Origin of the sequence: Nitrosomonas sp. (genome assembly GCA_031316255.1) — a bacterium.
Lineage (GTDB): Bacteria > Pseudomonadota > Gammaproteobacteria > Burkholderiales > Nitrosomonadaceae > Nitrosomonas.
In genome coordinates this window covers 2,883,355-2,998,697 of the sequence record JALDQW010000001.1, presented here as the reverse complement: position 1 = coordinate 2,998,697, position 115,343 = coordinate 2,883,355, and the positions used below count along the sequence as shown (strand labels likewise).

At 45.7% G+C, this 115,343-nt stretch carries 95 protein-coding genes, 1 tRNA gene and 1 pseudogene (1 of these 97 running past the window's edge); 36 read left to right on the top strand and 61 right to left on the bottom strand.

Going from position 1 to position 115,343, the window contains the following annotated elements:
- Positions 1–176: 176 nt before the first annotated feature.
- From MRK00_13315 to MRK00_13295, 5 genes are all read right to left on the bottom strand, one after another.
- Positions 177–1,682, bottom strand: coding sequence for a carboxypeptidase M32 (locus MRK00_13315; GenBank protein ID MDR4518351.1), 1,506 nt, complete (start codon positions 1,680–1,682; stop codon positions 177–179).
- Between the two features lie 176 nt (positions 1,683–1,858).
- Positions 1,859–4,678 (bottom strand): DUF4214 domain-containing protein, encoded by a 2,820-nt coding sequence (locus MRK00_13310; protein MDR4518350.1) that lies wholly within the window; start codon positions 4,676–4,678, stop codon positions 1,859–1,861.
- Positions 4,679–5,175: 497 nt separating this feature from the next.
- A complete protein-coding gene (locus MRK00_13305; GenBank protein ID MDR4518349.1) occupies positions 5,176–6,102 on the bottom strand; it encodes a lipase family protein in 927 nt (308 codons plus the stop codon).
- A gap of 613 nt (positions 6,103–6,715) precedes the next feature.
- Positions 6,716–6,952, bottom strand: coding sequence for a hypothetical protein (locus MRK00_13300; GenBank protein MDR4518348.1), 237 nt, complete (start codon positions 6,950–6,952; stop codon positions 6,716–6,718).
- A 156-nt stretch (positions 6,953–7,108) separates the two neighbouring features.
- Positions 7,109–7,384, bottom strand: coding sequence for a hypothetical protein (locus MRK00_13295; protein ID MDR4518347.1), 276 nt, complete (start codon positions 7,382–7,384; stop codon positions 7,109–7,111).
- Positions 7,385–7,724: 340 nt separating this feature from the next.
- Here MRK00_13295 and MRK00_13290 point away from each other — a divergent pair, with 340 nt between their 5' ends.
- A complete protein-coding gene (locus MRK00_13290; GenBank protein MDR4518346.1) occupies positions 7,725–8,954 on the top strand; it encodes an IS701 family transposase in 1,230 nt (409 codons plus the stop codon).
- Between the two features lie 306 nt (positions 8,955–9,260).
- Here MRK00_13290 and MRK00_13285 read toward each other — a convergent pair whose 3' ends face one another.
- Together MRK00_13285 and MRK00_13280 are read right to left on the bottom strand one after the other, a co-directional pair.
- Positions 9,261–10,175, bottom strand: a complete 915-nt coding sequence (locus MRK00_13285; GenBank protein ID MDR4518345.1) for a polysaccharide deacetylase family protein — start codon at positions 10,173–10,175, stop codon at positions 9,261–9,263.
- Between the two features lie 4 nt (positions 10,176–10,179).
- A complete protein-coding gene (locus MRK00_13280) occupies positions 10,180–11,052 on the bottom strand; it encodes a GNAT family N-acetyltransferase (GenBank protein ID MDR4518344.1) in 873 nt (290 codons plus the stop codon).
- Between the two features lie 479 nt (positions 11,053–11,531).
- Here MRK00_13280 and MRK00_13275 point away from each other — a divergent pair, with 479 nt between their 5' ends.
- Together MRK00_13275 and MRK00_13270 are read left to right on the top strand one after the other, a co-directional pair.
- Positions 11,532–12,266: a hypothetical protein gene (locus MRK00_13275; protein MDR4518343.1), complete on the top strand. Its 735-nt coding sequence runs from the start codon at positions 11,532–11,534 to the stop codon at positions 12,264–12,266.
- A gap of 35 nt (positions 12,267–12,301) precedes the next feature.
- Complete coding sequence (locus MRK00_13270; protein ID MDR4518342.1) at positions 12,302–13,606, top strand: hypothetical protein; 1,305 nt, start codon at positions 12,302–12,304, stop codon at positions 13,604–13,606.
- A 76-nt stretch (positions 13,607–13,682) separates the two neighbouring features.
- On the opposite strand, the gene MRK00_13265 is transcribed toward MRK00_13270, so the two are convergent.
- The 4 genes from MRK00_13265 to MRK00_13250 form a co-directional block, all read right to left on the bottom strand.
- Positions 13,683–14,330: a hypothetical protein gene (locus MRK00_13265; protein ID MDR4518341.1), complete on the bottom strand. Its 648-nt coding sequence runs from the start codon at positions 14,328–14,330 to the stop codon at positions 13,683–13,685.
- 45 nt (positions 14,331–14,375) lie between these two features.
- Positions 14,376–22,715 (bottom strand): PKD domain-containing protein, encoded by an 8,340-nt coding sequence (locus MRK00_13260; GenBank protein ID MDR4518340.1) that lies wholly within the window; start codon positions 22,713–22,715, stop codon positions 14,376–14,378.
- Between the two features lie 1,208 nt (positions 22,716–23,923).
- Entirely contained in the window at positions 23,924–25,870 is a 1,947-nt protein-coding gene (locus MRK00_13255; protein MDR4518339.1) for a glycosyltransferase, read from the bottom strand.
- Positions 25,871–25,980: 110 nt separating this feature from the next.
- Positions 25,981–27,474: a glycosyltransferase gene (locus MRK00_13250; protein ID MDR4518338.1), complete on the bottom strand. Its 1,494-nt coding sequence runs from the start codon at positions 27,472–27,474 to the stop codon at positions 25,981–25,983.
- A 208-nt stretch (positions 27,475–27,682) separates the two neighbouring features.
- Here MRK00_13250 and MRK00_13245 point away from each other — a divergent pair, with 208 nt between their 5' ends.
- A complete protein-coding gene (locus tag MRK00_13245; protein ID MDR4518337.1) occupies positions 27,683–28,831 on the top strand; it encodes a hypothetical protein in 1,149 nt (382 codons plus the stop codon).
- Positions 28,832–29,111: 280 nt separating this feature from the next.
- On the opposite strand, the gene MRK00_13240 is transcribed toward MRK00_13245, so the two are convergent.
- The 6 genes from MRK00_13240 to rimP all read right to left on the bottom strand — a co-directional run bounded on the left by MRK00_13240 (position 29,112) and on the right by rimP (position 36,377).
- Positions 29,112–29,900: a DUF4157 domain-containing protein gene (locus MRK00_13240; protein ID MDR4518336.1), complete on the bottom strand. Its 789-nt coding sequence runs from the start codon at positions 29,898–29,900 to the stop codon at positions 29,112–29,114.
- Positions 29,901–30,172: 272 nt separating this feature from the next.
- Positions 30,173–31,135 (bottom strand): tRNA pseudouridine(55) synthase TruB, encoded by a 963-nt coding sequence (gene truB / locus MRK00_13235; GenBank protein ID MDR4518335.1) that lies wholly within the window; start codon positions 31,133–31,135, stop codon positions 30,173–30,175.
- A 93-nt stretch (positions 31,136–31,228) separates the two neighbouring features.
- Positions 31,229–31,597: a 30S ribosome-binding factor RbfA gene (gene rbfA / locus MRK00_13230; GenBank protein MDR4518334.1), complete on the bottom strand. Its 369-nt coding sequence runs from the start codon at positions 31,595–31,597 to the stop codon at positions 31,229–31,231.
- 39 nt (positions 31,598–31,636) lie between these two features.
- On the bottom strand, positions 31,637–34,348 hold the full coding sequence (gene infB, locus MRK00_13225; protein MDR4518333.1) for a translation initiation factor IF-2: 2,712 nt from the start codon (positions 34,346–34,348) through the stop codon (positions 31,637–31,639).
- A 101-nt stretch (positions 34,349–34,449) separates the two neighbouring features.
- Entirely contained in the window at positions 34,450–35,922 is a 1,473-nt protein-coding gene (gene nusA / locus MRK00_13220; protein MDR4518332.1) for a transcription termination factor NusA, read from the bottom strand.
- A gap of 26 nt (positions 35,923–35,948) precedes the next feature.
- A complete protein-coding gene (gene rimP / locus MRK00_13215; GenBank protein ID MDR4518331.1) occupies positions 35,949–36,377 on the bottom strand; it encodes a ribosome maturation factor RimP in 429 nt (142 codons plus the stop codon).
- Between the two features lie 282 nt (positions 36,378–36,659).
- Between rimP and creA the strand changes: the two genes are divergently transcribed.
- Together creA and MRK00_13205 are read left to right on the top strand one after the other, a co-directional pair.
- A complete protein-coding gene (gene creA, locus MRK00_13210) occupies positions 36,660–37,169 on the top strand; it encodes a protein CreA (protein ID MDR4518330.1) in 510 nt (169 codons plus the stop codon).
- Between the two features lie 160 nt (positions 37,170–37,329).
- A tRNA-Met gene (locus tag MRK00_13205) sits at positions 37,330–37,406 on the top strand.
- Here MRK00_13205 and MRK00_13200 read toward each other — a convergent pair.
- From MRK00_13200 to MRK00_13185, 4 genes are all read right to left on the bottom strand, one after another.
- Entirely contained in the window at positions 37,363–38,223 is an 861-nt protein-coding gene (locus tag MRK00_13200; protein MDR4518329.1) for a zinc ribbon domain-containing protein, read from the bottom strand. The genes MRK00_13205 and MRK00_13200 overlap by 44 nt on opposite strands.
- A gap of 624 nt (positions 38,224–38,847) precedes the next feature.
- Positions 38,848–39,960 (bottom strand): Fic family protein, encoded by a 1,113-nt coding sequence (locus MRK00_13195; GenBank protein MDR4518328.1) that lies wholly within the window; start codon positions 39,958–39,960, stop codon positions 38,848–38,850.
- Positions 39,961–40,076: 116 nt separating this feature from the next.
- The gene (locus MRK00_13190) at positions 40,077–41,339 is read right to left on the bottom strand and encodes a type II toxin-antitoxin system HipA family toxin (GenBank protein MDR4518327.1); all 1,263 of its coding nucleotides are present in this window, start codon (positions 41,337–41,339) and stop codon (positions 40,077–40,079) included.
- The gene (locus tag MRK00_13185) at positions 41,329–41,667 is read right to left on the bottom strand and encodes a helix-turn-helix domain-containing protein (protein ID MDR4518326.1); all 339 of its coding nucleotides are present in this window, start codon (positions 41,665–41,667) and stop codon (positions 41,329–41,331) included. The genes MRK00_13190 and MRK00_13185 overlap by 11 nt, the downstream gene beginning before the upstream one ends.
- A gap of 351 nt (positions 41,668–42,018) precedes the next feature.
- Here MRK00_13185 and MRK00_13180 point away from each other — a divergent pair, with 351 nt between their 5' ends.
- Positions 42,019–42,708, top strand: coding sequence for a metallophosphoesterase (locus MRK00_13180; GenBank protein MDR4518325.1), 690 nt, complete (start codon positions 42,019–42,021; stop codon positions 42,706–42,708).
- A 24-nt stretch (positions 42,709–42,732) separates the two neighbouring features.
- Positions 42,733–43,107: an STAS/SEC14 domain-containing protein gene (locus MRK00_13175; protein MDR4518324.1), complete on the top strand. Its 375-nt coding sequence runs from the start codon at positions 42,733–42,735 to the stop codon at positions 43,105–43,107.
- 148 nt (positions 43,108–43,255) lie between these two features.
- Here the strand turns inward: MRK00_13175 and MRK00_13170 are convergent, their stop codons facing one another.
- The 10 genes and pseudogenes from MRK00_13170 to MRK00_13125 all read right to left on the bottom strand — a co-directional run bounded on the left by MRK00_13170 (position 43,256) and on the right by MRK00_13125 (position 52,681).
- Positions 43,256–43,498 (bottom strand): antirestriction protein ArdA, encoded by a 243-nt coding sequence (locus MRK00_13170; GenBank protein ID MDR4518323.1) that lies wholly within the window; start codon positions 43,496–43,498, stop codon positions 43,256–43,258.
- A gap of 46 nt (positions 43,499–43,544) precedes the next feature.
- Positions 43,545–44,135, bottom strand: a pseudogene (locus tag MRK00_13165) (IS66 family transposase).
- On the bottom strand, positions 44,122–44,292 hold the full coding sequence (locus MRK00_13160; GenBank protein ID MDR4518322.1) for a hypothetical protein: 171 nt from the start codon (positions 44,290–44,292) through the stop codon (positions 44,122–44,124). Before MRK00_13160 ends, MRK00_13165 begins: the two are co-directional and overlap by 14 nt.
- Before the next feature lie 469 nt (positions 44,293–44,761).
- Positions 44,762–45,025, bottom strand: coding sequence for a 30S ribosomal protein S20 (rpsT, locus tag MRK00_13155; GenBank protein ID MDR4518321.1), 264 nt, complete (start codon positions 45,023–45,025; stop codon positions 44,762–44,764).
- 258 nt (positions 45,026–45,283) lie between these two features.
- Entirely contained in the window at positions 45,284–46,672 is a 1,389-nt protein-coding gene (gene dnaB, locus MRK00_13150; protein ID MDR4518320.1) for a replicative DNA helicase, read from the bottom strand.
- Between the two features lie 379 nt (positions 46,673–47,051).
- On the bottom strand, positions 47,052–49,208 hold the full coding sequence (locus MRK00_13145; GenBank protein ID MDR4518319.1) for an FAD-dependent oxidoreductase: 2,157 nt from the start codon (positions 49,206–49,208) through the stop codon (positions 47,052–47,054).
- Positions 49,209–49,221: 13 nt separating this feature from the next.
- Entirely contained in the window at positions 49,222–50,184 is a 963-nt protein-coding gene (locus MRK00_13140; protein MDR4518318.1) for a radical SAM protein, read from the bottom strand.
- The gene (locus tag MRK00_13135; GenBank protein MDR4518317.1) at positions 50,181–51,227 is read right to left on the bottom strand and encodes a methyltransferase domain-containing protein; all 1,047 of its coding nucleotides are present in this window, start codon (positions 51,225–51,227) and stop codon (positions 50,181–50,183) included. The genes MRK00_13140 and MRK00_13135 overlap by 4 nt, the downstream gene beginning before the upstream one ends.
- Positions 51,228–51,279: 52 nt before the next feature.
- Entirely contained in the window at positions 51,280–51,975 is a 696-nt protein-coding gene (locus tag MRK00_13130; protein MDR4518316.1) for a TIGR04283 family arsenosugar biosynthesis glycosyltransferase, read from the bottom strand.
- Positions 51,968–52,681, bottom strand: coding sequence for a DUF2064 domain-containing protein (locus MRK00_13125; protein ID MDR4518315.1), 714 nt, complete (start codon positions 52,679–52,681; stop codon positions 51,968–51,970). The genes MRK00_13130 and MRK00_13125 overlap by 8 nt, the downstream gene beginning before the upstream one ends.
- Positions 52,682–53,118: 437 nt before the next feature.
- Between MRK00_13125 and MRK00_13120 the strand changes: the two genes are divergently transcribed.
- Both MRK00_13120 and MRK00_13115 read left to right on the top strand, forming a co-directional pair.
- The gene (locus MRK00_13120) at positions 53,119–53,505 is read left to right on the top strand and encodes a response regulator (GenBank protein ID MDR4518314.1); all 387 of its coding nucleotides are present in this window, start codon (positions 53,119–53,121) and stop codon (positions 53,503–53,505) included.
- Between the two features lie 27 nt (positions 53,506–53,532).
- Complete coding sequence (locus MRK00_13115) at positions 53,533–55,011, top strand: HAMP domain-containing histidine kinase (GenBank protein MDR4518313.1); 1,479 nt, start codon at positions 53,533–53,535, stop codon at positions 55,009–55,011.
- 37 nt (positions 55,012–55,048) lie between these two features.
- Here the strand turns inward: MRK00_13115 and MRK00_13110 are convergent, their stop codons facing one another.
- The 7 genes from MRK00_13110 to MRK00_13080 form a co-directional block, all read right to left on the bottom strand.
- On the bottom strand, positions 55,049–55,309 hold the full coding sequence (locus MRK00_13110) for a class I SAM-dependent methyltransferase (GenBank protein MDR4518312.1): 261 nt from the start codon (positions 55,307–55,309) through the stop codon (positions 55,049–55,051).
- A 137-nt stretch (positions 55,310–55,446) separates the two neighbouring features.
- Positions 55,447–56,274, bottom strand: a complete 828-nt coding sequence (istB, locus tag MRK00_13105; protein ID MDR4518311.1) for an IS21-like element helper ATPase IstB — start codon at positions 56,272–56,274, stop codon at positions 55,447–55,449.
- Positions 56,267–57,799, bottom strand: a complete 1,533-nt coding sequence (gene istA / locus MRK00_13100) for an IS21 family transposase (protein ID MDR4518310.1) — start codon at positions 57,797–57,799, stop codon at positions 56,267–56,269. The genes istB and istA overlap by 8 nt, the downstream gene beginning before the upstream one ends.
- Before the next feature lie 115 nt (positions 57,800–57,914).
- A complete protein-coding gene (locus MRK00_13095; GenBank protein MDR4518309.1) occupies positions 57,915–58,355 on the bottom strand; it encodes a class I SAM-dependent methyltransferase in 441 nt (146 codons plus the stop codon).
- 63 nt (positions 58,356–58,418) lie between these two features.
- On the bottom strand, positions 58,419–59,792 hold the full coding sequence (locus MRK00_13090; GenBank protein ID MDR4518308.1) for a sigma 54-interacting transcriptional regulator: 1,374 nt from the start codon (positions 59,790–59,792) through the stop codon (positions 58,419–58,421).
- Positions 59,793–59,800: 8 nt separating this feature from the next.
- Complete coding sequence (locus tag MRK00_13085) at positions 59,801–60,343, bottom strand: dihydrolipoamide acyltransferase (GenBank protein MDR4518307.1); 543 nt, start codon at positions 60,341–60,343, stop codon at positions 59,801–59,803.
- A gap of 4 nt (positions 60,344–60,347) precedes the next feature.
- Entirely contained in the window at positions 60,348–61,919 is a 1,572-nt protein-coding gene (locus MRK00_13080; protein MDR4518306.1) for a HAMP domain-containing histidine kinase, read from the bottom strand.
- 698 nt (positions 61,920–62,617) lie between these two features.
- Between MRK00_13080 and MRK00_13075 the strand changes: the two genes are divergently transcribed.
- The 3 genes from MRK00_13075 to MRK00_13065 all read left to right on the top strand — a co-directional run bounded on the left by MRK00_13075 (position 62,618) and on the right by MRK00_13065 (position 65,338).
- A complete protein-coding gene (locus MRK00_13075) occupies positions 62,618–64,006 on the top strand; it encodes a hypothetical protein (protein ID MDR4518305.1) in 1,389 nt (462 codons plus the stop codon).
- Positions 64,007–64,133: 127 nt separating this feature from the next.
- Positions 64,134–64,724, top strand: coding sequence for an SCO family protein (locus MRK00_13070; GenBank protein ID MDR4518304.1), 591 nt, complete (start codon positions 64,134–64,136; stop codon positions 64,722–64,724).
- A 2-nt stretch (positions 64,725–64,726) separates the two neighbouring features.
- A complete protein-coding gene (locus tag MRK00_13065) occupies positions 64,727–65,338 on the top strand; it encodes a DUF1292 domain-containing protein (protein ID MDR4518303.1) in 612 nt (203 codons plus the stop codon).
- An 818-nt stretch (positions 65,339–66,156) separates the two neighbouring features.
- On the opposite strand, the gene MRK00_13060 is transcribed toward MRK00_13065, so the two are convergent.
- Positions 66,157–67,353: a DEAD/DEAH box helicase gene (locus MRK00_13060; GenBank protein MDR4518302.1), complete on the bottom strand. Its 1,197-nt coding sequence runs from the start codon at positions 67,351–67,353 to the stop codon at positions 66,157–66,159.
- 1,676 nt (positions 67,354–69,029) lie between these two features.
- Here MRK00_13060 and MRK00_13055 point away from each other — a divergent pair.
- The 7 genes from MRK00_13055 (at position 69,030) to MRK00_13025 (ending at position 76,753) form a co-directional block, all read left to right on the top strand.
- Positions 69,030–70,445: a hypothetical protein gene (locus MRK00_13055; protein ID MDR4518301.1), complete on the top strand. Its 1,416-nt coding sequence runs from the start codon at positions 69,030–69,032 to the stop codon at positions 70,443–70,445.
- A gap of 576 nt (positions 70,446–71,021) precedes the next feature.
- On the top strand, positions 71,022–72,203 hold the full coding sequence (locus MRK00_13050) for a porin (protein MDR4518300.1): 1,182 nt from the start codon (positions 71,022–71,024) through the stop codon (positions 72,201–72,203).
- Positions 72,204–72,733: 530 nt separating this feature from the next.
- Positions 72,734–73,960 carry a glycosyltransferase, exosortase A system-associated gene (locus MRK00_13045; protein MDR4518299.1) on the top strand — a complete coding sequence of 409 codons (1,227 nt, stop codon included), beginning with the start codon at positions 72,734–72,736 and terminating at the stop codon, positions 73,958–73,960.
- A 244-nt stretch (positions 73,961–74,204) separates the two neighbouring features.
- Positions 74,205–74,966 (top strand): class I SAM-dependent methyltransferase, encoded by a 762-nt coding sequence (locus tag MRK00_13040; protein ID MDR4518298.1) that lies wholly within the window; start codon positions 74,205–74,207, stop codon positions 74,964–74,966.
- Positions 74,959–75,951, top strand: coding sequence for a polysaccharide deacetylase family protein (locus MRK00_13035; protein MDR4518297.1), 993 nt, complete (start codon positions 74,959–74,961; stop codon positions 75,949–75,951). Before MRK00_13040 ends, MRK00_13035 begins: the two co-directional genes overlap by 8 nt.
- 21 nt (positions 75,952–75,972) lie before the next feature.
- On the top strand, positions 75,973–76,254 hold the full coding sequence (locus MRK00_13030; GenBank protein MDR4518296.1) for a hypothetical protein: 282 nt from the start codon (positions 75,973–75,975) through the stop codon (positions 76,252–76,254).
- A gap of 157 nt (positions 76,255–76,411) precedes the next feature.
- Positions 76,412–76,753, top strand: coding sequence for an alkylphosphonate utilization protein (locus MRK00_13025; protein MDR4518295.1), 342 nt, complete (start codon positions 76,412–76,414; stop codon positions 76,751–76,753).
- A gap of 121 nt (positions 76,754–76,874) precedes the next feature.
- On the opposite strand, the gene MRK00_13020 is transcribed toward MRK00_13025, so the two are convergent.
- From MRK00_13020 to queG, 5 genes are all read right to left on the bottom strand, one after another.
- Positions 76,875–78,581, bottom strand: a complete 1,707-nt coding sequence (locus MRK00_13020; GenBank protein ID MDR4518294.1) for a hypothetical protein — start codon at positions 78,579–78,581, stop codon at positions 76,875–76,877.
- 339 nt (positions 78,582–78,920) lie between these two features.
- On the bottom strand, positions 78,921–79,121 hold the full coding sequence (locus tag MRK00_13015) for a hypothetical protein (GenBank protein ID MDR4518293.1): 201 nt from the start codon (positions 79,119–79,121) through the stop codon (positions 78,921–78,923).
- Positions 79,122–79,357: 236 nt separating this feature from the next.
- Positions 79,358–80,284 (bottom strand): D-hexose-6-phosphate mutarotase, encoded by a 927-nt coding sequence (locus MRK00_13010; GenBank protein ID MDR4518292.1) that lies wholly within the window; start codon positions 80,282–80,284, stop codon positions 79,358–79,360.
- A complete protein-coding gene (purT, locus tag MRK00_13005) occupies positions 80,285–81,499 on the bottom strand; it encodes a formate-dependent phosphoribosylglycinamide formyltransferase (protein MDR4518291.1) in 1,215 nt (404 codons plus the stop codon).
- 13 nt (positions 81,500–81,512) lie between these two features.
- The gene (gene queG, locus MRK00_13000) at positions 81,513–82,625 is read right to left on the bottom strand and encodes a tRNA epoxyqueuosine(34) reductase QueG (GenBank protein ID MDR4518290.1); all 1,113 of its coding nucleotides are present in this window, start codon (positions 82,623–82,625) and stop codon (positions 81,513–81,515) included.
- Between the two features lie 30 nt (positions 82,626–82,655).
- On the opposite strand from queG, the gene tsaE reads away from it, so the two are divergent.
- Positions 82,656–83,108, top strand: coding sequence for a tRNA (adenosine(37)-N6)-threonylcarbamoyltransferase complex ATPase subunit type 1 TsaE (tsaE, locus tag MRK00_12995; GenBank protein ID MDR4518289.1), 453 nt, complete (start codon positions 82,656–82,658; stop codon positions 83,106–83,108).
- Positions 83,084–84,532 carry an N-acetylmuramoyl-L-alanine amidase gene (locus MRK00_12990; protein ID MDR4518288.1) on the top strand — a complete coding sequence of 483 codons (1,449 nt, stop codon included), beginning with the start codon at positions 83,084–83,086 and terminating at the stop codon, positions 84,530–84,532. Before tsaE ends, MRK00_12990 begins: the two co-directional genes overlap by 25 nt.
- A 79-nt stretch (positions 84,533–84,611) precedes the next feature.
- On the opposite strand, the gene MRK00_12985 is transcribed toward MRK00_12990, so the two are convergent.
- Positions 84,612–86,288: a DNA mismatch repair protein MutS gene (locus MRK00_12985; protein ID MDR4518287.1), complete on the bottom strand. Its 1,677-nt coding sequence runs from the start codon at positions 86,286–86,288 to the stop codon at positions 84,612–84,614.
- A gap of 111 nt (positions 86,289–86,399) precedes the next feature.
- Between MRK00_12985 and MRK00_12980 the strand changes: the two genes are divergently transcribed.
- The 4 genes from MRK00_12980 to MRK00_12965 are packed head-to-tail and all read left to right on the top strand — an operon-like array spanning position 86,400 to position 90,628.
- The gene (locus tag MRK00_12980) at positions 86,400–87,563 is read left to right on the top strand and encodes an efflux RND transporter periplasmic adaptor subunit (GenBank protein ID MDR4518286.1); all 1,164 of its coding nucleotides are present in this window, start codon (positions 86,400–86,402) and stop codon (positions 87,561–87,563) included.
- Positions 87,560–88,243, top strand: coding sequence for an ABC transporter ATP-binding protein (locus MRK00_12975; GenBank protein MDR4518285.1), 684 nt, complete (start codon positions 87,560–87,562; stop codon positions 88,241–88,243). Before MRK00_12980 ends, MRK00_12975 begins: the two co-directional genes overlap by 4 nt.
- Positions 88,230–89,432, top strand: coding sequence for an ABC transporter permease (locus MRK00_12970; protein MDR4518284.1), 1,203 nt, complete (start codon positions 88,230–88,232; stop codon positions 89,430–89,432). The genes MRK00_12975 and MRK00_12970 overlap by 14 nt, the downstream gene beginning before the upstream one ends.
- The gene (locus MRK00_12965) at positions 89,429–90,628 is read left to right on the top strand and encodes an ABC transporter permease (GenBank protein MDR4518283.1); all 1,200 of its coding nucleotides are present in this window, start codon (positions 89,429–89,431) and stop codon (positions 90,626–90,628) included. Before MRK00_12970 ends, MRK00_12965 begins: the two co-directional genes overlap by 4 nt.
- A 136-nt stretch (positions 90,629–90,764) precedes the next feature.
- Here the strand turns inward: MRK00_12965 and MRK00_12960 are convergent, their stop codons facing one another.
- Positions 90,765–91,319 carry a hypothetical protein gene (locus tag MRK00_12960; GenBank protein ID MDR4518282.1) on the bottom strand — a complete coding sequence of 185 codons (555 nt, stop codon included), beginning with the start codon at positions 91,317–91,319 and terminating at the stop codon, positions 90,765–90,767.
- 379 nt (positions 91,320–91,698) lie between these two features.
- Between MRK00_12960 and MRK00_12955 the strand changes: the two genes are divergently transcribed.
- The 4 genes from MRK00_12955 (at position 91,699) to MRK00_12940 (ending at position 97,839) form a co-directional block, all read left to right on the top strand.
- Complete coding sequence (locus tag MRK00_12955) at positions 91,699–93,240, top strand: ABC transporter permease (GenBank protein MDR4518281.1); 1,542 nt, start codon at positions 91,699–91,701, stop codon at positions 93,238–93,240.
- The gene (locus MRK00_12950; protein MDR4518280.1) at positions 93,237–95,309 is read left to right on the top strand and encodes an ABC transporter ATP-binding protein; all 2,073 of its coding nucleotides are present in this window, start codon (positions 93,237–93,239) and stop codon (positions 95,307–95,309) included. Before MRK00_12955 ends, MRK00_12950 begins: the two co-directional genes overlap by 4 nt.
- Entirely contained in the window at positions 95,299–96,900 is a 1,602-nt protein-coding gene (locus MRK00_12945) for a peptide chain release factor 3 (protein MDR4518279.1), read from the top strand. The genes MRK00_12950 and MRK00_12945 overlap by 11 nt, the downstream gene beginning before the upstream one ends.
- 72 nt (positions 96,901–96,972) lie before the next feature.
- Positions 96,973–97,839, top strand: a complete 867-nt coding sequence (locus MRK00_12940; GenBank protein ID MDR4518278.1) for a YicC family protein — start codon at positions 96,973–96,975, stop codon at positions 97,837–97,839.
- Between the two features lie 224 nt (positions 97,840–98,063).
- Here MRK00_12940 and MRK00_12935 read toward each other — a convergent pair whose 3' ends face one another.
- The 6 genes from MRK00_12935 to MRK00_12910 all read right to left on the bottom strand — a co-directional run bounded on the left by MRK00_12935 (position 98,064) and on the right by MRK00_12910 (position 101,363).
- Positions 98,064–98,876 (bottom strand): formylglycine-generating enzyme family protein, encoded by an 813-nt coding sequence (locus MRK00_12935; protein ID MDR4518277.1) that lies wholly within the window; start codon positions 98,874–98,876, stop codon positions 98,064–98,066.
- Between the two features lie 36 nt (positions 98,877–98,912).
- Positions 98,913–99,188: a type II toxin-antitoxin system YafQ family toxin gene (locus MRK00_12930; protein ID MDR4518276.1), complete on the bottom strand. Its 276-nt coding sequence runs from the start codon at positions 99,186–99,188 to the stop codon at positions 98,913–98,915.
- Between the two features lie 3 nt (positions 99,189–99,191).
- Positions 99,192–99,455, bottom strand: coding sequence for a type II toxin-antitoxin system RelB/DinJ family antitoxin (locus MRK00_12925; GenBank protein MDR4518275.1), 264 nt, complete (start codon positions 99,453–99,455; stop codon positions 99,192–99,194).
- Positions 99,456–99,800: 345 nt separating this feature from the next.
- A complete protein-coding gene (locus tag MRK00_12920) occupies positions 99,801–100,613 on the bottom strand; it encodes a formylglycine-generating enzyme family protein (GenBank protein MDR4518274.1) in 813 nt (270 codons plus the stop codon).
- Between the two features lie 6 nt (positions 100,614–100,619).
- A complete protein-coding gene (locus MRK00_12915) occupies positions 100,620–100,943 on the bottom strand; it encodes a PIN domain-containing protein (GenBank protein MDR4518273.1) in 324 nt (107 codons plus the stop codon).
- Positions 100,944–101,036: 93 nt separating this feature from the next.
- Positions 101,037–101,363 carry a hypothetical protein gene (locus tag MRK00_12910; GenBank protein MDR4518272.1) on the bottom strand — a complete coding sequence of 109 codons (327 nt, stop codon included), beginning with the start codon at positions 101,361–101,363 and terminating at the stop codon, positions 101,037–101,039.
- Between MRK00_12910 and MRK00_12905 the strand changes: the two genes are divergently transcribed.
- Positions 101,347–102,360 carry an IS110 family transposase gene (locus tag MRK00_12905; protein MDR4518271.1) on the top strand — a complete coding sequence of 338 codons (1,014 nt, stop codon included), beginning with the start codon at positions 101,347–101,349 and terminating at the stop codon, positions 102,358–102,360. The genes MRK00_12910 and MRK00_12905 overlap by 17 nt on opposite strands.
- Before the next feature lie 653 nt (positions 102,361–103,013).
- Here MRK00_12905 and scpB read toward each other — a convergent pair.
- From scpB to MRK00_12875, 6 genes are all read right to left on the bottom strand, one after another.
- Complete coding sequence (scpB, locus tag MRK00_12900; protein ID MDR4518270.1) at positions 103,014–103,697, bottom strand: SMC-Scp complex subunit ScpB; 684 nt, start codon at positions 103,695–103,697, stop codon at positions 103,014–103,016.
- Complete coding sequence (locus tag MRK00_12895) at positions 103,672–104,481, bottom strand: segregation/condensation protein A (GenBank protein MDR4518269.1); 810 nt, start codon at positions 104,479–104,481, stop codon at positions 103,672–103,674. The genes scpB and MRK00_12895 overlap by 26 nt, the downstream gene beginning before the upstream one ends.
- Before the next feature lie 36 nt (positions 104,482–104,517).
- The gene (locus MRK00_12890; protein MDR4518268.1) at positions 104,518–105,720 is read right to left on the bottom strand and encodes a tryptophan--tRNA ligase; all 1,203 of its coding nucleotides are present in this window, start codon (positions 105,718–105,720) and stop codon (positions 104,518–104,520) included.
- 78 nt (positions 105,721–105,798) lie between these two features.
- A complete protein-coding gene (locus MRK00_12885; protein MDR4518267.1) occupies positions 105,799–106,464 on the bottom strand; it encodes a site-2 protease family protein in 666 nt (221 codons plus the stop codon).
- The gene (locus MRK00_12880) at positions 106,460–107,095 is read right to left on the bottom strand and encodes a threonylcarbamoyl-AMP synthase (GenBank protein ID MDR4518266.1); all 636 of its coding nucleotides are present in this window, start codon (positions 107,093–107,095) and stop codon (positions 106,460–106,462) included. Before MRK00_12880 ends, MRK00_12885 begins: the two co-directional genes overlap by 5 nt.
- A 71-nt stretch (positions 107,096–107,166) precedes the next feature.
- Positions 107,167–108,015, bottom strand: coding sequence for a PHP domain-containing protein (locus MRK00_12875; protein ID MDR4518265.1), 849 nt, complete (start codon positions 108,013–108,015; stop codon positions 107,167–107,169).
- Positions 108,016–108,158: 143 nt separating this feature from the next.
- Here MRK00_12875 and MRK00_12870 point away from each other — a divergent pair, with 143 nt between their 5' ends.
- From MRK00_12870 to MRK00_12850, 5 genes are all read left to right on the top strand, one after another.
- Positions 108,159–109,397, top strand: coding sequence for an NnrS family protein (locus MRK00_12870; GenBank protein ID MDR4518264.1), 1,239 nt, complete (start codon positions 108,159–108,161; stop codon positions 109,395–109,397).
- 262 nt (positions 109,398–109,659) lie between these two features.
- Positions 109,660–110,079 (top strand): rubrerythrin family protein, encoded by a 420-nt coding sequence (locus tag MRK00_12865; protein MDR4518263.1) that lies wholly within the window; start codon positions 109,660–109,662, stop codon positions 110,077–110,079.
- A gap of 150 nt (positions 110,080–110,229) precedes the next feature.
- Positions 110,230–111,621, top strand: a complete 1,392-nt coding sequence (locus MRK00_12860; GenBank protein ID MDR4518262.1) for a Fe-S oxidoreductase — start codon at positions 110,230–110,232, stop codon at positions 111,619–111,621.
- 5 nt (positions 111,622–111,626) lie between these two features.
- Positions 111,627–112,217: a DUF3501 family protein gene (locus MRK00_12855; protein MDR4518261.1), complete on the top strand. Its 591-nt coding sequence runs from the start codon at positions 111,627–111,629 to the stop codon at positions 112,215–112,217.
- On the top strand, positions 112,218–112,751 hold the full coding sequence (locus tag MRK00_12850) for a CNP1-like family protein (GenBank protein MDR4518260.1): 534 nt from the start codon (positions 112,218–112,220) through the stop codon (positions 112,749–112,751).
- Between the two features lie 42 nt (positions 112,752–112,793).
- Here the strand turns inward: MRK00_12850 and MRK00_12845 are convergent, their stop codons facing one another.
- The 3 genes from MRK00_12845 to atpD form a co-directional block, all read right to left on the bottom strand.
- A complete protein-coding gene (locus MRK00_12845) occupies positions 112,794–113,381 on the bottom strand; it encodes a TetR/AcrR family transcriptional regulator (GenBank protein ID MDR4518259.1) in 588 nt (195 codons plus the stop codon).
- A gap of 222 nt (positions 113,382–113,603) precedes the next feature.
- On the bottom strand, positions 113,604–113,996 hold the full coding sequence (locus MRK00_12840; protein MDR4518258.1) for a F0F1 ATP synthase subunit epsilon: 393 nt from the start codon (positions 113,994–113,996) through the stop codon (positions 113,604–113,606).
- Between the two features lie 206 nt (positions 113,997–114,202).
- Positions 114,203–115,343: the 3' portion of a F0F1 ATP synthase subunit beta gene (gene atpD, locus MRK00_12835; protein ID MDR4518257.1), read on the bottom strand. 260 nt of this gene lie beyond the right edge of the window; only the last 1,141 of its 1,401 coding nucleotides appear in the window; the start codon falls outside the window, past its right edge — the gene reads right to left on this strand; its stop codon occupies positions 114,203–114,205.

The window sequence follows — 115,343 nt, the reverse complement described above, 5'->3', positions numbered from 1 at the left end:
GAACCATTTGAAGTGCCACATCAAAAAAGGTTTCCACTTATATCAAATGCGAAGTGAACTCTGCTTCGCGAAAGTGGGCAAGCTTTCTGTCTCAGAACAATAAGATTTCTTTTTTCGTATTTCGTTGCAAGGTTTTTGAACGCATCTCAGACAGAAAAGGCTGTAAGCTTTACAAATTATCCATTTAACTTGTATATCACCTTGTATTTGGCTTTGAGATAATCAATTAAATGGTTAGGGTTTAACGGCTCACCTGTTATTCGCAATACTAGCTCCTGAGGGGTATAGCGCCTACCCTGGCTATGAATTTTTTCATTCAGCCAGTGTTTGATTGGTTTAAAATCACCCGTCTCAATATTATTTGCGGTATCGGGCACTTCACTCACCATAGTCTTATAAAACTGGCATGCGTATATCGCGCCTAACGTATAGGAAGGAAAATACCCAAAAGCGCCACTGCTCCAATGAGAATCCTGCAAAACACCGAGTGTATCCGTCGGTGGCCTGATCCCCAAATAGGTGTCCATTTTCTCATTCCAGACTTCGGGCAAGTCATTAACCGCAATGCTGCCTTCGAACAGACCTTTTTCAATTTCAAAACGCAGGATTACATGCAATGGATAGGTTAATTCATCCGCTTCAACGCGTATAAACCCAGGTCTGCACGCATTAATCGCCTGGTAAAACGAATCTACTGTTGCCCTTTTCAGATTTCCGGGAAAGGCCTCGCATATTGTTTCAAAATAATATGTGCAGAATTCTCTGCTTTGCGCAATCATTCGTTCCCAAAATAATGACTGCGATTCATGAATACCCATGGTCAGCGATTCTGAAACGGGCAAATCTGCGAATTCCAATTGACGCCCCTGTTCATAAAGTGCATGGCCGGTCTCATGGATCACCGCATAGAGTGACTCGACAAAATCATTGTCGTTATACCGCGTTGTAATGCGCACATCGGTTGGATGACTGCCGCCGCAAAACGGATGCACAGACACATCCATACGCCCCATATCATACTTAAATCCGATATCCTTACTGATTTTGCGTGCCAGGGCTTCTTGTTTCTCAACCGGGAAATGACCTTGCAGGAAGGATATATCGGGCTGATACGAATGGTGTCTGATTTTATGAATAAGCGGTATCAAAACCGCTTTCAATTGATCGAATATAGCGGTAATTTCCGCTGCCGTTGTTCCGCGCTCAAATAAATCAATATTGGCATCATAAGGCGGCATATCCGGAAATGCACACGCAGCCCATTCTTTCTTTAATTTCAAAAATTGTTCAATTACCGGTGCAAAATCAGAAAATTTATTCTCCCTGCGTGCCTGCACCCAAATTGTATGGCCCCGTGAACCCAGTTCAGCCAATGCCCGTACCAAATCATTGGGTATCCGGGTCATTAAATCGAAATTCCTGCGCGCCTCCTGAATATTACACAACGCCATTGCAGTGAAATCTTCCGTGCCGTCATTTAATGCATCCAAGCACTCGCCTAAAGCCGGGTTAGTCGTGCGTTCGTGTATTACACCGGCAAGCGCGGCAATCTGCTTGGCGCGTGCATCTGCGGCGCCTGCCGGCATCATAACTTCCTGATCCCATGCAATTGTGCTCAGCACACCATTCAAACGCGATATTTCTTCAAGCCGCCTGACCAAATTCTGATAATTTTTATTCATTCTTGTATTTGAACCAAAGTTTTGAATTCTTGAAATCTAAAATGTGTAAATTTACACAAAAAAACAAAACCCAACATCATAATTATTCACGATGGCGATATCTATCAACGGCATGTTGCGGGGTTGTAAAGCTAAAAATCAACCGGTCTCTTGGCAACATGCATCGCAACAATCAATTAAAACCCATATTCAAGACCCGTCAGCGCCAACTCCTCCACACCCATCGCAGTGATATTAATTTCAGTCTCGGCTGCCAACAGCGCAAGTGAAACCTGGGTCTGCTCACCTGAGTCGATCAAGCCCACGAAACGGGCCAGCGCATGATCGGAAGGTGCTCTACCCAACAAATTTTTATATAAAAGCGTCACTTCAGCTTCATTACTGTACCCCGTACCAAGTCTTATATTCAGCGCAAGTTCCATTAACTCGGAATAACTCATGCCGCTATCCAACAAATCCAAACCGATTCCAATGATATTTTTTCGCGCGATGCCCGCTTCACCCAATAGTACACCGATAGTTTTGACAATCTGGCCAGCGTTCCCATCCAGATCATAAGCAATTCCCTTGTCGATAAATTTGATTCGTTCTATACCGGTCAGGCTATCGATTTCTCCTGTTTCACCGTTTTCGATAAGCCAGGTTTGATCGGCAGTATCGATGAAAAAATTTTTCATTGAATCCAGATAAATCGAAGTGTCAAGCCCGTCACCGCCGATCAACTGATCATTACCACCTTTTCCGATCAAAAAATCATTGCCCTGACCACCGTCAAGAATATTATCGTAGTCATTACCCTGCAATGTGTTTGACAATGCATTTCCGGTTGCATTAGCCGGTCCATCACCAAACAGATTGATCCGCTCGACATGATCAATATTTTCCAGGGAATAAGAAGCCGGCGCCCAGATTAAATCGTTACCTTCATCCGGTAATTCAATGACTTGATCTTGTGGTGAATCTATCACGTAAATATCATCCCCCGGGCCGCCATACATGGTATCGTTTCCCGTCCGGTATAATGCGTTCCAGTCAAAACGATCGTCACCGTCGCCACCATATAGTTCGTCGTTACCTTCACCCCCGTTGAGCTCGTTGTCTACAGCATTTCCCATCAGGATATCGTTACCCTGCCCGCCATTGATATTTTCAATAACAGTATTGTATGCAATGGCAAGATTCTGGTTGGTAAAAACATGTCCATCCCAACGTTCCGGACCCAAAAAACTCCAATTGCCCGAATTAAGATCAATCAAGGCATCAGTAACCTGATTTGACCAGTCAATCGTGTCTATTCCTCCGCCATCCCAGATCGTTTCAAAAACGGGCAAATCGACTTCCCATTGATAAACGGTATCATCACTACGCGTATTCCAATTAGCACCATACACATATTGCAACGCAGCAATATCATTTATCATCGGCGTTGTCGGGTATAAAATGTCACGTTGGCTATTCAGGGAATCGCCGACAAAATCCCGCAAGCTCATCACTGAATAAGGCAACGCATCGATAGAAGCGTCGGCAATAATTCGCCCTTCATGTGGATGATCCAGTCCTAACGCATGACCGGTTTCACGTAAAAAAGTAGTATAGGTCCAGTTGCCTTTAACAGGTGACAACAATTGAATCGATATCGGCAACCAGACATCACCGCCACGGATTGATGAATCCGGTTGATAGGAAATGCTTTCATTAATTCCCGGCAAGGTTGAAAAACGTATGTCACCTGAAACCGTTTCATTGTCTGTGACTTCTGATAGACGAATATTGGCTACCTCAGACCAGGCCTGCAGAGTGTTACGGAATCCGTTTATTTGAAACGGTGTTAACGGTTTCCAGCCCGAATGCCAAGGTTCACCGGAACCATCAACAGGCCCGTATCCTTTGTCGACATCGGTTGAATAGCTGGATAAATCCGTACGAAAACTGTAACTGATATTCGCACCGCTACCGACACCGACATTCCATTTATACGTTCCGAGCAAACTATCAATTGCATTGTTACCGGATAACGCAATCGTGTTATCCGTAATTGAATATTCCAGTCCTGTTTTCTTAAGGCCGGAAATATCTATATTTTGTTGATTAAACGTTGACCTTGCCGCCAGCAAGATCAATGCGGTTTTTGTAAATGCGCCGGATTCAACTTTATTGAGCCAGAATGACAACTCATCGAATGTCGGTTCATTTCCGGTCAGATTCTGGTAAAGCAACCGGATCACATCCGCATCTGTGGCATCCTCTCCGCGCATGATTTCCAGTGCAAGATCCGCCAACGCCTCATCACTAAAACCACTATCGAGTAATGCAAGAAAATTACCTATGGTGACTTCGGACAACACAGCATTTTTACCGAAAACAGCGCCAACAATCTTTGCCACTGTACCGGCGTTTCCTGTCAGATCGAAAGCAATTTTTTTGTCTTCGAACTGGATACGTTCAACATTTTTTAGTGTGTCAATACCATCTGGACCTGCAACAATAAATGAGCCTGGCTTTAGGACCGTAGTGATCTTATAGTCCTCCAAGAACCCCGAGAACAAAACGGTATCAACACCTTCATTGCCATCGATTACGTCATCTCCACCAAAACCACGTAATATATTGTTATGGGTATTGCCCATAATCTTATCGTTTCCAGCAAAAATGACTTCCTGATCCAGATTGGCGCTTTCAATGGTTGAAGTAACTAAAATTTCGCCGGTGATGCGCTGCAAGAGCGTGTTAGTGGCCGTATGATAGATCGACTGTTCGGTTATTTGTCCACTGGTACCGCCAACATTTCTGACATGCTGTTTAACGGTAAATCCCTTGGAGTAATCGATTGTAAATTCACCGGATTGCCCAGGTAACAAACTTCCCGTCCAACTTGACCTGATATCAGATATATCACCAAGGAGAGTTTGATTGGTTTGTTCGGAAACTGCATCATTATTCGAATTATCTAAACCATATTCGTGAAACGCATCAAAAATCTCTAGATTTATGCCCATCTCGGTTTCCTTGGCAGCCAGATCTGCCCGTTTCTTACATTAAAACAAGCACTTTTCAGTGCAACTCAAGGACTGTCCGAAAATAGTCGCATTGAGGAAAAGTCATTTTTTAGACAGATTTTCGAATCTTTACAGTGAGTTGTTATTTTATTTAACGAAAATTATCATGAGATGTAGCAAAAATCGCTTCTCTGTAGTAAAGCAATCTATCCTCGAACAGTCACATCGCTATCTTAAAGCGTTAAATAACTGAAACAACTGGACTTAAGTACATCAAGATATTCACTGAGCGATGAACATAACTGGTGTATGCCCGGAGAAGAAAGCGCTATGACCTATTGACAAAGATTTGGGCAGATTGATCAACAATATAAGGAATCACCGACTGAGAGATAGCCATTTTCCAACCCGGATTTCCCCATTTGACAAACTTCTAATGGGGAAATCCGGGTGCATACACACATCACATTCCAGTTTTCTGTGAAGCCGGACAGCGTTCAATCGCCGTGTTGATTAAGATAAACTTCACGTTCAGCGAACGGCACCTGTAGTGCGGTCATGAGTTTACTGCCGATATTTTTCAGATAATTGGCAATAAAATGTTCCTGCACGCTCTCATGATCGATATTATCCCAAAAACCCTCCACCTTCTGTGAGTCAACCTGGTGTTGTTCAAGATACACATACGCAATCCCTTTTAACAGTATCGTTTCGTCGCCCATATGCGTGTATCTGCCATGCAACGCACTTAATAAAGTTACCGGCGGCAGTAAAGGCACGACATCATTTTCATTCACAATACGGGTTAATGGTAGGGTATGGTAACGTTGCACTCCTTTATTATTGGTAAACTTCGGCTGACCGAAATTAATCATTTTCTGCACCTCAAAACCATCTTCGTGCAAATAAATCATCAGTATGGCAGCAATCGCCGCACCAAGGGAATGGCCTGTCAGGCGAATGGAATAGTCTTTTCTTAGGTGCGGAAGAATATCGTTGTAAATCTTATAGGCATCTTCATCAAACCCCTTGTGCAGATAAATATCAAGTTTTTCGTTTTTTGATTGGGTATATTCAACATCTTCCTTGATATTTTTCAGATTGGCGGTTCCTCGAACACTGATGACCTGAAGTTTATTACCGTCGTCCTGTTCAAGAAAGTATTGCACCCGAGTATTTCCAACCTGGACAACACGCACGGTATCTGGAAACGCTGCCCGGATTTCGGCCTCGGTATTGTAAGCAGCACTGGCACGTTTTGCATACCACTGGACTTCATCAAAATCGATTGCCTTGGCTACTTCCTGCGCTTGAGACCCAGCCTCTCTCTGTGCCACGGTATCTTTCTGATTCGCACTGCAACCGGCAAATACCATTAACGACGCAATCATTGAAACAAACAGTCCTGATTGATTCTTTGGCATGAAAAACCCTCTTAATCTTGATAGAAAAGGAAACCTGTTCTTGCGCTGCAAAATCTTTCACATCCCTGCTTCTTTACAATTCGACTGACAGTAACATAATGCACACCAAATTTATCTGCAATGTCTCATTGTCTCATCATGTAATCCCATCGTTATACTTTACTGCGATCCGCAAGTGGCATACGCAAACATTAGGCTGTTCCAAGCTATTCAAATCGATACTTGCGACATAGCGACTGCCATAAATGTCTTGATCTCGATTACGGATCACTGGTAACCGTTTCTTTAACCGCCTAATGAGCAGAATGATTGATTGAATCATTGCTGTTTGTCGTTTTTCAACAGTCTATTCCGCTCATGTTCATATTCCTGATACGGCATCGGTTTTTTAGTCTGATTCGGATCGATGCCAGGATTAACATTCATTTCTCTTGTATTTAGCCCTTCATAAATGTTACCGTAAACTCGTTCCTGACTGGCACATCCAGTCAGAAAAAGGAATGGAATGCTTAAGACTATCACTGAAACGATGTGCACAATTTTCCCCTTTATGTCGCGAATGCACTGACTTGTAAATCACGGTATCAAAGAATCAGCGCCCAGCCGTAATTGATTATCCGTAACAGTATATTGAATGACGCCAAAGCGCAACATTGCAAAGGCGTTCGCTCCAGCACTCTTTCCAACTGATAATACGGACATTGCGTTCTTTGAGCGTGATGCAATAAGGCACAGGAAGGATTCTTGCCACTTCAAGTACTGCAACGCGAGTGCAAAATGCCAAGGCAATGCCCAGCGGGCGCGCCGGGTAACGCCCTTTTACCATCCGGTTGTGTAACCAAAATTGCATACCTTCTTAAAAAATTCGGTCAATAAATAAATCCGTATTGCCAGAGGCTGGAAATACGGTTTATTAAAATATGATCTCAATCGCAGACACGGAAAACCGTTTCAATCGCTTTACTGTGTTAGCACATCAAAATGCTTTTTCCGGCGCAATTATTGCTTAGTCACCACCACACCCACCACTGCATCCGCTGGAATCACCCAATACGTCGAAAATTTCACCGCTGCTGGAAGCGTCTTCCGAATCGCCGGAACAACCGGAAGCGCATCCAATGTGGGCGGCACAATTCCCGCTGCCATGGTTTGGCGATGACTTGTCCGCGCAATTGAGCGAGTATTTGAAACCATCATGAATATTCAGTTTGCTATCGATAGCAAAAAGCAAAGGCAGGTATGGCGGCGTTTCGGGATTGATTTTCTCTTTTGCGCAGGGCATCGAATACCAGATTGATGTCGGTACTGGTCAAATGCGGTTATCGTTTACTGACTTTCTGAGTCAGGCTTGAAGGGAATCTGTAGGCTGCGATAAAAGCGAGCCGCCTTAATTCTACTTTGTCAGATTCAAATGACCCCAAAAGTGTATCAAACTGATGTATAATAACACTTTGTTTAATAATTATTAATCACGATCATGTCGTGAAAATACTAAACGGTCACTCCAATTTGCCCTTCAGGGGCTTCCAGAAGCGCTTAGCGCACATTTATCGTTATTTTCATCATTTTTTGTATCGGCGACGCGCGATGCGTCAGCGACATTCTATGGCTACCTGCGTGGACTGTTTCAATCTGAACGAGCAAATATGTTACGCATGGGCGAAGTCAATGAAGTTGACCACCAGGCGATGCAACACATGCTGACATCAGACGCGATTGACTGGAATGGATTTGGCGAGCAGATTGCGATTGAGACGGATGCGTTGTTGGGTGGTTCTGCTGCTGTTTTGATTATCGATGAAAGCGCTTTTGCGAAGAAAGGCGAATCATCAGCAGGTGTTTCCCGACAATGGAATGGCCGTCTTGGTAAGGTAGACAATTGTCAGGTTGGTGTATTTGCCAGTTTGTGCCAAAACAGCATGGCCAGTTTGATTGATGCGCGCCTGTATTTGCCACAACATTGGATGAGCGATTCGGATCGTTGCAAGAAAGCAGCAATACCTGAGGCATGCCAGTATTATCAAAGCAAATGCGAGATTGCATTATCAATGATCGAAACAGCCAAACAACGCGGTGTGCGTTTTGGTTATGTCGGCATTGATGGCGGCTATGGCAAGGATCCTGCTTTCTTGCGTGGTGTTGATAAACTTGGCTGCACATTTGTCGCTGATGTTCACTGTCGGCAGATGGTTTATCTTGAAGACCCAAAACCGGGCATTCCTGCCTGGAATAGCCGTGGCAGGCAACCGAAACGCCTGAAAGCACAATCTGAGGCGATACGTGTTGATCAATGGGTATCAGAGCAGCCGGATGCAGTATGGCGGCGCATTAAACTGCGCGAAGGCGAGAAAGGTATGCTGGAAGCGGAATATCTTCATGCATTTGTATGGGTATGGGATGGCAGCGAGAAACAAGCGCATCGCTGGCACTTGCTGGCAAAGCGGGAGGTTGGCGCTAGCGAAATATCGCATTATAGCTTATCCAACGCGTCACTTGAAACACCGTTACAGCAACTGGCGCAAGTACAGGCGCAGCGTTTCTTCATTGAGCACAGCTTTCATGAAGCAAAAAGCGAATGTGGCATGGCTGATTATCAAGTGCGCCGGTGGGATGCATGGCATCATCACATGGCGCTAGTCATGCTGGCAACGCTATTCTTGGTCAAGCAAAAGATGCTTGGGCGCAAGCAATGGCCGATGTTATCCTTCAATGACCTGGTGACCGCATTAGCGCACATGCTGCCAAAAAGACAACTTACCACCGAGGATCTGGCAGATGTTATTCATAAGCGGCACCGGCGACGGCTCAGCGCTAAAAAGTCTTTTGCTAGGCGAAAAGTGGCTTTTGGGTAATCTGACAAAGTAGAATTAATTTTTTCCCTTTAACAAAGAAATAGAGTACTGCTGATACGAGCACACACAAAGTGATCACTTCAACGGTCACGAATTTTCCTTTTTTCCGAATCAGAATGAATAATCCGACAGAGTTTTGTCACGCAACGTTACGCATTGTGCCAGACAAGCAATTCCGGCAAACATCTGATAAAACGGGAAATTCGCGGTTATATAGTCAACCCGGTAAATTTTATCCCTGCTGCCGCAGCATCAGGCACAAAACGCGCTTATGCTTTTCACACTTGCCCGGCCAAACATCCATGTTCAATCTTCCTGCGCGCTTGCTTCGAATGGATGTTTAGCCATCCAGTGCCTAGCGATCTCCTCTCGCCGGCAAATCCATACCAGATCGCGATTTTGTATATAATCGAGAAAGCGCGCCAGTGCCATTGCGCGCGCCGGATGTCCGCTGATTCTGCCATGCAGTCCGATGCTCATCATCTTCGGGCAGTGCGCGCCTTCCTGCCACAACAGGTCGAAAGCGTCCTTGAGCGACCGGAAGAAATCGTCTCCACATGCAAAACCGTTCGGTAACAGATAACGGGCGTCATTATTGACCAGCGTATACGGAATCACCAGATGTGGCGGCAATCCGCCAAGCCAGTATGGCAGATCATCGTTATAGGCATCCGAGCTGTAAAGCAGTCCGCTCTCCTCACGCAACAGGCGGCGGGTATTCTGGCTCACACGGCCTGTGTACCAGCCAACAGGCTGTTTGCCGCAGATTCGCTCAATAGTCTCAAGGGTAAGGCGAATATGGTGCCGCTCATTATCTTCGGGGATACCGCGGTAATCAATCCAACGGTAGCCATGTCCGGCAACTTCGTGTCCGGCGGCGGCAAGCGCACAGCCGATCTTCGGGTTAAGTTCCAACGCCCGGCCTACGGCAAAGGCAGTCAGAGTCAAACCGCGGTCTTTGAACAACTCCAGAACGCGCCAGACGCCGGCACGCGATCCGTATTCATACATTCCTTCGACACTCAGATCACGTTCACCTTCCCGTGACGGACGGCCCGGCAGCTCGTGCAAATACGCCTCCGAGCAGACATCACCATTGAGAATGCACGATTCCGCGCCTTCCTCGATATTGAGCACGAACTGAACCGCAACCCGTGCATTACCCGGCCATCGCGGATGCGGAAGTCGGCCGCCATAACCGGTCAAGTCTCGCGCACTCATCCTGTCAACCCAACTCAAAGGTCGTAACACCGAAGATACGCGCATGCGCGAGAGCGGGCGACGACCCCAGGTACATCCGCGCACACCCGAAAACCTCATTCATCCCGAACTGGCGTACAAGCTCGATTGCAGCGGTGTTGTTTTCGGGAACATCGAGATACAACGAACCGTTCGCAGCAAATGCTGCCAGACGTGAGTAAAGCGCCTTTGCTGACTGTGTATCGTCCGCGAACAGGGGGCCTATTTTGCAGCCTTCCCTGCAACGCCTCACCACGCCGTATCCTGCAAGCTTTCCTTCGCGTCGGCAGCCCAGTGCAAGGGCATCTGGCTGATTGATCCAGGCTTTCAGAAAAGCCGGACGCAACGCGGGGAAGCAGATACGGTCATATGCCTGAACCTGATCGAATGGGACGGATAACAACGGTATGATTTCTTCGTCATCATCAACAGTAGCCTGGTAATGCATCGGGATATCGGCACGAAACCGCATGTCGCGGTGCGAAAAAACGAAACCGCCTTTTGCATAATAACGCTGCATTTCGAATACGCCATCGAGCCCAATGCTCGCGCCCGGTTGCAGACGGGACAGAAGACGATCGCGGCGGGCATGCCAGAGTGTATTGCCAAGCCCCCGCCCCCGGAACTCGGGGCGGACAATAAAAAAACCCATGAAGCCGAACGCGCCATTATAGGATGTGATAGCGCCGCCGCCAATCAGCGCGTCGCCCAGTTCGGCAGCGATGAAGGCCTCGGGATCCGTAGCCCAGAATGCATCGGCATCATGAAGTCCCGGATTCCAGCCTTCTCGTGCAACCCATTCGACAAGCTCATCCACTTCGGGCCGTGTCATGTTTCGTATTACTAATTCATCCGGCATGGCGGTATTCCCATTACTGGCCGTTGAAAAACAATCCGTGTTGCCTCTACGGCAATAAAAATAGAATCGGAACACACATTTATTATGCATAAAAGCCGCTATTGCGTCTATTATTGCTGTGTAATTAATTCACTAATAACAACCGATTCTGTCATCTGTAGTGAGTCACTCATTACTGTGTTTTTTCTCACTGAATATTCAGTTCAATCATTTTATCTTTAGGGTACCTCTAAAAATTCAGAGTTTAAAACAAGACGAAGCGAGAACAAAAAATATTGACGCAGCATATGAGTGATATGTAAGGACACATTTTTTGTAAACAACGAAGTATTGTAACGAAACAGGGTAAGCAGGCAATCCGCTTTGCGGATGCTCGCAAATATGGATTTTTAGAGATGCCCATTAAATGGTATCAACAGTTCAAACAAGTATTGATTCGCCTTGTAAGGCTGACAATACTGTGTATGGAGGATAAGACCATGTTTATGAGAATTACTACGATTCTGATCGGAATTTGTGCGTTAGTCATTTCACAATCAGGCCTTGCAAATGATGTGAAACTTCGCGGCAAACCGTCCAATACCGAGTTTTCTGGCAAAGACGCATCACAGAAAGCGACGGTAGAAAAATCATTTTCCGACAACGATGCAATTTACGGCATTGTCGCGGGGGAAGATACCAATGACCCATGTTATTTGAAAGTCAATTTCCGCGACGTGACTACTGGCGCAACATCATCCAAGAGCTATAATGAATGCGATGGCCATAAAGAGGGCGATCTTGAAACGCTGACACTGCCAGATGGTGCCTTTGCGACGGGTGTTCGCGTATGTCTTAACAATGACGAAGACAAAATTAAGGGAATTCAGCTCATTGGTAATTATGGAGGCTGCCTGTTAGGCGCAGAGTCAGTCAGTGTTGTGCCACCGGATTGTTCTCCCCCGATCAAAATATCCGGTCACGATTACCAGTTGTGCAATACTGATCAACCCGCATACATCACGCGATCCTGTAACACTGAAATCGGGCCATCTTTCGAAAGAGCGAATTGTGTCGGTACAAATACCGGCAAGCCCGATAGTGATTGGAAGAAAACTGTGAAGTGCCCGCCCGGACAGGTCGCCACAGGCATGAAACTCAACACCCGTGCAGGAAGTGGCAATCGCCGGATGTACAACGGTATCTCACTGGTCTGCTATGAGATTTCCGAATGATAAATTTACAGAATCATAGTTATTGGAGAATAGCCATGTTACTTCAGAGATCAATTATTTGCCTATTTGCATGCTGGCTTTTCTTTGCTGCCAATCATGGCTATTCCCGTCAGTATCATTATGATTCTGGCTGTGACTGCTATGTACCCGATCAGTCCGTTCCCGATACGGGAACCGATACAACACCGAAAAATCCCAAGCCCAATCCTTTCATTCTGAAAGGAACCGGTGCCGATTCTGCGACAACCAAGCGCGATATATCTGAACCGGTTGAAGTCGTCCACAGACAACCGGACGGCCAATACGAAACACGTCGCTTCCGCTATTCGACGCCGAAAAACTTCAAGAACCGTACCCATCAAAGCATCAATCTCTGGTTTGTCTTCCACGGTGGCGGAGGGAACGCACTGACCATGCATAAGTTCTTCGATGAAGTCCCTCATGCCGCCCCAACCTTGATCGTGTATCCAGAAGCGCTGCAGGTTAATGAAGACAACATCCTCGATTTGAGCGAGAATTCGGATACCAAATGGCGTATGGCAAGATTGCCTGGTTCTGCTTCGGACCCAAACGCCTATCGTGATATTGCGTTTATTGAATGGATGCGATCAAAACTCCTGAAACATAATCCCCAACTAAGTGCCGCGCATGTTTATGCAACGGGATTTTCCAGCGGCGCCGGAATGACGTGGATGCTGTTGTGTTATCGTTCCGCATTGTTTCAGGGATTCGCGATGTATTCCCAGCAGCTTGGCGTGGAACGCAGGGACGGCGGTTGTGGCGATGGAAAATTACCCCATGCAAATGACAGCCGTACCGGTTATGAAAAATTAACCGGTACCCTGCCCGATCAGTACGGACACAGGGTTTCCACAGAACCAGGCACACCAGCGCAGAATGCGGCGACAAAAACGGTTTTTTATGCGCACGGAACAGCCGACAAAAATCTTATACGTACTGGAAACAGCGGATGCTGGCAACGTGGAGAATGTGACATATCCGAAGATCCATTGTTTTCCATGGACCCTGGTGGCTCACTTGAAACACGTGACGATATATCGACTGTTAACTGGCTGATCGCGCGGCATCAGCTTTCCTCAAAACCGAATTCGAGTGTATTTCTACCCGACAGCAATTTGAATGACGGGAAAAAAGTCATACAAAGAAGCTATTACGCCGAGCAGGAAGGTCGAATTACCCGGCATCAAGGTGCGCCAATCTCATGGCTGGAAAGGATTGGCGCCGAACACAACGTGCCTTCAGTCGAGCGCGGCGACGATTATGATCAATCCGTTTATACCCAGCGGTTTTTTGAAATTCACGCGGACATGCTTCAGTGAATTTCAACTGTTGCCTGGTGCAAATTTAACCCAACGCCTTGTGGCTTCCATTATATATGCTTCATATGCATGTAAATCAGCGCACTTCCTTCCTGGCCAAACGCCCCAGCCAAAGCATGGGCAAAATCATCAAAAGAAGAGTTATAGGCGCTGACACAACCGCATCAGCCGTTAATTGAAAAGACATATTGAGCGTTACAGCATCAAATTTCCAGGCATCACCATCAGTTTGGCGGCTCCAGCCGGTATTATTACCGGTTGCGCTTTCAAGCCAGTACCAATCCTGAGTACTATCGTTACTGAATACAGACAGATAGTAATTAACACCGCCTTGCAAGAGTTGGTTAACGCCCAGGTCGTATTGAAAAACGGTACTGCCAATTGAATCGACAAGCCCCCCGCTGCTATCGCCATTCCCTGTAAATATGGTTTCGAAAAAAGCATTGGTTTCGGGATTGCCGAAACCATCATCGGCAAAAAGCCGCACTGTGAAGGACTCAGTTGCAGGAACATCAGGATCATAGCTGCCCCACCAGCTGATAGTGGTGAGTTGAACGGTATTCGAAAACTGTAAATCGTCCGTTGCAATTTGCACGCCAGAAGGCCCGACACTTAAGCTTCCGTCTCCGCCATCAAATGGGGCTTGTTCCAGAACAACTGCTTGCGCTGTGATTGAAAACAAAAAAAGTAATATCAAAATTACTGCTAATCGAAATTTTTTCATTTCATTTCCTTACCTTTCCATTCATTAATAAACTTTATGATTTAATTATAGTGGAGTACCCACCAGTGTTATTTCACCAAACTCGAATTCTATGGCGTCAACCAGATAATCACTGGCATTAAAGGTACCGCCACCGAGGTTTTGCGGATCACTGAAATACTGTCCATCGCTATCGGACAAGCCGCCAAAGATAAAATCAGCATCATTGTAGACACCTGCGGTTAGAACAACCGATGAAAAACCTTGATCGTGGCTGAGGATGATTACTTGATCGCTGGAAAGTGCACCCGCACTGAATGTCAATTCATTGACGACCAATCCGGAATCATCCAGCAACTGTACGCGACCCGCATCAAAATGTCCTGCCGTGGCATCGCCTTCCAGACGGGAGAGGTCTACGGTGACTCGGGTTGCAGCCTGACCTAAATCGAAACGCAATGCTTCCGTGCCATCGATTTCCTGGCGGATGGTGCTAGAAATCAAGGATTGCCCACTTACACCCAGGTCACCGCCAAAAATATCGCCACCGCTCAGTACGCCCGAATTACGTCCATTCAATATTGCACTGCTCCACGGTTCAACTGTGTTGAGATAATCGGCTTTATGACTGATACTGACCGTTTCATCTGTCCAGGCGTTTTCCCAGATATTGGGGTTTGAGCGAGAAACGCGCAGTGGCGCATCGCCGATACGAACGATTTCAACCGGCGCTTCATTCACATTAACATCGAGATTCCCCGCGTTGTCATGCGTACCGTCTTCATCAACAAGATCAACACTAATAGTATTGCTACCCGCAGCCGCATAGACATGAGTTACAGCACCGGCCGAGCTGAAGGTATCTGTCGTACCATCACCCCAATTGACAATATAGCTCGCAACAGTATCGTCGCCCGGATCTGTGATTGCGCCCAAATTCAAGGTATAAGTGTCACCTGTATTGGTTTCCGAAGCACCGGCCAAGGCTATCGTCGGTGCGACATTGTTGACAGTCACATTTAACGTACCTGCCGCTGTATGTGTACCGTCTTCATCCACCAGATCGACACTGATTACCGGAATACTTGCACCGTCGGCAAACACATGATCGACATTTCCACCAGCTGCCAGTACTTCCGCGGCCGTCAGCGTAGTATTTGTCGTACCATCGCTCCAGTTGATGATGTAGTCCGTTACGGTATCCAGTCCCGGATCGGTGACCGCACCCAGTGCCAGGGTGTAGACCGAACCTTCGTCTACCGATGGATTGCCGCTTAGGGCTATCGTTGGAGCAATGTTGTTCACATCCATAATGAATTGTTGTGTATCCGAATCTCCAGCTTCATCGGTCACTGTAACGCTGACGTTATGGCCGGCAGCGCCATCGCCAAAGATGTGGTTGATGTCAAAGCTGTTCAGACCAGATGCAATCAATCCATTCTCAACCGCAGAACCATCACCCCAGTCTACGCTGTATGTCCAGCCGTCGGCATTGGCGTCCTCACCATCGGTGAAAGTAACGGTGCGATTGAAAGCGCCACCTTCATCGATGGCTGCATTATTACCCGCATTGACTGATACTCCTTCCGGTGGAATTGTTACCAGGAAGCCAAAAGTCCCGGCGTTGTGAGTACCATCCTCATCAACAAGATCAACACGGATTTGTGGGTTATTATCACTACCATCATATACGTGATCAATATTACCACCAGCAGCCAATACTTCTGCGGTAGTCAGTGAGGTAGTTGACCCATCTCCCCAGTTGATGATGTAGTTTGTTACCGTATCCAAACCTGGATCTGTAATTGCACCCAGTAATAACGTAAAGGTTTCTCCTGCACTTACCGATGCATTTCCGTTAAGTACAATTGATGGCGCAACATTATTCACGTCAACAATAAATTGTTGCGTATCAAAATCTCCTGCATCATCAGTCACTGTGACACTAACGTTATGGCTGGCAGCGCCGTCGGCAAAGATATGGTTGATGCCAAAACTGTTCAATCCGGCTGCAATTGCGCCATTCTCAGCAGTCGATCCATCACCCCAATCAACCGTGTAAGACCAACCGTCTGCATTGGCGTCTTCTCCATCACTGAAATTAATTGTTCGACCAAACAGACTGCCTTCGTCAATTAATGTATTACCTCCGGCATTGACTGACACTCCAGCAGTTGGCTCGTTGACCTGAACAGTCAAGCTTCCTGCATTGATAAACGTGCCATCTTCATCTATCAAATCAACTGTTACCGTGTTGATTCCCGATGCCGTATAGACATGCGTAACATCGCCAGCAGCACTAAATGCTTCCGCAGTTCCATCACCCCAATTGACAATGTAACTTGTAACTGTATCATCACCCGGATCGGTGATTGTTCCCAGATTCAGCGCGTAACTAACACCGGCATTCACCTCAGAAGCACCGGCCAAAGCTATCGTCGGTGCAACGTTGTTGACGATTACACTCAGCGTTCCCGCTGCAAAATGCGTACCGTCTTCATCCTCCAGATCGACACTGATTACGGGATTACTTGCGCCATCGGCAAACACATGATCGACATTTCCACCGGCTGCCAGTACTTCCGCAGCAGTCAGTGTGGTGCTTGTGCTGTCTCCCCAGTTGACAACGTAACTCGCAACAGTGTCGTTACCAGGATCGGTTATCACACCCAGTGCCAGGGTGTATACCGAACCTTCATCTACCGACGGATTGCCATTTAGGGCAATGGTTGGCGCTACGTTGCTGACGTTCACTGTGAATTGTCCGATATCCGAATCGCCTGCTACATCCGTGACCGTCACATTCACATTATGGTTTACATCACCGTCGGCATAGATATGATTGATATCAAAACTGTTAATACCTGCGGCAATTGCACCTGTTTCAACTGCAGAACCATCACCGTAGTCAACGCTGTAAGTCCAGCCATCCGCATTACTGTCCTCACCGTCGGTGAAAGTAACTGTACGATTCAAAGTGCCGCCTTCATCGATGATAGCATTATTTCCCGCATTGACAGACACACCATCCGGCACCGCATTAACCAAAACATCAACTGCTCCGGCATTGATATGTGTACCGTCTTCATCCACCAGATCTACGCTGATCGTTTGAGTACCGGTCGCCGTATAGACATGCGTTACATCGCCTGCTGTATTAAAGGTATCGCTGGAGCCATCACCCCAATTGACAATATAGCTGGTAACCGTGTCAACTCCCGGATCGGTTATCGCACCCAGGTTTAATGTGTAACTTGCACCGATATTCACCTCGGGAGCACCGGCCAGGGCTATCGTCGGCGACACATTGTCAACATTAAGCTGGAATTGTTGCGTATCAGAATCGCCAGCAACATCGGTTACCGTTACGCTGACTGTATGTGATGCATCGCCGTCGGCAAACAGGCGGTTGATATCAAAACTGCTTGCGCCGGCTGCGACAACGCCATTCTCAGCAGCAGAACCATCACCCCAGTCCACACTGTATGACCAGCCATCTGCATTAGCATCGAGATCATCTATAAAGCTGATTGTACGGTTAAAAATACTGCCTTCACTGATCGTTGCATTATTTCCAGCATTAACTGTTATTCCCTCGGGCGGCGGCAAAACATCGCCATCAAGTATGGTTACAGTTCCCGTGGCACCAGCCGAACCATTGGCAATTTCAGACGTTGGTGTTACGGTCAACGCAAACGTTTCGCTTGGCTCATCAATATCATCACCAATAACCGGAATATGCACCGCAGTAATTATCTCGCCTGGCAAAAACGTTACAGTTCCGCTTTGTGCAGCATAGTCCGATCCTGCAACAGCCGTATCATCCGCAGTCTGGTATTGGAATGTCAGGATTTGGTCAGATGGACGGGATAAATATACCGGCACAGCCACTTCACGGGTTACACCATCTGCACCTTCGACAATTTCCACATTACCGACAAATAAGCCGCGATTGTTTGCAACACCGTCATCATCCATAATCAGACCGACAGCCTGTATTGTATTCACACCATCGGGGAAAACAGCATTCTCAGGGCTGAACAATTCAACGACAACACTTTCATCCGTCTCATCACTGGTATCGCCAAACACCGTGATATTTAACGTCGCACTGCTTTGTCCGGCAAATATGCGGACAAAACTGAATTCCTCTACGTAGTCTACCCCGCCTGTCGCCGTACCTTGGCTATCCAACGTTCGATACGGTATGTCCACCGTATTCGTCGCAGGTTCTGACAACGTCACTTCAAACTCAAGCTGGCGAGTGCTGCTAGGGCCTTCTATCGTTCTTCCACCTGAAATACTGATCTCAGGCAACGAGGCGCTGGTGTCATCATCCAGTATCACTGCCGTACCAACCGCGCCATCGACGCCGTTGGCTATGTCCGATGTCGGTGTGAATACCAGATTGAAGAATTCGTTGGCTTCAGCCACAGTGTCGCCGATTAACGGTACTGCTACACTTTTTAGTGTTTCACCCGGCGCAAAAGTCAGCGTGCTTGCCTGTGCCTGATAATCCTGTCCAGCCAGCGCTGAACCATCCGAAGTTGTGTAATTTAACGTGATAGCACTCGTTGACGGACGAGACAGTTGTACCTCGAATACCGCTTGTTGAGAACCGTCGTCGCCTTCGACTATCTGCACTTGGCTGACAAACAATGCCCGATCATTGGCTGTGCCGTCATCGTCCAGAATTATGCCGGTAGCCCGCAGTGTTTCCGCACCGTTGGCAAATACCGCGTTCTCCGGGTTATAGAGTTCAACAACAACACTTTCATCCGTCTCATCACTGGTATCGCCAAACACCGTGATATTTAACGTCGCACTGCTTTGCCCGGCAAATATGCGGACAAAACTGAATTCCCCAACATGATCAACACTACCTATAGCCGTACCCTGACTATCCAGGGTGCGATACAGAATATCCACCGTATTCGTCGCAGGCTCGGACAACGTCACTTCAAACTCAAGCTGGCGAGTGCTGCTAGGGCCTTCTATCGTTCTTCCACCTGAAATACTGATCTCAGGCAACGAGGCGCTGGTGTCATCATCCAGTATCACTGCCGTACCAACCGCGCCATCGACGCCGTTGGCTATGTCCGATGTCGGTGTGAATACCAGATTGAAGAATTCGTTGGCTTCAGCCACAGTGTCGCCGATTAACGGTACTGCTACACTTTTTAGTGTTTCACCCGGCGCAAAAGTCAGCGTGCTTGCCTGTGCCTGATAATCCTGTCCAGCCAGCGCTGAACCATCCGAAGTTGTGTAATTTAACGTGATAGCACTCGTTGACGGACGAGACAGTTGTACCTCGAATACCGCTTGTTGAGAACCGTCGTCGCCTTCGACTATCTGCACTTGGCTGACAAACAATGCCCGATCATTGGCTGTGCCGTCATCGTCCAGAATTATGCCGGTAGCCCGCAGTGTTTCCGCACCGTTGGCAAATACCGCGTTCTCCGGGTTATAGAGTTCAACAACAACACTTTCATCCGTCTCATCACTGGTATCGCCAAACACCGTGATATTTAACGTCGCACTGCTTTGCCCGGCAAATATGCGGACAAAACTGAATTCCCCAACATGATCAACACTACCTATAGCCGTACCCTGACTATCCAGGGTGCGATACAGAATATCCACCGTATTCGTCGCAGGCTCGGACAACGTCACTTCAAACTCAAGCTGGCGAGTGCTGCTAGGGCCTTCTATCGTTCTTCCACCTGAAATACTGATCTCAGGCAACGAGGCGCTGGTGTCATCATCCAGTATCACTGCCGTACCAACCGCGCCATCGACGCCGTTGGCTATGTCCGATGTCGGTGTGAATACCAGATTGAAGAATTCGTTGGCTTCAGCCACAGTGTCGCCGATTAACGGTACTGCTACACTTTTTAGTGTTTCACCCGGCGCAAAAGTCAGCGTGCTTGCCTGTGCCTGATAATCCTGTCCAGCCAGCGCTGAACCATCCGAAGTTGTGTAATTTAACGTGATAGCACTCGTTGACGGACGAGACAGTTGTACCTCGAATACCGCTTGTTGAGAACCGTCGTCGCCTTCGACTATCTGCACTTGGCTGACAAACAATGCCCGATCATTGGCTGTGCCGTCATCGTCCAGAATTATGCCGGTAGCCCGCAGTGTTTCCGCACCGTTGGCAAATACCGCGTTCTCCGGGTTATAGAGTTCAACAACAACACTTTCATCCGTCTCATCACTGGTATCGCCAAACACCGTGATATTTAACGTCGCACTGCTTTGTCCAGCCAAAATACGCACAAAACTGAATTCCTCTACGTAGTCTACCCCGCCTGTCGCCGTACCCTGGCTATCCAACGTTCGATACGGTATATCCACCGTATTCGTCGCAGGCTCGGACAACGTCACTTCAAACTCAAGCTGGCGAGTGCTGCTAGGGCCTTCTATCGTTCTTCCACCTGAAATACTGATCTCAGGCAACGAGGCGCTGGTGTCATCATCCAGTATCACTGCCGTACCAACCGCGCCATCGACGCCGTTGGCTATGTCCGATGTCGGTGTGAATACCAGATTGAAGAATTCGTTGGCTTCAGCCACAGTGTCGCCGATTAACGGTACTGCTACACTTTTTAGTGTTTCACCCGGCGCAAAAGTCAGCGTGCTTGCCTGTGCCTGATAATCCTGTCCAGCCAGCGCTGAACCATCCGAAGTTGTGTAATTTAACGTGATAGCACTCGTTGACGGACGAGACAGTTGTACCTCGAATACCGCTTGTTGAGAACCGTCGTCGCCTTCGACTATCTGCACTTGGCTGACAAACAATGCCCGATCATTGGCTGTGCCGTCATCGTCCAGAATTATGCCGGTAGCCCGCAGTGTTTCCGCACCGTTGGCAAATACCGCGTTCTCCGGGTTATAGAGTTCAACAACAACACTTTCATCCGTCTCATCACTGGTATCGCCAAACACCGTGATATTTAACGTCGCACTGCTTTGCCCGGCAAATATGCGGACAAAACTGAATTCCCCAACATGATCAACACTACCTATAGCCGTACCCTGACTATCCAGGGTGCGATACAGAATATCCACCGTATTCGTCGCAGGCTCGGACAACGTCACTTCAAACTCAAGCTGGCGAGTGCTGCTAGGGCCTTCTATCGTTCTTCCACCTGAAATACTGATCTCAGGCAACGAGGCGCTGGTGTCATCATCCAGTATCACTGCCGTACCAACCGCGCCATCGACGCCGTTGGCTATGTCCGATGTCGGTGTGAATACCAGATTGAAGAATTCGTTGGCTTCAGCCACAGTGTCGCCGATTAACGGTACTGCTACACTTTTTAGTGTTTCACCCGGCGCAAAAGTCAGCGTGCTTGCCTGTGCCTGATAATCCTGTCCAGCCAGCGCTGAACCATCCGAAGTTGTGTAATTTAACGTGATAGCACTCGTTGACGGACGAGACAGTTGTACCTCGAATACCGCTTGTTGAGAACCGTCGTCGCCTTCGACTATCTGCACTTGGCTGACAAACAATGCCCGATCATTGGCTGTGCCGTCATCGTCCAGAATTATGCCGGTAGCCCGCAGTGTTTCCGCACCGTTGGCAAATACCGCGTTCTCCGGGTTATAGAGTTCAACAACAACACTTTCATCCGTCTCATCACTGGTATCGCCAAACACCGTGATATTTAACGTCGCACTGCTTTGTCCAGCCAAAATACGCACAAAACTGAATTCCTCTACGTAGTCTACCCCGCCTGTCGCCGTACCCTGGCTATCCAACGTTCGATACGGTATATCCACCGTATTCGTCGCAGGCTCGGACAACGTCACCTCAAACTCAAGCTGGCGGCTGCTGTTATCCCCCTCTGAAATTTCTAATACAGAGACAATTCTATTTATTGATATTACAGGCTCAAGTGTATAAGAATATTTTGCTCTCGAATCGACGTGAAATGGATTAGAAACTTCGAAATGATTAGTAAATCGATTTAAATCCCAGTTTTGTCCTTTTTCCTGACGCCCTATCGGTAAACTCGAAGCCGCGACTGCTACTCCGGTTAAGTCTCCCAGTGCACGAATAAATTCTTGGCCTGTTTCTCCATAAGCCAAGCTGCAACCATAAATACAAATTTTCGCATCGGATGTTAATGAATTACGCCAACCAATCAGTTCATCGGCACAGTCATCAAGTGTGGCATGATCAACAAGACTGTTGGAAAAATGGATTTGCCCCGGTGATGCATGCGTTACCAATACAATTTCTTTCACGGGTGCATTTGCCAGCAAGGCCTCTGCAATTTGTGAAATAGGATCGATTTCAGGGTTGAGGCGGACGAGTTCGTACTCAGAATCCCGGTTTTTCAAAAGTAAATCTGAATCCAGTACACCTTCATCAATGAACAGTAACTTATTCTCATTCATTTTTCTCTTTGCTTTTTGAAACATCTTTCCTCCCGTAATCTTTATTCACAAAATATTTCTTACTCGGACTTAGAATCTATTTATGACTTCAAGAAAATGTAGTGATAAATATAGCGCGACCATTACCAAACGAGCTGACAGAAACCGGGCTGATCGCTGTTTTTGTTATGTTCTTCATGTTTCAAACCAGGATAAGCCCTTCTATCTGCTAACACCCTTTCAGTCTGATATTAACTAGCATCCGGCAATATCAGATTGATGGAGTACGCATGCGCATCAATTAAGACTAGGCTGATTTTCATTTCAAAGGCTGTACTTAAGTACAATTGACTTTCCTCTCGCAATATCCATACCAGAATTCATTAAACCCACCGGTTTCTTCAAGTTGAATGTTTCAGCAGCCGATCGGAAATCAATTGAATGATTTGAAAAAAACTACAGAGGAAAGCTGTTTGAATAAAATCTTTTAATCCAAACAGCTGTCACAGGATGATATTCATAACTCCCCATAACTATCTGATGCAGTACAGAAATGACAGCTTAACAACATGTGTCAACAACGACTTATGTTTCCTCAAATTATCCTTCGTATAAGGCAACAACTTGCGGTTAAATTTAGTCAGAAAAATTTTATGGCGTTTGTTTTGAATTGCTGGAATTTTGCTATAACCCGTCCAACAATAAAACTGAAAGTACAGTTATGTAAAAATTTTCGACACTTTTTACATAAATAATGCGTTATTTTTTGAAAAAATTGAGATTTTTATTTTTGTGAAGTCGGTTCAGAAAACTGAAAGAATTACCATTTTACATAATTTTCATTATATTTATAAAGTGTAAAATATTTCGACACTATCTTGTATTTTGCCGCGCACAGGTTTTAATAATCGTATTCAATTTAGCATATCTTTTGCACGGTTAATTAACACTATTATCACCTTGTTTTTATTGATGAATATAATCCTGGTGATTGCTGAAATTTGATGTGTACAGCATCTATTTTTTCAGTAACAGATAATGTGTGTGTCGAAATTTTTTACAGTTCTTGTGTTGATAGCAAGAATAAGGAAATAATCCTACTGAAATCACATGGTCTATAACTGGTTTAACCCGTTGTTCACCAGAAAATTTTTTTGCTGACAGCGCACACCTTTTGTATTTCAACTTACCCGCAAACCAAGATTTTTAGTGTTATTACACTGAAACTCTTATTTCCGATCATAGTAAATGGCATACAATTTGCGCGTCACATTACGGTTAAACAAACGGTTTAAGCGGAACACAATCACAAGCTTGAGAATTAACCAGACACGTTTAAAGAATCCTTGGCGCCATTGCCGCGCGGAGTTATGGATACCGCTATCCAGCAATACAACACGTCCCAGTTGCATCATGCGCAGACTGAGTTCGATATCTTCCATCAGCGGATAATCGGGATAGCCACCCATTTTTTGTATGGCTGCAACACGGAAAAACTGGCCCTGATCCCCGAAACTTGCACCCCCCAATGTTGCGCGTGCATCGTTAAGCATTTCAATAACCAGCAGTTGTGCACTTTCAGTATTGAAACGCTGTCCTACTGCGCCGCCAATGACATCCGGGTTCAGTGTTAAAACGTTCAGGATTTTTTGACTGACATTATTGTCACAAACACAATCGGCATGAATCACCAGCACGACATCTGACCGCGCTACCTCAACACCCGCCCTGATCTGAGCACCCCGCCCTGTTTCACTGTGTACAACACGAATATCCATTGCCGTTGCAATGGCAACAGTTTGATCGGTTGAACCGCCGTCACACACAATAACTTCATCTGCGGGCGGCTTTAAATTTTTCAGCGCCAGCAAGCATGGTTTAATTGATTCGCCTTCATTGAAGGTAGGCACAATAACCGCGAGTGTTTCGGGCTTTCTCCAGATAACATCCTGTCGCAGTCTTCGCATAAAAACCATCCGCAGTTCGTAAATCAACACTAACACGAATGGCAACCATATCACCCACATGGCCCATACCGGCAATAACCAGTCTTCTCCGCGTTCAACGCTATAAACAGAAGTAAAATAAGCGCCACTGGTAAAACTCAACATTAACCAGGATAATCCAGGATAGAGCACGACGAATGGAATAACCCAAAGGATATACCAGTAATGTACCACGGGCGAGCACAAGATCAACGCGGCTATTAATAAATAGGCTGCCCTGGTCGGTATTTTAATCGCCCATATAATCCAGAGCGAAATCATGCCAAATAATACAATTGTGATATATGTAGCCCAGGCGGTATCGCCATTTAACAGATAATTAATCGATCCGTGTATCGGCCCGTTAAACGCGTTCATTCCGCCAAAAGTCCACAGACCATGAAATAGCCCCGGCAAGGTTTCAATAAAGAACAGTGATGGCACGACCAATGGAATAAGCAACAGCCAGCTATAACGCCACCGGCAATGCCATAAATACAATGGCACCAGTACTATGGCAATAATTTTCATTTGAATCGAAATTCCCAGCCAAAGCCAAGCCCATGCATACGCATTCCTTTGCGCGTATAAAACCGACAACATCATTGTCAGTATCAACAACACATCAAAATGCGCTTCTCCGGCAATAGCAAACAAGGTTAGCGGGTTTATTGCATACAGCAAGACATTGCGTACATCCATCCCGTGCCGCCAAAGCAAAGTCATCAACACGCCCATGACACACAAATCAGCGATAATAAACAATACCTTAAATGCCCATGGTGTATATGCAATGCTGCTGACTGCGGCAAAAATCAGTTCGGCGAGCGGCGGATATGCAGTCAGTTTATCCTTGTGGTTCATCCGCTCCCAGTAACCATCCCGATATTCATAATAATGCGCATGATCAGCGGGAAACTGATACGGACTTTCACCTGCGGCAATGATTTTCCCTTCCCAAAGATAGCGATAAATATCGTCTGATACGGGTACGCCCATCATCATGATTCGCGCAAACAGCGAAACGAATAGAATCAATCCTATTTTCTGTGTTGTACTTAAACCATCAGGAAAACTCAGCCAGGCACCAATGAATCCAAAAAACAATACACCGTATGAAACAAGCATGACGGAAGCTTTATAACTGGCTGCCCAGGGCGTCCAATGCAGCGCACCAGCAAATAGAATCAATACCAGTGAACATAAAAAGAGCGTCAGCCGGGCATTGTGCATTATTTATGGCGTTGACAACAATTAGGACATTGGCTCATAGATCTGGTAAAGTGGTTCTTAATCAAAAATCACGAATACCCTTTTTCCAAACCTTCCTTAAACGAATGTATACCGATGAGTAAAAACCCACAGGTATAAATCAACAAGAACGGTCCAACCATATAGTGTTTGGCCTCAATATAATAAAAAAAACTGACCGCACAATAGAGTCCCAACAGAATTTCAAACAGAGGCAGCACAGGCGCGTTTACGCTGTACAAACGATGGTATTTGGAACCGGCAGCTTCACTACCGCCGCTTTTGGGCGTACGTACAAAACCGCTTTTTATTTTAAACACCGCTTCAAATACCGCGCGGGTGTTGGACAATGCGATGCCAACACCGACACACATCAACACGGGGAGAAACAACAGTTTCTTCAAACCGGACCGGGTCGCAATCTGACTGGTTACATACAATGTACTCGGGCCACAAATCGCGACCAGAATACAGAACATGCAAATAACCATGACTTGCCAGGGCACTTGAACATTCAGTGTCAATAACACGGGTAAAGTCAATAGCGATAACAGCGTCATGATCGGATGAATGCTGTAATGGGTTAAATGCAAAAAAGCCTGAATTTTGGCCGTCATACTGGCCTGCGAACGCATCACCTTGGGATACAGCTTCATGGCTGTCTGGATGGACCCCTTTGCCCAGCGAAATTGCTGACTTTTAAATGCGGTATAGGATTGCGGCAATTCAGCGGGTACAACGACATCCGTCAGAAAGCCCGCACGCCAGCCAACCAGCTGGCAACGATAGGACAAATCCATATCTTCAGTCAATGTATCGGCCTGCCAGCCACCGGCATCTTCAATCGCAACCTTTCGCCAGATTCCTGCAGTTCCATTGAAATTCATAAAGAAGCCATTAAACGCGCGTGCGCTTTGTTCGATCATAAAATGGCCGTCGATACCAATGCTCTGAGCCTGGGTCAGCACAGAATATCCGGCGTTCAAATGCCCCCAGCGCGCCTGCACAAAAGCCAATTTTTCATCTGCGAGCAACGGTGCAATCATTTGTTTCAAATAATCCTGATTCGGTACAAAATCGCTGTCAAAAATTGCAATCAGCTCCCCCTTGCACACCTGCAAACCTTCCGCGAGTGCACCCGCCTTGTAACCCTGCCGATTATTGCGCCGCAATACACACACATCCTTCCCGGCTCGTCGCAGCGATTCTACAACCGCATCAACGATTACTGTTGTATCGTCTGTAGAATCGTCGAGAATCTGAATTTCATGTTTGGACGCAGGGTAATCCATTTCAGCAACCGCGCGTATTACGCGTTCGGCAACGTTTGCCTCGTTATACAAGGGTATCTGTGTGGTCACATGCGGCAGTATGGATTCATCTGCAAAAAGCGGTTGCGCCGAATCGATGCTTTCACGCATGCGCTTTGATATTAGTGGAAAGGTTTTCCAGAAACGCCATACCATGTAGTAGCAATTCACGCCATATATGAACAATGTCAGAATACACGCGACATAGGCTGCTAATAAAATATTTTCTGTCATTGGACAATCATAATCAATGGCAAACGAAATGTATATGTATTGGATAAATCCAAAGCGCGCATTTTAGCACCCCGGTTGCAAGCAACGTATTCAAGTGTTTTCTCACCCAAAATCGGGAAAGTATCTGATTATTCTATGTTAAAATTTATACAGATGTTTTAGATGAACCATCCTAAAATCACTGCGCTGCATTCTGGACAACAATCGGATGAAAGAAAATCACTGGTGGTTTATTTCCTTTTTTGTATCGACTGTACTGCTGATTATCCTGTCGGGCCTATGGACACAGATGGATGCACATTTTGTGGAGCCGACCAAACTTGTCAGCGAAAAAGCTACTGACCAATATTTGAAAGAAAACTGGGAAAGCAAGCTTGAAGATCTCGGTTATTCAGATCAACCAACGCTGAAAGTAAAGACTGGCATATATATCCAGTCACTGAAATTTTTCAACTCCTCTGAAGTCGATATCACCGGTTATATCTGGCAGCGGTATCGGGATGGCATTCACGATGCCATTAAACCGGGACCATCGGAAGTCGGTTTTGTACTGCCTGAACAGGTTAATTCAGGAAATTCGATTACGCCACGCGAAGTATACCGGGAACATATTAATGGCGAAGAAGTCATCGGCTGGTATTTTGAAGCCACAATCCGTCAGCCTTTTGAATATAAACTCTACCCTTTTGATCATAAAACCGTCTGGGTACGCATGTGGCATTACCTGTTCTCAAAAAATATAGTACTGGTTCCCGATTTTGAAGCCTATGCTTCAACAGAACCTCACAGGACTTTTGGAATTGAAAAGAATATCGTGCTGGGAACTTGGAACCGGGAGAACACTTATTTTGATTATAAACCTTCGAGTTACGATACCAATTTTGGTATTTCCGACTATATCGGTCAGACAAATTTTCCGGAATTACACTACAACTTTGTAATTAAACGTAAATTTGAGAATGCATTTATTATTTACCTGCTGCCAGTCTTGCTGGTTGCCACCCTGCTGTTCGCAGCATTATTGACTGTCAGCAAAACACCGGATCTGGTCAGCAAGCATGGTTTTAGCACCTCGGGCTTTATCGGTGCTTGCTCGGCATTATTTTTTGTTGTCATGCTGGCGCATATTCAACTCAGGGAACAGTTTTCCGGCTCTGGAATTGTCTATATGGAATATTTCTATATTCTCATGTACGCATACCTGGTGGTTGCGGTTGTTAATACATTTCTATTTTCGATGGGTATCGCCAAATGGCTTGGAATTATCCATTATCGCGATAATTTGATACCCAAAGTTGCTTATTGGCCTATAACATTAACAACAATTATTTTAATTACAATTGCGGTTATGGACTAGGAGCTGTTCTCAATGAGTGAACTGTTTCTGCTGGCACCCATTTTGGGCCTCAGCAAGGCAGAGTGAGCGTTGTGTAGTCGCTCTACATGAGCGAATGACAACACTGCGGAGGACCAAAATGGGCCCAGCCCAATGGGTTGTCCCTGAAATGGTGCCATGCTGCGTTATTCGTCGCTTATTTGGAATAACCAAACCACGCTTCTCATGCCTTGCCTGACACCATTTCAGGGATAACAGAAATAATTCACACATTGAGAACAGCCCCTAAACGACACACCCATTAACGTCGTTCGAGTCGTTCTGCGGGTGAAAATGCGGCGGCTTTTTCTCCCATTACATCCGCTTCCTGTTCCAGATTGCGGTCATCATTAATCGGCACTCCTTCTTTCATTTGCATCGTCGGCTGCACTCTTCCTTGTGCCTGTTGGACAATATGCCAGGCTTCATGTGGCAAGTGTTTTTCCTGCCCGGATGCGACATGAATATCGGTACCTTGCGCATAAGCCAGCGCATTCAGTTGCGCCGGCTTCTCAGAATTATAATGGACTCTGACATTATCCATGGAAATGCCTGAAAGTGATTCAATGCCGGTTTTAAGATTGTCCGGCAAACCCGTATTGTTCGGCTTATCGGCAGAAGCTTCTCTGAATTGTACCGGATTCGCGACAAACCTGCCTTGAAGCGGTTCTTCATCCTCAACCATTCGTTGAACGGATTCAAATTGACCTTGCAGAGGTTCCTCTTCTTCCATGCGCTGCGCTGTTTCGAACCGGCCTTGCATCAATTCTTCTTCGGGCGCACTTTGTAACTGGACTGCTGAATTGCCAATGGATTCGTATATTTTTCTCTGTGCAGTCATGCGTGGACTGTTATGAATTGCGGCGACATCTTTTTGCTGTGCAACCATTCTTGGACTGGTATCAATGGTCTTAAATATTTGTTTTTGTGCAGCTGATTCTGAACGACTATCAATAAGATTTAATGGTTTGTTAGCATATACAGATTTCCCAGTATCGAATCGTGCGTGTTGCGCATGATGTTCAGCCTCAACCTTTAATGATTTCTTCATGCCACCCTCCACTATTTAACAAATTCAAGCGCCAATTAATCGCTGTGCTGGTGCTGGTCCAAATTCATTTCACAATCAAAATACGGCGCTTGCCGCATAGGTGTTAATCCTGCCCATCTTTTTCATTTTATTTGTACCGCTCAAAACAAATATACTCTGGTTCCGGCAAAAAATAACCTCATCACTCATATGATCATACTTGCCCTGTCATGCAGTTTTTAAAAATTCATTTGCGAGCATACGCATCGCAGATTGCCTGCTATCCCATTGCGCTACAAAAACAATGATTTTCCCTGATCGTGATTGTTCAAATAGGTTCCCGACAATAACCGCTTGGGTTTTAAGGTTTGATCAATCGAGATTTCACCCAATCCAAGAAATAATTGTTGATAGTATAAACGCACAGTTTTAGCTTGCTGCGATTCTTCAATATTATCGCTTAATTCGAGCTTATTAGACAGAACGCGTCCTTGCAAAATATTTTGCGCTTCTTTTTTTGCCAGTGATAAAAAAGGCAATTCATGCAAAACACTATCTATAGGCAACAAACAAATATCACGATCCGCCATGCCCAATTCCTTGAGCATTTCAAGCGTTTTCGTCTGGGACAGATCGAAATGGCCAATCGAACTACGGCGCAAACTGATCAGATAGGCGCATCCACACCCCAATGCCTTGCCGATGTCCTCTGCCAATGTACGGATATAAGTACCCGTCCCGCACCTGACGGTAATCGTCAGTTCATTACCGACCAGCGACTTAATTTTGATTTCATGAATAAAAACAACTCGCGGTTGACGCTTAATGGCCTTGCCCATTCGGGCATAGACATATAATGGCTTGCCCTGATGCTTTAAAGCGCTATGCATCGGAGGAATCTGCTGCGTTTCTCCAACAAACTGACGCAAAACCGATTCACAGTATTGTACAGTCAGGTTTACAGTATCGATATCCGCCAGCTTTACGATTTCACCTTCCGCGTCACCTGTTGTGCTTTTGTAGCCCAATCGCAGTACTGCTTCGTAGGTTTTGTCGGCTTTTAATACTATTGAAGTAAATTTGGTCGCTTCACCCATGCAAATGGGCAACATTCCGGTTGCCATGGGATCAAGCGTACCTGTATGGCCGGATTTGGCTGATGCATATAAATACTTGACTTTTTGAAGCGCCTGGTTTGAAGTAAGGCCATACGGCTTATCTAATAGCAACACTCCACTGATACTGCGTTTAGACATATTAGAGAAAAACAAAAAAGAGCGAAAGATTCAACTTCCGAACATTCTTCTGCGCACTAAAGTCGCTGGGTTCAAGTTTTATTTGACCTATTTCTAGTTATTATTCTTGTTCTCTTGCGCAACCGCCTCATCAATCAGCCTGGATAGGTACGCACCTTGCTCAATAGATTTATCGTATACAAATATCAATTGCGGCACGACGCGCAATTTTATTCTTTTAGACAAGCTTGAACGTAGAAATCCATGTGCTTTTTCCAGTCCTTTTTCTAACTGGATATTATGCGCCTGATCACCTAATGTGGTGTAAAAAACTTTGGCGTAAGCATAATCGCGGCTCACTTCCACTGCTGTAATTGTAATTTGATTAATCCGCGGATCCTTGATTTCATGATGCAATAAATCTGCAAGCTCGCGCTGTATCTGATCGGCTACGCGCAGCGTACGGGAAAAATCTTTAGGCATTGGGTGAATAATTCCGATCGGGGTTGACTGCTAGGCGTGTTAAATTGTGCGCATTGTTTCAATGACCTCATACGCCTCAAGTTGATCGCCGACTTTCAAATCATTGTAATTTTTAAGAGAGATTCCGCATTCAAAGCCTTCCCTCACTTCTTTCGCATCGTCTTTAAACCGTTTTAAAGAATCCAGTTCGCAACTGTGCATGATTTTTCCGTCACGCAGTACGCGTATCAACGAATTTCTTTTTACTATACCTTCCAGAACATAACATCCTGCGACCACGCCCACTTTCGGAATTCGATAAATTTCCCGTATATCAACAAGCCCAAGAATATTTTCTTTTCGATCAGGTGCCATCATGCCCGATAATGCAGCTTTAACCTCATCAACAGCATCGTAGATGACATTATAATAGTGCACATCCACGCCACTCGAAGCAATCAGCTTACGCGCACCGGCATCTGCACGCACGTTAAATCCAATTACTATAGCCTTCGATGCCAACGACAAATTGATATCTGATTCTATAATCGCGCCCACACCGCTGTGTATGATGTTTACTTTAACTTCATCGGTTGAGAGTTTCTGTAACGCATGTGCCAATGCTTCGCAGGACCCTTGGACATCGGCTTTGATTATCAGGGAAAGTACTTTGACATCTTCCTGCTGGTCAAAAATATTCTCCAACTTCGCTGCCTGAAGCTTGGCCAGTTTGACATCGCGATATTTACCTTGCCGGAAAAGTGCGATCTCCCTCGCTTTGCGTTCATCATCCAGAGCAATCACAACATCACCGGCATCGGGCACTTCTGACAAACCATGTATTTCGACAGGAATTGAAGTACTTGCCTGTTTTATTTGCTTGCCATTTTCATCATTCATGGCACGCACTTTTCCAAATACTGCACCGGCCAAAAGTACATCACCGCGTCTTAGCGTACCCGACTGAACCAGAATTGTCGCGACTGGGCCACGGCCTTTATCCAGACGTGATTCAATAACCACGCCTTTGGCGGATGTTTTCATCGGCGCCTTGAGTTCTAAGACCTCAGCCTGTAACAGAATCCCCTCAAGCAATTCATCTATACCCTGACCTGTTTTAGCTGAGACTTCAATAAACATGGTGTCGCCACCCCATTCTTCCGGCACCACTTGATTCGCAACCAGTTCCTGCTTGATCTTTTCAACATTGGCCTCTGGCTTGTCTATTTTATTCACTGCAACAATTAACGGGATTCCGGCTGCTTTTGCATGATGAATCGCCTCGACCGTTTGCGGCATCACACCGTCATCAGCAGCGACCACCAGAACCACAATATCGGTAATTTTTGTACCGCGCGCGCGCATCGCAGTAAATGCTTCATGACCGGGCGTATCCAGAAAAGTAATCATGCCATGATCGGTCTCAACATGATACGCGCCAATATGCTGTGTGATTCCTCCTGCTTCACCACCTGCTACGCGTGAACGGCGGATAAAATCCAACAACGATGTTTTACCGTGGTCCACATGCCCCATAACCGTAACAACCGGAGCGCGTGGCTCCATTTCCGCTTCAGCGATAAGCGATTCAGTATCGACAAGAAAAGCTTCGGGGCTATCCGATGCTGCGTATTTAGCGACATGGCCTATTTCTTCAACAACAATCATCGCAGTTTCCTGGTCCAGCATTTGATTGATTGTGACCATACTGCCCATATTCATGAGAATCTTAATAATATCAGCTGCTTTGACTGACATTTTTTGAGCCAGCGCACCCACTGAAATTGTTTCCGGCACAATGATTTCTCTTACAATGGGTTCAGTCGGCGCTGAAAAACCATGTTCATTCTTCGCCTCAAAACCACTTGATTTTTGTTGCTTATCGCGACGAGCACGCCACCCTTGGCCACTGGACATCTCATCGTGTGTCTTAACGCCGCGTTTACGCGAACCTTCTTCTTTCCAGCCTAATTGTTTACCCTGCTTTTTCTTCTTCTCAGACTTTTCGGTTTTAACTTCTTGTTTTGGGACAGGCTTGCGCTCAGTTTCTGCTTTGGGCGATTTGGCTTGGGATGATTCCGCTACTTTCTCAGGGGCAGCCTTAATCTGTTTTTGTACTGCTTTCTCGGCAGAAATTTTTTCCTGGTCGACTTTTTCGACTACTTCACTTTTGTCTTCAACAGTTTGTTCGTCTTCCGTTAAAGTGTGCTCAGGTGCCTTCGCAGTCTGTATTTGTTCTGTAATTTCTGCCGCAGGAGCTTCAGTCATGGCTTTTTCTTCCGCCAGCGATTCAGGTTTTTTACGCGTTTGTTTGCGTTTAACTTCCGCAGCTTGACGCGCGATTAATTCTGCTTGCTTTCTCGCTTCTTCTTCACGTAACGCCATTTGCTCGGCATCAACAACAGGTTCTGCGGCAATGCGTCGTTTCGTTTTAATTTCAGTTTTGATAGATTTATCTTCACCACCTTCATCAAAAGACGGTTTGGTAAATACACGCTTTTTTCTTACTTCAACCTGAATGGTGCGCGCTCGACCCATACTATCAGATTTGCGAATTTCCGAAGTTTGCCGGCGTGTTAAAGTAACCTTATTTTTCGTTTCTTTAGCACCGTGTGTTTTTCTTAAATAATCAAGTAACTGAGATTTGTCCTGTTCAGTAAGATTATCATCCGCCAACAACTTGTTTACACCAGCCGCTTGCAATTGTTCAAGCAATACTGTTGGTAACAATCCTAGTTCATTTGCAAATTGTTTTACACTTGTTTGCGTCATTTATAACCTTCCAAACCCTTCAACACTTAAAAACAAAGCAATTGATGCATTGCAAAGATTTTTAAAAATAAAATCTATTTATCTGTACGTCAATCAATACGCTATACAAACCATGGTTCACGTGCTTTTATGATCAATTTATTTGCACGTTCAATATCCATTCCGGTCAATTCCACAAGATCATCCGCGGCAAGATCAGCCAAATCGGTCAGACTATAGATACCCTTCGATGCTAATATACGCACCGTTTCAATGTCCATGCCTTCCAGAGACAGCAAATCCTCTGCTACATTTTCAACCTTTTCTTCATTGGCAATCGCATCTGTTAATAATGCGTTGCGCGCACGCTCACGGATTTCATTGACTGATTCCTCATCCAAGGATTCAATCTCAAGCATTTCAATTATAGGAACGTAAGCAACTTCCTCGAGTGTAGCAAATCCTTCTTGCACTAATATTTCAGCGATCTCCTGATCGACATCCAGTTTGTCCATAAACAGCTGCATAATGAGTATGGCTTCCTGCTCATGTTTGGTTTGCGATTCTTCCTCGGTCATAATATTGAGATCCCAACCGGTTAATTCAGACGCCAACCGTACGTTTTGACCACCGCGCCCAATCGCTTGTGCAAGATTGTCTTCATCAACAACAATTTCCATACTGTGCTTTTCTTCATCAACCATGATACTACTTATCTCGGCTGGCGCCAGCGCATTGACAATATAAGTTGCCGGATCTTCAGACCATTGAATAATATCAACCCGCTCCCCGGCTAATTCACTGATAACCGACTGTACACGAGATCCGCGCATTCCCACGCATGTTCCAATTGGATCAACACGTTGATCATTTGATTTTACGGCAATCTTTGCACGCGAACCGGGATCTCTCGCAGCCGCTTTAATTTCCAGGATACCTTCTTCAATTTCTGGCACTTCGAGTTCAAACAACTTCACTAAGAATCCAGATGAAATACGTGACAATTTCAGTTGCGGACCTCGAGCTGCACGATCAACTTTGTATAAATATGCACGTACACGGTCACCTATACGAAGATTTTCTTTGGGAATCATTTGATCACGCGGCAACTCGGCTTCAATTCGTCCTGATTCCACGATCACATTACCCCGCTCTATTCGCTTTACCGTTCCGTTTACCAAGTAATCGCCACGTTCAAGAAAATCATTGAGTGTCTGCTCACGCTCTGCATCGCGTATCTTTTGAAAAATCACTTGTTTGGCGGCTTGTGCGCCAATTCGTCCAAATTCGATGGGCTCCAGCGGTTGTTCAATGAAGTCACCGAGCTGAATATCAGGATTACTTTTTTTGGCTTCGGCAAATGAAATTTGACGTGATGACTCATCTACAGTCTCATCCTCCACCACTAGCCATCGGCGATAGGATTCATAATCCCCCGATTCCCTATCAATAGAAACCCTTGTATCAACATCTTCGTGAAATCTTTTTTTTGTTGCAGAAGATAATGCCATTTCTAATGCTGTAAAAACAATTTCCTTTTCCACAGCTTTTTCACGCGCCAACGCATCAACCAACAATAAAATCTCGCGGCTCATAGTCCTCCAGTCAAATTTTTAATTGCTTACAATTTTGGTACCAAACGAGCCTTTCCAATATTGCGCATATCAAGGTCAAACAATTTTCCTTCGACTTCAAGTTTTAAAATGCCATCATTAACTTCCCGCAAAACTCCCACAAAATTTCTTTGTCCCTCAAATGGAACTCGCAGTTTCAATTTTATCATTTCCCCCGCGAAACGGAGGAAATCGCTTTCCTTTCTTAAAGGCCTATCTAATCCAGGCGAAGATACTTCAAGCCGGCCATAATCGATATTCTCAGCGGTCAGCAATCGACTCAAATGGTTACTGATTGCGACACAATCGTCAATCGTAATGCCGCCTTCTTTATCAACAAATACTCTTATCAATTTGCCGCGCGACAATTGCTCAATTTCAACCAACTCATACCCCAATCCGGTCAGAGTCAATTCTAGCAATTTTTCAAGCACCATAGCCTCAACACAAATAAAAAATGGGCTGAAAAAGCCCATCAAATTCGCATGGATTTTATCAAATATTTAAAAAATATGAAATATCTAATAGTTATTTAGTTGCAATATAAGCAGTGTCAACATAAAATTTTCAAATAATAACCATATGGAACATTATACATCTTAATGGTGTAACAATCCCGAATACCGCTCAGACCGAATAAAACCATGGAATTATCAATTTTTAGATATCTACCCGCTAGAAGTTTTTATTATCAATAATATAACAGGAACAAACAAACCATGAATAGTACAATCAGAATTTCGACAAGAGAGTTTCTTTTCAGTGCAATTATCATTGCAAACGCTGTCTTGCTTTTCCTCTTATCAACACCCTTACATGCAGAACAAATCGGCAGCGTCTCCACTAAATTCAAGCTTCTTGGCGCTAATGACAAAATAGTTATAGAAGCATTTGATGACCCCGACATTAAAGGCGCAACCTGCTACCTCAGCAGAGCAAAAACTGGTGGCGTTAGTGGTGTTGTGGGCATTGCCGAGGACACATCCGATGCTTCCATAGCATGCAGGCAAATTGGTCCGATTACGCTGCCTGCAGAAGTAAAAAATGGCGATGCTGATGGCGACGAAGTCTTTAAAAAAAGCACATCTTTATTATTCAAGTCCCTACAAGTTGTTCGTTTTTACGACCCCAAAAGAAATGTTCTGATTTATCTGACTTATAGTGATCGCATTATCGAAGGTTCTCCTAAAAACAGTATCTCAACCATACCTATAATGCCTTGGCGATAAAAAATCAATCAAGCGCACAACAGTCTATTTGAGAGATAGGGATACATACGAACAGGCACAACAAGGAACCCTGGATCGATCTAGAATCCATTTGCCCACAATTTATCAACGCACTTCAACAATAATGGCGCAATTTGATATATAATGTTCGACTAACAGACGCGGGGTGGAGCAGTCTGGCAGCTCGTCGGGCTCATAACCCGAAGGTCGTAGGTTCAAATCCTGCCCCCGCAACCAGCTTATCCTGCCTCATAATCATAGGGTTATGAGGATTTCCAGGAAGCCTTGATTTACGGGACTTTTCATTATTCTCGCAAACAGCATTACCCTTGACTGGCAAATTGCCTTCCGAAGAAGATTCACCAGCACAAGAATCATCCTGCCAACCAATTTTTTGATCATCTGATTCGGTCATCATTTTGACTTGCTGCAACAAAGGATCGTTTTCGTTGATTCTTTGCTGCTTTTCTGCTGAAACAGTTAATATTCCAGCCAGGTCGCCATGCAAATCAATGGCGTATTCATTCCTGTCCGCTTTTGGTGTAAGGACAATCTTGTTAATCAGGCTTCTGAGCAGTTCGGCTGCCTCTGATCTGGTTTCTTTTGTATTCAGTGACTCGCGCAGCGCATTAACCTCTTCCTGATAGCGTAGAGACATATTGGGGTGCAACAGCACCGGTGCCTCCTCTTTACCTTCCAGAAAGCACTCCAGTGCCTCACGACGCTCTACGATCTTGAGCATCGGCCCTTTAATCTCAGAACCAGGAACACCATCTTTGATGGCCTGAATGAGTTTTTCTTTCTCAACTTCCAGCTTGGCCAATTCCTTTTTGCTACGATCAATCGCTGCATTTCGTGTTCTGCGCAATTCATTAATGTGTTTTGTGTACTCTTCACAAAACACCTTCACTAATTCAGGGGTCATCAAATAATGTTGGAGCGCTTCCAGAATGGTGTGCTCCAGATTTTCTTGTTTGATTGTTAGCCTGTTGCTACACGTTCCCTTATTGCGTGAAGTTGAACAACCATATCGGTCAGCGGATACTTTACTCATGCCGCCACCGCAACAACCGCACGTCAGAAGATAGGAAAACAAATTCTGAGGGCGTTGTTTCGCCCAGAATTGCGGTTCATCATCCAATGCTTTCTGCCGTACTTTGGCGCTCTCCCATAAATCCTGGTCAATAATGCGCAAATGCGGCACTTCCGTAATGATTCTGTCTTTTTCTGGATTAGGTCTGGCAATACGTTTGCCGGTATCCGGGTCTTTGATAAAGCGCTGCCGGTTCCAAACCAACTAAAGTTCGTTATTGATTATGCCTGTGCCACGTCTTCTGTTGCCGTAGATTGTGCTTGCACCCCATGCTTTGCCCGAAGGGCATGCAATACTAAGAAAAGCTGTGTGGAATTCCTTCTGGTTGACCTGATAAACAACCTGCATTTTCTGGCAGAAGACGGAGAAAAGCTGCGTGAAAATGTTAAAAAAAAGCATTGGGCATGGATAAGAAGAAATTAAAGAAGATGGTTTTCAGCTATGCCGGAGCGCGTACAAAAAACTTCTTTGAAGAGGTGCTTCACGGCATCGGTGAGGGCCATGAATCATGAGCCTGGGATTTGAATCACACTGAAGTGTGTTAGTTGAGACTTAATCTAACGGTTATGGGTTATTCGCAACTGATCATTTTAATTCCTCAGCCTTTGCTAGACGGTAACTCGTGCTGCGCCCACCACCCGGATTCTGAATGAAAACCCCTCTGTCCACCAGATCGCGAATATCGCGTAAAGCCGTATCATTCGAGCATTTCGCCAGCTTTGCGTATTTCGACGTATTCATGTGTCCTTTGAAATCTTCCAACATTTTATTCAGGATCAAGCGCTGGCGCTCATTAATGGGACGTGTGCTCAGGAAATGCCAGAATTCGGCTTTATACAATACGGCCGCTAATGTTTTATCTGCACCGCTAATTGCGTGTTCAAGGCTTTCCAGGAACCATAACAACCATGGCGTAATATCGACATCGCTACGTTGCTGGCACTCCAGCTGTCTATAATATTCTTTGCGCTCTGCTTCAATCTGTGCCGACATGGAATAAAAACGATCTTTAATACCATCTGCTCGTGCCAGCATCATATCGGCAATTGCGCGTGCGATACGTCCGTTGCCGTCTTCAAATGGATGAATGGTGACGAACCACAGATGCGCAACCCCGGCCTTAAGAACCGGATCGATCTTTCGGTTATGTTCCAGCCAACTCAAGAACTGTTTCATTTCCTGATCCAGTTTTATTGCGGGCGGCGCTTCAAAATGAATTTTTTCGCGCCCCATGGGACCAGAAATAACTTGCATTGGTCCGGCCTCTTCAGGTCGCCAGGCACCAACCGTGATTTTATGCATACCACTGCGCCCAGTTGGGAAGAGTGTGGCATGCCAGTCAAAGAGTCGTTCAGCCGTTAAAGGTTTTTGAAAATTCTGTGTAGCATCCAGCATCATTTCGACGATACCTTCTACGTCGCGACTTGCCGATATCATACCGCCGATATCAAGCCCCAGCCGACGTGCGATAGATGAACGAACTTCCTCGGGATTGAGTGTTTTACCTTCGATAGCGGAAGTAGTCAGCACGTCTGTCGTTAACGTATTAAGACTGGCCTCTTGTTTGAGATCAAAGCCCAGTCCTTCCATCCGTCCAAGCAGTTTTCCTTGTTTATGCCGAGCGGTTATGAGGGATTGTGCCAGAGATTCCTGATTCCAGGTAAAATTTGGCCAGTCTTTATTTTCGTAAATCCACATCGCTAATTACCGCATATTTTAAGGTGATTGTAGCCTGCATTCACTGCATAAGCAAGAATAATAACCGCATAGTTTGCGGTGAATAGATGCGTTAATCACCGCAAATCATATTTTCTTCAGGACACTGCGGTTGAAAAAGGATTTAAAAACTGCCGTCCCCAGAGCAGGTTTCTATCTACTTTGCTGAGTGTAGCTTCCTCGCATACACTATTCCAGTGTTGCTCAATTGCAGCGGTTAATTTCTCAAGAATTTCATGCGCCTGGGCTTCAGATAGCAAGAAATTATGAGCGGTTGCCAAGCAAGTTTTGAGCTGACTCAGATTATTGTTGCCGGATATAAGCATGGCCTGTGAGGCTTCGTTGCCGGTACGGCCCTGTGGGCAAATATCATAAGCCGGTGTTAGCGTGAGCGCCTTGCCATTCCAGAATGCGGCATGATTACGCGCATGATCATCTGTATTGCCGCAAAGAATATTAAAAACCAGCCGGGAAAACAGTTCCTCAAGCGTGGATTTGGGATTGGTAAAATGGTGGCGGATGATTTCTGCCAGCGTTTCGTAACTGGCGTAACGCGCCATCATGTCGTCAAGGCCCAGTAATGTCAGCGCAGAAACCATGGCTTTACGTAACCAGCCTTGCGCTTTTTGTGTCCTGTCAAATCGCTCGATCAGCAGCACATCTTTATTGGCGACCTTTATAAGCTTTACAGGCGCAACATTCAAACCCGCCAGTGCAGCCAGACGCATGGCAATAAACTCAGCCTTAACGACACTATAGAGATCAGCGCTAGAAGAAAATTTGGCGATATATTTTTTACCTTGGTTTTGAATCAAGGCTTTGGGGCGTGCTCCACCGATAGAACTGCCATGAAAAAGCGCCTGATCGAGTTCCGGCGTAAGCGGCACGCCTTTTTCAACACGCTCGGCAGATTCAATTAATTCTTCCATGCTTACGTTGTTCGCGAAGCGGGGCACATATTCCGTTGGTGAGCGCTGAAAATCCAGTGCGCCAATACGATCAGAGCCGGATTCCAACAGATAGGTGAGTTCATCCAACTCAGCTGTATCTGTGCCCGCACCTTTAAGGCCCAGTTTTTTGTTGATAATCACGCGCCGCCCCCAGGCGTCAGGCGCAGCATCCCGAATACAACCGGGCATGCTCAAGCCCTCCGACAAGGGCAAGACGCCAGGCTTTAAAGGCAGCTCCGGCTCATAAATTGCAATCGCCGGTTTTTTATCGCGTACCCGTTCCAGATAGCTTTTACCGTAGTTGAAAAGAATATGACTGTTATCGGCTTCAAGCCGACCTGCTACAACGGGTTCAGTCTCACCCGGCAACCATATCCAGACATAAGCTTCTTTGTCGTGATCAGAACTCATCATGGACTACTCTGGGTTTCTTACGCACAGATTTCGGCAACAGCGCCAACTTGTCCTCAGTTTGGCGGATATGCTTGCGCAGGGTGGATTCATCAGTATCGAATAACTTAACACCGACGATGGTGGCAACTTCGAACACCACACCAATCTCGCATTTAAGATCACCTTTCTCGATACGTTGCAGCAAGCCTCTGGAAATACCCGTGCGATCTGCAACTTCCTGCGCAGTTAGTTTATGTTCTTTACGGGCAGCGCGGATCAGCCCGCCGAGGAGCGAGCATGCTTCATGAGTATATCTTGAATAGGTTCGTGTAATAGACTTTGGCATTACTTTATCTTTGATCCATATATAAACCATAAACACTTTTTATGACCCTCATATAAGCCAAACTATCAAAAATCCAGCATTCCGTCAAGACAATAATGATCTATATATAGATTGCAATATGATATTATGGCTTATATGTAGATCATAACTTGCGCCTCGTAGAATAATTGTCGACACAGCCAAAATTCTAAAGCCGCAAGAAATTTTTTTTTATAAATTAGAAAACATACTTTTATATTTTCAAGAATTCGTAGCCAGCAATTATAGAAAGCAAAAGACAATGAAAATTATCAGCTACAGCGATTTGCATCTGGAATTTAAGTCCGGCCGGAAAATATTGACGCCGATTTAATGATTTTGGCAGGCGATATCATCACGTTTCAGAATTATTCTCTGCTGACCGAATTTCTTACAGGCTGGGAAAAGCCCGTTCTGTATATTGCAGGCAACCACGAATATTACACCCGAACGCCAAAAGACAAAGAAGAGAACGCTTTCAAAAAGTGGCTGGTTTCCAGCCATCCGAATGTAACATTTCTGCGTGATGAACCTACCTGCATAGATGGCATTCATTTTTTCGGTGGTACGATGTGGACGGACTTTGATGGTGGCAATGAACAGGCCATGAAGATTGCTGAATATCAGGTCAATGATTTCAAGTTGATCAGAAATTCAGATACCTCATCCTTCAAACCTGCGGATACGCTCGAGCTTCATGGACGGTACGTCAAGGAACTCATGAAATGGTTTGAAGCTGATCTGGCCGGGCCGCGCGTGGTCATTAGTCATCATGCGCCCGTGAATAATCCTGATACGAAGTTTACAGACAGCCCTTTAACACCGGCTTTTACTTCGCTGGATATGCTGGAGCTTATCAAAAAATACCAGCCAGCACTTTGGGTTTATGGGCATACGCATGAAAGCGATGATCAAATGATCGGCAACACGCGGGTTATTTCAAACCAGCTTGGCTATCCCAGTTATTTCGGTGGATTCGATTGCGCTGGCTTCGATGAAAAAGGTAAGCTAGTCGATGTTTAAAATGGTAACCAAAAGGAGAGAACAATGACGATGACATTCAAGGGCATTGAGCTTGTAGAAGAAGGAAAATTTGTTCACCTCACGATTACAGGCAAGCTGGAAAAAGAAGATTACGATATCTTCGTGCCGGAGATTGACCAGCAGATTGAGCAATATGGCAAGGTCAATATGCTTGTGGAGTTAGTTGATTTTCATGGCTGGACAGCTGGAGCGGCTTGGGAAGATACCAAGTTTGGTGTGCGGCATTTCAATGATATCGAACGTTTGGCACTTGTTGGCGATAAAACCTGGGAAAAAGGCTTGGCCTATTTCTGTAAGGTTTTTACCTTAGCCAAGGTTCGATACTTTGATTTGAGCGAACGCGACAAAGCGGAAGCGTGGATAAGAGGCACTGAATAATATTCAGCGCATTAACAAAATTTCAGTGACAGGCCAGCCTGGAACATTATAAACAGCCGCCGAAAGCCAACGGGTTTCGGCGGCGCGATTTTTTAGCCCCTCAAACAAAAAAAGCGCTGCCAGCTTCAAGCCGACAACGCCCCAGTTTTTAATGATTCCAGAAAATATGAACTTCTTCGTAACTGGTTTCTATGGTGAAGATATCACCGCTTAATTCCATATCCCGGCCCATACGTTCATAGTCGATATAGTAAGCCAGGCTCTCCGGAATCTGTGTGGTCTCTTCGGTCAATTCTTCCGCAAAATCGGCTAGCGATTTATAACAGCCGCAATAATTTTTTTCTGCTGCCGTTCTGGCTTCCTCTATATTACCGCCAAAATTATTCAGCAATTCCCCGCCAAAATCCGGGTATTCCGTATGCGCCCAGTACGTCCGTCTAGAATTTTTCTTGATTAAATGCTTCGATAAATTCCGGTGCGAGTGGCAATAATTCATCGATACGGCTGTTAGGCCAGGTTGGAAGTTTTGTAAGTGTATCTTTTAGCCATGCGGCCGGGTCAATGCCGTTGAGTTGCGCAGTGCCGAGCAGGGTTTGTATGGCGGCGGCACGTTGACCGGCACGTTCAGAACCGACAAAGAGCCAGTTTTTCTTGCCGACAGCTATAGGACGAATGATATTTTCCACCGGGTTGTTGTCGATCGGCAGGTGACCGGTGTGTGCGTAGCGTACCAGAGCAGGCCAGCGTTTGAGTGTGTAGTCGAGCGCTTTGGCGGATGCGCCGCCGTTGGCGGTTTGCATGCGAGTTTGCATCAGCCAGTCATGTAATGCATCGAGTACCGGCAGGCTCTTTTGTTTTCGCAGGTGTTGACGTGTTTCGATGGTCAGTTGTTTGCCTTCTGCCTCGATTGCGTACAGTTCGCCGATACGCTGCAATGCTTCAAATGCCATTGGGCTGTTATTGGCCTGATGCAGGTCGAAGAATTTGCGCCTGGCGTGTGCCCAGCATGCCAGTTCAATACATACATTTAGGACAAGCTGGTTTTTCATCCGAACTACGTTCGATCAATGCTATAACTTCATCAACATCCTTTTTTCCTTCCAAACTTTTTCGCAGTTTGTCTCGCTGATTACGGTTCATGCGTTCTATTGATTTTAGCCAAACTTTAAATTCCGTTGTTTTCATTATGCGCACCTCTATTTCTATATCTCAATGCACATTGGACAACCAATTCAATAATTAATTGTTACATAGCCGTTATTTATCTAGCGCATACAATGAAGCACTAAACTCTATCAATTTGATTTTTATGGATTTAGTGAGTTTGCCAAGGACATGTCAAGACGCACCTTGCAAAAACAGTTTCTATTGCTCAAAGACTTAATAGATACAGGGGCATAAGGGGCGTAACGAGATTACACAGTCCAAGCACAACACTTGGACGCGTGCTGACAAGTTCACCCTGCGGGCGTTACCTTGATACCCTGCAATTGCGTCAGTACTTAAAAAGGGAACAACCTTTTCAGGGTACGACATCTTGTTGCATATCACCATGGTAACGCTGTATCCAACACGATAAGATGACTATAAGATGATGGATGACGCTATATATTGGAAACGTATTTCCAGTTAATAAGATGATTGCGCTTTTAAATCAGGCCATTGCTTTTATGGCTGCTGACAAGCGGCTTTTCTGTCTTGCAGCTTTGTTTTTATGAATAATCCCTTTGTCAGCGATTGAATCTACAGTACTGACTGTTTGATTAAAAACAGACTGTGCTTCTTGTTTATCTCCTGCATCAATCGCTTTTCTAACATGTTTAATCGCCGTACGAAGTCTTGATCGCAGACTGACATTATGTTCACGACGCTTAATTGACTGTCTTGCTCTTTTTCTTGCTTGTGCACTATTGGCCATAAAAATCCTTGATTCCTTTTTCCTTAAAAGAACATTAAAAAATTAAAAACAAAATTAGATGAGTACCTTAAAAAACAAATGAAAACCAGAGATTTTACTTTTTTCTATCGATGAATGCAATTCAATGTTTTGATACCGTAGGAACGACCGAAAAAAACTATGAATATTTATAGTTCACTACAGACATTTAAGTTTATCGATTAGTACCAGTAATTGCTTCAAATTCTAAACAAACCAGAAATTTTAATTGATAGCATGTCAATAATATTCCATTCTCGCATAGCTCTCAAAACGGGTAAATTCACCAAGAAAAGTTAAATTCACTTTACCAATCGGGCCATTTCGCTGTTTGCCGATGATAATCTCGGCCATACCTTTGTCTTGTGTCTCCGGGTTATATACTTCGTCACGATAAATAAACAGAATCACATCGGCATCCTGTTCAATGGCGCCCGATTCGCGCAGATCAGACATTACCGGGCGTTTATTCGGTCGCTGCTCAAGACTGCGGTTGAGTTGTGATAATGCGATTACAGGCACTTTCAACTCCTTCGCCAGGCTCTTTAAAGCCCGGGATATCTCCGATATTTCCGTTGCTCTGTTTTCTCCAGGCATACTGGACGTCATCAATTGAAGATAATCCACCACAATTAACCCGAGTCCGCCATGTTGGCGATAAAGCCTCCGCGCTCTTGCTCTGACTTCCAGCGCAGTCAACGCCGCACTTTCATCGATATGAATGGGCGCATCATTGAGTTTACCTAATGCATGCGTTAGTTTTGGCCAGTCATCATCGTCCAGCCGGCCAGTACGAACTTTATGCTGATCCAACCGGCCAACAGAACCCAACATACGCATGGCCAATTGCGCTCCACCCATTTCCATACTGAAAACCGCAACCGGCTTCTCCAGCTCAAGTGCGACAAACTCCGCAATATTCAATGAAAATGCGGTTTTACCCATAGATGGCCTCCCAGCAACAATAATTAAATCTCCGGGTTGGAAACCGGACGTTTTCTGGTCAAGATCATGAAACCCTGAAGCAACACCTGTAACGTCGCTGGGATTATCCTGGCTATAGAGCATTTCTATGCGCTCAACAACCTCTTTTAGCAAAGGCTGAATATCTATGAAACCTTGCTTGCCGCGCGCACCGTCCTCAGCAATTTCAAATACCTTTGATTCCGCCCCATCGAGCAGTTCTGTCGCCGTACGCCCCGCAGGATTATAAGCGGATTCAGTAATCTGTACGCCAACCTGAGCAAGGTTTCGCATTATTGAACGCTCTCGAACGATCTCAGCGTAACGCTTGATATTGGCCGCGGAGGGCGTATTTTGTACAATGGCACCTATATATGAAAGTCCCCCTACTGTTTGCAATTCCGCAGACGATTCCAACGACTCGGCAACAGTTACAACATCAGCCGGTTTGTTCTGTTCAATCAACTTGCAGATATGATGATAGATTAACCGATGATCGTGTCGATAAAAATCTTCGTCAGTTATGATATCCGCAATCTTATCCCAGGCATGGTTATCCAGCATCAGCCCCCCCAGAACCGACTGCTCTGCTTCTATGGAATGTGGCGATGTTTTGAAGGTTTCGAGCGCCTCGCTGGCGCTGATACTAAGAGTTGATTGAGCCATAGATATCCAGCACAGGTACATAAAATTAGAGTATGAATTCTAACATCTACCGATTGAAAATAATAAAGAGAAAATAAATATTCAGCTCCCTCCGCACTTTCAACAAGCACACAGAAAATTTAACAAATATTTATACATCCATTTCCCCGTCCTGGGCAAATTGAAATAAAGAAGGGCGCCGCAAATTAAAAACCGCTCAGCAAGGCAAGAAACATCTCGCACCAAAAAATAAAATTGGTGCGAGATAATTGAAATATGGACCGGTTTTATTACGCTAATGGCAACACAAATGATTTACAACAACCGTTCACGTTTTTTTAACTGAACAGGCAGAATGTTTAAAATCAAGCGACTGTAGTCAAAAATCGTCTTTAACCCGCTAGTCGCTTTTCTCTCCGCGTCTTCTGGCGTGGAATTTCTCAATCCATTGCAGCAATTTTTGTGGCGCATGTGCGTGCTTCCATTCTCCTGCAGCGTATTTGTTGGCTTCGGGCCAGGTCGGGTAGGTATGGATGGTGCCCAGGATTTTGTTCAGACCCAATCCATGTTTCATCGCGAGCACATACTCCGCAAGCAAGTCGCTGGCATGTTTGCCGACGATAGTCACGCCAAGTATACGATCCTTACCCGGCACGGTTAATACCTTGACAAATCCCTGCGCAGCTTCATCGGCAATCGCGCGGTCAAGATCATCCAATCCATAGCGTGTTACTTCCACGGTAATGCCGCGCGTTTTGGCCTCATCTTCGGACAATCCTACGCGCGCGACTTCCGGGTCGGTGAAAGTACACCATGGAATAACAGAATAGTCGGCCTTAAAACGTTTAAAGTCTCCAAACAGTGCATTGACCGATGCATACCATGCTTGATGTGCAGCCGTATGGGTAAACTGGTACGGCCCGGCGACATCGCCGCAGGCATAAATATTGGGATAGAGTGTTTGCAACCAGGCGTTGGTTTCAATCGTGCGCCGTGACGTTACCGAAATACCCAGTTCTTCAAGGCCAAAGCCTTCTGTACGCGGCGCCCGGCCAACCGCACATAGCATGGCGTCAAAAGAAATGGTTTTTTCTCTGCCATCCGGTTCCTGTACGATTAACTGCTGGCCATGTCCATTGGACTCACTAGCGGCTTCGCAGCGTACGGCTTTTGTCCGCGTCAGAATCTGCACGCCGTCATCCGCTAACGCGGCTCTCACCAAGGCACGCGCATCTTCATCCTCGCGTTGCATTAAATCACCCATCTCGACCTGAGTCACCTGACAGCCGAGACGCGCAAAAGCCTGCGCCAGTTCACATCCGATCGGGCCGCCACCAAGCACCACGAGCCGTTCCGGACGTTCTGTCAATGACCAGATAGTATCGGACGTATAATAACGCACCGATTCCAGTCCAGGGATTTTCGGTACAGCCGGACTTGCTCCGGTGGCGATCACAATTGCGCGTGTTGTGAGTGTCTGACCGTTAACTGTTACTGTCCACGGCGAGGTAATGCGTGCCAGCCCTTCGATCACCTCCACACCCAGCTTGGTGTAGCGTTCAATAGAATCATGCGGCTCAACGGTTTTAACCACGCGATGCACACGCGCCATGACCTCAGCAAAATCGTAATCCACTCGGGTTTCAGTCATACCCAGCGAACCAGATTGCTGCGCCTGCTTTAAAAATCCGGCCGAGCGAATTAACGCTTTGGACGGCACACAGCCGTAATTAAGACAATCCCCACCCATTTTGTGGCCTTCAATCAATGTGACTTTCGCGCGCACCGCCGCAGCAATATATGCGGTGACCAGGCCCGCCGCACCGGCGCCGATCACAACCAGATTACGGTCAAATGTTTCCGGTTTTGGCCAGCGTGCATACAAGCGGCGGGTTTCAACCAGCCCAAGTCCCCAACGCGCCAGCCACGGAAAAATGGCCAGCAGTACAAATGAAATAATCAAGGCAGGCGATAAAATATCGGACAAACTGTTGATGGACGCTAATTGTGTGCCTGCATTAACATACACTGAACTGCCCGCAAACATACCAATCAGGCTCGCCCAGAAAAATGTACGACTGCTAATTCTGGTCAAGCCCATCAGAAGATTGATCAGAAAAAAAGGAAAAGCGGGAACCAGGCGCAATGAAAACAAATAAAACGCACCGTCTCGTTCAAGGCCATTGTTAATCGTTTCCAGGCGGTCGCCGAAACGGCTTTGTACGGTATCGCGTAAAATATAGCGCGCCACCCAGAATGCCAATGTCGCACCGATAGTCGCGGAAATCAGCACCACCGGCACACCCACCCATATGCCGAACATGGCACCACCCGCCAGCGTCATAACTGTTGCACCCGGCAGAGACAAGGCAGCCATGACAATATAAGTCACCGAATAAACACTGATAATGTAAATCGGCTCATTGTCGTACGCTTCTTTCAAGGCATCGTGACTGGCTTTAAGTGCATCCAGGCTGAAAAAGCGTTGCAAATCAAACGCAAAAAATAACACGATCAACAAAACAAGCGTACCGATCAGTAACTTACGTTTATTCACATTAAATATCCTTCTATTTCATTTCACTGCACGAAGCACCAAATTTGAAACAACTGTAGCACCGGTGATGTTTCATGCTGACGGGTATTTGCAGACTTTCTGTCAATGTTTCAGACAGGGCATAGTCGATATCATCATCGACCAGCGTACACGCATACACCCGGCACTGATTATTCTGTTTCACCACCATGCGGCTGAAAGCGCACATGAATTCCCGGCGCGACGATTCGCTCTGAAAATCAACCATGCAGCTTTGTGTAATTTGTGGTGCTGAGACGATTGTTTCGGGCGGGTAAAATTCCGGAAATTCAACGCGATGAAGATTTTCGGGCAATCCTGCATTCCTGAACACTTCAGCATAACGCTGAGCAATTTCATCCGGCATCATGTCCGGTATCAACTGACTGGCTACGGACAGAGAAAACCCCATTTTATGCAGCCTGCGCATGCCATCCACGGCACATGCGAACATGCCTTCACCGCGTCCCTTGTCATGCTCGGCGGCATCAAAATGATCCAGGCTAACACGAAAGTGCAGTTGGTGATCATGCTCCAGCAAGGATTCCAGTTGACCGGTTCGCTTAATCAATGGTTCTGTTGCATTGGTCAAGACCAGACAGGGTTGATACCGCAACGCATAATCCAGAATGGGCACAATATCTTTATTGATAAAAGGCTCACCGCCGGTGAATGAAAACTGCTTAACCCCGAGCGTCAGGGCTTCATCAATATATGGTTTGGCATCTTCAAAGCGCATCAGTTGCAGGCGATGATCACCGGGTTTGGATCCTTCGAGACAAAACGGACACGACAGGTTGCACGCTGTGCCTGTATGAAACCACAATTCATCCAGTGCATGAGCATGTATAAAACCGCGCGGATTGCCTTCCGAGGTCGCATACCACTCAGGTGATTTCTGCTGCTGTTTCTTCTGTTGTTTCAGCTGATCCACTGAAACATCAGTACCGATTTTCAACAACAGCCACCTTTTTGCTCACCGGTTGCACCGTCATCAAACGGAATACCCATACCACATCCCGGAAAAATACCGTAATGGCGGTCAAAATTACCAAAAAATTCAAAATGATCGATAAACCGCGTGTCATGCAACATGCGCCAGGTATTGCCACAAACGGTGAACTGCTTGCCGGTTTCGATAAAATGGTGCTTGTCCAGTACAAATGCATGCGGATGATACGGTATCGTGCCGCGATAAACCACCGATTGCCCATGATCTTCACACGCCAGTTCGAGTTCAGACAGCTTAAATAATCTGTAAGTCGCCGAATGAAAATGGATATTACCCGTTCTGGCCTGTAGCTGAGGATTAGCTATCGTTATCGGACGATCACCAACAAGGCGCGGATCAATAAATCCCTGCGCGCGTGCCAACGGCACAAAGTCATTCCAATACAATGCACCGCTTAAACATTCGCCATACAAAACAGGATCATTGGTCAATTCCTTCGGAATACGCCGGTCGCTGTAGACATCGGAAAAATAGAGTTCACCGCCTGGTTTCAATACCCGATAGGCTTCTCTCAGGACTGCCGCTTTATCCATCGCCAGATTTATCACACAGTTGGATACGATCACATCGATACTGTTATCGGCCAAATCGAGTTCATCAAGCTGCTCAATATAGCCGTGTAAAAATTGCACGTTGCCACGCTTGTAACCAAATGCTTGCTGATGAAATTTTTCATGCTTGCGCGCCACAATCAGCTGTTCTTCGGTCATGTCAACACCAATGACTCTTCCTTTCTCACCCACCAATTGCGACAGCAAATAAGCATCGCGCCCTGCACCACACCCGAGATCAAGTATCGTCAGGCCTTCCAACTGCTCGGGCAAAACCAGACCACAGCCATAATAACGTGTCAGCACTTCATCATGCACTTTAGACAACAATGGTTTGATATATTCAGGCAATCCTTCGTCCGTACAACAGGCATTTGTTTGCAGGTCGTGCGACCCGGACAGTATTTCACCATAATACTTCTGAACAGTTTCTTGCATAACCTTCCTTTAATCGATTAAAAACACAATCCGTGCAGTTTCATTTGCAGTGCTATTTAGCGGATGTTTTCATTACCTGATATCGTTGCGCCAGTATCTGGGGAGATACACCGCATGCAAACTTCAACGCCAATTCACGATTATTCCAGGTGCGTCGCCACCAACCGTCTTGCCGCCAGCGACGCGAACTGACAAATATCGGTTCGTTTAATGCAACAAATCTACCCATTTTTCGTGCGCCTTGCACCAGGGGAACTTCCTCAAACAGAGGCCATGGCGCATGGCCGCCTATCGCATGGTAGCGTTCTCGCAATATAAAAAACCCCTGATCGCCATAAGGCACGCCCACACCACACCGCAACATAATAGCCCATTCCAGAATATAGGCCGGCCAGTCAATTGGCGCATCAAAGCGGAACCTGAAAAAACCACCTATTGCGCCATTCTCGATCACACGCATCATGGACGCAAAAGCATTTAAGGATAATCGCACATCTGTATGCAAGAACCATAATACCTCGCCTTGGGCGTGAGCTGCACCCATTAATAATTGCTGACCTCGGCACGGTTGGCTGTTCAACCAACGCGCTTGATGGGTTTTACAAATACTGCTGCAGTATTTACTGCCCGCTCCATCTACAACAATAATTTCCATCGGCTTGTCAGGCATTCCTTGTAGTTGTTCCAACAAGCAACGCAGATTTTCTTCATCCTGGTAACAGGGAATCACTATACTGATTTTAAGCATGCCGGGTGTAATCGCTGTTATTCATGGCCAATGAAGCTTCACAGGCCAGCGTATGCAAAGCCCGGCGAGCGGGACGTCCGTCATCTTTGAGCGTGTGTATCAGTCTAAAAAAATCAGCCGATTCATCAATATCATAGTTTTCCTGCAAAATACTTACGGACCCCATTTCTGCTTTGCATTTATTCACCAAAGATACGCCCAGCTGGTCGGTACTCCACGGCAACATCGATAAATCCGGCCATGCACACCGATTCGCCATTAATACAACACCGCCGTCGACGGCTGGCACCAGCACTGCATTACTTTGATTCAAATACGCACGTACGGCTAGATAATCTTCATTTTTTAAACCGGGTGCATCACTGCCAATATAAACCAGCCGCTTTAATTTTTGTCTACGCAAGGTCAAATCCAATGCATTCAGACGCTGCCCCAGATTCCCACTGATTTGCGGCACGATCATAAAATTTCTACAACAACGACGTGCCTGAAGCCTCGCCCAATAACTGTCTTTCTGATTGGCTGGCGCCAGCACAACCAGGCCCGGCCAGTCAGCAGCATCTTCCACCGCACATTCAAATAATGCTTGAGCAATTTGAAGCGTCAGCTCAAGCCCAAATCGCGCCGCAAGCCGTTGTTTACCTGTGCCTAGTTCAGGCTTCTTGTGCACCAATACCAGCGTCGCATCCATTATTTTCCATGTCAACGATGTTATTTTAGAAGTTAGTGTCTGAACTGACTCTTGCATTGTACCGGATAGTCGCATTCCCCAAGAAAACCTTACAATTGCCGCAATTACCGATTCCAGTCACTATTTTGCTTTATTTCAATACAAAACGCATTAGGTTTTTGATATTCATAATACTTTTCATTTATTCCCAGAAACCGTCTAGATAATGTTTAACTTTTGATAAGCAGCGTTCACCCGTTCCATGTACGAAGATGTTACTTTTCAAGATATTTTTTTGACTTTTATCCCATTCTTCACATTTTTTTTATAAACTTATCCCTATAATGGGTATTATAAAAAAAAGCGATGAGAATTGAACAAGTGCATCAAAAATGCCCCTCCAGGATAAAAGCTTGAATATCTTATTTTAAGCGCATTTTCAATCTTATCAAAAGCAATATAGAGGAAACAGCATGACAAAAAGAATAGCACATGTCGATGACGATCCGGATATCCGTGATGCAGTCAGACGTATCTTGCAAAAAAACGGCTATGAAGTCGAACAATACCTAACCATGAAGGATTTTATCGCTTCACTGGAGCAAGACAACAACCCGCCTGATTTGGCTATACTCGACGTAATGGTTGAATCAATGGATGCAGGCTTAACAACCTATGCCAGCATACAAAAAAGTCATCCGACTCTGCAGACAATATTTCTAACATCTTTAGGGGACATGATAAGACCCTACTTTGATAAGAAATCGGATAAATGGGTTTGTATTATGGAAAAACCTGTAGAACCTGAGAGTCTGTTAAGCATCATCCAGGATCGACTTGAACAGACAGCAAGCAAGTAGTCAAAATTTTGAGCGGAGGGGATGACAATGGCCATCGTCCAATTCGACTGGAGAAAAACACAGGATTCAACTGTAATACCTGTGAGCAATAACAGTGCCGCCAAGCTCAACGATGGTATTTTAATCAGCAACATCCGCTGGTTTATCATTTTTCGTTGGGGAATAATCGTTGCACTCGTTTTGATTCATATCATTGCACTGCTAACGCCCGATACGTTGATACAATTTCGTATCATTGAAGAAAACAACTGGCCGCTCACCATCACCCTGGTCCTGAGCATAGCCAATATCGTTTATATATTTGCACTGGATCACTGTAAACCCAGTAAACTCAACTCCCCCTCAGTTAATCTTTGGGCTCAGATTATTATTGATCTCATCTGTCTATCAGTTGTAGTTCACTATATCGGCAGTACTGCAACACCGGCCCCTTTCTTTTATATCCTGCATATCGCACTGGCATGTATATTCTTCTCCACGCTGGAAAGCTTGTTGGTCGCCGTAATTGTCAGCATTTTATACACAATTGTGTTACTGGTTGAATTTTCATTGTCGATTCAGATCCCGCAGTCAATGCTGATTGACCCTGCAATCGCACTCGACAATAAAGGGAAAAACCACATGCTGTTCTGGATGATTGCTCTGGATGTATTGTTTTTTACCGTCTGGTATCTGGTTTCTAGGCTATCACTTGTGGTAAGAACGCATGAGCATCAATTGGAAGAAGCCTATAAACGCATCAATCAGGCTCAACATGAAAAAGATCAGTACGCCGTGCTCATGACGCATCAGCTTAAATCGCCATTGGATGCCATACGCAGCAAAATCAATCTGATTAAAGGCGGCTATTGCGGAGACGTTCCACAAGAACTCAAGGAAGTCTTACTCAAAATTGATCGGCGCGCCACGAGCATGGCCAGCCTGATTCTGGATCTGCTTCGACTGCAACGCCTCAAGGAAACCTGCTTGTGTACTGCGGAGACAAACCCAGTAAATATCAAAAAAGCAATACAAAAATGTATTGATAAGCTAACACCCGTCATCAATTCCAGAGGTATCAATCTCAATGTTTGCATGGACAATTTTATCTACCAAGGGATTGCCGAGCAGGTGGAAATTATTTTGGAAAATATTATCTCCAATGCCATCACCTATTCCCATGATAAAGGGACTATAGAACTCACATCCGAATTGGACAAACAAAACAAAAAAGCAACCCTGACCATAACAGACCACGGTATCGGCATCGAAATTGATGATTTACCAAATATTTTCAATGAATATTTCTATTCCCCGCGCGCTGCTTTACATAACAAAGCCACAAGTGGCATTGGTCTGTCCATTGTTAAAATAGCTGCTGAAAACAATAATCTGAATATAAGCGTTGCCAGCGAACCCGGCAAGGGTACAGCGTTTACGATTATTTTTCCCGAAGTACAATTACCGAAAGCAGACGAGCAGACCGAGCCGGGCAAAGTACTCGAGGATGGGCTGCAACAACAGTAAATGATGCGTGGATTGCGAGATTCGTTCGGCACACATTTTAGACAGCATGCACATCTGCTTTCAGCGCACGATAATGTACTAATGTTCCGAAAACTGTATTAAACGACTGCTGCTCGTCAATCCGGTAAAATCGCGCATGCTCAAACAATTCGACAAGCCTGCCGGTTACGTTATCCCGGGTATTGTCAAAACCGTCAACCAGTTGCACAGCAAAAAATAACGCGCGCATCAACTGGTTGCTCGCCCGCCCCCAGTCCAAAACATGGAGTTGACCGCCGGGCTTCAGAACGCGTGTCAATAGCGGAGCAAAAATGTACCAGATAGCGCGTTAAAAGTGTACCAGTAAAGTTAATAAAAAAGAGGAATTAATCCTCGGGTTTAGCGCTTTTATTTTTTATATTCCGGGGTTGAAATAAAGCGCAGTGTATTCCCCAACTACTCATTATTTTTTTTGGTGTTCTCCTTTCCTATAAGTGTGGAATTCATTGATTGTTTTTGTCGCTTCTTACTTGCAGCCAGGCGATACGATTCACCATTCATTTCCAGGATATGGACATGGTGGGTCAAACGATCCAGCAGTGCGCCGGTCAATCGTTCTGACCCCAGAACACTTGTCCATTCGTCAAACGGTAAATTCGATGTGACCAGGGTGGCGCCATGTTCGTAACGGCGACTAAACACTTCAAACAAGAGCTCTGCGCCTACTGCAGTAAATGGCACATAACCCAGTTCGTCGATGATCAACAATTTGGTGTTAGCCAGCTGTTTTTGCAATAGACGCAACCGTTTCTCATCACGCGCTTCCATCAATTCATGTACCAAAGCTGCGGCCGTCTTAAAGACAACGCTCAAACCTTTCTGACAAGCGGCCAGCCCTAAAGCTAACGCTGTATGCGTTTTGCCAACGCCCGAAGGCCCCAATGCAATGACATTTTCACGCTTGTCAATCCATTCGCAGCGCATCAGCTCTAATACCAACGATTTATTCAATTCTGGAATTGCAGTGAAATCGAAGGTATCCAGGCTTTTAATCACCGGGAATTTTGCCATACGTATACGCCGCTCAGTATTGCGTCGCTCACGGTCGATACGCTCAAGCTCACATAACCGTAATAAGTAACGCGCGTAATCAACACCTTCATTTGCGCATTCGATTGCAACCTTCTCATATTCACGAGCAAAGGTCGAAAGCTTCAATGCCTTGAAATGATTCTCCAGCAAAACCTGTGGTGTAACTGTCGTGGAAATCGATGTTTCATTCATAATGACTCTCCATTACAGGTTTTTGAGTTGCTTCGGATATTTGCAACAGGCTTAAGTACGTCCTAGGTTCGGTGGGTAGTACATTGGCATTGGGTAGATAGGGGTAACACGTCAGATCGAGTTTCGCTGGCCGTTGTTCAATTGCACACAGAATCAGATGCTTGATCGCGTCAAATCCAATTGAACCCAAATCAATCGCTTTTTTTATCGCATGTTCAACTTGCGCTTGGCTAAAATTCTCCAGTAGCCGCAAAACCTGGATATATTCCTTGCGACCACGCCGTTCCAACCGCGCTTCAAGCAATCGGCGCAAACGATCAAATACTTCGGGCAGCACCCAATCCTGGAGGGGCGCCGCCTGATCCAATGCGCGCGGCTTTTGTTCCAGCAATGCCAAATAATGCAGCGGGTTATAGATGAATTCTTCCCGGCCATAGCTGCGTTGATGTCGTGCAATGGTGTCCGCACCCAGACAAATATCAACATGATCAACGTAACCTTTGACCAGCACTTCCCGATGACCGTACTGAGTGGGTACCGAGTAGTCGTTGGTTCGATAGCGCACCAGAGACAGAGAAGATACACGAGTCGAAATCTTGTGGCATGCATCAAACTCAGCTGCAGGCAATGCCATGAGTGCAGCAGCATCACGCTTCATACGCTCAGCAATGGTTTCAGTTTGCCCACGTAGCTTAGCTTGTTGGCGTTTGATACAACCGTCCAGCAACCTGGTGTTCAAGGCATCAAAATTATCAGCTATCGGCAACGGCACCATGAAATGGCGACGATTGAAACCAACCATGCCTTCAACATTGCCTTTATCATTACCCCGCCCTGGACGTCCAAATTTGTCTTCAAACAGATAATGACTTTGCAGTTCACTGAATGCTTTAGTCCGCTTACGCTTGCCATCACCCAGTATTTTAGCGACGGCGAGCCTGGTATTGTCATATAAAATAGATTGCGGCACACCACCTAAAAACGCAAATGCAGCAACATGCCCATCCAGAAAGGATTCGGTATCTTCCGTCGGATAGGCTTTGACAAAGCAGCCGTCCGAATGTGGCAGATCAAGACAGAAATAATGAAACCGTACCAGCTTGCCACCAATATAACCGTCAGCTTCGCCAAAGTCTACCTGAGCGTGGCCAGGTAAATGGACCAGCGGCATAAACATCTCCTTCTGCTGAATCTTGGCTTTATAAACATAATTACGCACAATGGTATAGCCGCCAGTGAATCCATGTTCATCGCGCAATCGCTCCAATATCCGGGTTGCCGTATGACGTTGTTTGGGATGAACTGTTTTATCAGCTTCAAGAATGGCATCTATAATGCCAGTGAAAGCGGCTAGCTTTGGTGAAGCAGGAGAACTCTTGCGCCGGTAACCTGGCGGTACCGCATATTGACACATCTTCTTAACAGTCTCGCGGTGAATACCAAAATAACGCGCGACTTCTCGCTCGCTTTTGCCTTCAACCATCACCGCCCGTCGTATTTTTACATATAGTTCCACTGAATACATCCTTTCGCCTTTCACTTGGTGCTAAACGCATCAGCTTACAGGCATCAGACTGGCACACTTTTATTCCGCGATATTCGCAAAATCTTGTGCGCTTCAGTGGTACATTTTTACTCCGCTATTTACAAACGCGAAATACTTCGTTCGCAACCTGTTGTTTTCTGTCCCAGGGCAAATGGTGAAAAAGCAAACTCGAAAGAACCCGGTCGAAACTGTTGTCCGGGCAAGGCAGGTTTTCTGCAAACGCTTGAATATATTGAATATCAACTTGATAATGAACAGCCTTGCGCGCGGCAATCGACAATATCTTCGGATCACAATCCAATGCAGTAATACCACTAGCCTGAAAATTGCGTTTAGTGAGAATTGCCAGTGATCCCGTTCCACACCCAAGATCAAGAATCTGTTGCGCATGATCAAGTTGCGACTGTTGCATGAATGCATACATCAATCGGTCCCCATGACCCGTTATTCCAATTAGCCAGTCATAGAACGGTGTAAGCCAATGATACCCCAAAGCAGGAACATATTTTTTGCGGCCGGATGCTTTTCTTCTCATCAACACAATTTATCCCGTAAACAACTGGCCGGAAATCTTATTTTTAATATTAACCGCCCAGGTTTAACTGGTTTCGTGCATATCAGGATTTCTTAATTTATATTTATTTAAATCAATTTGATATCTTTGCAACAATTTATAAAAATCGGTCCGGTTACGCTTTGCAATACGCGCAGCCTGCGTTACATTCCCCGAAGTGATTTTCAGCACCTTTACCAGATAATCTCTTTCGAATTGCCTTTTGGCTTCCTCAAAGGATTCTAGCTGCGATGTTTCCATTTGTATTGCGTCATAAACCAGTGCCGACGGAATTAAAGAAGTTGTGTTCAGAACAACGCATTGTTCAACAACATTCATGAGTTGCCTGACATTGCCCGGCCAGGTTGCCGTGATCAGAATTTGCATTGCGTCAGGCGAAATTCTACTGATATTTTTTTGATATCGTTTGGCAAACAAATCAACAAAATAATTTGACAGCAACGGTATATCTTCTCTTCTTTCCGATAAAGCCGGTATTTTCAGGGAAATGACGTCTAAACGATAATACAAGTCTTCCCTAAAGTTGCCTTTGGTAATTTCTTCTCTGAGGTTTCTATGCGTTGCTGAAATAAGTCGTACATCTATCGGTATAGTTTGTGCACTACCAATTGGCCTTATTTGTTTTTCTTGCAGAGCTCTGAGCAATTTGACCTGGAGAAACTGTGGCATATCGCCAATTTCATCCAATAACAAAGTGCCGCCTTCTGCTAATTTAAACAAACCGTCGTGATGTCGTATCGCACCAGTAAACGCACCTTTCACATGGCCAAAAAATTCGGATTCAAGCAGTTGTTCAGGAATAGCAGCGCAATTTACCGCTATAAAGGGTTTGTCACTGCGGTTTGATGCGGCGTGTATCGCTCGTGCAAATAATTCTTTTCCAACACCACTTTCGCCGTAAAGCAATACGCTGGCGTCTCCCACGGCGACTAGCTTTGCTTTGTTCAGCACTTCTTTCATTTCTGAACTTTGGGTAATAATACTATTACACCATGAAGTTCTGTTGTGTTCATTTTCATCTGTTGGCGAGGCATTGTTTAGCGCTTTTTGAATCTGGGCCAGCAGGTTTTTACTGTCAAATGGTTTGGTCAGATAACCAAAAACACCGCTTTGTACGGCAGACACAGCATCTGGAATTGTGCCATGCGCAGTCAGTATGATGACCGGCAATGCGGGATATTTGGAATAAATCTTCTCAAATAATTCCATGCCGCACATGCCACTCATACGCAAATCACTGATAACGAGCTGTGGACGTTCTAAATCCAAGTAATTGAGCGCAGATTCCGCACTGCTTGCAGTATCAACGTCATAGCCGCTTGCATTCAGTCGTATGGACAATAAATTTAGCAGATCCGGGTCATCATCAACTAATAATATTTTTGAATTTGTTATCATAAACTTCCTTATTGGAGATTTCTTCTGATCAGTGATTTCTCCATATTTTTTATATCATCAATTTTCTTTTGCAGTGTTTCTGCATTCATTCTTTCGTTGGCCAGTTGATGTGTTAGATGTCTTGCATGATTCTTTAGTCTGGCCTCTTCCTCTAACCGTATAATCAAAAATTTTCTAAAGCTTTGCATGGATGCAGGCATTTGTTCCTCATGAGGCCAATTTTTTAACAAATCCAGCGCGCTTGCATGGTCATTGAATTTTTGATTGGGCAAGGTGAGCAACAGAATATATTTAAAACGATTGTGGTAGTTATTATCCAATTCAAAATTTTCCTTTACACTCAAATAATATTGTTCCAGAACTGTGTTATTCTCTTGTTCAAAATGAATATATTCATGCATCAGATTATTTAATTGATCATCATTAGCGTCTTCCAGAATCCGGTCTTCATTGATTGAAACAAGCAGGTTCTTTTCTAGGCTACCACACCCGGTTATTGACAAGACGGTTAAGACTGTAAATAAAAACAAAATGCCTTTTATTTGTTTCATCGATTCACTCATTTGTTTGCCTGGGCAGGATAAGTTGAAAGTGAGTTCCTGGTTTCTCAGGTTTAATCAATAATATTCTTCCTTCATGCGCAAAAGCAAATTCCTGTGCGATCGATAAACCAAGTCCCGTACCCTTAACATGTGCCTCGGGAGCCGGCTGTCCCTGATAAAAAGGTTCGAAAATTTTATCTTTGTCTTCGTCCCGGATGCCGCAACCGGAATCTTTAAAATCTACCATTACTAACATATTGTTTTTGCTGATATTAATTTCAATACTGCTATTAGCCGGTGAAAATTTTATCGCATTTGATAAAAGGTTATCAAAAATCGTTTGTATTTTCTTTTCGTCACACTTGTAAATGATATCCAATCGATTTCGTACAATCTTTAACTGCTTGTTCACAATCGACAGGTTCTGGTTCTGTAACGTGTCATCCAGTATTTTGGCAAGACTGACCGGTTCTTTGACAAGTGTAGTTTCAGTAAACTGAATTGCGCTGTAACTCAGCAAATCTTCGATACGTTTTTGTAATTGCAAGCTGCTGCTATGTAGAATATTCGCGATCGACTGCTGTTTGTTGGATAAATTTCCAGTGATTCCTTCCGCCAGTAAATCCGCCCCTTCCCGGATCGCCGTTAATGGCGTTTTAAGTTCATGTGAAATATGCCTGAGAAACTGATTCTTTTGTTTTTCCAATCTTAATAAACGCCGGCGTAGCCAGTCAAGACGTTCTCCAAGCTGTCTCAGGTTTTGTGGACCTGTTACATTAATTGAAGTATTTAACTCGCCTTGACCTAAATTATAAATTGCTTCGTCGATTTGTTTTATGGGGCGTGTAATCAGTATCGAGAGGAGAATCGCCAGAACGATAACGAATGGAATGACCGCAAGCAAAAGTAATTCAATAGTGGAACGCACTTGGGTCGCTCGTTCGAACATTTCGTTTACATATTGACCAATCAGAATATTACCTGAAATTTTAAGATCATGTATAGCACCCAGTAGTATAGAAAAGTTTTTTATCTGGCGTTGAAGATTTTCCTCAGAATTATTGCTATCTGAAATGTGATCGAAAATAACTAATTCTGATAAACGAATTTTTTTTAATAGAAGTTTATACTCGGTATTTAGCAACAACTCATTGAACTTTTCGATGGTTTTCTTAAATTCTTCATGTGAATGGAAATATCCTTCAAGCAAAGATAAGTCGTTTAAAATTGACGCTTGTCTCAGACTCCTTTCCATTGCCAAGGCCTCGTCAGCAAGAACACGATTACCGTGAGCAATTTCTGTGGCCTGGTAGATGGTTTCACGGCTACGTTCGGCAAAATTGTCAAGAACGATAGAGAAGTAAATCAATGTGCCGATTAAAGGTGTGCCAAAAAGTGCAAATCCAAACAAGATTAACTTTAGGAAGGATTTAGGGTAACGTTTTTTTACGGAATCACCACTTTCAATATAATAATTCATTTCTATTTCTAACTTTTTGAATTGTATTGCTATTGCATGACAAAAAATCTTAACACTGAAGACGCCTGCATTTATTGTAAAGCCAACAGTGTGTATCGATTCCAAATGAATTTCTAGAAACTAATTTATAAATATTGCATAGCCTATTTCGAGTTTTACATTGACTAAATGTACTCGATAAATTCATTCATTGCAGCATGCATCCTATCACCTATGTCATGCATAGAAATAGGATAAATTTCATGTCATTTAAAGATTCAACTATTCACACCTAATCCAGGTCGCAAGTTAAACAATACATCGATCAATGTTTCATTGATCGCATTCTGTCTTTCTTGAAATGATGCATGGTTACTTGCTTTACAAGCCGCCATAGAAAATCTGAAATAGTATTCCACCAATGAGAGACAACAGAATATCTTAAAAATCAAACAGTTATTTAAATCCTGTTGTTATATGTCGCCACCAAACGACATATATTAATCCCCACGAACATTCTTGAAATATAACTTATTAATTTATAACACATTATTACTACTGGCACAGATTTTGCGTATTGTTTGTAGTAATGACTTTAATATTTAGCGCTCTTATAGCGACAAGCAATTAAAGATTATTTGAGCCGGAACTCGCATATCTGTGCTTTGTTTTTCACCGGAATTGACCTGGATTTTTCTGATCAATTCCGGATTTTCAAATCGAAAGATGCAGCATTGCTGCTTTCGATTGGGTTTTCTTAAACGATTGAAGCGTTGCAAATTCAATAATTTAAGAGTTTTATGTTAGTCATGGAGGAAAATTATATGATTTTAATGAAAAAACCAAGCCGCAAGGTTTTATTGGCGGCAGCATGTTTGTTAGTATTTTCAGCCGGGACGCTCAGTGCTGGCGATGAGGATCACGATGACGATCAAGGTAAAGCTTTTTTTCAGAGCGATTATCCAAACAATCAATATCCAAATGTTTACAACAAATATTTGCAACCGGTTGTAACGGCGATTGATTACCATACGCGCGTTATCTATCTATTCAACTATGAAAATGACGGACTGATCATTATCGAGCCTACAACCATTCCTGGCTGGCCGGCTGACTTGCCATTACAGCATACAGGTATCATGCCGGGCGCAGATGTCTTCTTTATTACCACCGATAATACTCAAGATCATTCGTCTTACGTTATCGCAGTCACGGTGAATCATATTGACTGGAATGCAGGTACGGCAGATGTTGTGGTTGCTTCTGTAACAGCAGCCGACGTGCCTAATACACCGCCTTCACTGCCATTCGTCGAACAAGTGAACGATGTGCAGGGCGTACCGGACTGGATTTTCGGTAGAGGCACACAGTTGCATGGTTTCACATTGTTGCCAAACACCAATTATGCGTATGTGGCTGAATGGTCAGCGGATAAAATTCACGTGATCGATCTTGAAACCAATACTTTTGCAGCAGTCAGTCCGATTACTATCCCTGGATATACGGAACAAACACACGGTGTTACCTTTAACAATTCGGGTACGCTTGGTCTCGGCACCGGATACTACTTTGACAACAGCTTTATTGACGTCTACGAGCCCAACAGAGAAACAGGAGATTTACAGGTAGTGGGCCAAATTAAGCTGGGTGATGAAAAGCGCCATGCTGCGTTTACACACTATGTCTACTGGCTGGATGAAAGGTTCGCACTGACGGCTTCTATGCAATTTGACAAAACTTCATTGACTCCGTCAACCACGAATAAAATCATTCCACCGAGCGTGTGGTTGTTGGATACACATGAGGGCACTGCGGCGAAAATTATCAGCCATACAAACCATAAAAATGGCAAGGGTGTATTCCGTTCACCTTCAGATCTGACAGTCGCCAACGGTAAGCTCTATCTGGCCGAGGAAGATTCGATTGATCCTACATTCGGTGAAGACGGTTATATTTCTGTTTGGGATATCACCGATCGTTATGAACCTAAATTTTTGAAACGCTTAAAGCCAGGTGCCGAGCTGCCAGCGGGTTATTCAGTTGCGCATACGATCAGCCCATCTGCAGATGATCGTTATCTGATTATCGCAAGCTGGGTATCTGGTTATGTACTCAAACTGGATACGCATACGGATACCATTGTCAAAGTATGGGGTCCAGCAGACGGTCTGGTTATGCCACATGGCCTGTTCTCAGCGGGTAGCATTCGATAATCGCTAGAAAAACGTTGTTTCCGGCCCATCCTATTTTCCAGTAAATTACAGTTCATTGGCAAAAACGGTGGGCCGTCTCAACATTATGGCCAGTCAAAATCAAAATGACCGATTAGGAGATCATTCATTGAAGAGAAATATATTTCACAAGTATTACACCTTAATTGCAGCGGCGAGCGCGCTATTGCTGATACAAGACAGTGTAACCGCTGCGCCATTAGTGCTGCCGCGTCCCGTGCCGCTTCAAGCTGAAACCATTGCGCAATTAAAACATGCGCATGCAAATGAAAATGTGCAATGGCAACTGGTGGTTTTCGGATTTACCCGCTGTAAGGATGCCTGCCCAACTTCACTTGGAAATTTAGCCATGCTGATTGATGTTGCTAATGCCGAACAAATCAAGCTAAATGGCACATTTGTTTCAATCGATCCCGATAGAGACAGCGAAGCGGCGTTAGCAGACTATACAGAACGGTTTGGTTCGGATATATCCTATCTTCGATTTGAAAATGAAGAACTGGAACGGTTTAAGGCTACATTCGGTGTCGAAGCGTCCTTCTTAACAAAGAACGAAGGTAATATGGAACATTATCAGGTTGACCATAGTACAGCAGCGTTTTTAATTGATCCTGAAGGCAGGATCAAAGTCATGTTCGATGCAGTTAAAGATGCTGCCAGCGTGGCGAAACTGTTCCATGAAAGCAGGGAGTTATTTTAATCATGAATAAGACCCTCATGCTGATTGCATCGTTTTTCCTGATATCCTCGCCGGTGTCCGCAATGCAAATTGTAGCCGATCCTCGCATCATTATTTCATTTATGGATAATTCCCTGCCACCCGAGCTGGATATTTTGCGTGTAACCACTGATGTGTCCGAGGATAATCACTTGATATTCCAGGTGCAAACCAGGGGTGAGCGGATTAACGGGAAAAACAACGATTATATAGTGTTAAATATTTTGCATGAAAAAACGTATGCACTGATTATCCCGTTAAACACGGAAACAGAAGAATCAATACAGGTTTATGAGGGCGGACTCCGCCCTGAAAAACAGTTAACATCAATAACATTCAAAAAATCTGAAATTAACAATGAGCACACTGGCTTTAGCGTCAGACGCGTAAACCGCGGCGTGGAATTTACGATACCGCTCGACTGGATTAATTTCGGCGCAGATTTCGGTTTCGACGCTTACACCATACACGCTCGTATTAAAGGAAGCGCATTATATATTGACGAAGTATATGATCAGGCGAGACGGGGACGCCCTCAGGAAAAACGAATTTCTGCCATTACGCTGTTAAACAACATTTGTTCGCCAAAGAAGTAATTAACGAAATGATACAGCCGATTTTGCTGATTCCGCATCGGAAAACCTGCAAGCTGATAATGTACTGCCATCTAAATACGTAACAATAAATGATGCCGGTATTTCTTGACCTGCCGTTTTCGATCCGTTGTTTTGTCTGATGGGAATGTTCCCTCTCCCAAGTTGCAATTACTGCCTGGCATGGATCGAACCAATTATTCCTCAGTCAAATAATTATTGTAATAATCTACAGCGGAGAAAACCAAAAGAAGAATTTGTTGTAGAAACTCTAAGCAACCTCCTTTTAGCAAGAAAAGTAGAATTAAGGTATTGAGAAAAAATAAACTCTTCAGCTAAAGTTAGCGACGTCTACTTCTTTTGTTCACAGTATCATCGAACCCGACTCTGAGTGATTTGCCACAATACGTATAACCATTGAGCTTCTCGATAGCTACTTTAGCTTCGTGGCCTTCCATTGAAATAAATCCAAAGCCCATACATTTACCACTGAACATATCCGTAGCGAGTTTAATGGAATGTATTTTCCCACATTCAGAAAATAGCTTTAATACACTGTCTTCAGTTGCGCTGCTAGGTAGATTCCCAACGAATAATTTTTTCAAGAGATTCCCTTTAGTGTGAAGAAGGATGGTTGCACGTTGTATGCGGTTTACATTATTTTCAAACCTACAACACATCAAGTGACGCTCTATTAATTAGTATTGTTAATATTGATAGAGCGTTATTTTTATTAACCACCCTCTGAGAGACTATATCGATTTACAAAGAGTAACATGGTTGCCTCTAGACTGTTAGGTAGTTTTTTCTATAGTTTCTACTCAAGCGGCTTCTCTTTTGGCACTTCTACCGAATTTTCTCCCCTTATTCTTAAAGTCGAGGGATTTCCCTAAACGCTTTGTGTGTCTGCGCTCATTTGTCTTCATCTTGGCCGCATTGGGATTCATCAGTTGGTTAATTACATTCCATTTTTCGACATTCGCTGGCGTTAAGAGACACATGGCTGAACCTGATGCGCCAGCTCTTGCTGTTCTTCCAATTCGATGAATGTAGTCTTCTGCGCAATGCGGTAAGTCATAATTGATAACATGCTCAATATGCGGGATGTCCAATCCTCGTGCTGCCACATCGGTGGCAACGAGAATACGGTACTTCCGATTCCTGAAATTTGCAATGACGCGATCTCGTTTATTTTGACGCAGGTCTCCATGAATAGCATCAGCATCATGACCTGCCTTGGAGAGCTCTTTTGCCATTTTTTCTGTACCAAATTTGGTTTTGACAAATACAATTATTGAACCCTTGCGCACGTCCAGTTCGGATAACAGACTTGGATATTTCCCTTCCTCAGAAACTCGCAGAACATTATGTTGTATATTTTTTGCCGGTGAAAGTGCGCTATCTACTGAGACGCGTACCGGATTGTTGAGATATTTCTCAGAAATCTTGATGATATTATTTGGCAAGGTGGCTGAAAACAGCATTGTTTGGCGTGTCTTGGGCATAAACTTCAGAATTTTTTCAATCTGACTTGTAAAACCCATATCCAGCATGCGATCGGTTTCATCCAGCACCAGAATGTCAGTATCATGTAGCATAAGATTGCCTTGCTGAAGGTGATCATAAATGCGACCTGGCGTCCCAACCAGCAATCGCGGCCGATTCTTAAGCTGTTTTAGCTGATTCGATATGGAATCGCCGCCGATCAGCAGCGCTGTTTTGACTTGACTGCTTTTGCCAAGTATAGCCTGCAATTGTTGCATCACTTGTGAAGCCAATTCACGTGTGGGTGTCATCACTAATGCTGATCCACGCTGATTTGATAACAATCGGGCAGCAATTGGGATACCAAAGGCGGCTGTCTTTCCTGTTCCTGTCTGAGCTGATCCCAAAATATCATGCCCGCCCAGTGCATGTGGAATTGTTTGAGCCTGAATGGGAGTAGGCTTGCTAAACTGCATCTGATGCAGCGTTTGATTAAGGGTTTCAGGGAGTCCTAACAAATTAAAATGATTCATCTTTTCTCTTTTAAAGACAAGCGCCATTAACCGCTCTTTCTAATAAGCGATTATGTGCTTAGTTAATAATAACGAAGTGAGTTTATATTTGAGCGACTTAAGCAGCTTTGTTATCCGGCAATTTCAAATGTATTATCTTGGCGGACAATAGTGCATATTCTTTGGTTAGATCAAACCGATCTTACCGCTTACTCGGATGAATATTTGCCTTTGGCTTTAGAGATAAATAGTCGCAGTATACAACGCACGTATAATATAGCTTGACGCAACTATCTTTATGAAACGCTCTAGATCAACAAGTTATGAGGCTATTTAGGATTCGTACTTCACAGATTAGCTGTTTGGGCGTGGTATCAAGTTTATATAAAATATAAAACTCAGAATTACTTATACATGTAATGGTGAGATAAAGCAATAAGAAAATGGAGAAACGACAAATAGCCACACATATGACCCTCCGATGTTTAACAGCAAATTAAAACTGAATGCTCGGTTCGTTTTGGCTACATCAAGAATACATAAAACTTCTTAAACTTCATTTGACTATCCCCGTTCAAGTAACATACATGGACGCTCACTTTATGCCAAGCTTTTAATCATTGATTTTGAGCAGGTAAAAGATCGCTGCCATACATTCGGATTTTTTGTGAAATTGTGTCTCTATCCCTGAGAAACTCACTGAGTAAAGCCTAAGCACGGAGCCGCATTTAATGTGCTGTATTACTTACAAGTTCTTCTACTCACGGTCTTACCAGTTTCGCCATCATTTTATATTTGCCTGTGCAATCGTTGATTTCCTTAATGATTTGTTGTTACTCAGGTTTTATTTTACCGCCTTGATTATATTAGTCTAGTAGAGAGACAATAATTATCTTCTCCAATTCAATACATTAGTTCAATCTTCAATCTATTACGTCTGCTCAAACAGACAAATCGGTAATTGCAGGTATTCCACTAACTCCGGCGGACTGCCAAAGAACTTACGCAAGAAATGATACAGTGATCCGGGCTTATATTGAGCGTCTGAGTCAATAGAAATACAATTTAAATCTTCCCAGCTCCTGTCAGATGAGCAGGCAACGCTCCTTTAAACCAAAATTTTCTTTTTTATGGCTTGAAGGGACAACTCTGTCATTCAGTATTGATGTTTAGCCAGTTTTTTTCAGAAAACAGCGCCAAGGTTTACCAGTTTAATCCTAATGTCATTGTTTTTATAATGTGGTTTATCTCAAAATAGACGCTGACACCGGAAGCTATTGTAAACTGATTGACAGGTCGCTTCCGATTCAATCACCACTCTCCGCAACTTACGCGCACCTTCCCGCAGTACTAACCCAGGAGCCTGTCCGAGTATAGATTGCTTTACTGCAGATTTTTTCGATTATTTTCGTTAAACAGAACAGCTATCCACCTCAAATATTCGAAAAATATAGCCAAAATTTCTTTGCCTCACTACGACCACTATTCTCGGACAGCTGACTAGCAGCTTCTATTTGAAGTCGGGATTAATTGGAAATTCCTCGGGCAGAAACTTTGTCTGCAAAAAAAGACGTCTATTGTTTTCTTTTCTCCACTACGGCATATCGCCACATCCTTATATTATCCTAACCTATTGTTATACAACTATAAAAACTAATTGGCACATATATTGCTTTGTACTGTGTACAGGGATAACGGTGATTAATAATAAGTCGCAGGCAGTAAAGCGTACCAAGGAGGTGATACGACAAGAATACATTAAAACGTTTGTACTTTTTTATACGGAAAATAAATATGGAGAATGTGAAATGAAAACTTATAGCAATATAGAAAAAGTGAGTCGAAGTACGTTAAATTTTAAGCAGGTTATGGCTACACGATTGGCGATAATTACTGTCGCGGCCTTTTGTATCACGGCCTCAGGCACAACCTTGGCACAGCAGGTGCCCAATAAACCCCTGAAGGTTAACGGAGTAGACGATTTAGGTGTGGCCGAATCCTACTATAAAACCATAGATCCAAACGACGAAAAAACAAACCTGGAAGACTGGAGGGAAGCGAATGGTTTCAACGATCCGATCAATACCATCGTCGAAGCCAAGGGATTTTACAGTAACGGTGATGTGGGATTTTGGCGTTTGATTCAGATGGTGATTGACGAGCGGCCCGGGTTTGAAGGCAACGTTGCTTTCCACACCGTCAATTACAACACCGAGATCGATTCCCTTACCGATCAGAATGCCGTCTCGATAATCAATATGGAGTATTCGCCGGGACCCATGAGCATAGCGAGCAACAACACAAGGAGCGGCCGAGATGCTATAGGGACGCGCGATGAAGACCGGGAAGAGGATCACGATGGCAAACGCGAAAGGGATCGCAATGAAGACCAGAACGGGGGTAGTGCCACGAATAGCGGCGGGGATGGACGGATTACCCAGTTCTATGTCTTCGACACGGGTCCCACCGGTATCCGGCTACCCAGCACGTCCTACGATTTTCGGAATGAGCAATTATTCCTCCCGGCTGCCTGCTTTGCGTGCCACGGGGGTGACGATAATGCAAGATCTCCCATGCCGCCAGAAGGCTATGCCGGGGGCACTGGAGAAACCGGGGCAACCTTCCTTTTTTACGATCTGAGAATCATGGCGTTCGCGGATGATAACCCGCCCCCGCGTGGCACGGCAGACACGCCTCCTGACAATCGCATGACTTTGGCTGATGTGGAAGCGGCATTCAAGAAGTTTAATGAAGGCGTACTGCTTACCAATCCGACAAATGAAACCATAGCACTCATCAATGGTATTTACGGTGGCGAAGGGCTCCCGAATGACATACAGAATCTCGGCTATATTCCCGCAGATTGGATGGCGGAGGCAGCGCTCTACAGAGGCGTCGTCTTGCCTTCGTGCGAAAATTGCCATACGGCCGCTGAAACGGAGGTTCTCCGCCTGGATTGGTGGATGAATGAGGCTGATGAAGTTAGGGAAGCCGTGTTTGAGGACAAAGAAATGCCCAATTCCGTCACGGGCTACACGCGCTTCCTGGAAAGCACCAACCCAGACCAGCCTGCCATGCTGCTAGAAGCACTTGACCGGTTCAGAAATCGTTGAGAATTGATACTTGAAGTAAGCCAGAAAGGGAATTATTGGGATAATTTTCTGACGGAACGGCTCTTCCGTAGCCTTAATTATGAACAATTGAACATGTAATCCCCCGTGGCAGGCTACGGGGGAGCAATTTTGGCTACGATGCTTACGCTGTTCAGGCGGGCATGCAAGCGGATACTTTGCAAAGTAACGAAGTATGCGATCAAGCAGGAAAAGGACGTGGTGAAGTTAAGCAGTATGCCGCCATTACTTTGCTCAACAAACTCTGTGTAATCCGAAACCAGTAACTAGTCATACGGCAAAGCCACTACCTACGCTCCCACCCCCGCCCTTTTAAAACACATTACTAAAGTATCGCTAAATATTTCTCAATTTAACCGAGAGGAGACTCTTTGCGTCTAATACATCAATTGTGTGTATTAAAACTATGTGTTTATTCAGATCTATACAAGCAAATTTACGTGCACGTAAATCACCAATCACATACACCACATAAATAACCTCAACGTTTGCAGTGATAGAAATGGTCTGAAGAAAACCCAAATTCAATCAACAGTATTGCAAGTAAATCAATTAATCATGAAAAATAAACAAATTTCCACAATAATAATCATAGTCCTACTGTCAATAGCCACATCGGTATATGGAACAAAATTTTCAATGGGTGGCCGCATTCAATCTGAGTATAGCGTCATTGATGTTGAAGGTATTTCCAGCCAATCACTAATAGATGACCCAACCTTCTATTCAGCCTGGGGTTTGAGTATTACTGAAAACCTGGGAAATGGAATAAAAGCATTTGCGATAATTGACTATGGTTTTAATTTGAGCGGCAACATAGGCGCCGCTCGAGAGCGCTATCTGGGTCTTTCCATCGATACCTTGGGACAATTAAAATTTGGTCGGATTCATTCGTTATTTGCTGATTATGCGGGTGGTTGGACGATTGACCCTTTTGTTTACACCACACTACAAGCTGCCGGAAGTGGCGGCACCATGATTGCAAGTGCTAACGGCCTGGGCTCAGGACCATTCACAGCAGTTAACAGCGTTGTACGTTTTGAATCTGTTTCAATGAATGGTTTTTCCTTTGCAGCCATGATGATGCCGGGTGATTCAAACAGTCTTGAGGCTGAATTGGGTGGTCTTTTGGGTGGGGCCGGGAACAATGGCGGTAATACAGGTGGCGCCAATGGTGAATGGGATTTTCAAGTCATGGGTAAATATACTTACGACTACCAAGAACACAAGTTTGATATATTTGGTGGTTACTCCAGAGACAACGTGAGTACTATTCAGAAAAATGTCGCCACGGCTAACCTGAAATCTGAAGAAGTAGGACGCGTCGGCGGTGTTTGGTCCTACAAACAATTTCAGATTCAAGGACAGTATGAATATGTCAGTAACGCTCTGGGTGCTGCGACATGTTCTAACGCTGCGGCTTTAGGCACTCCCGGCTCGGTTTCCAGGCAATGTAATTCTGCAATGAACGCAGGTGGTGATGGTTCGGCATGGTATGTTGGTGGCCAATATAAAATAGGTAATGCAACTTTGGTTCTGCAAGGCGGCATGTCTCATGCGGATAGCACAGATTTTGAGGCAAAACGAAAAGCAGAGAGTTTCACTGCAGGCATGCTGTATCACCTAAGCAGGCGTTCCAATCTCTTTGGCGGCTATCAACATGTGAATTTGAAAGATAGAAATGCCTTGGTAGACCGGGATCGTAATACCTGGACAGTGGGCTTGCGTCATCAATTTTAGGGAACTAGGGGCTGTTCCCAATGAGTGAACTGTTTCTGCTGGTACTCATTTTGGACCTCAGCAAGACAGAATGCGCGGAGTATAGCCGCTCACATGAGCGAATGACAACGCTGCGGAGGCCTAAAATGGTTTTAAACTGAACCGCCGCCGTACCGGCAAAACTGTGTACAGCAGCTGTTACTGATAAAAGCGTCCTCACATAAATGTGAGCATCAGGCCTTAAAATTTTCAACTGACAACCGATTATATTTTGCGCAACGCCACCGTATAATTCGCAAAAAATATTAATCTGAAAGCTACAAATGCCGGTTTATGCGCGCCAAACGGGCACAGAAGCCACATAATAATTGACCCGGCTACGTCAAAATGTGAAAATTCCGGAAATATCGACGTAACATGCAACGGTTATCATGAAAGACAAATAATGTTCCACCGATGAACCCATCAGTCCGGCCAACAAACAGACGCTAATATCAGAATGACAAAGCAGATCAGCGACATTAAACAAAGCTTGAATTATGGATAAAGATATAAAAGTACTCCACGTGCTTGATCATTCTTTACCCTTGCATAGCGGTTATACTTTTCGTACGCGTTCAATTTTGTCCGTTCAGCATCAAATGGGGATACAAACTGCTTTGGTCACCGGTTGCAAACATTCGGAAAACAGTCAATGTAAAGACCCGATCGAGGAAACAGACGGCCTCACCTTTTATCGCACCTATCCCACTTTTTTAAGCAAACTGCCGGTACTCAATCAATTGGACGTTGTCCTGACTTTAATTCAGCGGCTAAAATCAGTCATACCCGTTGAGCGCCCGGATGTTATTCATGCGCATTCACCCTGTTTAAACGGACTCGCGGCATTATACATTGGTAAAAAATTCAACATCCCCGTGCTTTATGAAATGCGCGCCTCATGGGAAGATGCAGCAGTCAGTCACGGCGTCTGCCGGGAAAACGATTTACGCTACAAAATATCCAGAGCCCTGGAAACAAATGTGCTCAAACGTTCGGACCATGTCACAACCATATGTGAAGGCCTTAAGGGCGATATTCAGGTGCGCGGCATTTTTGCTGAAAAAATCACCGTCATACCGAACGCGGTTAATACCGACCAGTTCCAGCCCTTAAACGAAAAAGACGCGGCGCTATTAACACAGCTGAATCTAACCGATAAAAAAATCCTCGGATTTATCGGCTCGTTTTACGAATATGAAGGCCTGGAATTATTAGTAAAGGCTATGGCCGCACTAAAAAACGAATGCCCGGATTTTCATTTGTTACTGGTCGGTGGCGGACAGGCCGAAAATCAACTAAAAAACATGGTTTCCCAACTCGATATTGCCGATCGCGTCACCTTTACTGGCAGAGTCAGTCATAGTGACGTCAAAAAGTATTACAGTATTGTTGACCTGCTCGTTTATCCCAGACTGCCAATGCGGCTGACCGAACTGGTCACCCCGTTGAAACCTCTGGAAGCAATGGCAATGGGGAAACCCTGCATCGCCTCCAACGTCGGCGGCCATAAAGAACTGATCGCCGATCAGGAGGACGGTTTATTGTTCAAGGCCGGTGATCTGGATAGTCTTGTTGCGTTATTAAAATCCGTTTATTCCAGGTCGGACTTCAATCTACTCATCAAGAACGGACTTCTCAAGGTAAAGGAAAAACGCAACTGGACTGTCAGCGTGACACCGTACAAAGCAATATATGAATCACTGGCTCAGAAAATTAATGCGTCCCGATCCGAATAACTTTAAACCCAGATTCCTTCAGTTAATCGCTATTCAATACTTTAATGTTCCGTGTATATTGGTTTTATACTGTTAGCTTTATTCACCAGATGGGTGAAATCGCTACGTACCCGATTATATGGTTCTCAGATCGTCTAGCAACGTTGTTCATCGTTGCATGGCGTGGCCATGCGCCTCTTCACGCCTTGCCAGCCAACCTGAAAACCAAACACTCGAGTACGCTCAACTGAGGATTCTAGGTTAAATGCAAAAACCACGTTCATTTGAAAAGCTCTGGCGCAAAAGATTTGAAAATTTTGCCACACTGGCAGATGACGATGCAGGTATAGCAGGCTGGTCGACTACCGGCCTTGATGCGCGGCTGCGTAAATTCGAGACGATCTGGAACGATAAAAATCATGGCTCGAAAAAAAGCTTCTGGCTCGATGCAGGTTGCGGCGCGGGAACCTACTCAAGGTTCATGGCAGAACAGGGTATTGATATCGTTGGCCTGGATTATTCCCTTCCTTCACTGCAGAAAGCCCGATTAAAAGGGGAAGAATCCATTTCCTGGTGCGTGGCGGATATTAACAAAATACCGTTTAAGCCGGATAATTTTGACGGTGTGATTTGTTTTGGCGTCATACAGGCTTTGGATACTTCAGCAAATGCCGTCAAAGGCCTGTCCAAGATCATCAAACCCGGCGGGCATGTCTATATTGACGCACTAAACAGCCGCTGTCTGCCGCATATCTGGGAACAATTCACCCGCCGGATTCGTAACAAACCGATGCATTTACGCTACGAAACGATTAATAATCTGAAGCAATTAATGCAGGAAAACGGTTTAACGCATATTCAACTCTACTGGTTGCCAATATTACCGGCCCGCTGGTACCGCTATCAGTGGGTGATGGAAATGCGGTTCGTCAAATGGCTGTTCCGCCATGTCCCGTTTCTGGGACAGTCATTCAGCCACGCATTTATCCTAAGCGGACAACGACCACAGGAAACGCATCATGCCTGATCTATTCTCCCGGCTCGAGACAGCTTGTATCAATAGGTTTGTTTCATTGTTCTCTCCAGGCGGTAAACACGCGCGGTTATCCATAGTGCTCTACCACAGAGTTCCCGTTCAGCCCGACGAATTGCTCAACGGCGATGAAAATGCAGACAGTTTTGAAACCCAAGTCAGTTACCTGTCCAGCCACTTCAACATCCTGCCATTGCATGAGGCCATTCAAAAACTGCAAGAGAACACCCTGCCGAGCCGGGCTGCCTGCATCACATTTGATGACGGCTACGCCAATAACGCTGAAGTTGCCCTGCCGATTTTGCAAAAATACGGCGCAACAGCAACTTTTTTTATTGCCGCGGGTTTCATTAACGGCGGCATGATGTGGAATGACAAGGTCATTGAACTCATACGGCGCGTCCCCGGAGATTTACTTGACCTGACAGAAATCCGCCTGGGAAAGCACGAAATCAAAACGCTGGCGCAACGTCAAAAAACGCTGTTTTCTCTGGTCGAGACCTTCAAGTATCTTCAGCACGAAGAAAAATATGCGCAACTGGACAAACTGTCACAGTTGATCCCCGTCACACTGCCGGAAAATTTTATGATGACCGCCGAGCAAATCAGGCTATTACACCATGCCGGAATGGAAATCGGCGGACATACGGTTAATCACCCGATTCTTACGCGCCTGGATAATGAAGCGGCCTACACTGAAATCGAAAATGGCAAAAAACTTCTGGAAGACATCATCAAGTCTCCCGTCCGTCTGTTTGCCTATCCGAACGGCAAACCGGGACAGGATTATTTGCAGAAACACGCCGCCATGATCAGGGAAATCGGTTTTGATGCCGCTGTCTCCACTGCCTGGGGCGCGGCCCAGGGAAATGCCGACATCTATCAATTGCCCAGATTCACACCCTGGGACAAAAGCCGCAATCGCTTTGTAATGCGCATGGTTCAGAATATGCTAAGAACGATTCACACCGCAGCCTGACTTCAATCCGGGAACGTTAACATGCAGCCTACCGTGGTCATGAATCATCATCGTCAAACGGCTATTATCGTCGGTAAGAAAGGCAAAAAACTTGAAATCATCAAATTAGCTAAAGGCCAATTGACGGTCACAGCGCTATCGGCACACGAAATCGAAACCCAAGGCTATACAGTCAGCCATTATTCACCCAGTCAGGCCGCCCGCTCCTACCTTAATCATGGCGCCGGCGTGAGTGCACGCGCAAAAAAATGCCTCGAACACATTGCTTGTGCTGAATTTTCGGATACATTAAATTTGACTTGAACTGAACCGGTATCAGATGCATACCGGATTTGATGATTTTTCAGTTTTGTGGATGGCGCTTCGCTGATCCACGCTACGAGGCAACGATTCGGCATTGTACCCCGATTCAAGACTGCACTATAATCGTGGCTTTGCAGTTCTTTAAACAAGGATTTTCATGTCTGACTTACCCAACTGCCCGCAATGCGATTCAACCTATGCCTACGCGGATGGCAATCTGCTTATCTGTCCCGAATGCGGACATGAATGGGAAAAAGATGCAGCGTCCCGTGATAGCAGCGACGAACGCATCATACATGACGCCCATGGTAACGCACTCCAGGACGGCGACACCGTTACCGTCATTAAAGACCTCAAGGTCAAAGGAACCTCTTCAGTGATCAAAGTCGGCACGAAAGTAAAAAATATTCGCCTGGTCGAAGGCGATCATGACATTGATTGCAAAATTGATGGTATTGGCGCGATGAAATTGAAATCCGAATTTGTCAAAAAGACGTGACGCAGCCATTTTCAAACAACCCTTTTTATCGGATACCGCGCACATTAGTCGCGGGTATGGAATATAGTAGGGGGCCATTAAGCGCACTGCGCTGGTTACTGCACTTACTTATTTAGTAAGTTTAGGATACGGTGGTGCACTTGATTTTTGAATACGGGGTTTCGCAATTTTGTTTTTTTTCTTCCCAGTATTCCTCATACTCTTTATACTGACTAAGACTGAATTGATTCAATTTAGTCCAGTTTCTAATATCATCTCTAAATGACCGCCATTCACTATAAATTTCTTTAAATCCTTTTTCATTTTCTAAACTCTTTAATGTGCATTGAGTAGCCACATATAGTTCTTTTAAAACCTCATCTGGAAATTTTCGCAATAACACATTTTTCCCTTTTCCTGCCTTATTTTTTAATTCTACTAATGCACGGCTATTTTTATATTCATATTCAGCTAAAATTTTCACATAAATTTCTGCACACGCGGCTTTAAAGATTTCTTGGTACGTTTTAGGTAATTTCTCCCAATAATCTGTATTCACTTGAATATCAAAAGTAGAAGCTGTTTCATGCCAACCGGGATGATAATAATAAATTTTCTCCCCTTGCTTATTTGCATTATGCAAATCTAAAACCATATCATCGTATGGCCCAATAAATTCTGCTGAATTAATTTCTCCGTTTCTAAGCTTTTCAGCAATTTTGTTTGCTGGAATTGTTACTTTACTCTCATTGCTAGGTTTTTTAGTTCGAACAGTATTAATTAGAAAATTATCTTCTAAAACCTTTGCACCAAGGCCAGGGATTCTCATTCTATAGCGATCATTTACGGTGCATTTGATGAAATCATCTATAGTTCTGATAGGTTCATGAAACCATCCCCCCATCTGGCTACCTGTAGCAGCTGCTGGAAAAGCAATAATATTTAGTCCATGATTTTGGTATTCCTTTTGCATAATCGTTAGCCCCCCTCTGCTACCTTTTCCTGTGTAGTAAAGCCAAGCTGTCTGTTCTTGAACATTAAGACCAAATGGTATACCAACACCAAACAAGAGAGAATAATTATCATAGTCATTATAATAGAGCCCGCTGAAACTACATTGTCTAATTCCATTACTAACTTGAGTTATAGCTTGATTTGAATCCGATATAGGTTCGGACCTAATTCCAATACGAAAGCTTCCGTCCGTCATTTCATAAATACGCTGACTAACCAAATAAGGAACTCTGGAGAGAATTATTTCATTATCCCCAATAAAATCAAATGGTGGATAGTTAGTATGTTTTCCATTTTCTCCAAATTGATGGTTTAGCAAAAAGGTTGACATTTCCCATTTATGAGAGAAGAAACTATTAATTTTAGGTCTTGCCAGATATCCTCCCAAACCTCCCAAACCTAAAGCAGTACTACCAATAACAAATTTTCTTCGGTCTTTTGAATTTATTAATGATTCCTTTGAACAATTCTTTTGAGATTCTTTTGAATCAAGCTTAATCTTTGAAATTTCTACTTTAAATATATTTATTGCAGATTCTGAAGATTTGTTTTTAACTGCTTCATTAAGTGTTTCCCATAATTTATTTATAGTTTCTCTATTTATTCTTTTGTCAAGATAATTTGTAAAAGCTGTAGAAATTTTATTTAAATAATCCCAATCTCTTTTTTCTAATGCATCGACGACTCTCTCGAGATATTCAATAGTTTTTGTATTCTTTTTCTCGAATTCATTACTTTCAGAATCTTTTATTGTCTGTAAGTTAATTTTAATTTTAAGAAAATCAATTATAATTTTGATAAATTTCGGAATCGAAAACCATGAAAAATCAAACATTTTTTAGCCTTAAGCGCCAATCAAAAATTTTATTAAATAATTCTACGCTGAATCTCCAGCAGAATTATCACACACCAGCTTATTGGACCTAACCAGATCTAAGCGTCACCCATTAGCCGTCCTGCGAAAAACGGGGTCACACGAAAAACGGGTAGCGCGACAAAGGGATCGCGTTTTGCATTACAACGCGGGGCAAAGGGGTCGCGTCTTGCATTGCAACATTTAAGGTGCTCCCCACTTATAACCCCCAAGATCTAAACGTCAGGTCTTGCAATACAACATTTATTTGACTCTATTTTTGTTCACTAATTGCTATACAATATCAAGCAGCACAAAAGTTCACTTCACCCCTTCAATCAAATCAATATCCTTTCGCAGCAAATCATTAACCATAGCGTTAACTTCTATACCCTTGGCCTTGGCCTTGGCGGAAAGATAGTCAAACACATCAGGATCAAGATACACCGGAAGACTTAACTCGGCATTTGGCCGGTAAAATTTTCCGCGTTCTCCTTTGGAAAAATCATATTCGTCTTTCATCTGCTTTCCTCGTATTGACGTTGTTCATTTTTTGTAGCTTTCCGGGCTGAAATAATGCGTATTATGGCACCGTTATCATTTTCAGAGAAAGTGTGGATCACTACCAGCAAATTTTCATTGATTGCTTTCCCCAATGTAATCCGGTACTGTAGGGTGCCATTAAGCGTAGCGCAATGCACCGTAATCAGTTGAAAACCGTCATAATGGTGGATTACGTTTCACTAATCCCTACAATATCACTTCATCACCCGATAATCCGCCACCAGTCTGAATTCCTCGCCCGGTGCAATTCCGATCACATCATGAGCCGCGTTTGTGGTTTCTACACAGATAAAGCGCTGATAATCCGCATCTTCAAGATCGGCCATTTCTTTGGAGATTTTCTCCCAGGGATTCCACACCACGGCGGTTCTGTTGCCCTGCGAAAGAATCTGGATACAACGGTTAAGCGCCTTGTCGTCGATGATCAGCGTATTGCTGACATTCCGGTATATACGGTCGACCTCTGACGCAATGGTGACTTCTCCGGTCTGTGTTTTTTCTGCGCTGTTATCAACCTTGTCGATATACGGACAATCCTGCAAACCGAGCACACTGGTTTGCGTGATGTCGCCGATTTTGAAATAGGTATGGAGGCCCTGAGTGATAGTGAACAGTTCGGAACCGGTATTGCGTGTGATCAAGGCGATATTGAGCGAATCGCCGATGACAATTTCCTGCGTCAGTTCGAAGGCATGCGGCCAGATGTCCATGGTTTCAGGTGTATCCGACAACCCGAGTGTTACTTTGACGCTGTTATCTGAAATAGCCTGGGTACTGATGACGTTCCAGGGACGGTTGCGCACAAAGCCGTGTCCGGGACGCCCCTTACCTTCCGGGTCGGGACCGAACCACGGCCAGCAAATCGGCGCGCCGCCTTTGATCGCTTTACCGTCCTGGTAATAGGCTTTGTGACTCAAGAACAAGATGTCGTCTTCACCTGCGGGCTGATAAGAAAGCACTTGACCGGCATGGATAGAAATCAACGCTGTTGCTTTTGGCGTGCTTACCTGAATCATCGGCAAACCGCCGTTGCCCTCGATAAATTCAATTTTTCCTTCGATGCCGTGGTCGGCGTTGAGCTGTGCAGTATTCATAATTTTTTCCTGTTGATGTGTTTTCATTTATGATTTCAAAATGGGAATAACCTGACTCGCGGCCAGTTTAGCACGGGTACGGGCTTCATCGGTATCGCCGCCATTGGCGAGCGCCACGCCCATACGCCGGCGTTTGAATGATTCGGGTTTACCGAACAGCCGGATATCGCTTTGCGGCACGCGCAGTGCAGCCTGCACCCCTTTAAACGAAATGCCTTTCGCTTCCATACCGCCATAAATCACCGCACTGGCGCCGGGCGCACGCAGGCTGGCATCAACCGGCAAACCGAGAATAGCGCGTGCATGCAGATCGAATTCACTCTGGATCTGGCTGCACATTGTCACCATGCCGGTATCATGCGGACGCGGACTGACTTCGCTGAACCAGACATCATCGCCTTTAATGAACAATTCCACACCGAAAATCCCCAAACCACCCAGATTGTCGGTAATCCGTTTGGCAATATCACGTGCGCGTTGCAAAGCGGTGGGCGACATCACTTGCGGCTGCCAGCTTTCGACGTAATCGCCGTGCACCTGTACATGCCCGATCGGTTCGCAGAAATGCGTCACCGTCTCGCCGGCTTCATTTTTCGCCCGCACGGTCAACTGGGTAATTTCATAATCGAATTGAATCACACCTTCGACAATCACCCGCCCCTGATCAACACGTCCACCACTTGCGGCATAATTCCAGGCGGCTTCGACATCGGCGGCCGTATCCACTTTCGACTGTCCTTTGCCCGATGACGACATGACGGGTTTGACGATGCAGGGATAGCCGATGGCCCGGTCAATGGCTGTTTTGAGTTCTTCTAGGCTGTCGGCAAACACATACGGCGATGTCGGCAGTTGCAGCGTTTCCGCGGCCAAACGGCGAATACCTTCTCGGTTCATGGTCAGTTGTGCGGCGCGTGCGGTCGGAATGACGGTCGCCAGGCCATCGCGCTCGATCTGTGCGAGCATATCGGTTGCGATAGCTTCAATTTCCGGCACAATGATATGCGGTTTTTCCTGTTCGATCAGCGCGCGTAACGCCTGACCGTCAGCCATGTTGATGACATACGCGCGGTGCGCGACCTGATGCCCCGGTGCATTCGCGTAACGGTCGACAGCAATGGTTTCCACGCCCAGCCGCTGCAACGCGATAATGACTTCCTTGCCCAATTCACCACTGCCAAGTAGCATAACCTTGGTTGCACCCGGACTGAGCGGCGTACCGAGTATTAGTTCCTGACTCATATGATTTACTCTCCTAAGGTTTTTTTATCTGTTGTTGTTCCAGCGCCCATTGCACATGCTCGCGCACTATCGCGGACGGGTCGTCCAGTCGGCTTTCCAATGTCTTTACGATATCCTGCGAATACGGCGCATTACCGAGCCCCACGGCAATATTACGCAGCCATTGTTGATAACCGATGCGCCGGATCGGGCTGCCTGCGAGTTTGACATCGAATTCCTGCTGACTCCAGCGGAACAGTTCAACCAGCGTAACATCGTCAAGGCCATGACGCACATTAAAATCCGGTTCTTCGGTGACCTGTGCAAATTTGTTCCATGGGCAGACGAGCTGGCAGTCATCGCAACCATAGATGCGGTTGCCGATCAAAGGGCGCATCGGTTCCGGGATGCTGTTTTTCAATTCGATTGTCAGATAGGAAATGCAGCGGCGGGCATCCACTTTAAATGGCGCGACAATGGCCTGTGTAGGACAGACATCGATACATTTGGTGCAACTGCCGCAGAAACTTCCCCGTGTACCGATGGATTCGTCGACGGGCAACGGCATATCGGTGTAAATTTCGCCGAGAAAAAACAACGACCCGGCCTGCCGCGATAATAGCAGCGTATGTTTGCCGCGCCAGCCTAGACCAGCCTGCTGCGCCCATTCAACTTCCATGACGGGGGCGCTGTCCGAAAATACACGGTAATTAAACTGGCCTATGGCATCTTGAATTTTTTCGGAAAGCTTCTGCATACGCGAACGCAACACCTTGTGGTAGTCACGCCCGAGTGCATAACGCGATATGTATGCTTTTTCGCCATCACCGATGACCGACCAGCTGTCCGCCGCTTTGGGTGGAGAATAATTCATGCGTACAGAGATAATCCGTTTCGTTCCCGGAACGAGTTCATACGGCCGCGTTCGTTTGGTGCCATGTCTCGCCATATAATCCATTTCACCGTGATATCCTTGTTCAAGCCACTGAAACATTCCGGATTCGACGCCAGCCATATCTGCATGCGCATCGGCGATACGTACATCCTGAAAACCGAGCGCCTTGCCCCATGCCTTGATTTCAAGGGCCAGACGGGTTGTATTTATTTCCGGGTTATTACGATTATTACAGGAGGTTTTTTCTTGCACAGTACGCACGATCCAAATTCAAAATCAAGCGTGTCGTTTTATCTTGCTGATGAAACGAATACGCTCGCTCTCGGTAAAAAAATAGCTGCTGTTTTAAAACCGGGTCTGGTTATTTTTCTCAACGGAAACCTTGGCGCCGGTAAAACAACCCTGGTACGCGGTATTTTACACGGACTTGGTCATCAGCATGCTGTCAAAAGCCCGACCTATAATTTAGTTGAAATCTATAAATTTTCTAGGTTATACTTGTATCACTTTGATTTTTATCGTTTCAACGACCCTTATGAATGGGAAGAAGCAGGCTTTAGGGATTACTTTAATGCGGATACAATTTGCCTGATTGAATGGCCGGAAAAAGCGTTTGGGCTGCTGCCCGACGCAGACCTGGATATCAATTTTCAGATTCTGGAAACCGGCCGGAATCTCTCGATTAAAGCTGATACGGATGCAGGAGAGCAATGTTTACGCGATTTAAAGCATTAGCAGTACCCACAATCATGATAACTGCAGCATCGTCAACGTTTTTTCCAGTTGATCGATCTGTGTTTAGCCGCAGATTGCATTTCATTAAAATGCATATCGGGCTATTCATACTGGTACTGCTGGCTGGTTTGCTGTCGCTTAATTTTAAGCCTGCTCAGGCGGCTGAGACAGTTATTACTGCGGCACGGGTCGGTGTGGCCGATTATTATACGCGCATCACCCTGGAATCCAATCAACCTATCCAGTATGAACTGGGGATGCTGGTCAATCCCGGGCGGGTTTTTATTGACCTTGAAAATGTAACGCTCAATCAAGTCATCAAAGCCTTGCCGGAAAAGATTAACCCCGCTGATCCTTTAATCGCGCAAATTCGTTACGGGCGATTCAAACCCCATGTTGTCCGCCTGGTATTCGATCTCAAAACCGATGTTGTTCCCCGAGCCTTCACTATTAAACCCAGAGCGGACCACGGACACCTTTTGGTTCTGGATATCTACTACCCTGACAAAGCCGCCATCGCTGATAGTCATCCAGGTATCGAAGAGACTGAGCCGGAATTCAAGTTTGAGCATGATGAATTTGGCCAATTCGTCGCAACCCTGCTGAAAAAGAAACCTGCCCGCCCGGAAAATACTGGCACTAATAAACTGCCCAAGAGCTTTCATGCTGCTCAATACCACAAGCCCACACCGCCGAGAATTATTGTTGTCGCGATTGATCCGGGACACGGCGGTCATGATCCAGGTGCAGTCGCCAAAAATGGCAAAGGCACGCTGGAGAAAGATATTACGCTCGCCATATCCAGAAAACTCAAAGTCATGATTGATGAGACGCCGAACATGCGGGCGGTATTGACCCGTACCGGCGACTATTATCTGGATCTCAACCAAAGACAGGCTATAGCACGCAAACATAAAGCCGATCTGTTTGTGTCCATCCATGCCGATGGCAGTGAAAAAGTGCACCCAAGCGGCTCATCGGTGTACACGCTTTCAGAACATGGCGCGACATCGACAACCGCAAGCTGGCTCGCCAGACAGGCAAACAGCGCCGGCAGTGATCTTGTGGGTGGCGTGAACATTGCCAGCAAATCAGGTGACATGCGCGAAATTATCCTTGATTTATCGATGAGCGCCACGATTAACGACAGCGTCAAGGCTGCGGAATTCGTGCTGCAGGAAATCAGCCGGATAAATCGCCTGCATAAGAAAACCGTGGAGCAAGCCGGTTTTGTAGTGCTGAAATCTCCCGACATTCCTTCTATTCTGGTGGAAACAGCTTTTATAACCAATCCGCACGAAGAGAAGAAATTGATCGACAAGTCGTATCAGAAGAAAATGGCAAACGCGATCTTCAGCGGTATAAAAAACTATTTCGATACTAACCCTGCTCTGGCGCGCACTGATATGGCGCATGCCCACTAGGTGAAAAGGCACGTTTAATTTAAGTTTTCCATTCCCACATTTTCAGGCCAAGTCAAAACTGTCTCAAATGATGACTGCCTTACTCCGGCTTCTTGTCCCTACCCGACAAGTGTTTCTCGATATGCCGTTCAACATCTTCCTTGCTGAACCCGATTGCGCTCGCCACACGATCCGCATGGCTAATTCGTGAAATACCGTCAATCATATGATGCGTTGGGCCCTGCGGAGCAAATTCAACTTGCAGATAGCGGCCGATGCCTTCACTTTGCAGACGCTCGCACAGCTCATGGTTGTGCGTAACAAGGAGAGTACTTGCGCCAAGATGATGGAAGCCTTTGAGAATATATTCAGACAGAGTCATTTTCTCTTCAAATGTTGTTCCCTCGGACAATTCGTCAAGCACGACCAAACTGCGCGAAGTAGAATTGAAAAAGATTTCACGTGTACGTTTGAGCTCGTGACCGAAACGCCCCATGCCCGCATCAAGTTGACCCGGATCGGGCACCTGATAATAAATATGCTCAACCGGCACCAGCTGCCCCGAAGTTGCAGGAATATAGCACCCCATTTGTCCAAGCAATTGAATCTGGGCAATTGTTTTGCAATAAGCCGTTTTGCCGCCACTATTGGGCCCCGTAATGATCAACAGCCTGCCTACGGTATCGAGAGTAATGTCATTGGGAACATAGTCCGGCTTATCATGTATCAGCAATGGGTTTTTTGCGCTATCAACAAGCAATAAATGATGCGGCTCATCGAGCACCTTGGGCAATACCATTTCTTCATTCAATGACTGCCGGTAACGATGAAAGGACAATAATTCATCCAGCAATCCCACCGCTTCGACAAATTTGGCCAACTCATCACTTTCCCTGTAATACCGTCGCAAGGGATAAATGACCGAATCGCGATCGGATGCACCCATGGCCAGCAAGACAATAGGAAAAACCGGTACGGTTAAAACCAGAATGCCATAGCCGATATACGACGCGCCCAGCTCAGGCGCAACCATTTCAAAGAAAAACATGATTGCGTATACGGCAATAAAAAAAATCAAAGTCGGCAACCATTTGAATATCGTCGGCCTAAAACGCGGTAACGGCACGTACCTGGGTTTTTCCTGCCGCGTCTTGAATTTATCATTGGCCAGAAAAACCGGCCCTTTCATCAGTTGATAAACGCGCGATTGTTCGAAATCCTGTATTGTTTTGATTACAGTCTGCAAATAACTGCTCTGTATTTGCGGCAAATCCCTGGATGCCTCCACTGTATCGACAACAAACTGCGTGCCCTCTCTGTATTGATGATAACCAAACCCGCCGAATTCCAGTTTTCCGGTTCGTTCGGCCGGCACGTCAGTTGTTAATCCACCTAAAAATTCACCGTATAACAGATACTTGAGTTCATGTTCTTTTTTGGCCCTTCGCACAACAAAATTACTGAGTGCTTCGCGAACCTCCGTATTCGACTCAATCTCCCGCAGTGCATCCTGTTTGTGTTGCAAAACCATCGCATCCGAAATTGGCCGTGCCAGTGAGCGAAAAAGACACATCTGTCCCATTTGCGTCTGCGTATGATTTATCTTGGAGAATAAACGCTCAGCTTCGATAGCATCATAGGTTTTGGAATCCAGGACGGTATAGTCGGCCTCCGTCGGCCGAAAATCCTCAATACTGAGTGGATGCGCCCCGCTCGACAAAATAAGCGGGTGACGCCAAATAATTTCATCAAGTATAGTTTTACTGTCATTATTCATGTTTTTCTCGAATCGTGCGTAAGCCGAATGAATTGAATGTGTAAAATATCAGTTTTAAATTATAAAAATTATGACCAATAAGCCTTATTACAAAATATCCCGTACGTGATTATGCAACAATCCAACAAATCATTTCGCTTTATATTATTTGGCGGCATCGCCATTCTGGTTGTTGCAGCATTCTGGTATTTTACCCGCCCCGATCCGCTGGAAGTTGAATTGGCAAAAGTGGCATATGGTAATGTAGAAGCCACTGTTGTCAATACACGCGCCGGCACCATCAAAGCCTGTCAACGCGCCAACCTGGCGCCTACTCTGGGCGGTCAAATCGTAAAAATTCATGTGGATGAAGGCGATCATGTCGAGATAAATCAAATTTTAGTTGAACTCTGGAGTACCGATCTAATCGCGCAACGTGAGCTTGCTCAACGTCAACTCACCATGTCGCAGGAACGCCATCGCGAGGCCTGTATTCTTGCGCAAAATGCATGGCGTGAGTCGCAACGCACACAGCAACTGGTCGATCAGGGATTCATCAGTTCCCAACGCGCAGAAGATGCTGACGCCAATGCACGGGCGCGACAGGCGAGCTGCGACGCCGCGTTTGCGGATATTAAACGCGCAAATGCACAGATTCGGGTTACCGATGCAGGCCTGGAGCGTACTGTTATTAAGGCGCCTTTTGCAGGTGTTATTGCCAAAATAACCGGAGAAATCGGTGAGTATGCAACACCCTCGCCACCCGGCATACCCATGCCGCCGGTGATAGACCTGATTGACGACAGCTGTCTTTACGTAAGCGCACCGATGGATGAAGTCGATGCGCCTAAAATCAAACTGGGTCAACCGGCGCGTATCACACTGGACGCCATGCCGCAAAAAGTTTTTCATGGCAAGGTCAGCCGTATTGCACCGTATGTCACCGAGATTGAAAAGCAGGCGCGGACCGTCGATATTGAAGTCAATTTCACTGAACCGCCTGAAAGTATATTACTCGCAGGCTATAGCGCCGATGTGGAAGTAATACTGGATAGCCGTGAGAATGTTTTGAGAATTCCGACTCAAGCGTTGCGTCAGAACAATATGATTTACCTGCTTGGTTCCGATAATAAATTACTCGAGCAGCAACTTAAAACCGGCCTGGCGAACTGGAGTTTCACCGAGGTGGTCAGCGGTCTGAAAGACGGCGATCAGGTCTTGATCTCATTTGATCAGGATGAAATAAAACCGGGTGTTACTGTCCAACCCAGGCAAACCGATGAACCCGCATCATGATTCGATTATCCGGCATAACACGCATTTTTCATATGGGCGATCAGCGCATCAATGCGCTCGACCATGTCGATCTTAAAATACAAAACGGTGAATACGTGTCCATTATGGGACCTTCCGGCTCTGGAAAATCAACTTTGCTGAACATCATTGGTTTACTGGACAGACCTGACAGTGGTGATTATGAACTCGATGGCAAAACAGTGACCGATCTAACCGAAGCCGAACAAGCCCGGATACGCCGGGAAAAAATTGGTTTCGTATTTCAATCGTTTCACCTGGTTCCCAGGCTGACGGCCGCTGAAAACATTGAATTGCCATTAATTCTTAGCGACATCCCACCCAAAGAACGCAAAACACGTGTTAACAATGCATTGCGTGCATTTGACTTGTTTGACCGCGCCCTGCACCGCCCATCCGAATTATCCGGAGGACAGCGACAGCGTGTCGCCATAGCCCGCGCCACCATCATGAAACCCACAGCCATACTTGCGGATGAACCAACCGGCAACCTGGATCATCAAATTGGCGCAGAAGTCATATCGTTACTGGAAAATTTACATGAATCCGGAACGACTATAATCATCGTTACACATGATCGCGAACTCGGTAATCGCGCGCACCGGCAGCTTATGCTGCGCGATGGAAAAATTCTGGCTGACAAAAGACATGACGCTGACTGACACATTGCACCTTTCCTTCAAAGCAATTCTCAGCTATCGAACCCGCTCATTATTGATCGTATTCGCCATGGCTCTGGGCGTGGCCGCCGTTGTTGTACTTACGGCAATCGGTGACGGCGCACGAAACTATGTTATTAACCAGTTTTCTTCCATTGGCACCAACTTACTGGTCGTCTTGCCTGGCCGCGCGGAAACATCCGGCGCGTTTCCAGGCGCCGTTTTAGGTCAGACACCTCGCGATTTAACGCTAAAAGATGCGCAGTTATTGGGGAGGTTGCCGCAAGTTAGACGCTACGCACCATTGAATGTCGGCGAAGCTGAGCTTTCAGCGGCCAACCGGCTGCGTGAAGTGACCGTGCTTGGCAGCAATGCAGAACTGATTCCCATCCGTCACATGAAACTGGCGCAAGGCAGTTTTCTTGCACATGGATCGGCATACAGCGCTCAAATTGTGCTTGGAGCTAAATTGGCCCAGGAATTTTTTCCACTGAGTCACGCAGTTGGTCAACGCGTTCGGTTGGGAGAAAATCGTTTTTTGGTATCTGGCGTTCTTGCGCCGCAAGGCGAATCCATGGGATTCAATACTGACGAAATTGTGATAATTCCCGTAGAACAGGCGCAGTCATTATTTAATACAACCTCGCTATTTCGTATTTTGGTGGAAGCCAAGAGTCACAACCAAATCGATTCGGCAAAGAACGCCATACTGGAAACGCTTAAACACAGCCACGATGGCGAAGAAGATATTACTGTGATTACTCAGGATGCCATTCTGGCAACGTTTGACCGCATACTGCATGCGCTGACGCTGGCTGTCGCTGGCATCGCCGCTATTAGTTTAATCGTTGCGGGTATTTTGGTGATGAATGTGATGTTGGTCGCTGTAAATCAACGTACTGCCGAAATCGGTTTGCTCAAAGCAATCGGCGCACATGCTAAAGATATTCGAAGCTTATTTTTCGCAGAAACGTTATGGTTGTCTTTAGCTGGCGCAATGATCGGTTTTCTTTTAGGCCAGCTGGGTAGCCTGATATTGCGTTTAGCTTATCCACAATTACCCGCATGGGCGCCTGTCTGGGCCAGTCTGGCAGGCATCCTGGTTGCTCTGATAACCGGAATATTGGCAAGCATGTTGCCTGCAAACAAAGCAGCCCGACTGAATGCCGTTGAAGCGTTAAGTAAAAAATGAAAACGGTTGATACACTGCATTTCGCCTTCCGCTCATTAACCGCTCATCCGCTGCGTACGCTGCTATCCGCTTCCGGTATCGCTATTGGCATCGCTGCGGTTATATTGTTGACTGCGATTGGTGATGGGATTCAGAAATTTGTTTTATCTGAATTTACACAATTCGGCACTAATATTATTACGATAAAACCGGGAAAAATCACAACGCATGGCGGCTCCATTGGCGCCATTGGCAACGCACGTCTTTTGACCATCGATGACGCAATTGCTTTAAAAAATTCCCGTTATGTGCAATATACCAACGCGAGTGTAGTCGGCAATGCTGAAATACGCGCAAATGGACGTAGCAGACGCGTTACGCTTTACGGCCAAGGCCCAGACTTTTCACGTGCTTTTAACATGCAGGTTGCAATAGGCCAATTTTTACCGAATGACGATCCAAGAAGTCCGCGCGCATATGTTGTACTGGGTTCCAAAGTACATGCCGAGCTGTTTGGCCGCACAAATCCGCTCGGCGCAATTCTGCAAGCCGGCGGCTCCCGATTCCGGGTCATCGGTGTGATGGCATCAAAAGGTCATGTTCTTGGTTTTGATCTTGATGATACTGTGTTTATTCCGACAACACGCGCCCTCGAGGTATTCAATCGTGAAGGTTTAATGGAAGTGAATTTTTCCTACAAACCGAATGTACCCGTTGACGATGTTGTTGAGGATATTCGAAACATTCTGATCGCACGACACGGCCGTGAAGACTTTACAATAACTCCGCAACAACAGATGCTCAGCACGCTCTCAACCGTGTTAAATGTACTAAAATTTGCTGTAGCAGCTTTGGGTGGCATTTCACTATTGGTCGGTGCGGTCGGCATGGTTACATTAATGCATATTGCCGTTTCAGAACGAATTGCGGAAATTGGTTTATTGACCGCATTAGGCACAACCCGTGCACGGATACGCATTTTATTCCTGATCGAATCCATAGTTTTATCAACATTAGGTGGTTTGGCAGGATTGATTGCAGGTTCAGGTATTGCCTGGTTATTAAAGACTTTTGTTGCCAATTTACCGGTCAATATCCCATGGGATTATGTTCTGGGCGCATTGATTGTGTCCATTATAATTGGGCTTGCCGCCGGTGTCATGCCCGCCATGCGCGCCGCCAAGCTTAATCCGGTTGACGCTTTGAGAACTGAATAAAATCAAACCGTATAAAAAAACTGAGCAACTTCCATTCAGATATTTTCCTAAATGGAAGCTGCTCAGTTTCAGCAACAAAAATTAAATCAGTTTAAGATCAATTTTGGCAAATACCTCGTCGATCTAAAAAACATGATTATCTGTCATTATCGCCATCATCGTGTCCATGACGCTCGTGGTGGTGACCTGAAACTGTTTCATTTTTGAAAGCACCATGCGCTTTCCAGTTTTGAGATCCACCATTTTGAGTGAACACTGCGCTGATAATATCTTCGCCAATCAAAATACAAGGAATATTTAATGTGTCGCCATCCAGATAAGCATAGCAGTCATCAACCACAACTTCTTCAACTGGATCCACGACCACTTCCGGGAAACACGCAGTAACATCGACAACTGCAAAATCAGCCATTGTTTCTTCCGGAACCGCAGGGTCAATTGGCGGATGGATTGTTACCACTGCGACATAGCCTGCGCTATCTTCCTGGACAACAACGTCAGTTGCAGAAGACAAATCGACAAGACTTTCTGGTGTACATACCTCAACACCGTTCAAATCCTTCACAACCAACCCACCATCAGCAATAAAGACCACTCCATTTTTAACTACCAGGTTTTCAGCAAAAGATGCCTGCGCACCAAATAACACCAAAGACAATGTAAAAACAACTGACAAAACAAGCTTCTTCATTAATACTCTCCTAAATTAAGTTATAGCGAATGAACATCTTTATGAGAAATTACACTCAAAATTTCACGTACAGGACATAAAAGATAAAAAAGAATTTTTTTTTATATTTCAATTTAAAATCCATAAATTTAGAATCTATTACGCCTCACAGACTACCTACGACTGAAGCAAATAGAACTTTAGGATAAAATAGGCCACTACATGTGTAATCCTCACTATGAGACACATAGGGCTATAACTACTGCGACATTATAAAAAACACAACATAATTCAAGAACCACAGATACAATGATGATATAAGCATGAACCGCGCTTATTTACCGACTTACTTACCAACTTATTTACCAACTGCTGATTCTGCTTTGCATTAAAAACTGATATGCCGTTTAAACCTGTTATTTTATGGACTGACGCACTGGTATTTTTGTTGGTTTTTATCATTTGCATGATGATTTGGTATGTGCGCAACAATCCTCATTTATTGACGCCCTGGCAAAGAGTGGGTCATAGTGCGAGTGGCATGTCTGCTTTTACTGTATTGCTTGTGTTTATTATCATCGGTCTTTTGGATACGCTGCATTTCAGGCCTGCGCTGGATCACAAGAATCTACAGGGCGAGACAGTGTACAGTGTTGAAGTTTTGAGCGTACTGGATGTACTGGTCACGCCCCTGAGAACAAATGTTGAAAAAACCTATTCCGCGCCTTTGGCAACACATCTCTATGCCAAAGAAACCATAGAGATGCCGGATGGCAGTCAGGTACGCACTTTTTCAAGACTGGAATATGGTGGCTCTCACCTGCAAAACCCTGAAACCGAACATATCCCGGATATAGTCTGGCGGATCACCATCGGTATCGGTCTTGGAATATTCGTATGGTGCCTATTGCATGCTGCGCTCTGCCTTCTAATGGCGCACCGTTCCAATAGTCGTTTTAAACAGTGTATCGAGGCCGTTTGGCAGCGAAGTATTGAAATTCCCTGGTACGCCATATTGATTACTCTGGCAATACTTTCAATACTGATCGGCGTCATATCCATGCTTGCAGTTCATTATCATGTGTTAGGTACGGATAAAGTCGGACAGGATGTACTCTATCAGTCGCTCAAAAGCATACGTATAGCGCTTGTCATCGGCACATTGACTACACTCATTATGTTACCGTTTGCATTGTTGCTGGGCATAACAGCGGGATATTTCCGGGGCTGGATTGACGATGTTATTCAGTATATCTATACCACATTGAATTCAATCCCCAGCGTTTTGCTCATTGCCGCAACCGTGCTCATGATGCAGGTATACATTGAAACGCATCCGGAGCTTTTCGAAACAATCGCGGCGCGCGCAGACATCCGTTTGTTATTTTTGTGCGTCATTCTCGGTATTACCAGCTGGACCAGTCTTTGCCGATTGTTACGTGGCGAAACGCTTAAGTTAAGGGAAATGGAATATATTCAGGCCGCACATGCATTTGGCGTTTCACACTGGCGCATAATCACCCGCCATATCCTGCCCAATGTCATGTATATTGTTCTCATCGCAACGGTAATGGATTTCAGCGGCCTGGTACTCGCCGAGGCAGTGTTGTCTTATGTCGGTGTGGGTGTCGATCCTTCAATGATCAGTTTTGGCACCATGATCAACGCCGCCCGGCTGGAAATGGCGCGGGAACCCATGGTGTGGTGGGCATTATTGTCAGCCTTTGCCTTTATGCTCACTTTGGTTTTGAGTGCAAATTTGTTTGCCGACGCCGTTCAGAAGGCACTGGATCCTCGTATCAGAACCAACACGCCAGGAAGTAACAGTTCAAAGACACCCAACAAACAAGAAAGCACGGCGGCCAACAGTCCGGCCACCACAAGGCCATCCATAACCGCGGTTTCCAATACTTCAGTAAACAAACCGACTCAACCGTCATGACTACTTTACTGGAGATCGATAATCTAAAAACAATTTTGCACACCGGCAATAATCCGGTGCGCGCAGTCGATGGGCTCTCACTCAAAATAAACAAAGGCGAAACCTATGCTTTATTGGGGGAATCAGGTTGCGGTAAGTCCATGACAGCGTTGTCGATCATGCGATTATTGCCGGATTCAGGAGAAATCCTATCAGGCTCGATCAAACTGAGCGGCGATGACATACTCCAATTGCCCGAGACTGGCATGCGCCGGATTCGTGGCAAACAGATCAGCATGATTTTCCAGGAACCCATGTTAAGTCTGAATCCGGTCATGACAATCGCCGAGCAGATTGATGAGGTACTGAAACAACACTTTAAAATGGACAACAAATCGGCGCAGAACCGTATCCTGGAACTTCTGTGCCAAGTTGGCATACCGGATGCACAGCGGCGTATGCATGAATATTCATTTCAGTTCTCAGGCGGCATGAAGCAACGTGCAATGATCGCCATGGCGCTTGCGGGGCAACCCGAATTATTGATTGCGGATGAACCAACGACAGCACTCGATGTTACTATACAGGCACAGGTACTGGATCTGATGCGTGAAATCCAGCAAAAAAATCATATGGCGATTCTGCTGATTACCCATGATCTCGGCGTTGTCAGTGAAATGGCGCAACAGGTCGCAGTCATGTACGCTGGAGAAATTATCGAACATACCTCACGTGAACATTTTTTTGCGCAACCTGCGCATCCTTATTCGCAACAACTGTTTGCGTCGCTTCCCGATAAACAAAAACGTCACCAGGAACTGGCCGTGATCAGTGGCACAGTACCCCCGCTATCGCGTCAATTTACGGGTTGCCGCTTTGCAGACCGCTGCAATTACGCTATCGAACGTTGTCATCATACGATACCGCAGTGGCACGAAATTGCAGACAATCATCGGGTCCGTTGTCATCTTTACGACACATCTGCCGAATTCGTTGAAAACAGTTCATTACCCGAAATAACACCCAAGCCAACTGCCGCAGCGCCACAAAGTCAGGCCAATGATACCTTATTACAGGTCGATCATTTGAAAGTCCATTTTCCTATTCGAAAAGGATTTCTCAAACGCGTAGTCGGGCATGTTATGGCTGTTGACGGCGTATCCTTAAAAATAACTGCCGGAAAAACGCTAGCGCTGGTCGGCGAATCGGGTTGCGGTAAAACCACAGTCGGCAAGAGTATTCTGCAATTAATCACCCCAACTGCCGGCAGCGTGCGCTATAACGGTTATGAACTGGTGAATATGCAGCGGCAGCAATTACGCCAGATACGGGCGCAACTTCAATTTGTTTTTCAGGACCCCTATTCCTCCTTGAATCCGAGGATGCGCATCATTGACATTATCCTGGAAGGCATGAATGCACTCAATGTTGAACTCCCGTCAACCACCAAACAGTCGACACAATCCAATGCGTCCATACAGGAAAAAGCGGTCGACACCCTGTTGGAACAGGTTGGTTTACCTGGTGAGACCAAATGGCGTTATCCCCACGAGTTTTCCGGCGGACAGCGGCAGAGAATTGCAATTGCCCGTGCCTTGGCGGTTAATCCCAAGCTATTGATTTGCGACGAGCCGACAAGCGCTCTGGACATATCCGTTCAGGCCCAGATACTCAATCTTCTGAAATCGCTGCAGAACAACCTTGGACTGGCCTATTTATTCATTACGCATAACATCTCGGTTGTTGAGTATCTGGCCGATGAAATTGCCGTCATGTATCTAGGCCGGATAGTCGAATACGGACATATCGAAGAGGTCATTGAAAACCCGAAGCACCCTTATACGGAAGCGTTATTATCCGCCGTACCGAGAATCGATAAGGAATCCGCTGATAAAGTAATGATACAGCTAAAAGGTGATTTACCATCGCCGGCTGCGCCACCGGCCGGTTGCCACTTTCATCCGCGCTGCCCCCATGCCATGCCGGTCTGTCGTCAGACATATCCTGAACTCAGCGCTATCAGTCCGACTCATATAACTCATTGTCACCTTTACTCACAGGAGAAACATTCATCCCATCATGAGCATTAAACATGAAGTCGCGCGCCGCCGCACATTTGCAATTATTTCGCACCCCGATGCCGGCAAAACGACACTGACAGAAAAATTGCTGATGTATGCCGGCGCGATACATATCGCTGGCAGTGTCAAGGCACGCAAGGCTAGCCGGCATGCCACATCCGACTGGATGGAAATTGAAAAGCAGCGCGGAATTTCCGTAGCCAGTTCAGTCATGCAAATGGAGTATCGGGATTGTGTCATCAATCTGCTTGACACACCCGGACACCAGGATTTCTCTGAAGATACCTATCGTGTTCTGACTGCTGTTGACGCAGCGCTCATGGTTATTGACGCCGCAAATGGCGTTGAAGCGCAGACATTGCGCTTATTGGATGTCTGTCGTGCACGCAACACGCCCATACTCACTTTTGTCAACAAAATGGATCGCGAAGTACAGCCTCCACTCGACCTGATAGATGAAATTGAACGCACGCTTGGCATGGACGCCATACCATTCACTTGGCCAATCGGAATGGGCCGTCAGTTTCAAGGCGTTTTTGATCTGCGCAAAAAAGGAATCCGTGTATTTAAACCTGGCGCCGACCGCGCCAATAACGATGATGAATTTATTACCGCACTTGACGACCCTGCTGTACAGAAACGCTTCGGCTCAAGCCTGAACGATGCGCAAGAAGAAATCGAGCTCATAGAAGGCGCCACACCGGATTTTAATCAGGATGAATTTCTGGCCGGCCATCAAACGCCTGTGTTTTTCGGTTCGGCCATCAATAATTTTGGCGTACGCGAAGTTCTGGATGCTCTGGTTGACCTGGCGCCCCACCCCGAGCCCCGCAAGGCAATGCAGCGGGAAGTCTTACCCGACGAACAGAAATTCAGTGGCGTAGTCTTTAAAATTCAGGCCAATATGAATCCGGCGCATCGGGACCGAATTGCATTTTTACGCGTGTGCTCAGGTCAGTTCAAACGCGGCATGAATTTAAAAGTTGCGCGCAGCGGCAAGGACATCCGTACCAGCACCGTGGTATCGTTCCTATCGCAGCGCAGGGATATTCTGGAAGAAGCCTTCCCGGGCGATATTATCGGCATCCCCAATCATGGCACCTTGCAACTCGGCGACACATTGACAGAAGGCGAATCATTGCAATTCACCGGCCTGCCATTTTTCGCCCCGGAAATCTTCCGCACCGTTGAAATTGCCGATCCGCTGCGCAGCAAACAATTGAAACTGGGACTCACTCAACTCGGCGAGGAAGGTGCGATACAGGTTTTCCGTCCGCATATTGGCAATACATTGTTATTGGGCGCGGTCGGCATTCTCCAGTTTGAAGTCGTCACCCACCGCCTTCAAAACGAGTATGCGGTTGCTGCACGAATTGCCCCGGCCAAATATCAACTGGCGCGCTGGGTAACGGCGGATGACGCCCGCGAACTGCAACGTTTCATTGAGGCCAATGCACACCGCATCGCCTACGACGCCGTTGATGCACCGACTTTTCTGGCTTCATATGGCGCCGAAATCAGTGTTGCGGAAGAAAACTGGCCGTCAATCCGGTTTCATAAAATGCGCGAACATGCCGGCCTGATCTTTCAAACGCAGTAAAAACAGCTTGCTGAAACCATCGACAAAAATACAACTAACAAACATTATCGCTAACAGGAGCCACTCACCGTAATGATCCACAGTATGACCGGCTATGCCACCCGAACGCAGACAACACCGCACGGCACGCTGAATCTTGAACTGCGCGCCGTCAACAACCGTTATCTGGACATTCAGTTGCGCCTGCCCGATGATTTCCGCCCGCTGGAACCGGTCATCCGTGAACAGATCACGCAACAACTTAATCGCGGAAAAATCGAATGTCGGCTCAGCTTCACACCGCTTGCAAGTACGGATAATCCGCAGCAACTGAATACCGCGCTACTGCAAAAACTTCAGGATCTTGACCGATCCGTCAAATCGATTCTGTCCGAAGCACAAAGCCTGTCCGTTGCCGACATACTCAACTGGCCCGGCATACTCGGCAGCAGCAACGCACCCATCGCCGGTTTGCATGAAACTATCATGACGCTTTTACAGCAAACGCTGCAAGAATTCCAGTCGGCACGCGCGCGTGAAGGTGAAAAATTAAAAACAGTCTTGCTGGAACGTGCCGCGCAAATGCGTCAACAACTCAGCATCACATCGCCACGCATACCCAACCTGATTGCCGCGTTTGAAGAAAAACTGAGAACACGCTTGCAGGAAGCGCTCGACAATTTCGATGACGACCGCATCCGTCAGGAAATCACATTCTTTGCGGCAAAAATCGACATCGACGAAGAGTTATCCCGTCTGAACACCCATCTGGATGAAGTCGAACGCATCCTGAACACAGGCGGCGCAGTCGGCAAACGGCTTGATTTCCTCATGCAGGAACTCAACCGTGAAGCCAATACCGTCGGCTCCAAATCCGCAGATATCGAAATTTCCAAAATAGCGATGGCGATGAAAGTTTTGATCGAGCAAATGCGCGAGCAGGTACAAAATATCGAATAATGCGCACACTGCTGCGTGTTGTAGAGTGCCAATAAGCGAAGCGCATTGCACCGTGTACCCATTGCCATCGATGCAATGCCCGTTGATCAATGCCCGCTGGTTATTGCACCCTACACAACTTTCCTCCACCACGCAGTCCATCCCCCGCCTGAGCCTTCGCGCGCTCCGTCGCGCTGCGGTCAACCGGCTGCTGGCCTGCCCGGACTGACCTGACCGGCTTGAGCTCAGTGACCTCGGGCAAGACGAAAGCCGCGGTTGTCGTAGCGAAAAGACGGATCATCGCGAAGACGGTCGGCAGAACGGCAGTACCTGCCGTAGTTGAACCACGAGCCGCCGCGCAACACGCGCCAGCCTCCGGTATCCGAACCTCGTGGATCGGTTACCGGCCCTGACGGGTAATCGCCATACCTGTCCTGACACCATTCCCATACATTACCATGCATCTGATACAGCCCCCAGTCATTACATGGCAGCGCTTTGACTTCGACAGTTTGCTCTCGGTATTCGCTAGAATTACCTTTATTATAAGGAACAGTTCCATCAAAATTAACCAGAGTAGAATCGATTTGCTCACCCCAGCTAAATGGTGTTGTTGTTCCTGCCCTGCAACCGTATTCCCATTGCGCTTCGGTCGGCAGACAGAGTTTCAATTCCGCTTTCAAGCCATTCATTTTATCGATAAAGACATACGCATCCGTCCAACTGATAGTTTCAGCGGGCAGTTCCTCACCTTTAAACCGACTTGGATTTTCACCCATGACCGCTTGCCATAACGCTTGTGTCACTGGTGTATCGGCAATCCAGAATCCCTTGGTCAATGTCACTTCATGTTGAGTTTCATCCAAACCAAACGATTCCCGCTCGGACTCATTCTCCGGCGATCCCATCAAAAACGTCCCCGGCTCGCACCAGCGGAATGCCTGCCGCACACCTTTATAGGTGAACGCCATCCACAACCCGAATTCATCCTCACCCCAGTCGGACGCCCAGGCCTCGGGGAATTCTTCGGGAAAAACGGTGTGTTTGCGGATAAACATGGTAATGGATTATTTGTGACAATGCGCACCGTTCATTTAGCGGAACAATTCAGCATGACTGCCGGTGCGTACCAAGATAATGGATTTCCTGTTTTCGTCAATACGATAAATCAACAGCCAATCAGGTTCGATATGGCATTCCCTGTATCCCGCATAATTTCCGATCAGGCTGTGATCTTTGTTTTTTGTCGGCAAAGACGAACGGGATGCAATAAGATTGATGAGTATCTCCAGCTTGTCGATATTTTTGTTCTGGCGGTGGACACGTTTCAGGTCGCGCTTGAAACGACGGGTTGGAGCTACGGAAAACAAAGCTTATACGCCCAGTTTTTTACGCAAATCCTTAAAAGAATCAAATTTTTCCAGATCATTCGACTGTTCAGCTTCTTCCATAGCATCCAGCGTATCCTGGTTCGGGATCACAATCTCAAATGGAATACCGCCACGCATTTTGACCTGAGCGTAAAACATACGGATGGCTTCACCCGAAGTAATGCCCAGTTGGCTAAATATGGTTTCCGCGGCCTGTTTGAGTTCAGGTTCAATTCTGACCTGTACGCGGTCGTTTTTATGACTCATTTTGATCTATTTTAAAAGCAAAGCACAAATGTACTCCATAGCAAGTACACAATCAACATTAAGAAACTAAAATAATGCTGTAATGCACGATCACTTGAATACACAATTAAATCGAAACCGTTACAAGCGCCTGTTGACTTCCCTAAATTCCAGTTGTGTAGGGTGCCAATAAGCGAAGCGCATTGCACCGTGTACCATTGCCATCGGTGCAATGCCCGTTGGTTATTGCACCCTACCCAACATTCCCCGACACGCAGTCCATCCCCCGCCTGAGCCTTCGCGCACTCCGTCGCGCTGCGGTCAACCGGCTGCTGGCCTGCCCTGACTGACCTGACTGGCTTGAGCTCAATGACCTCGGGCAAGACGAAAGCCGCCGTTGTCGTAGCGAAGAGACGGATCATCGAGATCACGGTCGGCAGAACGGCAGCGCCCGCCGTAGCCGATCCACGAGCCGCCGCGCAACACGCGCAGGACCCCGGTATTCGAACCTCGTGGATCGGTTACCGGACCTGACGGGTAATCGCTATACCTGTCCTGACACCATTCCCATACATTACCATGCATCTGATACAGCCCCCAGTCATTACATGGCAATGCTTTCACGTCGACAGTGTGTCCCCGGTATTCGCTTTTGCTACCATCGTTATAGGGATTGTCTCCATCAAAATTAACCAATGTCGAATCGATTTGATCACCCCAGCTAAATGGCGTCGTCGTTCCGGCACGGCAGGCATATTCCCATTGTGCCTCGGTCGGCAGGCACAATTTCAATTCCGCTTTCAGGCTGTTCATTGTGTCAATAAATTTCGTTGCGTCTTCCCAACTGATATTTTCTACCGGTCGCTCTTCACCTTTAAATTCACTGGGATTATCACCCATGACCACTTGCCATAACGCCTGCGTCACCGGCGTATCTGCGATCCAGAATCCCTTGGTCAGTGTCACTTCATGTTGCAATTCATCATCATCTCGCTCAGGTTCATCCTCCGGCGATCCCATCAAAAACGTCCCCGGCTCGCACCAACGGAATGCCTGCCGCACGCCTTTATAGGTGAACGCCATCCATAGCCCGTATTCATCCTCACCCCAGCCGGATGCCCAGGCTTCAGGGAATTCTTCGGGAAATACGGTGTGTTTGCGGATGTTGATCGTGGGCATGAATCATTAGTACCAATCTTCGATTTTCAAGGTTTCGATTCGGGAAAATTCGCGCGTATTGTTGGTCACTAATATTGCGTTATGCTGCAACGCGATCGCGGCGATGAGGATATCGTAGAGGCCTATGAGTTGACCCGTTCGTTCCAGTTTAAACCGGATAGCTGCAGCCGTTTTGGCTTCATACGATGAAAATGGCAGTAATGTGACCAAAGCGCTCAATGCATTTAATTGCTCAATGCGCTTTTCTGGCGATGTCGATTTCAGAATGCCATATTCGAGTTCGAACAGCACAATCGCCGGAATGGCAATCTCTCTTGGCGATTTTGCCATCAGGTTTTGCGATACGCGTCCCATTCCCTTGAAAAAGCAGATCAGCGTATTAGTGTCGAGTACCTACATGGACAACTGCTTCGTTGACTTAAACTATAAATCGACACGCTTGCTGTCTTCTCCTGAACCGGCACGAATTTCTTCAATCGCCGGAAAATCCTGCCAAGCACCGGCCAGTTCGGCAATCGACTCCGGCCATTCATTGGCAACTCTTTCTTCAATGATGCGCGCTATCCATTTGCTTTTGGATAAATTCGCAGCCTTGGCCGCCGCAATCATTTTTTCTTCGATTTCTTTTTCCAGATAAATCGTTACCTGATAATCATCTAGCCGTCCCCCGCCCCAGCGGTAGCTGGAAAGGATAAAGTTAAGGTACGAACCAACTTTATCGACGGAGGACGAGATGTTATTTTGCGGCATAGACCTACATTCAAACAACAGTTTTATAGTAATAATTGATGAAGACGACCGGGTTGTGTACAGCAAACGGCATGGCAACAATATGGTTGAAATTCTTGAGGCTATGTCGCCTTATCGGGACGAAATATCCGGCATTGCAGTTGAGTCAACTTTCAACTGGTACTGGCTGATTGATGGTTTGCAGGAGCGGGATTATTCAGTGCATCTGGTCAACACCGTGGCGGTCAAGCAATATGACGGGATGAAACATCGCGGCGATGAATCGGATGCCAGGCACTTGGCACATTTGTTGCGGCTGGGCTTGTTGCCGGAAGGCTACATCATGCCCAAAGACAAGCGTGCGATGCGCGATCTGGCGCGAAAGCGCATGCAACTGGTACAGCAACGCAGTGCGCAGATTATTACAATCGAATCGGCGATGCAGCGTTATACCGGGGCGCGCGCCAACAGCAACACGATCAAACAACTGACTGAGTCCGATTTAGAACAATTGAATCTTGGCTCAACCGAAATACTCGGATTGCAAACCAATCTGGCCGTCATGCATGCACTACAAGACCAGATTGGCCGTGTTGAAGCTGTATTGGAAAGTTATTGCCGAACCGATCCCGCTTTTCGGTTACTCAAAAGCACCGCAGGTATTGGCGATGTGCTGGCGACAGTCATATTACTTGAGACTGGAGAGATCGAGCGGTTTGCAGATGCTGGTAACTATGTTTCTTACTGCCGTTGTGTCGGCAGCGCACACCTGTCCAACGGTAAGAAAAAAGGCAGTGGTAACACTAAAAATGGCAACCGCTATCTGGCGTGGGCGTATGTTGAAGCGGCCAACTTTGCAGTACGTTATTGCGAACCGGCAAGAAAGTTTTACCAGCGCAAAAAAGCCAAACGCAACGGTATTGTTGCCATCAAAGCAGTTGCGCATAAACTGGCGCGCGCCTGTTATCACATGTTAAGAACAGGAGAAGTATTCTCTGTAGAACGCTGTTTTGTATAGTATAGATTTGGCGATGGCCGGTTAAGCCAGCATAGGGGTTGGATATCGAGCCACCGGACCTGATTGGACGCCGCGCCATCCGCCATTGCTGACAGTTTGACTGAAGTGAATCGCCCGGATTGTAAGCCAGAAAGGGTTGGCACCTATTGGTAGCCACAGACTTGAACAAACAATTGGATACAAGACGGCACTGAGATGCTTCCGGGGCAGCGTTGCTGCCAGGGTGAAACAGGATTCTGTTCTCACTTGATCCAGATGGGTGACTGGTGCGATTTGCATCACCAAAAATATGAAGCAACAGGCGCGAAATTTTCAGCAAAACTGTTTTGTAATGGTGTTATTGAGGATTAATGTATCGCCGTAAGGCGAGTATTTCGTTCGGACTATTGACTCAGGACGGCTAATGGGTGCCCCATTGCTTAATCCTCATAATCATATATGTGGGATTATAAGTGCATCACTCACACAATATCAAACCAAACTGTATCGCACCTTCACCTGTTGCTTCGCGCACACCGTCGCGTCATGTAGGGTGCCGTAGGGTGTCAATCAGCAAAGCGCATTGCACCATAAAGCCACACCCATCGATGCAATGCCTATTGGTTACTGCACCCCGCTTTTGCGCTCAGCGGCCTCGGGCGAGGCGATCCAGTTCAGTCCGATTCATTATCGTGCATTGTTGATTCCGGCTCGGCTTCATCATCGGGCAAAGGCAGCGCACCTGTTTTTGCGTCCGTTTCCAGTAATGAATCCAGTTCTTCCAGTGGCGGCAGTTCGTCCAGTGCGCGCAAACCGAGGTCATTCAGAAAATGTTGTGTTGTAGCAAACAATGCCGGTCTACCCGGTACATTACGATGGCCGACCTGGTCAATCCAGCCGCGCATGGTCAGTGTCTTAAGAATCGACGAAGACACAGCAATTCCACGTATTTCTTCAATATCACCACGTGTAACCGGTTGATGATAGGCGATAATTGCGAGCGTTTCCAGAACTGCGCGGGAATACCGTGGCGTTTTGGGGGCATCCAGGCGGTTCAGGTAAGGTTGCATTTCAATTTTGGCCTGAAAACGCCAGCCGCCTGCAACCTGGACAAGTTCTACGCCCCTGTCAGTCCAGCTCTGCTGTAATTCTTCAAGCAATCCAGACAACTGTTTTGCATTGATTTGATTATCAAATAATTTTTTCAGTGCATTGACTGACAACGGCTCTTGTGTAGTGAGCAACGCCGTTTCAAGTACCTGCTTTATTTTTTCGGGTGCTTCAGCGCCGAATGTTGCCTCTTCAACGTTGTTATCAGCTGAATCGGGTTGATCAAGCAGTATCGACCGCACGGACATAAATGACTCCCAATACTTCCAGTTGTATGATTTCTACCAACATCTCTTTGGCAAGTTCCAGTATTGCGAGGAAAGTGACAATGACTTCGGACACTGCCGCGACCGGACTGAACAAGTCATAAAAAGCAACTTGTCCGCGTTGATGCAAATTCCTTAGAATCTGACTCATATAGGCACGCACCGAAAGCTTCTCGCGATTGACCTGATGGTGCCGGTTAATCTTGGCCCTGGCCAGCAACTCAAGCCAAACCTGACGAAGCTCATCGACAGACACATCAGGCAATTGTTCGGGCATGTGCTGATCCATCCAAATTTGTACACGCGCAAAATCACGGTCAATTTGCGGTAACTCGTTTAATTGCATGGCCGCCCGTTTGATTTGTTCATACTTGAGTAACCGCCGCACCAGCTCCGCTCTCGGATCTCTCTCTTCCTCAGCCTCTGAGACCGGCGCGGGCAACAACATGCGTGATTTGATCTCGATCAGCAAGGCAGTCATCAGCAGATACTCGGCGGCCAATTCGAATTGTTCCACTTCCATCATTTCAACATAGGCCATATATTGCTGGGTCAGTTGCGTCATCGGAATATCCAGAATATCGAGGTTATGCTTGCGTATCAGATAAAGCAGCAGATCGAGGGGACCCTGGAACGTATCCAGAAACACTTCCAATGCATCGGGCGGGATATATAAATCCTGCGGGATTTCCATTAACGGTTCGCCGCAGATTTTTGCCACCGGTTTCATGGCGGATTGATTAACAGCAGATTCCACTGTTGTCATCGCTTCATTTAATTTCCGTCTGACTTATCCGGCATATCAGGAATAATCCAGTCCAATGGCTGCACGAACATCGCGCATTGTTTCTTCGGCAAGCTGATTTGCCTTTTCGCAACCGTCGGCAATAATATTGCGTACCAGCACCGGATCTTCCTCATACATTCTTGCCCGATCATGCATCGGTTCCTGCGCAGCCAGCACCTTTTCTATAACAGGGGATTTGCAGTCAAGACAGCCGATTTCTGCAGTTGTGCAGCCGTGCTGAACCCATTTACAGGTCTCATCGTCGGAATAAACCAGATGAAACTGCCATACCGGGCACACTGCCGGATTGCCCGGGTCGGTACGCCGGACACGCGCCGGGTCGGTCGGCATGGTGCGAATTTTCTTGCGCACACTTTCCGATTCTTCACGAAGACTAATGGTATTGTTATAGGACTTCGACATTTTCTGACCGTCCAGCCCGGGCATACGCGAAGCCTTTGTCAGCAGTGTTTCCGGCTCACACAAGATCATTTTTCCGCCGCCTTCGAGATAGCCGAATAACCGTTCTTTGTCACCCATACTGAGATTTTGCTGTCCTTCGAGTAGTGACTTGGCTTCCGCCAAAGCGCTGTCGTCACCCTGTTCCTGATAACGATTGCGCAGTTCACTATATAATCTTGATTTTTTTGAACCCAGCTTTTTAATGGCGACTTCGGCTTTTTCTTCAAAACCGGGCTCCTTGCCGTAAATATGATTAAAACGCCTGCAAATCTCACGCGTAAATTCGATATGCGGCGCCTGGTCTTCACCGACCGGCACCCGGTTTGCGCGATAAATCAAAATATCAGCGCTTTGCAGCAATGGATAACCCAAGAAACCATGGGTACTGAGGTCTTTTTCCATCAGTTTTTCCTGCTGATCCTTATAAGTCGGGACGCGTTCGAGCCAGCCCAGTGGCGTCATCATCGACAATAACAGATATAATTCCGCATGCGCAGGCACCTTGGACTGTATAAACAAAATTGCTTTTGATGGATCAACACCGGCAGCAAGCCAATCAATCACCATGTCCCAGACATTTTTCTCAATAATTTCCGGTGAATCATAATGCGTCGTCAGCGCATGCCAGTCAGCGACAAAAAAAAGGCATTCATACTGCTGCTGTAGTTCAACCCAGTTTTTTAACACACCATGATAATGTCCCAAATGTAAATTACCCGTAGGGCGCATCCCCGATAAAACGCGATCAGCAAACATGTTTTATGTCCTAATATACAACGTTACAAGTTATTCTGTTCATTCTAAAAATTGGCTACTTTTTATGACAGGAAACAATCAGACGTATAATCCGAAAAAAGAAACAATCATTAATTTCATAAAAGTTATCAGCGGCCAGACAATGACGCCCAACACACCGCTGATTAGCAGCACCAGCAAAATCATAAACCCATACGGTTCAATTTTGGCAAAGTGATAAGCAATCCTGTGCGGCAAAAGACTCACCGCCATACGACCTCCATCCAGCGGCGGCAATGGCAACAAATTCAACACCATCAAAATAACGTTAATCTCGATACCGGCAATACCCATCAATATCATGGGCTTGGTTAAATCATTGATGGGCATGACCATGGCGAGCTTTATTACCAGCGCCCAAAAGAAAGCCATAACCAGGTTGGCGCCCGGGCCTGCGGCGGCAACCCACAGCATATCCTGTTTAGGGTGGCGAAGGTTAGCAAAATTAACCGGCACCGGTTTGGCCCAGCCAAAAAGAAAACCCGCGCCCATTGTGATTTTACTGATAATGAACAGTGACGCTGGCACTAGAATGGTACCGACAGGATCGATATGTTTTGTCGGATTAAGACTGATACGTCCTTGATTAAAAGCGGTAAAATCGCCAAAATACTTGGCCACATAACCATGCGCAGCTTCGTGTAAGGTAATGGCAAAAATAACCGGTAATGCATAGATTGTTATTCCCTGGATAATACTGTCAATATCCATTTTCAATTCCGAAAGGATCAAGATCGCCTTTGCCTTTCCTGACAAGCAAAGGCACGTCATCAGTCAGATCGATCACTGAGGTCATTTCCAGGCCGCACGAACCTGCATCCATCACCAGATCGACCTGATGTTCCAGCCGGTCCCGGATTTCCTCGGCATCAGTCATGGGGAGTTCATCTCCCGGTAGAATCAAGGTCGAGCTCAACAAAGGCTCATCCATCTCCTCCAACAATGCCAGAGCCACAGGATGATCCGGGACACGCAAACCAATCGTATAACGCTTGGGATGTTGCAGACGGCGCGGAACCTCACGGCTCGCCTCCAATATAAAGGTATAACTGCCCGGCGTCGTTGCTTTCAGTAACCGGTATTGAGCATTGTCCACTTTGGCATATAGTGAAATTTCCGCAAGATTCCGACAAACAAGCGTAAAGTGATGTTTTTCATCCACCTGACGTATCGTACGTATTCTTGACATTGCATCCTTATCGCCAATCTGGCAACCCAACGCATAACTCGAATCGGTAGGATAAACAATAACCCCCCCTTTCCGTACAATATTAACGGCCTGCTTGATTAGACGTGAATGCGGATTTTCTGTATGAATCGAAAAAAATTGAGCCATGGTGCCTTTTATTCCATTATTTCAAATGATTCTTTAATGACTGCAAATACGTTGGCAGGCTTCACAGCGTGTTAAATATTTGGGGGCACATTCCAATCATGCCACACCGGAACACACCCCGCCGGCAATTCGGGCAATCGACCTAAATCATAGTAACTTTCATTGGGTCCATGAAAATCCGAGCCGCAGGAAACCAACAAATTATTATTCTTCGCGTGTCCGGCAAAAATCTCTGTCTGTTGTGCTGTATGACTGGCACTGATCACCTCAAGCGCGCTGCCGCCTAATGCGCAAAATTCATCGAGCAAGTCATTTAATACATTTTTTCCCAAATTATACCTTGCCGGATGTGCAATAACAGCCCTGCCGCCGCTCGCGATTATCCAGTCAATTGTTTCACTTAATGCCGCCCATTCATGGTGTGCATACCCTGGCTTTCCTTTAACCAGATAATTTTTGAAAACCGATTTCATATCCTTGGCATAGCCTTTTTCAATTAAAAACCGGGCAAAATGGGTACGGCCAATCAAACCACGCGCACCCACAAAAGTATATGCCCCTTCAAGACTGCCCTCAACCCCGACTTTTTCCAGAGCAGCCGCGATATTCCGTGCACGTTGAGTCCGCCCTGCCCTGATTGCGGCAAGACCTTCAACAAGTGGCGGGTAACTTGGGTCGACATTCAGGCCAAGCACATGTATGGTGCGTCCTCGCCAACTGACAGAAATTTCCACGCCATTGATAAATGTGATATTTTTCTCAAACGCGGCCGAACGCGCTTCTTCCAGTCCGGCAACATCATCATGATCCGTTAACGCCAGTAGTTTTACACCCCGTTGGAATGCGCGTTCAACCAGTTGCGCAGGGGTCAAAACACCATCAGAAACAGTGGAATGGCAATGCAGGTCAATATTGAGCATGTAGAATTAATTGGTTTTGTAACAAGAAAAAGGAACGCAGCATCATAACAGTTTAAACAAGCCAGGATAAAACGGCATGCTGGTCGCAGAACAACATAAAGAAATAATTGGATTATATCAAATACAAGAACAAGGGACTCTGAATGTTCACTAATTTAAGTTTCTGGCGTCATATTTCAGCAGCACCGCATCGCAGTCTTTTTCTAGCGGGTGCGCTTCAAGGTATTTTTACATTAGTCTGGTGGGTTTATGATCTGGCTGGACGGTATGCCATATTTGGCACTTTACAGATTTGGAGTATCGCACCGACCTGGGCACATGCTTTTTTAATGATTTACGGTTTTTTTCCATTCTTTATTTTCGGTTTTCTGTTTACCACCTATCCAAACTGGATGAATGAAAAAAAAATCACGCCCCGCGTTTATATGACAACCTGTCTGTTAATGGCTGCTGGCGTTGCATTGTTTTATACCGGTCTGGCATATGGAAAATGGCTTACCGTTCTCGGCGTAATCGCAATGCTGGCAGGTTTTGCTAATGCCTTTAAAGCGTTGCTGGATATTCTTCTTCAGGCGAAAGGCCAGGACCGGCGCCATGCCAGTGTAACCAGTTCGGCTCTGTTTATGGGATGCCTCGGCATTACCGCGTATTTACTTTGGCTGTTAACGGACACCCATTTTCTTTTGGATTTTTCACGTCATGCGGGCATCTGGTTTTTTCTAACGCCCATTTTACTGGCTGTTTCACACCGCATGATTCCTTTTTTCTCCAGTCGGGTACTGGAAAACTATGTCGTTGTCCGACCCTACTGGATGCTATGGATCATGCTGGCCTGTACTGTTGCGCATGGTTTATTGCAATTGGTAGGTTACCCAAAATATCTATGGATTGCAGACTTGACGCTGGCTTTATGTGCGCTGTACTTATCCCTTCGATGGGGATTCCTGCGCAGCTTTCAGGTCAGTCTGCTGGCCGTCTTGCATGTTTCCTTTGCGTGGTTCAGTTTTTCAATGTTGTTGTACGGATTGCAAAGCCTTGTATTCATGCAGACTGAAGAAAACACATGGATATTCGGCATGGCGCCGTTACACGCTCTGGCCATCGGTTATTTTGCCAGCATGGTGCTCGGCATGGCTTCGCGGGTGACCATTGGTCACTCCGGTCAGCCCTTGGTATTGGATCGATACACCTGGCAGTTATTTATCGGCTTTCAAGCCGCTGTCATACTGAGAATATTACCCGATATCATTCCAGTTTTTGGCCAATTCACACCGATACTTTATCTGCTCGCCGGACTGGTCTGGTTATCTTGTTTCATTTTATGGGCGGCACACTATATACCGATTTACTGGCGGCCCCGGATTGACGGCAAGCCTGGTTAATCGTAAGCACCACCATTTAACCAGAGTTGAATAGACTCACTTGACAAGCACACAGGGCTTAGATAGTCTCGCTTCACGGATCAGCTTTGCACCCTGCCTGTTTTACCATTCAACAGACAAAGCTGTTAGGGAATAACATAAAGTTATCTAATCATTTATAATTTAGCTGGCCTTTGCACCAGAATGGTGCATAATTTTCATAATAATAATTATTAACTCGTATTTTTTACATATCACGTCGCGTAACAAAGGAGATAAAACAATGGAACTTAAAGGATCAAAAACCGAAAATAATCTGAAAGCAGCTTTTGCTGGCGAATCTCAAGCCAATCGCCGTTATTTGTATTTTGCGTCTAAAGCAGATGTTGAGGGTCAAAATGATGTCGCGGCTGTGTTCCGTTCAACCGCCGAGGGCGAAACCGGACATGCGCATGGACATCTTGAATATCTGGAATCTTGTGGCGATCCGGCCACCGGTCTGGCTTTTGGTTCATCTCGCGACAATCTGAAAACAGCAATCGCCGGTGAAACACACGAATATACCGATATGTACCCTGGCATGGCAAAAACAGCACGCGATGAAGGTTTTGACGAAATCGCCGACTGGTTTGAAACCCTGGCCAAAGCCGAACGTTCTCATGCAAACCGCTTTCAACGTGCGCTTGACAGCCTGACCGACTAGATTGTCAAGGGTCAAATCTGCTGACAAGCAGACCAACCTGTGTTAAAAATAGAAAATGGGAATGTGGAACCTTTCAAGATAACTTGATTGCGTCCCATTCCCGCCCCATTCCGTTAACACGCTTCATTTTTTTGTTACATCAAAAATGCTATGGCCACACGCGAAGGCAGTCTTGAAGCACCCAAGCGTAATCCGATAGACTGGAAAAACATCGATTTCTACAATGAAGCCAGTCTGACAAATGAAATGGAGCGCGTTTTCGACGTTTGTCATGGGTGCCGGCGTTGCGTCAATCTGTGCACCGCATTTCCACGTCTTTTCGATCTGATTGACGAAGGCGCCACCGGGGAACTGGACGGTGTGGAGAAAAACAAATTCTGGGAAGTTGTCGAACGCTGTTTCTTATGCGATATGTGTTTCATGACCAAATGCCCTTATGTACCGCCGCATGAATGGAATATCGATTTTCCGCATTTAATGCTGCGCGCCAAGGCCGTGAAGTATAAAAACAAAGGTGCAAATTTTAGGGACAAACTACTATCGAACACGGATCTTGTCGGCAAAATTGCAACGATTCCGGTCATTGCCCAGAGTGTTAATACCTTGAATAAAAACACTATTGCGCGTAAGCTAATGGACAGTTCGCTCGGCATTCACGCAGAGAGAAAACTACCCGACTACGCTGCAAATAAATTTCGCACCAGCGCCAGAACCAATATGACATTCATGGTCAGAGACGGCGAACGCACCCCGGGTAAAGTTGCGATCTATTCCACCTGCTACATCAATTATAACGAGCCCGGCATCGGTCATGATTTACTCAGAATTCTCGAACATAATGAAATACCCACACTGCTTGTTGAAAAAGAAGTTTGCTGTGGCATGCCCAAGCTGGAACTCGGAGACCTGGATACGATTGAACAACTCAAAAATAAAAATATTCCTCATTTATTGAAACTGGCCCAAGACGGGTTTGCCATTCTCTCTGCCGTGCCCTCCTGCACATTGATGTTCAAACAGGAGTTACCGCTGCTGTTTCCCGATGATGAGGCTGTACACGCTGTCGCAGCAGCCATGTTTGATCCATTTGAGTATTTTATATTGAGAAATCAGGATCAATTATTGAAAACGGATTTCAAAACTTCGCTGGGAAAGGTGGCCTATCATATCCCTTGTCATCAGCGTGTGCAGAATATCGGAAAAAAAACACGCGATGTTTTGCAGTTGATTCCGGATACCGAAATCAATGTCGTGGAACGCTGCTCCGGACATGACGGCACCTGGGGCGTCAAAAGCGAATATTTTGCCGATTCAATGAAAATAGGACGCCCCGTTTTCCGGCAAATGGCCGCGAATAAACCTGACTATATCAGCTCCGACTGCGCCATTGCCGCGCGTCATATTGAACAAGGAATGGGAAGCGAAAATACCGCACAGAAAAAGCACCCACTTTCCTTGTTGCGCATGGCATATGAAGGTCAAGCGCATCATAACCGGGCGATTGAACCAAAAAACGAATCTGAAAACAATAATTCTGATTAGAGAAAATGACCAATATTACACGCGACAGCCTATTAACATTGGAAGATTACGCCAAAGTACGTAAAGAAAAGCGTAAAGAAGTCATGGCGCATAAAAAATCACGCAAAATCCCGCTCGGTAATCACATCACTCTTTTTTTTGAGGACGAAATTACTATCCGTTATCAAATTCAGGAAATGCTGCATGTGGAACGCATCTTTCAGGAAGACGAAATCGTTCATGAACTGAACACCTACCTGCCGCTTGTACCCGATGGATCAAACTGGAAAGCCACGATGATGATTGAATACCCCGATCCGGCGGAACGCGCCGCCCGTCTTGCGGAAATGGTCGGCATCGAAGACAGGGTCTGGGTAAAAATCGGCGATTTTCCAGCCGTATACGCGATTGCCGATGAAGATCTGGATCGCGAAAATGATGAAAAAACATCGTCCGTGCATTTTTTGCGCTTTGAACTGACACGTGACATGATAGCAGCATTGCATCACCATAGCACGTTGTCTATGGGTATTGATCACCCAGCGTATCAAGCAACGATCGATCCGGTTGACGAACTAAGCAAGGCATCATTGACCAATGACCTGGTCTGTGCATAAATGAATCAACGAATGAAAATGCCGTATTTCCTGCTTATCGGCATGCTGCTGCTCTCTGCATGCGCGGCTAAAAAGGAATTCAAAGACGAATTTGACGCCGAGAAAAAATGGATTGAGCAGTTATCCCAATTGCCGCCCTACCCTGATGCAAGCAATCTGATTGCATTTGATGCAGGCTCAATCACAGACTATAAACATTTTGTAGACGCAACATCCATCAGTATTGGCCAAGACGGCGTAATACGTTTTACCCTGGTCACCCAGTCCTCAACGGGAGCAATGAATATCAGCTTTGAAGGCATCCGCTGTGCAACAAACGAGAGAAAACTATATGCAATAGGGCGCGACGACAAAACCTGGTCGGAACCCAGGGAATCCGAATGGCAACCGCTCAGTTTCGTCCGACAGTTCTATGCGCAACGCGAACTGTCCAAAAACCTGTTCTGTCCGCATAAACAGATTGTCGGCAGCCCTGAAGAGGCAATCAGGACATTAAGACAGGGAGTGCACCCATCCGTTCAACGCTATCGTTAGCCGAACTGAATACCCTGTTTCTATTCACCATTCACTTTAGGGTTAATCAAGCGCAGCGAGGGTAACATCTACAATCTCGTCAAGTCGGTCCGGGTCGACCTGTGCAGAAACCATCGAACGAATACCTGCAATATTTGACATTATGTAAAAAGCTAACGTGCCCGGCTCTTTCCTTTGATTAATGACACCGGCTGATTGTCCATTTATAATAGCCTCTTGCAATATCCCATTAAGTCTCAAAGTTGAACCATTCAACTTTTGAGATACATGAGCATCGCGCCCCGCAAATTCATGTGCAGTATTTACTAAGAAACAGCCAAGATGCGGTTCTTTTAACCGCGCACTCTGAACAATACTACGTAAAAATGCCTCAAGAAATTCACGCCCATTCGAAAAATGACTCAAACCTTTTTCAACCATTGCTATTTGGTTATCGCAAAAAAGATCAAGGCTTTTTTCGAATATTTTGTACTTATTACCGTAGGCATTATAAAAACTGCTTTTTGAAATATTCGCGGCATCGAGTATATCTTCGAGCGTTGTTCTGTCATATCCCTTTTCCCAGAAAATGTTCATGGCAATTTCCAGCGTTTTATTAGGATCGAATCCTAGAGGTCTTCCTTTCTTCATATCCAATATTTGTCAGTTATTGTATTTTTCAAGCAAAGTTTCTGATTCGTACTATTCTGAGCAATAGCTGGCACTGGCCTCGCTATAATAGCGTTTGCAAGGATAACACTCTAAAAAGAAAGTGCCAATGATTTATGTCAATCGTCGTTCGAGTTTGCGCAAATTATATGAAGTTTTGCTGATTGTATCTTAACAATTCTGACCCTGTGCAATACAGCATTCTTACCGTTTCTGTTCCCGCAACTCTTTGAATCCACGCAAAGTACCCGCTTCAAGCCGTGCTAACGCCGTGCGAGCCTTGCGCTCATGTTCATCAAGTTCGAGAAAACGCTCATCGATAAGTGCCTGCAACTGATCTAGGTTAGTACCCCGAACGCCATTTAGCGTGGAAACAAACACGTCACATCCGCATTTAACCAGAACACCTTCATCGACGGCGACAAAGCCCTCTTCACCATCCGGCGAATAGAAACTGAGAATACCGGGTTTCAATGCGGCAACAAAGTCAATATGCCTCGGCAGCAAGCAAAACGAACCATTTTCAGCCTCGGCGATTACTTTAATCACCTTTTCATCAACCAGTATTTCGGTAGGCAACAGCACTTGTAACTGCATAAAGGGCACCCCTAAAAATTCAGAGTTTTAAACAAGACAAGGCGAGAACAAAAAATATTGACGCAGCATATGATTAATATGTAAGGAAACATTTTTTGTGAACAACGACGAACTGTGTCGAAACGGGGTAAGCAGGCAATCCGCGATGCGGATGCTCGCAATTATGGATTTTTAGAGGTGCCCTTAATTCAGTGGTATTCAAACCTTTATCCACGATTTATTTCATCGACTGAACCAATCATATAAAAGGCCTTCTCACTAACTTCCGAAAATTCGCCTGACAAAATGCGTTCACACCCTTCAATCGTCTGTTCAAGGGAAATTCGTTTACCTACCTGTCCGGTGAACTGTTCAGTTGTGAAAAATGGCTGGGTCATGAAACGCTCCAGGCGGCGTGCCTTACTGACAGTTAATCGATCCTCACGGGAAAGCTCTTCTATCCCGAGCATGGCGATAATATCCTTGAGCTCTTCATACTCGGCAAGCGTGCTCCGTACAGTTTGAGCAACACGATAATGACGTTTGCCGACAATTGTAGGCGTAAGCATTTTTGACTCAGTCTGCAAAGGATCGATTGCCGGATAAAAACCCTGACTGGCGCGTTTCCGGGATAATACGATGGAGGCGGATAAGTGCGCAAAAATATGAGTTGCAGACGGATCGGTCAGATCATCGGCAGGCACGTAAACTGCCTGTACCGAGGTAATACTGCCGTTTTGCGAGCTGCAGATACGCTCCTCCAGTTTGGCCAATTCGGTAGCGAGTGTAGGTTGGTAACCAACGCGTGACGGTATACGCCCCATCAATCCCGACACTTCCGTGCCTGACTGAACAAAGCGAAACACGTTATCGATCAGCAATAAAACATCCCGTTTGATCACATCGCGGAAATATTCAGCGACGGTCAAAGCCGCATGCCCAACACGAAATCGCGCTCCGGGCGGTTCATTCATCTGCCCATAGATCAACACTGCTTTTTCCAAAACACCCGATTCTTCCATGGCCCGATACATTTCCTCAGCCTCGCGCATACGTTCACCAATACCACAAAACAAACTGATGCCTTCGTATTGCTCGGCCATATTGTTAATCAGCTCATTGATCAAGACTGTTTTGCCGACACCTGCGCCGCCAAACATGCCCGACTTACCGCCGCGCTCCAGTGGCGCCAACAGATCAATGGCTTTAATGCCGGTCTCAAAAATTTCGGTGCTTGTGGTTCTCTCCGCCAGTGGCAGCAAGGGGCGATGTATGGACCAGTACGCTTGAGCGTCAATTGGCTTATTGATTCCATCAATCGTTTCTCCAAACACATTCAACATGCGTCCGAGCAATCCCAGACCTACC

Bases quoted from the DNA above. Each gene is read 5' to 3' on its own strand.
- dnaB (MDR4518320.1), bottom strand. From the start codon at position 46,672: ATGGCTCAATCAACTCTTAGTATCAGCGCCAGCGAGGCGCTCGAAACC.
- MRK00_13190 (MDR4518327.1), bottom strand. From the start codon at position 41,339: ATGAGTTCTGATCACGACAAAGAAGCTTATGTCTGGATATGGTTGCCG.
- MRK00_12975 (MDR4518285.1), top strand. From the start codon at position 87,560: ATGATTCGATTATCCGGCATAACACGCATTTTTCATATGGGCGATCAG.
- MRK00_13295 (MDR4518347.1), bottom strand. From the start codon at position 7,384: ATGCCCTGCGCAAAAGAGAAAATCAATCCCGAAACGCCGCCATACCTG.
- rbfA (MDR4518334.1), bottom strand. From the start codon at position 31,597: ATGCCTAAAGATTTTTCCCGTACGCTGCGCGTAGCCGATCAGATACAG.
- MRK00_13040 (MDR4518298.1), top strand. From the start codon at position 74,205: ATGCAAAAACCACGTTCATTTGAAAAGCTCTGGCGCAAAAGATTTGAA.
- MRK00_13185 (MDR4518326.1), bottom strand. From the start codon at position 41,667: ATGCCAAAGTCTATTACACGAACCTATTCAAGATATACTCATGAAGCA.
- MRK00_13275 (MDR4518343.1), top strand. From the start codon at position 11,532: ATGTTTATGAGAATTACTACGATTCTGATCGGAATTTGTGCGTTAGTC.
- MRK00_12990 (MDR4518288.1), top strand. From the start codon at position 83,084: ATGTTTACGCGATTTAAAGCATTAGCAGTACCCACAATCATGATAACT.
- MRK00_12915 (MDR4518273.1), bottom strand. From the start codon at position 100,943: ATGGCAAAATCGCCAAGAGAGATTGCCATTCCGGCGATTGTGCTGTTC.
- MRK00_13285 (MDR4518345.1), bottom strand. From the start codon at position 10,175: ATGAGTGCGCGAGACTTGACCGGTTATGGCGGCCGACTTCCGCATCCG.
- MRK00_13090 (MDR4518308.1), bottom strand. From the start codon at position 59,792: ATGATAACAAATTCAAAAATATTATTAGTTGATGATGACCCGGATCTG.
- MRK00_13130 (MDR4518316.1), bottom strand. From the start codon at position 51,975: ATGCTTAAAATCAGTATAGTGATTCCCTGTTACCAGGATGAAGAAAAT.
- MRK00_13175 (MDR4518324.1), top strand. From the start codon at position 42,733: ATGACGATGACATTCAAGGGCATTGAGCTTGTAGAAGAAGGAAAATTT.
- MRK00_13025 (MDR4518295.1), top strand. From the start codon at position 76,412: ATGTCTGACTTACCCAACTGCCCGCAATGCGATTCAACCTATGCCTAC.
- MRK00_13030 (MDR4518296.1), top strand. From the start codon at position 75,973: ATGCAGCCTACCGTGGTCATGAATCATCATCGTCAAACGGCTATTATC.
- MRK00_12970 (MDR4518284.1), top strand. From the start codon at position 88,230: ATGACGCTGACTGACACATTGCACCTTTCCTTCAAAGCAATTCTCAGC.
- MRK00_12865 (MDR4518263.1), top strand. From the start codon at position 109,660: ATGGAACTTAAAGGATCAAAAACCGAAAATAATCTGAAAGCAGCTTTT.
- MRK00_13200 (MDR4518329.1), bottom strand. From the start codon at position 38,223: ATGAGTAAAGTATCCGCTGACCGATATGGTTGTTCAACTTCACGCAAT.
- MRK00_13035 (MDR4518297.1), top strand. From the start codon at position 74,959: ATGCCTGATCTATTCTCCCGGCTCGAGACAGCTTGTATCAATAGGTTT.
- MRK00_13095 (MDR4518309.1), bottom strand. From the start codon at position 58,355: ATGAGAAGAAAAGCATCCGGCCGCAAAAAATATGTTCCTGCTTTGGGG.
- rpsT (MDR4518321.1), bottom strand. From the start codon at position 45,025: ATGGCCAATAGTGCACAAGCAAGAAAAAGAGCAAGACAGTCAATTAAG.
- MRK00_12955 (MDR4518281.1), top strand. From the start codon at position 91,699: ATGCCGTTTAAACCTGTTATTTTATGGACTGACGCACTGGTATTTTTG.
- MRK00_12940 (MDR4518278.1), top strand. From the start codon at position 96,973: ATGATCCACAGTATGACCGGCTATGCCACCCGAACGCAGACAACACCG.
- MRK00_13115 (MDR4518313.1), top strand. From the start codon at position 53,533: ATGGCCATCGTCCAATTCGACTGGAGAAAAACACAGGATTCAACTGTA.
- MRK00_12840 (MDR4518258.1), bottom strand. From the start codon at position 113,996: ATGCAGTTACAAGTGCTGTTGCCTACCGAAATACTGGTTGATGAAAAG.
- MRK00_12950 (MDR4518280.1), top strand. From the start codon at position 93,237: ATGACTACTTTACTGGAGATCGATAATCTAAAAACAATTTTGCACACC.
- MRK00_12860 (MDR4518262.1), top strand. From the start codon at position 110,230: ATGGCCACACGCGAAGGCAGTCTTGAAGCACCCAAGCGTAATCCGATA.
- MRK00_13180 (MDR4518325.1), top strand. From the start codon at position 42,019: ATGATTTTGGCAGGCGATATCATCACGTTTCAGAATTATTCTCTGCTG.
- MRK00_12965 (MDR4518283.1), top strand. From the start codon at position 89,429: ATGAAAACGGTTGATACACTGCATTTCGCCTTCCGCTCATTAACCGCT.
- MRK00_12920 (MDR4518274.1), bottom strand. From the start codon at position 100,613: ATGCCCACGATCAACATCCGCAAACACACCGTATTTCCCGAAGAATTC.
- nusA (MDR4518332.1), bottom strand. From the start codon at position 35,922: ATGAGCCGCGAGATTTTATTGTTGGTTGATGCGTTGGCGCGTGAAAAA.
- infB (MDR4518333.1), bottom strand. From the start codon at position 34,348: ATGACGCAAACAAGTGTAAAACAATTTGCAAATGAACTAGGATTGTTA.
- MRK00_12890 (MDR4518268.1), bottom strand. From the start codon at position 105,720: ATGTTTGCTGATCGCGTTTTATCGGGGATGCGCCCTACGGGTAATTTA.
- MRK00_12945 (MDR4518279.1), top strand. From the start codon at position 95,299: ATGAGCATTAAACATGAAGTCGCGCGCCGCCGCACATTTGCAATTATT.
- MRK00_13075 (MDR4518305.1), top strand. From the start codon at position 62,618: ATGATTTTAATGAAAAAACCAAGCCGCAAGGTTTTATTGGCGGCAGCA.
- MRK00_13250 (MDR4518338.1), bottom strand. From the start codon at position 27,474: ATGACAGAAAATATTTTATTAGCAGCCTATGTCGCGTGTATTCTGACA.
- MRK00_12935 (MDR4518277.1), bottom strand. From the start codon at position 98,876: ATGTTTATCCGCAAACACACCGTTTTTCCCGAAGAATTCCCCGAGGCC.
- MRK00_13305 (MDR4518349.1), bottom strand. From the start codon at position 6,102: ATGCCAAAGAATCAATCAGGACTGTTTGTTTCAATGATTGCGTCGTTA.
- MRK00_13300 (MDR4518348.1), bottom strand. From the start codon at position 6,952: ATGCAATTTTGGTTACACAACCGGATGGTAAAAGGGCGTTACCCGGCG.
- MRK00_13160 (MDR4518322.1), bottom strand. From the start codon at position 44,292: ATGAAAACAACGGAATTTAAAGTTTGGCTAAAATCAATAGAACGCATG.
- MRK00_13245 (MDR4518337.1), top strand. From the start codon at position 27,683: ATGAAAGAAAATCACTGGTGGTTTATTTCCTTTTTTGTATCGACTGTA.
- MRK00_13050 (MDR4518300.1), top strand. From the start codon at position 71,022: ATGAAAAATAAACAAATTTCCACAATAATAATCATAGTCCTACTGTCA.
- MRK00_12905 (MDR4518271.1), top strand. From the start codon at position 101,347: ATGTTATTTTGCGGCATAGACCTACATTCAAACAACAGTTTTATAGTA.
- truB (MDR4518335.1), bottom strand. From the start codon at position 31,135: ATGTCTAAACGCAGTATCAGTGGAGTGTTGCTATTAGATAAGCCGTAT.
- MRK00_13265 (MDR4518341.1), bottom strand. From the start codon at position 14,330: ATGAAAAAATTTCGATTAGCAGTAATTTTGATATTACTTTTTTTGTTT.
- MRK00_13085 (MDR4518307.1), bottom strand. From the start codon at position 60,343: ATGAAACAAATAAAAGGCATTTTGTTTTTATTTACAGTCTTAACCGTC.
- creA (MDR4518330.1), top strand. From the start codon at position 36,660: ATGAATAGTACAATCAGAATTTCGACAAGAGAGTTTCTTTTCAGTGCA.
- MRK00_13065 (MDR4518303.1), top strand. From the start codon at position 64,727: ATGAATAAGACCCTCATGCTGATTGCATCGTTTTTCCTGATATCCTCG.
- MRK00_13010 (MDR4518292.1), bottom strand. From the start codon at position 80,284: ATGAAAACACATCAACAGGAAAAAATTATGAATACTGCACAGCTCAAC.
- MRK00_13020 (MDR4518294.1), bottom strand. From the start codon at position 78,581: ATGTTTGATTTTTCATGGTTTTCGATTCCGAAATTTATCAAAATTATA.
- MRK00_13315 (MDR4518351.1), bottom strand. From the start codon at position 1,682: ATGAATAAAAATTATCAGAATTTGGTCAGGCGGCTTGAAGAAATATCG.
- MRK00_12910 (MDR4518272.1), bottom strand. From the start codon at position 101,363: ATGCCGCAAAATAACATCTCGTCCTCCGTCGATAAAGTTGGTTCGTAC.
- MRK00_12925 (MDR4518275.1), bottom strand. From the start codon at position 99,455: ATGAGTCATAAAAACGACCGCGTACAGGTCAGAATTGAACCTGAACTC.
- scpB (MDR4518270.1), bottom strand. From the start codon at position 103,697: ATGTCCGTGCGGTCGATACTGCTTGATCAACCCGATTCAGCTGATAAC.
- MRK00_12850 (MDR4518260.1), top strand. From the start codon at position 112,218: ATGAATCAACGAATGAAAATGCCGTATTTCCTGCTTATCGGCATGCTG.
- MRK00_12855 (MDR4518261.1), top strand. From the start codon at position 111,627: ATGACCAATATTACACGCGACAGCCTATTAACATTGGAAGATTACGCC.
- MRK00_13120 (MDR4518314.1), top strand. From the start codon at position 53,119: ATGACAAAAAGAATAGCACATGTCGATGACGATCCGGATATCCGTGAT.
- MRK00_12880 (MDR4518266.1), bottom strand. From the start codon at position 107,095: ATGGCTCAATTTTTTTCGATTCATACAGAAAATCCGCATTCACGTCTA.
- MRK00_12875 (MDR4518265.1), bottom strand. From the start codon at position 108,015: ATGCTCAATATTGACCTGCATTGCCATTCCACTGTTTCTGATGGTGTT.
- MRK00_13270 (MDR4518342.1), top strand. From the start codon at position 12,302: ATGTTACTTCAGAGATCAATTATTTGCCTATTTGCATGCTGGCTTTTC.
- MRK00_13280 (MDR4518344.1), bottom strand. From the start codon at position 11,052: ATGCCGGATGAATTAGTAATACGAAACATGACACGGCCCGAAGTGGAT.
- MRK00_13240 (MDR4518336.1), bottom strand. From the start codon at position 29,900: ATGAAGAAATCATTAAAGGTTGAGGCTGAACATCATGCGCAACACGCA.
- istB (MDR4518311.1), bottom strand. From the start codon at position 56,274: ATGAATGAAACATCGATTTCCACGACAGTTACACCACAGGTTTTGCTG.
- MRK00_13015 (MDR4518293.1), bottom strand. From the start codon at position 79,121: ATGAAAGACGAATATGATTTTTCCAAAGGAGAACGCGGAAAATTTTAC.
- MRK00_13310 (MDR4518350.1), bottom strand. From the start codon at position 4,678: ATGGGCATAAATCTAGAGATTTTTGATGCGTTTCACGAATATGGTTTA.
- MRK00_12870 (MDR4518264.1), top strand. From the start codon at position 108,159: ATGTTCACTAATTTAAGTTTCTGGCGTCATATTTCAGCAGCACCGCAT.
- MRK00_12960 (MDR4518282.1), bottom strand. From the start codon at position 91,319: ATGAAGAAGCTTGTTTTGTCAGTTGTTTTTACATTGTCTTTGGTGTTA.
- MRK00_12980 (MDR4518286.1), top strand. From the start codon at position 86,400: ATGCAACAATCCAACAAATCATTTCGCTTTATATTATTTGGCGGCATC.
- MRK00_13135 (MDR4518317.1), bottom strand. From the start codon at position 51,227: ATGCAAGAAACTGTTCAGAAGTATTATGGTGAAATACTGTCCGGGTCG.
- MRK00_13260 (MDR4518340.1), bottom strand. From the start codon at position 22,715: ATGAATGAGAATAAGTTACTGTTCATTGATGAAGGTGTACTGGATTCA.
- MRK00_13195 (MDR4518328.1), bottom strand. From the start codon at position 39,960: ATGTGGATTTACGAAAATAAAGACTGGCCAAATTTTACCTGGAATCAG.
- MRK00_12895 (MDR4518269.1), bottom strand. From the start codon at position 104,481: ATGACAACAGTGGAATCTGCTGTTAATCAATCCGCCATGAAACCGGTG.
- purT (MDR4518291.1), bottom strand. From the start codon at position 81,499: ATGAGTCAGGAACTAATACTCGGTACGCCGCTCAGTCCGGGTGCAACC.
- rimP (MDR4518331.1), bottom strand. From the start codon at position 36,377: ATGGTGCTTGAAAAATTGCTAGAATTGACTCTGACCGGATTGGGGTAT.
- MRK00_12845 (MDR4518259.1), bottom strand. From the start codon at position 113,381: ATGAAGAAAGGAAGACCTCTAGGATTCGATCCTAATAAAACGCTGGAA.
- MRK00_13060 (MDR4518302.1), bottom strand. From the start codon at position 67,353: ATGAATCATTTTAATTTGTTAGGACTCCCTGAAACCCTTAATCAAACG.
- istA (MDR4518310.1), bottom strand. From the start codon at position 57,799: ATGTATTCAGTGGAACTATATGTAAAAATACGACGGGCGGTGATGGTT.
- MRK00_12985 (MDR4518287.1), bottom strand. From the start codon at position 86,288: ATGAATAATGACAGTAAAACTATACTTGATGAAATTATTTGGCGTCAC.